A 115,343-nucleotide genomic window follows, 5' to 3' on the forward strand; every position below is an offset into this window, starting at 1 on the left:
GCCGGGCACGTCCGCCACGCGGACCACCGCTTCGAGTGGGACCGGGCACAGTTCCTGGCCTGGGCGGAGCGGGTGGCCGCGACCTACGGGTACAGCGTCACCATCCGTCCCGTCGGCCCGTACGACGAGCAGGTCGGCGCTCCCACCCAGCTGGCCCTGTTCCGCCTCGGGACCACCGAGGCCTCCACTGCCCAGGCCTCCACTGCCCAGGCTGTGACCACCGAGGCTGCGACCACCACCGAAGGGAGCGTGACCCGATGACCGACACCACGACCGCAGCGCCCGCCCCGATCCGTGCCCTGCCCGTCACCGACCTCTCGCTGGTGGTGCTGGTCGGCACCACGGGTTCGGGCAAGTCCAGCTTCGCCCGCAAGCACTTCCTGCCGACCCAGGTGGTGTCCTCCGACTTCTGCCGAGGTCTGGTCGCCGACGACGAGAACGACCAGTCGGCCTCCGGCGACGCCTTCGACGTACTGCACTACATCGTCGGCAAGCGGCTGGCCGCAGGCCGGCTCACCGTGGTCGACGCCACCAACGTCCAGCCGGAGGCCCGCCGCCGGCTGGTGCAGATGGCCAGGGACCACGACGTGCTCCCGATCGCGATCGTCCTCGACGTCCCGCCGGGCGTCTGCGCCGAGCGCAACCGCACCCGCCCGGACCGGCAGCTGCCCCCGCACGTGATCCCCCGCCAGCAGCGCGAGCTGCGCCGTTCGCTCAGGGGACTGGAGCGCGAGGGCTTCCGCAAGGTCCACATCCTGCGCGGGGAGGCGGAGGTGGAGGCCGCCGGGATCGTCATCGAGAAGCGTTTCAACGACCTGCGGCACCTCACCGGACCGTTCGACATCGTCGGCGACATCCACGGCTGCCGCTCCGAGCTGGAGACCCTGCTGGTCCGGCTCGGCTACACCCTCACCAGGGACGAGCAGGGCCGGCCGGTCGACGCCGCGCACCCCGAGGGCCGTACCGCGGTCTTCGTCGGCGACCTGGTCGACCGGGGCCCCGACACACCGGGTGTGCTGCGCCTGGTGATGGGCATGGTGGGCGCGGGCCACGCCATCTGCGTCCCCGGCAACCACGAGAACAAGCTGGGCCGGTGGATGTCCGGCCGCAAGGTCACCGTCTCGCACGGTCTGCAGGAGTCGGTGGACCAACTGGCGGGCGAGAGCGAGGAGTTCCGCGCCCAGGTGCGGGCCTTCATGCGCGACCTGGTCAGTCATTACCTGCTGGACGGCGGCGATCTGGTGGTCTGCCACGCCGGCCTTCCGGAGAAGTACCACGGCCGCACCTCCGGCCGGGTCCGCTCGCACGCCCTCTACGGTGACACCACCGGCGAGACCGACGAGTACGGGCTGCCGGTCCGCTACCCCTGGGCCGAGGAGTACCGGGGCCGGGCCCTGGTGGTCTACGGCCACACCCCGGTCCCGTCGGCGACCTTCCTCAACAACACCATCTGCCTGGACACCGGCTGCGTCTTCGGCGGCAGCCTGACCGCGCTGCGCTACCCGGAGCGCGAGCTGGTCGGCGTTCCGGCCGAGCGGGAGTGGTACGCCCCGGTCCGGCCGATGCAGAGCGACGCGCCCGGCGCCCGCGAGGGCCGCCCGCTGGACCTGGCCGACGTGGCCGGCCGCCGGGTGGTGGAGACCGCCCACCACGGCCGGGTCGCCGTGCGGGAGGAGAACGCGGCGGCCGCCCTGGAGGTGATGAGCCGTTTCGCACTCGACCCCCGGCTGCTGGCGTACCTGCCGCCGACCATGGCCCCCAGTGCGACCTCGCGCCGCGAGGGCTACCTGGAGCACCCGGAGGAGGCGTTCTTCGCCTACCGCCACGACGGGGTGCGGCAGGTGGTCTGCGAGGAGAAGCACATGGGCTCCCGTGCGGTGGTCCTGGTGGCCCGGGACGCCGCCGCACTGGAGAAGCGGTTCGGTGTCGAGGGCCCCGGTGCGATCTGGACCCGGACCGGGCGGGCCTTCCTCAGCGACGAGGAGCTGACCGGCGCGGTGCTGGACCGGGTGCGGACGGCTGCCGAGCGGGCCGGGCTGTTCGAGGAGCTGGCCAGCGACTGGCTGCTGCTGGACGCCGAGCTGATGCCCTGGTCCCTCAAGGCCGCGGAACTGCTGCGCCGCCAGTACGCGGCGGTTGGCGCGGCGGCGGGTGCGGCGCTGCCGCAGGCGCTGGCCGCGCTGGAGCAGGGGGCCGCGCGCGGTCTGGCGCTGGACGAGCTGACCGACCGACAGCGGCGGCGCGCGGCGGACGCGGAGGCCTTCATCGCCGCCTACCGCCGCTACTGCTGGCCGACTGAGGGCCTGTCGGGCATCCGGCTGGCGCCGTTCCAGGTGCTGGCCGCCGAGGGTGCGAACCTCGCGGTCCGCCCGCACGACCGGCACCTCGACTGGATCGACCGCCTGGTCGCGGCCGACGACCCGCAGGAGCCGATCCTGCACCGCACCGGCCGACTGGTGGTGGACACCGCGGACGAGGAGTCGATCGCCGCGGGCACCGCCTGGTGGGAGCAGCTGACCGCGGCCGGCGGTGAGGGCATGGTGGTCAAGCCGCTCGCCTCCCTGGTCCGTAGCGAGGCGGGCGGGGGCGGGCCCGGCGGGCTGGTCCAGCCGGGGATCAAGGTGCGCGGACGGGAGTACCTGCGGATCATCTACGGCCCGGACTACACCCGGCACCTGGACCAGCTGCGGCAGCGCTCGCTCGGTCACAAGCGGTCGCTCGCCCTGCGCGAGTACGCCCTCGGGCTGGAGGCACTGGACCGGCTGGCGGCGGGCGAGCCGCTGTGGCGGGTGCACGAGGCGGTGTTCGCCGTTCTGGCCCTGGAGTCGGAACCGGTCGATCCCCGGCTCTGAGGCCGCGGCCGGCTCCCGGCCATCCCGGACCAAGGGGGCCAGGAGCCGGCCGGGGCTCGGGACATTCTGCATATAAATTCAAAGTGTCGTATACACTTCCCATCTAAGTGTCCCCGACACCCCAGGAGCCCGGCATGGCCTTCAACCTCCGGAACCGGCACTTCCTCAAGGAACTGGACTTCACCCCGAAGGAGTTCCGCTTCCTGCTCGACCTCTCCGCACAGCTCAAGGCCGCCAAGTACGCGGGGACGGAGCAGCAGCGGCTGCGCGGCAAGAACATCGCGCTGATCTTCGAGAAGACCTCGACCCGGACCCGCTGCGCCTTCGAGGTGGCCGCTCACGACCAGGGCGCCGGCACCACCTACCTGGACCCCGCGGGCTCGCAGATCGGCCACAAGGAGTCGATCAAGGACACCGCACGGGTGCTCGGCCGGATGTTCGACGGTATCGAGTACCGCGGCCATGGCCAGGAGGTCGTCGAGGAGCTGGCCGAGTACGCGGGCGTGCCGGTGTGGAACGGGCTCACCGACGAGTGGCACCCGACCCAGATGCTGGCGGACGCGCTGACCATCCTGGAGCACACCGCCAAGCCGCTGGAGCAGGTCACCCTGGTCTACCTCGGCGACGCCCGCTCCAACATGGGCAACTCGCTGCTGGTCACCGGCGCCCTGCTGGGGATGGACATCCGGATCGTCGCCCCCCGGCAGCTCTGGCCGGCCGAGTCGGTGCAGAAGGACGCCCAGGCGCTCGCCGAATCCACGGGCGCCCGGATCACCCTGACGGAGGATGTCGCCGCCGGGGTGGCCGGTGCCGACTTCCTCTACACCGACGTCTGGGTCTCGATGGGCGAACCCAAGGAGGTCTGGGCCGAGCGGATCGCGCTGCTGAAGCCGTACCAGGTGTCGATGGCGACGGTCCGGGCGACCGGCAACCCGGACGTGAAGTTCCTGCACTGCCTCCCGGCCTTCCACGACCTCGGTACGGAGGTCGGCCGGCAGATGCACGAGATCACCGGGATGTCCGAACTGGAGGTGACCGACGAGGTGTTCGAGTCCGGGCACTCCATCGTCTTCGACCAGGCGGAGAACCGGATGCACACCATCAAGGCCGTCCTGGTCGCAACCCTGGGGGCCTGACCGGCCGCTTCGCGCCGCGCCGGCCACGGGCCCGCGACCGGAGGTCCACGTTCACGCAGGCCGCCCGGTCGCTCGCGGCGTGCGAGCCGGCCGGGGTGCCCGCGTGGAGGACGAACGACTCCGCCTCGCCCGGGCGACGGCGTGCCACTGTGCCGCAGGGCCACCGGTGCCGGGTCTTTTGGGTGTTCGCCGGTTCCCCGGCTCCGGCTGCTCCGCCCCTGCGGCATGCCGGCGGCGCGGTGGGCTCCTTCACGTGCCCCGCCCGGCAGTCCGCCCGGATCACCGCGCCGGCGCGATGCCCCGGATCTCGCAGCGCGGCCCGCTCGCCCGCATCAGCCGCAGGTCGGCCGTGATCAGCGGGACCCCCAGCTGCTCGGCGACCGCGACGTAGGCGGCGTCGTCGGGCGTCAGGTTGTCCTTCAGTTCCCAGATCCGCCCGAGCAGGGGTGTGATCTCCACCTTGCGGATCGCCAGGCCGGGCAGTTCGGCGGCCAGTTCGGCCACCCGGTCCGCGTCGAGCTCCCGGGCCAGGTACAGCCCGCGCAGCGACTGCATCACCTCGATCACCACGTGTTCCGGGGCGGCCCACTCGCCGCCCGCCGCGAGTTCGGCCCGGGCCGTCTCGCCCCGCGCGCCTTCGTCGGCGAGCGCCAGTACCAGCGCGGAGGCATCGACGACAATCACGGGCGGGCTCCCTGGGCGGTGGTGATCGACTGACTCGGCTCACCGTAGCCGGATACTCCGTCCGTACGGTCGGCCGGGGAGGCTCCGCGGCGGTGCGGGGACGCGGGCGCCGGTCCCTCTCCCCGCTGTCGTGGGCGCCCTCGCGTGCGGGTCCAGGACTTGCGCTGCGGGGGTGGTGCGGGAAGTTTTGGAGGCATGCCGCAGCGGCGCCGTCGGATCGCGCTCAGGGGCATGCCTGAACGCGGGAGTCACGCCCCCATGCACTATGGTTTATCTCGACATCGAGATAACTCCGCACTAGGATTTATCTTGACGTCGAGATACTTGCCGAGAGGCGCAGGTGGCCGATTCTCGCAAGGGTTAGTCAGCTAAGGCTTACCTTACCTCACCGCCCGATGGGCAGAGGGGGCACAGCCGGCCCCACGCACACACGAAGCACCTAGAAGGAGTCAGTCGTGTCCGCGAACAGCTTCGACGCCCGCAGCTCGCTGCAGGTGGGCGACGAGTCGTACGAGATCTTCAAGCTCTCCGCCGTCGAGGGTTCCGAGCGGCTGCCCTACAGCCTCAAGGTGCTGCTGGAGAACTTGCTCCGCACCGAGGACGGCGCGAACATCACCGCCGACCACATCCGCGCGCTCGGCAACTGGGACGCCAACGCCCAGCCGAGCCAGGAGATCCAGTTCACCCCGGCCCGCGTGATCATGCAGGACTTCACCGGTGTGCCTTGTGTGGTCGACCTCGCCACCATGCGTGAGGCCGTCAAGGAGCTGGGCGGCGACCCGGCCAAGATCAACCCGCTGGCCCCGGCCGAGCTGGTCATCGACCACTCCGTCATCGCCGACAAGTTCGGCACCCCGGACGCCTTCGTCCAGAACGTCGAGATCGAGTACGGCCGCAACAAGGAGCGCTACCAGTTCCTGCGCTGGGGCCAGACCGCGTTCGACGAGTTCAAGGTCGTCCCGCCGGGCACCGGCATCGTGCACCAGGTGAACATCGAGCACCTGGCCCGTACGGTCATGGTCCGGGGTGGCCAGGCGTACCCGGACACCTGCGTCGGCACCGACTCGCACACCACCATGGTCAACGGCCTGGGCGTGCTGGGCTGGGGCGTCGGTGGCATCGAGGCCGAGGCCGCCATGCTGGGCCAGCCGGTCTCCATGCTGATCCCGCGCGTGGTCGGCTTCAAGCTGACCGGCCAGCTGCCGGCCGGCGCCACCGCCACCGACCTGGTGCTCACCATCACCGAGATGCTGCGCAAGCACGGTGTGGTCGGCAAGTTCGTCGAGTTCTACGGTGACGGCATCGGCTCGATCCCGCTGGCCAACCGCGCCACCATCGGCAACATGTCGCCGGAGTTCGGCTCGACCTGCGCGATCTTCCCGATCGACGGCGAGACCATCAACTACCTGAAGCTCACCGGCCGCAGCGAGCAGCAGCTCGCCCTGGTCGAGGCGTACGCCAAGGAGCAGGGCCTCTGGCACGACCCGTCGGTCGAGCCGGTCTACTCCGAGTACCTGGAGCTGGACGTCTCCACCGTCGTCCCGTCGATCGCCGGCCCGAAGCGCCCGCAGGACCGCGTCGTCCTCGCCGAGGCCGCGGCCAAGTTCGCCGAGGCGCTGCCGACCTACTCGGCCGAGGCCAGCAAGCCGACCCAGGTGGTCGCCGAGGACGGCTCCTCGTACGAGATCGACAACGGCGCGGTCGTGATCGCCTCGATCACCTCCTGCACCAACACCTCCAACCCCTCCGTCATGCTGGGCGCCGCCTTGCTGGCGAAGAAGGCCGTGGAGAAGGGCCTGCACGTCAAGCCCTGGGTCAAGACCACCCTGGCGCCCGGCTCCAAGGTCGTCATGGACTACTACGAGAAGGCCGGCCTGCTCCCGTACATGGAGAAGCTGGGCTTCAACCTGGTCGGCTACGGCTGCGTCACCTGCATCGGCAACTCGGGCCCGCTGCCCGAGGAGGTCTCGAAGGCGGTCAACGACGCCGACCTGGCCGTCGTCTCGGTGCTCTCCGGCAACCGCAACTTCGAGGGCCGGATCAACCCCGACGTCAAGATGAACTACCTGGCCTCCCCGCCGCTGGTGGTCGCCTACGCCCTCGCCGGCAACATGAACGTCGACATCACCCGGGACGCCCTGGGCAAGGACGCGGAGGGCAACGACGTCTTCCTCGCCGACATCTGGCCGTCCGAGCAGGAGGTCGCCGACGTCGTCGCCGGCTCCATCGACGAGGCCATGTTCGAGAAGGGCTACCAGGACGTCTTCGCCGGTGACCACCGCTGGCAGTCGCTCCCGGTCCCGACCGGCAACACCTTCGAGTGGGACACCGAGTCCACCTACGTCCGCAAGCCCCCGTACTTCGAGGGCATGGCCAAGACCCCGAGCCCGGTGACCGACATCGCCGGCGCCCGCGTCCTGGCCAAGCTGGGCGACTCGGTCACCACCGACCACATCTCCCCGGCCGGCAGCATCAAGCCGGGCACCCCGGCGGCGCAGTACCTCACCGAGCACGGTGTGGAGAAGCGTGACTTCAACTCCTACGGCTCGCGCCGTGGCAACCACGAGGTCATGATCCGCGGTACCTTCGCCAACATCCGCCTGCGCAACCAGATCGCGCCGGGCACCGAGGGCGGCTACACCCGCGACTTCACCCGGTCCGCCGAAGGTGACGGGGGTGCCCCGGTGTCGTTCATCTACGACGCCTCGCAGAACTACCAGGCCGCCGGCGTCCCGCTGGTCGTCCTGGCCGGCAAGGAGTACGGTTCCGGCTCGTCCCGCGACTGGGCCGCCAAGGGCACCGCGCTGCTGGGTGTCAAGGCCGTCATCGCCGAGTCGTACGAGCGCATCCACCGCTCGAACCTGATCGGCATGGGTGTCCTGCCGCTGCAGTTCCCCGAGGGCCAGAGCGCCGACTCCCTCGGTCTGACCGGCGAGGAGACCTTCTCCTTCACCGGCGTGACCGAGCTGAACGAGGGCCGCACCCCGAAGACCGTCAAGGTCAAGGCGGTCGGCGTGGACGGCACCAGCACCGAGTTCGACGCGGTCGTCCGCATCGACACCCCCGGTGAGGCGGACTACTACCGCAACGGCGGCATCCTGCAGTACGTGCTGCGCTCGCTGATCGGCTGATCCCGGCCTGATCGGCTGATATCGGCAGTCCGGCAGAGGCCGGTACCCGCTCCTCGGAACGGGTACCGGCCTCTTGCCGTTTCCGGATCACGGTTTGACGTACCGATGCTCGAAGTTGAGCGTTTCTATGTTCAAACGCGCATGAACACGCTACGTTCTCGGATGTCGGCGGGCGCCGGTGCGAATGTGCAGGATCCCTGCGAATTGCACATGCTGCACCGCCGGCAACGCTTTGACAGTCACAGGTCATCCCGGGTGGTACGGGCTATTGCCGCCGGGTGGGCGCAGGACTATACCTTTGCGCATCACAGCAACCGCCTCTGACCGGCACTTTCGCCGCTGGGCGCGCCCCAGCAGGGGGAATTGACGATCCGTCATAACCTGGCTGCATCTTATGGACACCGAGGGGTGAGGGCACTGATGGGCTCTGCAACCGAGTACAACCGCCGTGACATCTTCAAGCGCGCCGCAGGGATCGCCGTGCTCGCGGCAGCCGGAGGTCCACTGCTCGCCGCCTGCGCCGCCGGCACCGGCGGCGGCAGCAACAAGGGGGCGAAGACCGGCGGGTACGACCTCGCCGACGCCAAGAACCCGTTCGGCGTGGACGCCAAGGCGGGCCTCGAGGTCTTCATCTTCGACGGCGGCTACGGCAGCGACTACGCCAAGGCGTTCGAGGCCATCTACGCGAAGAGCTATCCCGACGCGAAGATCAACCACGAGGCGGACAAGGACATCACCGGCAAGCTCCAGCCACGCTTCAACGCGGGCAGCCCACCGGACGTCATCGACGACTCCGGCAACAAGCAGATCAAGCTGGACGTGCTGGCCGACTCCAACCAACTGACCGACCTCCAGCCGCTGTTGGACGCGCCCTACCTGGACGATCCGTCCAAGAAGATCCGCGACGTGCTGATGCCCGGCACCATCGAGTCCGGCACGGTCAAGGGGAAGGTCTACAACCTCTCCTACGTCTACACCGTGTTCGGCCTCTGGTACTCGGGCAAGCTGTTCCGGGAGCACGGCTGGACGGCCCCGAGGACCTGGGCCGACTTCATCGCGCTCGGCAGCCGGATCAAGGCCGCCGGCATCGCCCCGCTGGCCCACCAGGGCAAGTACCCGTACTACATCAACGTCGCCATGCTGGACATGATCGCCAAGCAGGGCGGCCTCGACCTGATGAAGCGGATCGACGACCTGGACCCGACCGCCTGGGACGACCCGGCCGTCAAGACCGCCATGGACGCCTTCTACCAGGTGGTGTCCCAGGACTTCCTGCTCCCCGGCACCAACGGCATGACCCACACCGAGTCGCAGACCGCGTGGAACCAGTACAAGGCGGCCTTCATCCCGTGCGGTTCCTGGCTGGAGAACGAGCAACTCCCCTCCACCCCGGCCGACTTCGAGATGACCTTCCTGCCTATGCCCTCGCTGCCCGGCGACAAGCTGCCCTTCGAGGCGATCCGGGCGGGCGCGGGCGAGCCGTTCATCGTGCCGCGGCAGGCCAAGAACGCGGCCGGCGGGCTGGAGTTCCTGCGGATGATGCTGACCAAGGAGGCCTCGGGCAAGTTCGCCCAGACCGCCAACAGCCTCACCTGCCTCAAGGACGGCGTCGGCCCCGAGGTCAAGCTCAAGCCGGGCACCCAGTCCACCGTTGTGGCGCTCAAGGCCGCGGGTACCAACACCTTCAACTACCAGTACCCGAACACCGCCAGCAAGTTCGACGAGGACCTGCAGAACGCCTCGGGCGAGCTGATGGCGGGGCGCATCGGTCCGGACGAGTGGATCAAGCGCGCCAAGGAGTCGGCGACCAAGAACAAGAGCGCCTGACCGGCGAACCCGACGGGTGTGCGCGGGGGTCGCCGGCGGCGGCCCCCGGCGCGCCGGTGTCTGACGGACAGGAGATGTGGCGATGCGTCACGGCAAGTACCCCTTCATCGTGGGGTTTCTCTTCCTCCCGATCGTGCTGTACGCGGGTCTGGTGCTCTGGCCCTACCTGCAGACCTTCGGGTACTCCCTGACCGACTGGTCCGGGCAGAGCCAGCAGATGGACTTCGTCGGGCTGGACAACTACGGCAAGCTGCTCCACGACGACGTCTTCATCGGCGCGCTCTGGCACAACGTGCTGCTGCTCGCCGTGCTGCCGGTCGCGACCATCCTGATCGCGCTGTTCTTCGCCTTCATGCTCAACGTCGGCGGCCGGGGCGGCACCGGCGGCGTGCAGGGCGTGCGTGGGTCCGGGTTCTACAAGGTGGTCTTCTTCTTCCCGCAGGTGCTCTCGATCGCCATCCTCGCGGTGCTCTGGCAGGCGGTCTACCGCACCGACGCCGCCGGCCTGGCCAACGGTGTGCTGATCAAGCTGGGCCTGTCCGACGCCCAGCACCCGGTGGCCTGGCTCTCCGACCCGGACCTGGTGCTCTGGTGCATCCTCGGGGTGCTGGTCTGGAGCGGGGTCGGCTTCTACCTGGTGCTGTTCTCGGCCGCGATGCAGTCGATCCCCAGGGACATCTACGAGGCGGCCCTGCTGGACGGTGCCGGTCGCGGGCAGACCTTCTTCCGGATCACCCTGCCGCTGCTCTGGGAGAGCGTGCAGACCGCCTGGGTCTACCTCGCGATCGTGGCGATGGACGCGTTCGCGCTGGTCGCCAGCATGACCCCGGGGCGTACCTACGGCGGTGGTCCCGACCACCACAGCGAGCTGATGTCCACGTACCTGATGCGCAACTTCCTCGCCTTCGGCGAGGCCGGCTACGCCTGCGCGATGGGTGTCGTGATCTTCTTCTTCACCCTCATCCTGTCCGTCGTCTCGCTACGGGTCACCCGGCGCGAGCGGATCGAGTACTGAGCGGGGCCGCGGCATGAGTACCAGCATCCAGAAGACCGCCCCCGCCCAGCCGGTCGAGCGCCGCCGCGGCAGCCGTCCGGCGAGCCGGTCGGAGCGTTTCGCCGACGGCGGGGGAGTGCTGAACGTCTTCTCGCACGGGTTCCTCGCGCTCTGGGCCGTGATGATCGTCTTCCCGCTGCTCTGGGTGGTGCTCGGCGCCTTCAAGACCGACGCCCAGATCAACGGCAGCGCCTGGAGCTGGCCGAGCCACTGGAGCTTCGACGCCTTCGGCCGGGCCTGGACCAAGGGCATCGGCGGCTTCTTCGCCAACACCCTGATCGTGCTGGCCGGTTCGCTCACGCTGACCATGCTGCTCGGCTCGATGGCGGCCTATGTGCTCGCCCGGTACGAGTTCCGGGGCAACCGGCTGATCTACTTCTTCTTCGTGGCCGGTGCGATGTTCCCGGTCTACCTGGCCCTGGTCCCGCTCTTCTTCATGGTGAAGAACCTCGGCGAGATCTCACCGCTGCTCGGCCTGAACAGCTATCTGGGCCTGATCCTGGTGTACGTCGCGTACTCGCTGCCGTTCACCGTGTTCTTCCTGCACTCCTTCTTCCGCACCCTGCCGACGGCCGTGCACGAGGCGGCGATGCTGGACGGCTGTTCGCACACCCGGGCGTTCTTCCAGGTCATGGTGCCGCTGGCGAAACCCGGACTGATCAGCGTCGGCATCTTCAACGTGCTCGGCCAGTGGAACCAGTACATCCTGCCGGTGACCCTGATGCAGCCGACCTCGGCGGGCGAGGCCGACCACTCGATGCTGGCCCAGGGACTGGTCAACCTGGCGCTGCAGTCGGGCTACGCGAGCGACGCGCCCTCGCTCTTCGCCGGGATGACGATCGCGATGCTGCCGGTGCTGGTGGTGTACCTGTCCTTCCAGCGGCAGGTGCAGTCCGGGCTCACCTCCGCCACCCTCAAGTAGGAGCCGGGGCGGAACACTCCGGGGCGCGGGGAACCGCGCGGGCGACCGTGCACCCGCGTCGAGGGCCACTCGCGCGGTTCCCCACGCCCCTCACACGGTCAGCCCCGGTCGCAGGCCTGCGCGCGCAGCGCGCGCCCGAGGTCGTCGTGGCACTCCAGGACCAGCCGCCGCAGGGCGGGCGCGGCCGAGGGGTGCCCGGTCAGCCAGGCGTCGGCGGTGGCCAGCGTCCGCTCGTCGGTCTGGTAGCGCGGGAAGAAGCCCTCCACGATCCGCATCGCGATCTCGATGCTGCGCTGCGACCAGATCTCCTCCAGCACCGCGAAGTAGCGCTCGGTGTAGCCGGCCGTCAGCTCGCGCTGGCCCGGCTGGTTGAAGCCCGAGATCTGGGCCTCCACCAGGGCGTTGGGCAGCTCGTCGGAGTCGATCACGGCCGACCAGGCGGCGGCCTTGGCCTCGGCGGCCGGCAGTGCGGCCAGGCACTCGGTCAGGTGCTGCTTGCCGCTGGCGGTGTTGTCGGCGGCCAGTTCGGCGTTCAGCTCCCCGGCGTCCGCCCGGCCGACGGCGGCCAGTGCCAGCCAGAGCAGCCAGCGCAGGTCCTGGTCCACCTCCAGCCCGTCGATCCTGGCGGTCCCGGCGAGCAGCCCGCGCAGCAGCCGGAGCTGCTCCTCCTCGTGGGCGGTCTGCGCCAGGAAGCGGGCCCAGGCCAGCTGGTGGTCACTGCCCGGCGCGGCGGCGCGCAGTTCGCGCAGCGCGCCCTCGGCCAGCAGCTGTGCGCCCTCGACACGCCAGGCCGGGTCCGCATACACGTCCAGCGCGACCTTGGCGTGCTGGTGCAGCGACTGCAGCACGCCGATGTCCGACTCCTGCCCGGCGAAGCGCAGGACCAGGGCCAGGTAGTCGCGGGTCGGCATCAGGCCGTCCCGGGTGAGGTTCCAGACGGCCGACCAGGCGAGCGCCCGGGCGAGGCCGTCGGTGATGTCGCCGAGACCGGAGCGCAGGGTCTCCAGCGAGCGGTCGTCGAAGCGGATCTTGCAGTACGTCAGGTCGTCGTCGTTGAGCAGCGCCAGCGCGGGCCGGTGCAGCCCGGCGAGCTCGGGGACGACGGTGCGGGCGCCGTGGACGTCCAGCTCGACCCGGTGGGTGCGGACCAGGGCACCGACGGCGTCGTGGTCGTAGAAGCCGATCGCGATCCGGTGCGGACGCGGCGTCGCGCCGTCCTGGACCACCGCGAACTCGGTGATCCGGCCCTCGGCGTCGCAGGTGAACTGCGGGGTGAGCGAGTTGACCCCGGCGGTCTGCAGCCAGGCCTTCGACCAGCTGGTCAGATCGCGACCGCTGGTCTGCTCCAGCACCCCGAGCAGGTCGCCGAGCACGGTGTTGCCGTAGGCGTGCCGCTTGAAGTACTGGCGGACACCCGCGAAGAAGGCCTCCCGGCCGACGTAGGCGACCAGCTGCTTGAGCACCGAGGCGCCCTTGGCGTAGGTGATGCCGTCGAAGTTCAGCTTGGCGTCTTCGAGATCGCGGATGTCCGCGGTGATCGGGTGCGTGGTGGGGAACTGGTCCTGCCGGTACGCCCAGGCCTTGCGCTTGTTGGCGAAGGTGATCCAGGCGGACCGGTACCTGGTGGACTCGATCTGAGAGAAGGACCCCATGAAGTCCGCGAAGGACTCCTTGAGCCACAGGTCGTCCCACCACTTCATGGTGACCAGGTCGCCGAACCACATGTGCGCCATCTCGTGCAGGATGACGTTGGCCCGGCCCTCGTACGCGGCCTCGGTGACCTTGGAGCGGAAGACGAAGTCCTCGCGGAAGGTGACGCAGCCGGGGTTCTCCATGGCGCCGATGTTGTACTCGGGCACGAAGCACTGGTCGTACTTCCCGAACGGATACGGGAAGTCGAACTCCTGGTGGAAGAAGTCCAGGCCCTGCTTGGTGACGGTGAAGATCTCGTCCGCGTCGAAGTACGGGGCCAGCGACCTGCGGCAGGTCGCGGCGAGCGGGATCTCGAGGGTGCTGCCGTCGGCGAGGCGGCGGCTGTAGTGGTCGCGCTCGACGTGGTACGGGCCGGCCACCACGGCGGTGAGGTAGGTGGAGATCGGCTTGGTGGGCGCGAACCGCCAGACGCGGGCGTCGCCCTGGACGGAGACGTCCTCGTGCACAGCGTTGCCGTAGACGTCCCAGGCGGCCGGTGCGGTCACCGTGAAGCTGAACGGGGCCTTCAGGTCCGGCTGTTCGAAGGTGGCGAACACCCGGCGGGCGTCGGCCGGCTCGTAGTGGGTGTAGAGATAGGTCTCGCCGTCCGCCGGGTCCACGAAGCGGTGCAGGCCCTCGCCGGTCCGGCTGTAGGCGCAGTCCGCCTCGACCACCAGGACGTTCTGCTCGGCCAGGGAGTCGAGGGTGATCCGGGCGCCGTCGAAGACCGCACCCGGGTCCAGCGCGCGGCCGTTGAGGGTCACCGACCGTACGGCGGGTGCCAGCAGGTCCACGAAGGTGGAGCCGCCCGGAGCGGAGCTGCGGAAGGCGATCGTGGTGGTGGAGTGGAACGTGGCGGCCGCCGGGGAGACGGCGGAGGTCACGTCGAGGTGGACCAGGTAGCTGTCCACACTGAGGATGTCGGCCCGCTGCTGGGCTTCCTCGCGGCTCAGGTTCTTGCCCGGCACGGGCGGTACTCCTTTGTCCGGCTCGCACGCTGGGTGCTGGGAGGTCTTCGTTGCCCGGCATCCTTTCACGGGGCCGTCGCCGTGCTATTGCACAGGTCACACGGAATCAGCCCGGGGTCGGCGGTGTTGCGACCGGAGGCAGGCAAGAGTGCCGCCGTGTCGAGTGAGAAGGACGTAGTCAGTGACCACCGCAGACTCCCGCAAGATCGCCGACTTCTGGTTCGATCCGATCTGCCCCTGGGCCTGGATGACCTCCCGCTGGATGCTGGAGGTCGAGAAGCTCCGGCCGGTGGACACCCGCTGGCACGTGATGAGCCTGGCCGTCCTCAACGAGAACCGCGAGGACCTGCCGGAGAAGTACAAGCAGAACCTGGCCAACGCCTGGCGCCCGGTCCGGGTCCTGATCGCCGCCGCGCAGGCGCACGGCGACAAGGTGCTCGGCCCGCTCTACACCGAGCTCGGCACCCGCTTCCACAACCAGGGCCTGCCCAACAACCGGGAGACCATCGAGGCCGCGCTGGCGGCGGCCGGGCTGCCGGTCGAGCTGGCCGACGCAGCCGACAGCGACGCGTACGACGCCGAGGTGCGCGCCTCGCACCGGCAGGGCATCTCCCTGGTCGGCGAGGACGTCGGCACCCCGGTGATCGCGGTGGACGGTCCCGACGGAGAGAAGGTCGCCTTCTTCGGCCCGGTGGTCACCCCGACCCCGCGCGGCGAGGCCGCCGCCCGGCTCTGGGACGGCACCCTGCTGGTCGCCTCCACCCCGGGCTTCTTCGAGATCAAGCGCACCCGCACGGCGGAGCCGTCCTTCGAGTAGGCGAGGGCGCCCCGCCGCAGGGGCTCGAAGCGGACACGGCGAGGGCCCCGGTACTCCAGGAGTACCGGGGCCCTCGCCGTGCCGTCAGGCGGTGCGGCGCTGCTTCAGCCAGCCGAGCAGCGAGAGCACCACGGTCAGACCGGCCGTGAAGTACAGCTGGATCCGGTTGTCCGCGCTGAGCGTCATCAGGGCCAGCACCGCGAGGACCGCGGCCAGCGTCACCCAGGTCAGGTAGGGGAAGAGCCACATCCGCACGGTGAGCCGCTCGGGCTCCTCGCGCTCCATCCGGCGGCGCATCCGCAGCTGGGCCACCGCGATGAACGCCCAGACCACCAGCACGGCCGCGCCGACCATGTTGAGCAGCCAGGCGAAGACGGTGGTCGGCCACAAGTAGCTCAGCAGCACCGCCAGGAAGCCGAAGGCCGAGGAGGCCAGGACGGCCAGTCGCGGCACGCCGCCGTTCACCCGGGCCAGCGCCCGGGGGCCCTGGCCGCGCTGGACCAGCGAGTACGCCATCCGGGAGGAGCCGTAGATGTTGGCGTTCATCGCCGAGAGCAGTGCGATCAGCACCACCACGTTCATCAGCTGGCCGGCGCCGGGGATACCCAGGCTGTTCAGCACCGAGACGTAGGGGCCGGACTTGGTCACGCTCGGGTCGTTCCACGGCACCAGGGTGACGATCACGGCCATCGAACCGACGTAGAACAGGGCGATCCGCCACATCGCGGTGCGCACCGCCGCGGCGACGCTGCGCCGGGGGTCCTCGGACTCGGCCGCCGCGATGGTCACCGTCTCCAGACCGCCGTAGGCGAACACGGAGGTCAGCAGGCCGGTGATCAGACCGGCCGAGCCGTTGGGGAAGAAGCCGCCGTGGCTGGTGAGGTTGGCGGTGCCGGGGGCGGAGGTGCCGGGCAGCAGGCCGAAGATGGCCAGCGCACAGACCACCAGGAAGGCCGAGATCGCAGTGATCTTGATCGCGGCGAACCAGAACTCGAACTCGCCGAAGTTCTTCACGGCCGCCAGGTTGGTGGCGCAGAAGAAGCCCATGAAGACGGCGACCCAGACCCAGAGCGGTACCGAGGGGAACCAGCCGTTCATCACGTGTGAGGCGCCGATCGCCTCGGCCGCCACACCGACGCAGAGCATGGTCCAGAACATCCAGCCGACGGTCAGCCCGGCCCACGGGCCGATCTCCCGCTCGGCGTGCACGGAGAACGAGCCGCTGGACGGACGGGCGGCGGACATCTCGCCGAGCATTCGCATCACCAGCATGACCAGCAGGCCGGAGGCGGCGAAGGCCAGCACGATGGACGGGCCGGCGGCGGCGATGCCGGCACCGGAGCCGACGAACAGCCCGGCGCCGATCACACCGCCGAGCGCGATCATCGACAGATGGCGCTGCTTGAGGCCGTGAGAGAGCTGCTGGCCCTCGGAACCCGCGCCGGAAACCGGCTCGGTGGATTCCAGCAGCGGCTGGGTGGTGGGGGTCGGCATAGAGGCGGATCCAGACTGTTACGGATGTCGGAGCAGTCAGTCCACTATTCGGTACGGCAGATGGTCATGCCAACAATTCGCACCTTAGGACCGGATTTCGGACATTAAAGTGACCGAATGTGATTGCTTATCTACTTAAATGACACCGTGATGCCCGGACGGGACAGAAACCGACAAGGTGAAGGGCCGACGCTTTGTCAGAGGCCGATGTCCCGTGGACGCGCCGTAGCGCATAGGTTCACAACTGTTCCCGAGCGTCAACGAACGACCACGTCGCGTCGATGCGACAGGTCGCGTCAGAACTGGAGACCCGTCATGGCCACTGCCGTCACGCCCGCCCCCGCCACGGTCCTCGCCGACCACCTTCCGCGAGCGACCACCCGGCTCGGCGGCCAGGTGCGCGAGCTGGCGCTGGTCGCCGGCGGTGCCGCGCTCACCGGCCTCGCGGCGCAGCTCTCGGTGCCCGTCCCCGGCTCACCCGTGCCGGTCACCGGCCAGACCTTCGCCGCGCTGCTGGTCGGCACCGCCCTCGGCGCCCGCCGGGGCGCGGCCTCGCTCGCCCTGTACCTGCTGGCGGGCATGGCCGGGATGCCGTGGTTCGCCGAGGGCTCCTCGGGCTTCGCGATGCCCAGCCTCGGCTACGCCATCGGCTTCGTCCTCGCCGCCGCCCTCACCGGGGCGCTCGCCCGGCGCGGGGCGGACCGCAGCGTGCCGCGTACGGCGATGGCGATGGTGCTCGGCAGCCTGGCCATCTACGCGGTCGGCGTCCCCTACCTGGCCGCCTCGCTGCACGTTCCGCTGGCCAAGGCCGCGGACCTGGGTCTCTACCCCTACCTGGTCGGCGACGGCCTCAAGGCCCTCCTCGCCATGGGCGCCCTCCCGCTGACCTGGAAGCTCCTGCAGCGCCGCGGCTGAGCCGGGCCTGCCGGCCGGGGCCCCGGGGCTGGTCCCGGCGGCGGGACTCCGGGGCGGCGTGAGTCCCTGCCCGACCGGCCGCATCCGCGGGCAGCCCGTACCGCCGCCGGGTTCCCCGGCCGGCGGGTTGCGACACCTCAGGGCGCGGGGAGCCGCGCGAGGGGCAGTGCACCTCGCACCGGGCCGCTCGCGCGGTTCACCGCGCCTTCCGCGCTCCCCGGCCGACGGCGTCGGCACCCCGCGGGCGAGCGGCCGAGCGGGCCCCGGGGCGCTCGCCCGCACCCTGATCAAGTTCACCCTCGCCCCTGGAGCGGTGCGCCCCGGCCCGCATGCCACACTCATACGCATGCGCGTCTACCTGGGTTCCGACCATGCCGGATACGACCTCAAGAACCACCTCGTCCAGTGGCTGAAGGAGAACGGCCACGAGCCGATCGACTGCGGTCCGCACATCTACGACGCCGAGGACGACTACCCGCCGTTCTGCCTGCGCGCCGCCGAGCGCACCGCCGCCGACCCCGAGGCGCTGGGCATCGTGATCGGCGGCTCGGGCAACGGCGAGGCGATCGCCGCCAACAAGGTGAAGGGCGTGCGTGCCGCGCTCGCCTGGAGCGAGCAGACCGCCTCGCTCGGCCGTGAGCACAACAACGCCAACGTGATCAGCATCGGCGGCCGGATGCACACCGTGGAGGAGTCGACCCGCTTCGTCGAGGTCTTCCTCAACACCCCGTACAGCGGCGAGCCGCGCCACACCCGCCGGATCGCCATGCTGAGCGAGTACGAGACCACCGGCGAGCTCCCCCCGATCCCGGCCCACCACCCGCAGGGCTGATCCCGGCCGGGCTCGCGCAGGCTGCCGTACGGGTGCTCGGAGCCCGTGCGGCGGCCGGTCGCGACATCCCGGGTGAACCACCCGGGACGCCTCCGCCGGCGCGCCCTCGCGCAGCCCGGTGACCCCCGGCCGCGCCGAGCGCCGCCGGTGTCACCCCGCCGAGGCACCCCGAGCCCGGCTCGCGCACCGCCATCGGCTGTCACCGGTTTCGCCGGGCGCGACCGATTTCCCGCCATATTCCCAACGGCCGTGCCCCACAGGCTCGGTGGCCTCCCTGGCCGGCGGCCGAAAGGCGCCCGCGAGGGGCGGCGCAACCCGCCCGACACGCCACACCCGTCGACGCCGCCCCGGGCCTGTGGATAAGGTCGGAGCCCATGGCTGGCAGCACGCCGGGCGCACCGCCCCAGACGACTGCGAAGGGGCCCGCCGCGACGGCGACCGCGGACCCCTGGACGGCCCGGCTGCGCACCAGGCTGTACCGGGCCCGGCGCACGCTGCGCCGGACCGGGGTGGACTACTTCCGCGGCGACGCCTCCGACTGGCTCGCCTTCGCCGCGTTCCTGGCGACCATCCCGCTGCTCGTGGTGCTGAACGTCTGGTTCCCCGCCTGGGTGACTCCCACCGCGCTGGTCCTGCCGATCCTGGCCGGCTCCCTGCTGCTGCGACCGGGCACCCTGGTGCTGCTGTACGCGGCCGCCGCGCTGGGCCTGTCCACCGAGTCGGTGATCCACACCGGCGAGCGAGTGGCCAGCGAGCACCCCGAGAGCTATGTCTTCGGCGTCACCCCCGGCGCGGCCCTGGTGGTCGGCGCGGTCGGGGTGGCCGGCCTGCTGCTGGCGCAGTTCCGCAGCCGGGTCGGCGTGCCCTGGCGCGGCGGCGGCACCATGCTCTTCGACCTGCGCGAACGGCTGCGGGTGCAGAGCCAGGTCCCCGTGCTGCCCGAGGGCTGGTACGCGGACATGGCGCTGCGCCCGGCCGGCGGCCAGTCCTTCTCCGGTGACTTCGTGGTGGCCGCCAGGACCGGGCCGGGGCGGCGGGTGCTGGAGTGCGTCCTGGCGGACGTCTCCGGCAAGGGCATGGACGCCGGCTCGCGCGCCCTGCTGCTGTCCGGCGCCTTCGGCGGCCTGCTCGGCTCGCTGCCCGCGCACGAGTTCCTGCCCGCCGCCAACGGCTACCTGCTGCGGCAGGACTGGGAGGAGGGCTTCGCCACCGCCGTCCATCTGGTGCTGGACTTGGACACCGGTGAGTACGAGCTGCTCTCGGCCGGGCACCTGCCGGGGATGCAGCGGCGGTCGGGAGCGGGACGCTGGGAGGTCAAGGAGGCGGCCGAGGGGCCGCTGCTCGGGATCTACGACGGCGCCAAGTTCGAGGGAGTGCGGGGCCGGCTGGACCGCGGCGACCTGCTGATGCTCTGCACCGACGGTATGGTCGAGGTGCCCGGGCGCGATCTGTCCGAGGGCATGGACCGGCTGATGGGCGAGGCCGACCGGCTGGTCGCCGGGGCGCTGCTGCAGAGCGGCAGCCGTGGTGCGGCGGTCCGGCTGATCGAGACCGTGGCCAAGGACGTCAACGACGACCGGGCGGTGCTGCTGCTCTGGCGTCAGTGAGGCGGCACGGAGCGGTGCGAGGCGGTACCGGCCGGTGCCGGTGCCCGGGCGGCAGTGGATTCGAACACCGGACAGGTGTGTCAAGTCCGGCAGCCGATCTTCGGCCAATCCTGACGGGCCCCCGACGCGGTGCCGCCGCCGCTGCCCGACCACTGGATCACCGCTGACCGGGCCGGTGGGGGAGCCCCTGCCGACAGTTCGTCAGAAGCCCTGGGCTATCGTCTCGGTCGGCGGAAATTCGTCTCACATGCCAGGAACTTCCAGCCGGGCTTTCGGCTACGCCTTTACGCAGTCGGCATGACCGACCACACTGAGTCGGTGGGCGGGACTGGTCGGTATCGGTAGTCGGGGGATGGGGGGCGTTGCATGCGGCTCTCGGTCGGCGCCACACGGCCGTGCCCCGCCAGACAGGCCGGGCTCCGGCGTCGCCACAGGGTTTCCGGATGAAACCCCGCAACGTAGTAAGGAAGTGAGTCCGGGTGGTGCTCTCCGTCTCCGCACTGGTGCTGTTCGGTGCCCTCGTCTTCATCTTCATCCGCAACAAGCAGTTGAAGACCAGTCACGCGATCATTTCGGCCCTCTTCGGATTCATGCTCAGTGCCTCCACGGCGGCGGAGCCGATCAAGAACTTCCTCACCTCGGTGGCCAACAGCCTCAAGTCCTTCTCCGGCTGAGCCGACACCCGTCCGGCCGGTCCTCCCGGATCAGCGCGCGGCGCCGGGTGCCCGGCGGGGGTGACGCCGGCCGTGGCCCGGGCCGTACTCGGTCACCGAGTACCCCTAGCGCCGGGCGGACCGCAGTACGTGCCTGACCCGGGCCAGCAGTCCGGGCCTGGGCGCCGGTGCCGCGACGGGTGCGGGCACCGGGACGGAGCACACGGGCTCCGGCTGCACTCCGCCCTCGGGGATCAGCAGGACGAACAGGCGGGCCCAGCAGAACCGCTCGCCGCGCGGCCAGTCCAGTGCGTGCAGTGCGGCCGAGGCGGCCTCCGAGACCTCGCCGTTCAACCGGACCTCGGCGATGTCGTCGCCGGCCCGGCCGCCGAGGAACAGCTTCACGCCGTTCAGCTGTCCGCCGGTGAGCCTGGGGCCGAGCGCCTCGGCGATCGCGGTCAGCGGCTGGTGGTCGGCCAGCCAGCCGGCCAGTCGCTCGTTGCCGAACCCGAAGACGGCCGCCGGACCCTGGATCGCCCGCCAGCCCGCCAGCTCGGCGGGCCGGTAGTGGTCCCCGTGCTCGCCCCGGTGCTCCAGCAGCTCCACCACGGTCGAGGCGGTGGTGGTGGCCCACATCTTCACGGCGTTGTCGAGCTTCTCCTCCTCGGTCTTGCCGAGCCCGGCCGCGCAGTCCCAGACCACGGGGGCGTCCGCGCGCCCGAGGTCGAGGACGAAACCGAGGTCCACATGGCCGCTCCCGCCCTGGCCCGGGTGCTCGCGGACCGCCACCGCCGTGGTGCCGGGACCGCGGACCACCTCGCCGTCCACCGTGAACTCCACGCCGAACTGCGCCATTTCGCGGACCACACTGCGCTGGATGACGGCCATACGGTCCTGCGGGCGCACGGGTGGGCTCCTAGCTCGAATAAATGATCGTTAAGGCGAACGCTCGCGAGGGTATCGGCCGCGGGCCCCTGCGGGAAACGGACCGTCAGCCGTGTCCGGCACGGTGGGCGTGACACAGCTCACCGGGGAATCTCCAGGTCGCACCGGAGGGTGTCCGGATTGATGCGGAGTGTGGATTCCATGACGATCTGTGTGGATTCGTCCGGCCGACCGTGACCGATCCGGCTGCACACGGCGGTTCGGCGTGACCGGAGAGTGACCGCCGGCCTCCGGTGTCCTTATGCGCTCCTTATGCCTAAGCGGGGCTAACTTGCTCCGTGTACGTCGGATCGGTTTTTCTTCAGCCAGCCCGGTCATCGTCCGGGTCGGCCCGCCAGGTGGAACGCCGAGTCCTGCCGCCGCCCGGAGGCCGCACTTCGCGCAGTGCACGGCAGGAGCGGGGGAACCACAGGCAGGTCGCCGCGCCCGGAGAACCGGGCCGGCTAGGGGTGAAGCCGCTTCCCGGCGGCCGGGCTACTTCCGGTCCGAACCCGACAGCTCACCTCGCAGGCGTCGGAGAGGACTCCCCATGCTCGCGCAGGACGCCCGCCGTTCCCGGCTGCCCCGATTCGCCCGCCGCGCGCTGGTCGCCGGCGCGACCGGCGCCGCCCTGGCGCTGCCCGCCACCGCGGCCCAGGCCGCCCCGGCCTACACCTCCCCGGTGGCCAACCCCCACCTGGGCACCCCGTACCACGCGACCGGCTCCTCGTGGGTCAGCGGCCACCACACCGGCGTGGACTTCCTGGTCTTCACCGGCACCCCCGTCAGGGCCGTCACCACCGGCACCGTGGTCACCGCGGGCTGGGGCGGCTCGTACGGAAACCAGGTCGTCATCCGGCACACCGACGGCAAGTACTCCGAGTACGCCCACCTCTCGGCGATCAACGTCCGGGCCGGTCAGTCCGTGGCCGTCGGCCAGCAGATCGGCCGTTCCGGTGCCACCGGCAACGCCAAGGGCCCGCACCTGCACTTCGAGGTCCGCACCGGCCCGGCCTACGGCTCCGACATCAACCCGGTGAGCTACCTGGTGCGCCACGGCGTCCGCCTCTGACACGCACTCAGCCCGGACGGGGCTGGGAACACGACTTCGGCCCCGGGCCGACGGTGGAAACCGTCGGCCCGGGGCCGAAGTGTCTGGAGCGGGTGACGAGAATCGAACTCGCGTGACCAGTTTGGAAGACTGGGGCTCTACCATTGAGCTACACCCGCGTGCCGCATACATGCGCATACGACGCCCCCGGGAACCTGTCGGTCACGAGGACGGAGTCAGCCTACCTGGTTCGGTCGGTTGCTTGCACACTGCTTTCGGTTCCGGGCATGTCCGGTGGGCTCCCGATATAGCGGCGAGCGCGGCCCGGCCGACGTGTACGCTTCCTCTCGGCACCACGGGGTGTGGCGCAGTTTGGTAGCGCGTCCGCTTTGGGAGCGGAAGGTCGTCGGTTCGAATCCGGTCACCCCGACAGTGCGGCAGGGTCTCGTCAGCGGGCGGGGCCCTGTTGGCTTTCCCGGACGGCCTCGCTCTTGAAGCCGTGTGCGGCGCCGGTCAGTTGACGACACATCGGGCCCTTCCGGGGGTCGGTCGGCCGGTGGCCGTGCGGCCGCGTCCGGTGCGCCGGGGCCGCGCCCGATCGGGCGGCGGCACGCTGATCGCGGGCGGGCCTGGCGTCCGCCTTTCGTGGTACCGGTAGGATGGGCCGCTGGCCGGTAGTCCCTGTGCATACGCGCAGGTCGACCGCCCGAGGGCGAGGAGTCACGCTCACCGTCCACCACGTACGGGAGATGCAGCCCCAACCGCCCATCGCCCGTCTCGCCCGTGCCGGATGAGCCGGACGGGCGGAGACAACCTGACCGCAAGCCCTTAGGAGACCCAACCGTGAAGAGCGCCGTCGAGACTCTGAACCCGACCCGGGTTCGACTCACCGTCGAGGTGCCCTTCGAGGAGCTCAAGCCCAGCCTCGACGCGGCGTACAAGAAGATCAACCAGCAGGTCTCGGTCCCGGGCTTCCGCAAGGGCAAGATCCCGGCCCGCGTCATCGACCAGCGCTTCGGCCGTGCCGCCGTGCTGGAGGAGGCGGTCAACGACGCCCTGCCGCGCTTCTACACGCAGGCCGTCGACGAGGGCAAGATCGAGGTCCTCGGTCAGCCCGAGATCACCGACATCGAGGGTGTCGAGCGGATCGCCGACGGCGGTGACCTGAAGTTCACCGCCGAGGTCGACATCCGCCCGGAGATCACCCTGCCGGACTTCACCGCCATCGAGGTCGAGGTCGACCCGATCGTGGTCGAGGACGCCGACGTAGAGAAGTCCCTGGAGCAGCTGCGTGAGCGCTTCTCCTCGGTCAAGGACGTCGAGCGCGCCGCCGCCGAGGGCGACGTCGTGATCGTCGACCTGGAGGCCAAGGTCGACGGCGAGGTCCCGGAGGACGGCACCGCCTCCGACGTCAGCTACGAGATCGGCTCCGGCCGTCTGCTGGACGGCATCGACGAGGCCGTCGTCGGCCTGTCCGCCGGTGAGGCCAAGACCTTCACCACCGAGCTCAAGGGCGGCACCCAGGCCGGCAAGAGCTCCGAGGTCACCGTCACCGTGAAGACCGTCCAGGAGAAGGAGCTCCCGGCGCTGGATGACGAGTTCGCCCAGCTGGCCAGCGAGTTCGACACCCTGGAGGAGCTGAAGGCCGACTCCCGCAAGCGCCTGGAGCGCATGCGTGAGTTCGACCAGGCCACCCAGGCCCAGGAGCGCGTCCTGGACGAGCTGCTGAAGCTGGTCGAGATGGAGTACCCGGCCAAGCTCCTCAAGGACGAGGTCGAGACCCGCCGCCACAACCTGGAGCACCACCAGCTGGAGCCCATGGGTCTGAACCTGGACACCTACCTCACCACCCAGGGCAAGACCCTGGAGGAGTTCCTGGCCGAGACCGAGGAGCAGGCGAAGAAGGGCATCAAGACCCAGTTCGTGCTCGACGCGATCGTGGCGAAGGAGGAGCTCGGCGTTAACCAGGAGGAGCTCACCGAGCACCTGATCCGCCGTGCCGCCGGTTCGGGTCTCACCCCGGACCAGTTCGCCCAGCAGGTCGTCCAGGGTGGCCAGGTGCCGCTGCTGGTCGGCGAGGTCGCCCGCGGCAAGGCGCTGGCCACCGTGGTCGAGGCCGCCACCGTCAAGGACACCAACGGTGAGGTCGTCTCCTTCGACGACGCCGAGGACGAGGCCGACGAGGCCGCTGCCGAGACCACCGAGGCCTGAGTTCCCGCGTAGTTCCGGATGGCGAGCCCGGGCACCTTTCGGTGCCCGGGCTCGCTGTTTTCGAATGCCGACCCTGCGCTCACAGCGAACAGTTCTGTGTGGGGGATTCCGTGGCCCGGGCTGAGCGTTAGGGTCCTTAGACAGCGACATTCACGCAGTGAAACTGCGACAAGTGACGGCTGCCCCCAGTCCGTCCAATTCAACTGAGCAGGTGGCTAAGTGACGTTCCCGCAGATGCAGATGCCTGGCCTCATGGCGCCGCACGCCGCCGCTGGTGACGTGCTCGGTGGCCTGGGGGACCAGGTCTACAACCGGCTGCTCAACGAGCGCATCATCTTCCTCGGCCAGCAGGTCGACGACGACATCGCCAACAAGATCACCGCCCAGCTGCTGCTCCTGGCCGCTGACCCGGACAAGGACATCTACCTCTACATCAACTCTCCGGGTGGTTCGATCACCGCGGGCATGGCGATCTACGACACCATGCAGTACATCAAGAACGACGTGGTGACGATCGCGATGGGCATGGCGGCCTCGATGGGCCAGTTCCTGCTCACCGCCGGCACCCCCGGCAAGCGCTTCTCGCTGCCGAACGCCAACATCCTGATGCACCAGCCCTCCGCAGGCCTCGGCGGTTCGGCCACCGACATCCGGATCCAGGCCGAGCAGCTGCTGCGCACCAAGCAGCGCATGGCTGAGCTGATCGCGCACCACAGCGGCCAGACCATCGAGAAGGTCACCGCGGACTCCGACCGCGACCGCTGGTTCACCCCGGAGGAGGCCAAGGAGTACGGCCTGATCGACTCGATCATGCACAGCGCCGCGGACGTCCCCGGCGGCGGCGGCACCGGCGCCTGAGCGCCGTCCGCACCCCAACCTCGTCCCGTACGCACTCGGAGGCCAAGAACCCCATGAACACCCCCCAGACGCCCCGCGGCGAGTTCTACGGAGCCCGCGCCGAGGGCCGCTACATCGTCCCGCGCTTCGTCGAGCGCACCTCGCAGGGCATCCGCGAGTACGACCCGTACGCCAAGCTGTTCGAGGAGCGCATCATCTTCCTCGGCTCGCAGGTGGACGACGTCTCCGCCAACGACATCATGGCCCAGCTGCTGTGCCTGGAGTCGATGGACCCGGACCGCGAGATCCAGATGTACATCAACTCGCCCGGCGGCTCCTTCACCGCGCTGACGGCGATCTACGACACCATGCAGTACGTGAAGCCGGACATCACCACGGTCTGCATGGGCCAGGCGGCCTCCGCCGCCGCGGTGCTGCTGGCCGCCGGTACGCCCGGCAAGCGGATGGCGCTGCCGAACGCCCGGATCCTGATCCACCAGCCGTACACCGAGACCGGCCGCGGCCAGGTGTCCGACCTGGAGATCCAGGCCAAGGAGATCTTCCGGATGCGTGAGCAGCTGGAGGAGATGCTGGCCAAGCACTCCAAGAAGGACATCCAGCAGGTCCGCGACGACATCGAGCGCGACAAGATCCTGACGGCCGAGGAGGCCCTGGAGTACGGGCTGATCGACCAGATCATCTCGACCCGGAAGACCTCGCTGACCGACTGACGTCGGCAGCCCCGGGCGGGGCGTACATGACTCACGTGATGTACGCCCCGCCCTCGTTCCGTTCCGGTCGGGCCCCGGGCCCGGCACAATCTAGTGCGGGCCCATGCCCGCGAGACGGCATCTGTTCGGTATCAATTCGCCCAGGGCGTAGGGCAGAGCTGTCGAAGTCGGCGGATTCACCGGCTCAGCAGAGTACCGTCGGATACCGAGACCGAACGCCGACGGCGCAGCCGGTCCACAGCACCAGGCCCCGGACCTCCGCGGGGCCCCTGGCGAAGGGGAAGCACCTCGTGGCACGCATCGGAGACGGTGGCGACCTGCTCAAGTGCTCGTTCTGCGGCAAGTCGCAGAAGCAGGTGAAGAAGCTGATCGCCGGGCCAGGCGTGTACATCTGCGACGAGTGCATCGACCTGTGCAACGAGATCATCGAGGAGGAGCTCGCGGAGAGCTCCGAGGTGCGCTTCGAGGAGCTCCCGAAGCCGCGCGAGATCTACGAGTTCCTCGATCAGTACGTGGTCGGCCAGGACCTGGCGAAGAAGGCGCTGTCCGTCGCGGTCTACAACCACTACAAGCGGGTCCAGGCGGGCGAGGCCGGCCGAAGCGGCGGCAACGGCCGCGAGGACGCGATCGAGCTGGCCAAGTCCAACATCCTGCTGCTGGGCCCGACCGGCTCCGGCAAGACCCTGCTGGCGCAGACGCTGGCCCGGATGCTGAACGTACCGTTCGCGATCGCCGACGCCACCGCGCTCACCGAGGCGGGCTATGTCGGCGAGGACGTCGAGAACATCCTGCTGAAGCTGATCCAGGCGGCCGACTACGACGTCAAGAAGGCCGAGACCGGGATCATCTACATCGACGAGATCGACAAGGTCGCCCGCAAGAGCGAGAACCCGTCGATCACCCGCGACGTCTCCGGCGAGGGTGTGCAGCAGGCGCTGCTGAAGATCCTGGAGGGCACCACCGCCTCGGTGCCCCCGCAGGGCGGCCGCAAGCACCCGCACCAGGAGTTCATCCAGATCGACACCACCAACGTGCTGTTCATCGTGGGCGGCGCGTTCGCGGGTCTGGAGCGGATCATCGAGGGCCGGGCGGGTGCCAAGGGCATCGGCTTCGGCGCCAACATCCGCTCCAAGCGGGAGCTGGACGCCAGTGACCACTTCCGTCAGGTGATGCCGGAGGACCTGGTGAAGTTCGGGATGATCCCCGAGTTCATCGGCCGCCTGCCGGTGATCACCAGCGTGCACAACCTGGACCGCGAGGCCCTGCTGCAGATCCTCACCGAGCCGAAGAACGCGCTGGTCAAGCAGTACCGCAAGCTCTTCGAACTGGACGGCGTGGAGCTGGAGTTCACCCGGGACGCGCTGGAGGCCATCGCCGACCAGGCGATCCTGCGCGGCACCGGTGCCCGTGGTCTGCGGGCGATCATGGAGGAGGTGCTGATGTCCGTGATGTACGAGGTGCCCTCGCGCCAGGACGTCGCCCGCGTGGTCGTCACCGGGGACGTGGTCTCCAAGCACGCCATCCCGACCCTGGTCCCGCGCGACATGATCAAGCGCGAGCGCCGCGACAAGAGCGCCTGACACACCGGAAGGGGCCCCGCCGAGCTTGCTCGGCGGGGCCCCTTCCGGTGTCCTGACTACTTCTCGGCCCCGGCGGGGCGATGCGGCTCCCGGGCGCCGGCGCGAGGTGGCCCGGGGTCCTCCGGACGCCGTGGCGGCACTACTTGGCGACGACCGCCGCGTCGCGGACGGCGCGGGCCTGGTCCGCGGCCTCCGAGGGCGAGAGCGTCTTGGTGCCCCCGGTCAGCGAGATGTGGGTGAAGGTGACCGAGCCCAGGGTCGAGTGGTTGGCCCAGACGCAGACCGGCACCTCCACGCCGCTGCTGCTGAGCACACCGCAGGAGAGCTTGCCGCCCGTGTCCTTGCCGTCCTTGGCGTCGACCTCGGTCAGCGGCGTCTTCCAGGTCATCTTGCCGGTGGAGGTCATCTGGCTGCTGGTCGCGGTGATGACCGCGGCCGGGTCCGGGATCTTCCCCCAGGAGCCGCCGACACTGATCATGTCGGTGGCGGACCCCTCCTTGTTGTACATGGCGAACATGGCGCCATCCACCGAGCTGAAGCCCTGCGGGGACTTGGACGGGTCGGCCGGTGCGTCCGTGGCGGACTTCTGGATGTAGCCGCCGGGCAGCGAGGCCGGCGCGGAGAGCTTGTACCGGCCCTCGGCGGAGCTGCCGCCCCCGCTCAGGAGACCGCCGCCGCCACCGCTGTTCTTGCCGCCCATCAGCGCGTACGCGCCGAGACCGCCGCCGACCAGCACCACCGCGCCGATCACCAGGCCGACGATCAGACCGGTGTTGCTCTTCTTCTGCGGGGCCGGCTGCTGGTACCCGAACTGCTGCGGGGGAGCGCCGTACGGCGGCTGCTGGCCGTACTGCGGCGGCTGGGGCGCCCCGTACTGCGGGGGCTGCTGCGGCGCGCCGTACTGCGGGGGCTGCTGGGGAGCCCCGTACTGCGGCGCCGGCGGCTGGCCGTACTGGGGCGGCTGCCCGTACGGCTGCTGCGGCTGGCCCTGTGGATTCTGCTGCCCTTGGCCGTACATCGGCTTCGCTCTCCCCCACCGCGTCCGCGGCCTGTGTTGTCGTCCGGAAATGCGGTCGACGCCTGTGCACATCGACACTCGTGCGCATGGGTGCACGAGTACCGGGCACGGTACCGCACCGGAGCGTCAGGCCGTCGGAGTGGCTCGGCCGCAACGCGTTAGTAAGGCATGTCCCGGCGTACGTAGACTGTGCGTCGTGACCGACACGACGAACCAGCGCCCCGAAGCTTCCATTCCCGGGGACAACGCAGCTGCGTCTTCCGCCACCGGCGGAGGCATCCCGACGACCTATGCTCCGGCCGAGGTAGAGGGCGAGCTGTACGAGCGCTGGGTAGACCGCGGTTACTTCACCGCCGACGCGAAGAGCGACAAGCCCGCGTACACCATCGTCATCCCGCCGCCGAACGTCACCGGTTCGCTGCACCTGGGCCACGCCTTCCAGCACACGCTGATGGACGCGCTGACCCGGCGTAAGCGGATGCAGGGTTACGAGGTGCTCTGGCTGCCCGGTATGGACCACGCCGGTATCGCCACCCAGAACAAGGTGGAGCAGCAGCTCGCCGAGTCCAACCTCTCCCGCCACGACCTCGGCCGCGAGGCCTTCGTCGAGAAGGTGTGGCAGTGGAAGGAGGAGTACGGCGGCAAGATCCTCGGCCAGATGCGCCGGCTCGGTGACGGCGTCGACTGGTCCCGTGAGCGCTTCACCATGGACGAGGGCCTCTCCCAGGCCGTCCAGACGATCTTCAAGCGGCTGTTCGACGACGGTCTGATCTACCGCGCCGAGCGCATCATCAACTGGTGCCCGCGCTGCCTCACCGCGCTCTCCGACATCGAGGTCGAGCACGAGGAGGTCCCGGGCGAGCTGGTCTCCATCCGCTACGGGGAGGGCGATGACTCGATCGTCGTCGCCACCACCCGGGCCGAGACCATGCTGGGCGACACCGCCGTGGCCGTCCACCCGGAGGACGAGCGGTACCAGCACCTGATCGGCCGCACCATCAAGCTGCCGCTGACGAACCGCGAGATCCCGGTCGTCGCCGACGAGCACGTCGACCCGGAGTTCGGCACCGGCGCCGTCAAGGTGACCCCGGCGCACGACCCGAACGACTTCGCCATCGGCCAGCGCCACGGCCTGCCGTCGCTGACCGTCATGGACGAGCACGGTGCGATCACCGTCCACGGCCCGTTCCTCGGCCTGGACCGCCTGGAGGCCCGTTCGGCCGTCGTCGGTGCCCTGCGCGAGCAGGGGCGCATCGTTGCCGAGAAGCGCCCCTACATGCACGCCGTCGGCCACTGCTCGCGCTGCAAGACCGTGGTCGAGCCGCGGCTGTCGCTGCAGTGGTGGGTCAAGGTCGAGCCGCTGGCCCACGAGGCGGCCGCCGCCGTCCGCGACGGCCGGGTGCAGATCCACCCCAAGGAGCTGGAAGGCCGCTACTTCTCCTGGGTCGACAACATGCACGACTGGTGCATCTCGCGCCAGCTGTGGTGGGGCCACCGGATCCCGGTCTGGTACGGGCCGGACGGCGAGGTGGTCTGCGTCGGCCCGAACGAGGAGCCGCCGAGCGGCGAGGGCTGGCACCAGGACCAGGACGTCCTGGACACCTGGTTCTCCAGCGGTCTGTGGCCGTTCTCCACGCTGGGCTGGCCCGAGCAGACCCCGGACCTGGAGAAGTTCTACGCCACCGACGTCCTGCTCACCGGCCACGACATCATCTTCTTCTGGGTCGCCCGGATGATGATGTTCGGCCTGTACGCGATGGACGGCCAGGCGCCGTTCCACACCATCGCGCTCACCGGCCTGGTCCGCGACGAGCGCGGCAAGAAGATGTCCAAGTCCTTCGGCAACGTGGTCGACCCGCTGGACTGGATGGACGCCTACGGTGCCGACGCCGTCCGCTTCACGCTGGCGCGCGGTGCCAACCCGGGTGCCGACGTGCCGATCGGCGAGGACTGGGTCCAGGGCTCGCGGAACTTCTGCAACAAGATCTGGAACGCGACCCGCTTCGCGCTGATGAACGGCGCCACGGTCTCCGGTGAGCTGCCGCCGGCCGAGCAGCTGACGGCCGCCGACCGCTGGATCCTCTCGCGCCTGAACGCGACCGTCGCCGAGGTCGACGCGCTCTACGACGACTACCAGTTCGCCAAGCTCAGCGACACCCTGTTCCACTTCGCCTGGGACGAGGTGTTCGACTGGTACGTCGAGCTCTCCAAGACCACCCTGGCCAAGGGCGGCCCGCAGGCCGAGGCCTCGCGCCGCGTCCTCGGCGAGGTCCTGGACGTCACCCTGCGGCTGCTCCACCCGATCGTCCCGTTCGTCACCGACACCCTGTGGACCACGCTCACCGGCGCCGAGTCCCTGGTGGTCACCGAGTGGCCGAAGGACAGCGGGTTCCGTGACGCCGACGCCGAGACGGAGATCGCCACCCTGCAGCAGGTGGTCACCGAGGTCCGCCGGTTCCGTTCGGACCAGGGCCTCAAGCCCGGTCAGCGGGTCCCGGCCCAGCTGGAGCTGGCCGGTACCGTCCTGGTCCGGCACGAGGACGCGATCCGCTCGCTGCTGCGCCTGACCGAGCCGGAGGCCGGCTTCCACGCCACCGCCTCGCTGCCGGTCGCCGGTGCCACGGTCTCGCTCGACCTCTCCGGCACCATCGACGTCGCCGCCGAGCGCAAGCGCCTGACCAAGGACCTGGCGGCGGCCGAGAAGGAGAAGGCGCAGACCGCCGGCAAGCTCGGCAACGAGGCCTTCCTGGCCAAGGCGCCGGACGAGGTGGTCGCCAAGATCCGTGGCCGCCAGGCCGCGGCCGAGGCCGACATCGCCCGGATCACCGCCCAGTTGGCCGCGCTGCCGCAGGGCTGATCCCCTCCCGGGTCCCTGAAGAGGGCCGTACCACCCGCCGCACCGGCGGGTGGTACGGCCCTCTTCGCTTACCGGATCGGGGAGTTGGTGCGAGGGGGGGACTAAAGTCCCGGAACTCACGGTATTTGGTCCGACGATGTCATTCGGCAGCGCCGACGCGGTTCCTGATAGGCCATTCGGCCGAATTCCATCACGTACCCTTGCCCCGAAGGCGGATGTGCGATGTGCACGAAGAGTGGGAAACGGCGGAAGGGCGGGCGGCCAATGGGGAGCGCACAGCGCGGATACGGGCAGGACATTGGCATCGACCTCGGAACCGCCAACACTCTGGTCTACCTGCGCGGCAAGGGGATTGTGCTCAATGAGCCCTCGGTGGTCGCGATGGACCGGAAGACCGGTGAAGTGCTCAGCGTCGGGGCGGAGGCGAAGCGGACGCTCGGCCGCACGCCTGGCGACATCGTCGCCACCCGTCCGCTCAGGGACGGTGTGATTGCCGACTTCGAGTCCACCAGGCATCTGCTGAGACACTTCCTGCGCAAGGTCACCGGGCGGACGGGCCGTTGGCTCGGCACCCGGCCGCGGGTGGTGGTCTGCGTGCCGAGCGGTATCACCGGGGTCGAGCGACGGGCCGTCATCGAGGCGGTGAACAGCGCCGGTGCGAGGTCGGTGCACCTGATCGAGGAGCCGATGGCGGCGGCGATCGGTGCCGGACTGCCGGTCCAGGAGCCCACCGGCAGCATGGTGGTGGACATCGGCGGCGGCACCACCGACGTGGCCGTGGTCTCGCTCGGCGGCATCGTGGCCAAGCGGTCGATCAGGGTCGCGGGGGACCGGCTGGACACGGCGATCACCCGTCAGGTCCGCAGGGACCACGGCCTGCTGATCGGGGAGCGGACCGCCGAGGAGATCAAGCTGGCGATCGGCTCGGCCGGTCCGTACGCCGGTGACGAGCAGCTGCCGATGTGCGAGGTGCGCGGCCGGGACGGCGTGGGCGGGCTGCCCGCGACGGCGGTGGTGACGGCCGCCGAGGTCAGGGCGGCGCTGGCGGAGCCGGTCGCGGAGATCGTCAACGCGGTCAGGCAGACCCTGGACGAGGTGCCGCCGGAGCTGGCGGGTGACGTGATGGGCCATGGCGTCGTGCTCACCGGCGGCGGTGCGCTGCTGCGCGGACTGGACGCCCGGATGTCCCACGAGACCGGTCTGCCGGTCCGGATCGCCGAGAACCCGCTGGAGTGTGTGGCGGTCGGTTCCGGTATGTGTGTCGAGGAAATCGAGTCGCTGCACCGGGTGTTCGCGGTCAGCGCCTGAACTGCCGCGTGTAATTGCCGCGGATACCCCACCCATTCCCGGGTATTGCGGTTCCTGTTGCCCCCCGGCTTGTCGCCGCTTGTCGTCCGCGCCTGTTGCATGCGCGAGTTCACCGAATTTTGCAGGTGCACTGTGTACGGTGAGCAGAAGTCCAGCAGCGGGTGTTGCGACTGACGGGAGGGCACGGCGTGGCGGTGACCGAGGAGTTGGCCGAGGAGCTGTCCGCAGAGGAGGTCCAGGCGGCCAAGGCCCGTGCGGCGACCCTGCTGCTCGCGTTCCGGCACGGTAATCAGCTGGCCTTCGACCACGAACTCGACTGCCTGGTGGCGGACGGCGCCGAACGCGAGGTGACCGCCCTGCTGGTGTGGATCGCCGCCGAAGCGGTCCGCAAGGCGTACGCACCCCAGGTCGGCGACCGGGTGCTGCGGGCACTGGCCCGCCGCGCGCCGCTGGACACCGGGGCGGTCGCGGTGGACGAGGACACGGTGGACGCGGCCAGGCTGGTCGAGGCGGTCGGCGCGGGCGATGCCGCGGCGGTGCGGGCGCTGGTCGCGTCCACCGCCGACACCACCTACCTGCTGGGCGGGCTGCTGCAGGCGGTGGCGATGATGCTGCCGCTGCTGCCGCGGGAGGAGATCGAGCTGGTGGTGGCCGAACTGCGGGCCCGGCACGAGGACCGGGCCGACCGGGCCTGAGGCGCTCCACAGGCCCGGCGGTACCGACCGGCCGTGAGCGCTACGGCATGGCGTGCAGATGGCCGCCGACGGAGTCGGCGATCCCGCCGCCGTTGCCCGCATCCCAGTTGGTGGACCAGGTCATCGCGCCGCCGATCCCCGGCCAGGTCTGCCCCGGCTTGAAGGAACCGCAACCGGTGCCGGTGGCTAGGCAGTCCAGCGCGGCGTTGACGACGCCCGGGCTGACGTAGCCGCTGCCGGCCGCGCTGGTCGAGGCGGGGATCCCGAGCCCGACCTGACTCGGGGAGAGTCCGCCGCGCAGCTGGATGCAGGCGAGGGCGGTCAGGAAGTCCTCGGTGCCCTGGGAGTAGACGTTGCCGTCGCAGCCGTTCATCGAACCCGAGTTGTAGTACTGCGTGTTGACGATGGTGAGGATGTCCTTCACGTCCAGCGCCAGTTTGAAGTACTCCATGCCGGTGGACTGCATGTCGATGGTCTGCGGTGCCATGGTGAGGATGAACCCGCTGCCGACCTCGCTCGCCAGCGAGTGCAGCGCCTGGCTCAGATAGGTGGAGTTGACGCCGTTCTCCAGGTCGATGTCGACCCCGTCGAACCCGTAGCTCTGAATCAGGGCGTACGCGCTGCTCGCGAAGTTGGCGGCGGCGGTCGGATCGGCCACCGAGATGGTGCCGTTCTGGCCGCCGATGGAGAGCACCACCCGCTTGCCGGCCTGGTGCTTGGCGGCGATGTCCGCCTTGAACTGGGCGTCGGTGTAGCCGTTCAGCCTGCCCGCCAGCGCGCTGTCCAGGGTGAAGCCGATCGCCCCTGGTGTGCCGGTGGCGTCGGCGAAGGCGACCGCGATGATGTCGTACGCGGCCGGGACGTCGCTGAGCCGCTGGACGGCGGCGCCGTTGTAGAAGTCCTGCCAGTAGCCGGTGAGGATGTGCTTGGGCAGGCCGGTGCCGGGCGGGGTCGCGGTGGGCGACGGCGAGGGCGAGGGCGAGGGCGAGGGCGAGGGGGACGGCGACGGCGAGCCGCCGGTGGGGGGCGGGCTGCTGGGCGGTGGAGTGCCGGGGCCGATCAGCGAGACGTCGTCGGCGAGGTAGGGGCCCTGGCCGTACCAGCCGTGCAGGTAGACGGTGACCTCGGTGGTGGTGGCACCGGTGGTGAAGGTGGTGCTCAGCTGGTTCCAGGCGGTGCCGCTGGACCAGGTGCTGGGATCGGTGCCGCCGGTCCCGGTGGCACCGAGGTAGACGTACGGGCCCTCTACCCAGGCGCTCAGCGAGTAGGTCGAGGACGGGGTGACGGCGACGGTCTGGCTGCACTGGGCGTCGTCGCTCGCGCTCGGGGTCGCCTGGAGGGCCCAACTGCCCGAGTGCGCCTGACTGTCGGTCACCTGCCCGGAGCCGGCGGTGCAGCTCCAGCCGGTGAGGCCGTTCTCGAAGCCGCCGTTGGCGACCAGGTCGACGTCGGCGGCCCGGGCGCCCGGTGTGGCCAGCAGCAGGCCGACCAGCGCGAGAGCGGCCGCGACCAGTGCGGCCAACGCACTTGCGGTGGGGCGGATATGACGGGGTCGTGCGCGCATGCCATCTCCAGTGGGGGATGTAGATGGGTGCGGTGCAGGGTCAAGTCCATTTGATTGCAAGGAACTTGATTCACAAGGTGGAGTAGACCAATCCGCCTGTCAAGGGTCGCGGCGGGGGAGGGGGGCGCCGTGGCGCGTGGGGGCGGAAGAGGTGCGCGAGGGCGCGGGCGCGCTCCGGCGGGCGCCGGGTCGGCGGTCGGCACCCCGTCGCGCGCCGACCGGAGGGCGACGGTCCGCGCTTTTACCATTTCTTGGGAAAGCGCCGCTGTCCGCCCGGCAGCATGGCCTGCTCCGACACCCGGCCCGCCGCTCCGTAGACTGAGAGCGTGAGCGACAAGGCCGAGCAGAACCCGTACACCATCCGCCCCACCAGCAGCGACCCCGCCGACCCGGCGACCGGACTGCGCGAGGTGGAGGCCGAGCTGGCCAAGCGCTGGCCGGAGAACAAGCTGGAGCCATCGCTCGACCGGATCGAGGCGCTGATGGACATCCTCGGCCAGCCGCAGCGCTCCTACCCCTCGATCCACATCACCGGCACCAACGGCAAGACCTCCACCGCCCGGATGATCGAGCAGCTGCTCACCGGCTTCGACCTGCGCACCGGCCGCTACACCAGCCCGCATGTGGAGTCGGTCACCGAGCGGATCAGCCTCGACGGCCAGCCGATCACCGCCGAGAAGTTCGTCGAGACCTATCGCGACATCGAGCCCTACGTGCAGATGGTCGACGCCCGGCAGCCGGTGGCGATGTCCTTCTTCGAGGTGCTGACCGGTATGGCGTACGCGGCCTTCGCCGACGCGCCCGTGGACGTGGCCATCGTCGAGGTCGGCATGGGCGGCTCGTGGGACGCCACCAACGTGATCGACGCCGCGGTCTCGGTGATCACCCCGATCGGGCTCGACCACACCGACAAGCTGGGTGAGACCACCGGCGAGATCGCGGTCGAGAAGTCCGGGATCATCAAGCAGGGCGCCCTCGCCGTGGTCGCCCAGCAGCCGCTGGACGCCGCCGAGGTCATCCTCAGGCGCGCCGTCGAGGTGGACGCCACGGTGGCGCGCGAGGGCATGGAGTTCGGTGTGATCCGCCGTGAGGTCGCGGTCGGCGGGCAGATGGTGACGCTGCGCGGGCTCGGCGGTTACGAGTACGAGGAGATCTTCCTCCCGCTGCACGGCGCCTACCAGGCGCACAACGCGGCCCTGGCGCTGGCGGCCGTCGAGGCGTTCTTCGGCGTCGGCGGTGCGGGCGGCGGCAACCTGAACCCCGACAAGGTGCGTGCCGCGTTCTCCGGGGTCAGCTCGCCGGGCCGCCTGGAGGTCGTCCGCCGCAGCCCCACCGTGGTCCTGGACGCCGCGCACAACCCGCACGGCGCCGAGGCGACCGTCGCGGCGATCGGCGAGTCCTTCGGCTTCACCAAGCTGGTCGGTGTGATCGCCACCAGCGGCGACAAGGACGTCTCCGGCCTGCTGGAGGTCTTCGAGCCGATCCTGGCCGAGGTGGTCATCACCCAGAACTCCACCCACCGCGCGATGCCGGTGGACGAGCTGGCCGCGCTGGCCGTGGAGATCTTCGGTGAGGACCGGGTCCAGGTCGAGCCCCGCCTCGACGACGCCATCGAGGCGGCCGTCACCCTGGCCGAGGAGGAGGACCTCGGCGGGGCCGGAGTCCTGATCACCGGTTCGGTCATCACGGTGGGCGAGGCCCGCCTGCTGCTCGGGAGGAAGTAGTCATGCGGACCCTGTGCTCCTCGACGCTGATCGGCGAGGCGCTGCTGCTGCTCTTCGCCGCGCTGGTGGCGATGCAGCTCAGCCACGTCTCCACCGTCACCATCTGGACGGTCAGCGGCATCGCGATGCTGCTGTGCGTCCTGCTCTGCGGCGCGGTCACCCGCCCCGGTGCGGTGGCCGTCGGCTGGGCGCTCCAGATCGGCCTGATCGCCAGCGGCTTCGTCCTGCCGACCATGTTCGGCCTGGGCGCCGTCTTCGCCGGCCTGTGGTGGTGCTCGGTCCACTACGGCCGCAAGATCGACCAGATCAAGGCCGCCCGCGAGGCCGCGGCAGCCGCCTGACCTGCCGGAAGCAGCCCGGCCGGACGGTCGGGCTGCTCACCCAAGGTAATCTTCGGGTAAGGCCGTATACACCACGCCCAGACGATTCCCCAGGAGCCGCACCGTGTCCCAGCGCACTCTCGTCCTGCTGAAGCCCGACGCCGTCAAGCGCGGCCTGGCCGGCGAGATCATCAGCCGCATCGAGCGCAAGGCGGGCTGGCAGCTCGCCGCCGTCGAGCTGCGCACCTTCGACCGGGCGACGCTGGAGCTGCACTACGAGGAGCACGTCGGCCGCCCGTTCTACGAGCCGCTGCTGGAGTTCATGACCTCGGGTCCGTCGATCGCCATGATCGTCGAGGGTGAGAACGTCGTCCCGGGCATCCGCGCGCTGGCCGGTGCGACCGACCCGCTGCAGGCCGGTCCCGGCACCATCCGCGGTGACTTCGCGACCATCACCCGCGAGAACCTGATCCACGCCTCCGACTCCCCGGAGTCCGCCGAGCGTGAGATCAAGATCTTCTTCCCCGCGCACGCCTGATCGAGGCCCAGGGAGGACCCCCTGGTCGGGCCGGGCGCCGCTAGTCGTCCGCCGCCTTCCGGCGCTCCCGTCCACGGCGCCGGTCGGCGGCCGGTCCGAGGGCGACGGCCCTCGCTCCGGCATCCCCTCCCGCGCCGGTCACAGGCCGCCCGTCCCGTTCGACGCGGCGCGTTCACCGGCCCGGGACGGGGCCTGGCCCGACCAGGTGAATCTCAACTTTTCATCGTCAAATAACGGAACTCCCGAGCTCGACACGGCGTCCCAATCCAGGAAGAAGCCATCGAGTCCCCGGAGAATGGGCGGCGAACCTTACTCGCCGCTCGTGCTGACCGGCGTGGCTACGATGGACACAACTCATGGGCCCCGGTACGGCTGCTCAGCTGAAGCCCGCTCCCTTGCCATGGCGAGCGTCACCGCCGGCCCGCCCCCCGCCATCTGACTCCGAGTTCGGGAAGGCACTCCACACCCCATGGCCAACAATCTGTCGTTCATCGGCCGTGACATGGCGATCGACCTTGGTACTGCCAACACGCTGGTGTACGTCAGGGGCAAGGGGATCGTCCTCAACGAACCTTCCGTCGTGGCGGTCAACACCAACACCGGCGGGATCCTGGCGGTCGGCTCCGAGGCGAAGAAGATGATCGGCCGCACCCCCGGCAACATCGTCGCCATCCGTCCGCTCAAGGACGGTGTGATCGCCGACTTCGAGATCACCGAGCGGATGCTCCGCTACTTCATCCTGAAGATCCACCGCCGCCGTTACCTGGCCCGCCCCCGGGTCGTGGTCTGCGTGCCCTCCGGTATCACCGGGGTCGAGCGCCGCGCCGTGATCGAGGCCAGCTCCCAGGCCGGTGCGCGCCAGGTGCACATCATCGAGGAGCCGATGGCGGCGGCGATCGGTGCGGGCCTGCCGGTCCACGAGCCCACCGGCAACATGGTGGTGGACATCGGCGGCGGCACCACCGAGGTCGCGGTGATCTCGCTCGGCGGGATCGTCACCGCCCAGTCCATCCGGGTGGCCGGTGACGAGCTGGACAACGCGATCGTCCAGCACATCAAGAAGGAGTACAGCCTGCTGCTCGGTGAGCGCAGCGCCGAGCAGATCAAGATGAGCATCGGCTCCGCCTTCGCGCTGGAGGGCGAGAAGGACGAGCACGCCGAGATCCGCGGCCGTGACCTGGTCAGCGGCCTGCCGAAGACCGTGGTGATCTCCGCCGCCGAGGTCCGCGAGGCCATCGACGAGCCGGTGAACTCCATCATCGACGCCGTCAAGACCACCCTCGACCAGTGCCCGCCCGAACTGGCCGGTGACGTGATGGACCGCGGGATCGTTCTCACCGGCGGCGGCGCTCTGCTGCGCGGCCTGGACGAGCGGCTGCGCCGCGAGACCGGCATGCCGATCCACATCGCGGAGAACCCGCTGGACTCGGTCGCGCTGGGCTCCGGCAAGTGCGTCGAGGAGTTCGAGGCGCTCCAGCAGGTGCTCGACGCCCAGCCGCGCCGCTAAACGCAATTCTGACAGTCTTTCAACTCAACGGTCCTCGCCCCGCGCCCGACGGCGTGGGGCGAGGTCAGGATCTGAAGGGGCAGCTCCACCACCGTGAGGGACACCCGAGAGAGCCGGCTACTGCTCGTCGTGCTGGTCGCCGTCGCCTTCGCGCTGATCACCGTGGACATCAGGGGCGGTGAGAGCTCCCCCCTGGGCGGTGCCCGGCGCGCCGCCGCCGGCATCCTCGGGCCGGTCGAGCGGGCCGCCGCCGGTGCCGTCGACCCGGTCGCGGGCACCGTACGGGCGATCCGCGACGCCGGCACCCACCAGCAGCGCCTCGACCAGATCACCCGCGAGAACATCGACCTGCGCCAGCGCCTGGCCTCCTCCGACACCGCCACGGGACGCACCAAGCAGCTCGACGACATGCTCCGCACCGCCGGGGCCGGCGGCTACACCATCAAGGCCGCCCAGGTGGTCGCGATCGGTGCCGCCCAGGGCTTCTCCTGGACCATCACCATCGACGCGGGCAGCAACGACGGTCTCGCCCGCGACATGACGGTGATCAACGGCCAGGGCCTGGTCGGCCGGGTCACCACCGTCGGCCCGACCACCGCCACCGTGCTGCTCGCCTCCGATCCCGGCTTCACCGCCGGTACCCGGCTGGAGGGCAGCAACGAGATCGGCTTCGCCAACGGCCAGGGCACCGGACCGATGCGGATCTCGCTGCTGAACGGCCGCGCCCAGGTGAAGACCGGCGACCGGGTGGTCACCTTCGGCTCGCAGAGCGGCCGCCCGTTCGTGCCCGGTGTGCCGGTCGGCCAGGTCGTCGAGGTCGAGGCGACGCCCGGTCAGCTCACCAAGACCATCCTGGTCCAGCCGTACGTCCAGTTCACCCGGCTCGACCTGGTCGGCGTCGTGGTGGTCCCGCCGCGCACCGATCCGCGCGACGCGGTGCTGCCGCCGTCCCCGGCCCCGTCCCCGTCCGCGGCCCCCAGCAGCCAGGCCTTCGTCCCCGTCACCCCCGACGCTCCCGGAGCCCCGGTGGCGCCCGCCGCGTCCGCCTCGTCCGCCGCGACCGGTACCGCCGGTGCGAGCCCCGGCCCCGCCCGGGCGAACCCCAGTCCCTCAGGGGGGAACTGACCCATGCGTCCTGGCCGCATCCCGCTTGCCGCCGTCCTGCTGGTACTCGGCCTGGTGATCCAGGTCAGCGTCCTCGGCCGGCTCCAACTCCCGGGCGCCACCCCCGATCTGCTGCTGCTCATGGTGGTCGGCCTGGCCCTGGTGTACGGGCCCGCGGGCGGCTGCCTGGTGGGCTTCGCCGCCGGGCTGCTCGCCGACGTCGCGCCGCCCTCCGACCACGCCATGGGCCGCTACGCCCTGGTGCTCTGCCTGATGGGCTACGCCGCCGGCCTGCTCCGCCCCGAGGGCGGCCGCCAGCGTTCGGCGGTCAGCGCGCTGTTCGTGGTGGCCGGCGCCGCCGTGCTCTCCACCCTGCTGTACGCGGTGGTCGGCGCCCTGGTCGGCGACACCGCCGCCCGCCATGTCGGCCTCACCGGCCTGGTGTTCAGCGCCCTGCTGTACGACCTGCTGCTGGCCCCCTTCGTGGTGCCGGTCGTGATGCTGCTGGCCCGCCGCTTCGACGGCGAGCGCCCCGCGGTGGAGTCCGAGGACGGCAACCGCTCCGGCCTGGGCAGCCTGTCCCGCTACAAGACCACCCGGGAGGCCTCGGGGCTGCCGACGTACAAGAAGAAGCGCCTGCCCGGCCTCGCCAAGCGCCCGTGAGGAGCGACCGCACGTGAGCAACATTCCGGAGACCGGCCGCACCCAGCGGGTGACGATCCGTCTGGTCGTCCTGCAGATCCTGGTGTTTTCCCTGCTCGCCACCCTCGGCGGCCGCCTGTGGTACCTGCAGGTCCGCAACGGCAGCGAGTACGCGGCCAAGGCCCAGGGCAACCACATCCGCGAAGTGGTCGAACCCGCCGTGCGCGGGGAGATCCTGGACGCCTCCGGGCGGATCCTCGCGGGGAACGAGACCAAGCTGGTCGTCTCGGTCAGCCGTACCGCGCTGCTCCAGCAGAAGGACCGCGGCAGGGCCGCCCTGGCCAGGCTCGCCGAGGTGCTCGGCATGCCGGTCAAGGACGTCGAGAACAAGGTCAGGCTCTGCGACGCCAAGACGCCTCAGCCCTGCTGGAACGGTTCGCCGTACCAGCCGATCCCGGTGACCCAGCAGGCCACCACGCAGCAGGCGATGCAGATAATGGAGCGCCGCGAGGACTTCCCCGGCATCACCGCCCAGTCCACCGCGCTGCGCCGCTACACCGGCGTCGAGGGCGCCAACGCCGCCCAGGTCCTGGGCTACCTCTCCCCGGTGACCGACGAGGAGGTCGCCAAGAGCTCCGGCAAGTCCGGACGGGACCGCCGGCTGCCCTCCGACCAGGTCGGCCGGGCCGGGCTCGAATCGGTCTACGACGACGACCTGCGCGGCAGCGCCGGGGTGGACAGGCTGGAGGTCGACAACCTCGGCCGGGTGATCGGCAGCGCCGGTCGCACCCCGGCCCAGCCCGGCAACAACCTGGTCACCAGCATCGACGCCAGGGTCCAGAAGGTGGTCGAGGACAACCTCGCACAGGCCATGGCCGACGCCCGCAAGACCTATGACAAGGAGACCCAGCGGAACTTCGAGGCGGACTCCGGTGCCGCCCTCGTGATGGACGTGCACACCGGCCGGATCATAGCGATGGCCAGCGCGCCGACCTTCGACCCCAACCTGTGGGTCGGCGGCATCTCGGCCAAGGACTACCAGAACCTGACCGGCAAGGACTCCAACTACCCGCTGCTCAACCGGGCCATCCAGGGCCAGTCCGCCCCGGGCTCCACCTTCAAGGTCATCTCCACCACCGCGGCCGTCCAGGCCGGCTACTCGCTCGACGGCCACTACGCGTGCCCGAAGAGCCTGACCATCGGCGGCCGCGAGTTCAAGAACTTCGAGAGCGAGAGCTTCGGTGACATCTCGCTGGAGCGCGCCCTGGAGGTCTCCTGCGACACCGTCTTCTACGGCCTGGCCTACGACCAGTGGATGAAGGACGGCGGCATCAAGCCCAAGAAGGACCCGGCCGACTGGTTCTTCAAGACGGCCCACCAGTTCGGCCTCGGCGCCAAGACCGGCATCGACCTGCCCGGCGAGGTGCCCGGACGGGTGCCGGACCGGCAGTGGAAGCAGTCCTTCTACGACGCCAACAAGGACGCCTGGTGCGCCCAGGCGGCCAAGGGCGGCCACGACTACACCGACGAGATCGCCCGTGAGAACTGCGTCGACGGCAACGTGATGCGCGCGGGTGACTCGGTCAACTTCGCCATCGGCCAGGGCGACACCCTGGTCACCCCGGTGCAGATGGCCCGGATCTACTCCGCCCTCGCCAACGGCGGCACGCTCTACCGGCCCACCGTCGGCAAGGCCGTGGTCAGCCCGGACGGCAAGACGGTGCGCGAGATCGCCCCGCACGTCGACGGCAAGCTGCCCGACGACGGCAAGCTGCTCAGCTACATCGACCAGGCCACCGCGGGCGTCATCACCAGCGGTACCGCGGCCTGGAAGTTCGTCGGCTCGGGCTGGCCGCAGGACAAGATCGAGCTGCACGCCAAGACCGGTACCGCTGAGGTCGCCGGCAAGCAGACCACCTCCTGGCTGACCACGTACAGCAAGGACTACGCGGTCGTGATGACGGTGAGCCAGGGCGGTACCGGCTCCGGTGGTTCCGGTGACGCGGTACGGCGGATCTACCAGGCGCTGTACGGCGTGGACGACAAGGGCGCCATCGACAACTCCAAGGCCCTGCTGCCCACGCCGCAGGCCGAGCTGCCGAAGTTCAACCCGGACGGCACCGCGATCATCCAGCAGGCCGCGTACCAGGCCGGCTCCACCTTCCTGGACCCGGCCCCGCCGGCCGGCGCCCAGGCTCCGGCCACCGTGGCGCTGGCCGCGCTCGAACCCACCCGCTTCACCGGAAGGGGCCGGGCATGAGCTCGTACGGTTCGTACCGCACGGTCCGGCTGACGCCGCAGCGCCGCTCGCTGGCCCGGGTGCTGGCCAAGGACTCCCCGCTGCGCAGGCTCGACTGGATACTGGTCCTGGCCGCGCTCACGCTCTCGCTGGGCAGTTCGCTGCTGGTCTGGTCGGCCACCCGTGGCCGGGACTCGCTCACCCACGGCGACCCGCAGTACTTCCTCTACCGGCATCTGACCAACCTGCTGATCGGCCTGGTGCTGTGCGGCGTGGTGATCACGATAGGGAACCGGAGGATCCGCACCGCGGTCCCGGTCGTCGGCGCCGTGGTGCTGCTGATGCTGCTGGCGGTGCTCAGCCCGCTCGGCTCGACCATCAACGGCGCGCACTCCTGGATCCAGTTCGGCGGCGGTTTCTCCATCCAGCCCGCCGAGTTCGCCAAGCTGGGCATCCTGCTCAGCATGGCGCTGGTGCTCTCCGCCCGGGTGGACGCGGGCGAGCGGGAGAGCCCCTCCAGCCGCAGCGTCATGCAGGCGCTGGGACTGGCGGGGATCCCGATAGCGCTGGTGCTGCTGATGCCCGACGTCGGCTCGGTCATGGTGATGTGCGTGATCATCCTGGGCGTCCTGCTGGCCTCCGGAGCGGCCAACCGGTGGGTCTTCGGCCTGCTGGTCGCCGGTACGGCGGGATCGGTGGCGGTCTGGCAGCTCGGGATCCTCAGCAAGTACCAGATCGACCGCTTCGCCGCCTTCGCCAACCCCGCCCTCGACCCGTCCGGCGTCGGCTACAACACCGCCCAGGCCAGGATCGCCATCGGCTCCGGCGGGCTGACCGGTACCGGCCTGTTCCACGGCACCCAGACCATAGGGCAGTTCGTCCCCGAGCAGCAGACCGACTTCGTCTTCTCGGTCGCGGGCGAGGAGCTCGGCTTCGTCGGCGGCATCGCGCTGATCGGACTGCTCGGCGTGGTGCTCTGGCGGGCCTGCAGGATCGCCCGGCAGGCCACCGACCTCTTCGACACGGTGGTCTGCGCCGGCGTGATCAGCTGGTTGGCCTTCCAGGCCTTCGAGAACATCGGGATGAACCTCGGCATCATGCCGGTCGCGGGTATCCCGCTGCCCTTCGTCTCCTACGGCGGATCCTCGATGTTCGCGGTCTGGATCGGCGTCGGACTGCTCCAGTCCGTCCGCACCCAGCGCCCGATAGGGATCTGAGGCGCCTCCCCGAACCGGCTGGGCCAGACGGCCCCAGCCGGTTCGGCTACTCTTGATGGTCAGCTTGTTTTCTCGGTAAAGGTCCTAGTGCATGACTGTCGAGTCGGTCTTCCCACAGTTGGAAGCCCTCCTCCCGCACGTCCAGAAGCCGATCCAGTACGTCGGTGGCGAGCTCAACTCGACCGTCAAGGACTGGGACGCCTGTGACGTCCGCTGGGCACTGATGTACCCCGACGCCTACGAGGTCGGGCTGCCCAACCAGGGCGTCATGATCCTTTACGAGGTGCTCAACGAGCGCGAGGGCGTGCTGGCCGAGCGCACCTACAGCGTGTGGCCGGACCTCGAAGCGCTGATGCGCGAGCACGGCGTCCCGCAGTTCACCGTGGACGCCCACCGCCCGGTGCGCGCCTTCGACGTCTTCGGCCTGTCCTTCTCCACCGAGCTCGGCTACACCAACATGCTGGCCGCCCTCGACCTCGCGGGCATCCCGATGGAGGCCAAGGACCGGACCGTCGACGACCCGATCGTCCTCGCGGGCGGCCACGCGGCCTTCAACCCCGAGCCGATCGCGGACTTCATCGACTGCGCGGTGATCGGCGACGGCGAGCAGGCCGTGCTCGACATCACCGAGATCATCCGGGCCTGGAAGGCCGAGGGGCGGCCGGGCGGCCGGGACGAGCTGCTGCTGCGCCTGGCCAAGACCGGCGGGGTGTACGTCCCGCGCTTCTACGACGTGGAGTACCTGGCCGACGGCCGGATCGGCCGTGTCGTACCGAACGCCCCCGGCGTTCCGTGGCGGGTCTCCAAGCACACCGTCATGGACCTGGACGAGTGGCCCTACCCCAAGCAGCCGCTGGTGCCGCTCGCCGAGACGGTGCACGAGCGGATGTCCGTCGAGATCTTCCGAGGCTGCACCCGAGGGTGCCGCTTCTGCCAGGCCGGCATGATCACGCGCCCCGTGCGGGAGCGAAGCATCACCGGCATCGGCGAGATGGTCGAGCGCGGGCTGAAGGCCACCGGCTTCGAGGAGGTGGGTCTGCTCTCGCTGTCCTCGGCCGACCACACCGAGATCGGTGACATCGCCAAGGGCCTGGCCGACCGCTACACCGAGGACAAGGTCGGTCTCTCCCTCCCCTCCACCCGGGTCGACGCCTTCAACATCGACCTCGCCAACGAGCTGACCCGCAACGGGCGCCGCTCCGGCCTCACCTTCGCCCCCGAGGGTGGTTCCGAGCGCATCCGCAAGGTGATCAACAAGATGGTGTCGGAGGAGGACCTGATCCGCACCGTCGCCACCGCGTACGGCAACGGCTGGCGCCAGGTGAAGCTGTACTTCATGTGCGGCCTGCCCACCGAGACCGACGAGGACGTGCTCCAGATCGGCACGATGGCGAAGAACGTCATCCAGAAGGGCCGCGAGGTCACGGGCCAGAACGACATCCGCTGCACGGTGTCGATCGGCGGCTTCGTCCCCAAGCCGCACACCCCGTTCCAGTGGGCCCCGCAGCTGAGCGCCGAGGCCACCGACGCCCGCCTGGCCAAGCTGCGCGACTCCATCCGCGGCGACCGCAAGTACGGCAAGAACATCGGCTTCCGCTACCACGACGGCAAGCCCGGCATCATCGAGGGCCTGCTCTCCCGTGGTGACCGCCGCGTCGGCGCGGTGATCCGCGCGGTGTACGACGACGGCGGCCGCTTCGACGGCTGGCGTGAGCACTTCTCCTACGACCGCTGGATCACCAGCGCCGAGAAGGCCCTGGCCGACACCGGCGTGGACGTCGACTGGTACACCACCCGCGAGCGCAGCTACGAGGAGGTGCTGCCCTGGGACCACCTGGACAGCGGCCTCGACAAGGACTGGCTGTGGGAGGACTGGCAGGACGCCCTGGAGGAGGTCGAGGTCGAGGACTGCCGCTGGACCCCGTGCTTCGACTGCGGTGTCTGCCCCCAGATGGACACGTCCATCCAGATCGGTCCCACGGGCAAGAAGCTGCTGCCGCTGAGCGTGGTCAACAAGTAGCCGGGCCTCTCAGATCCCCGACCGGACGCCTCCGGTCGGGGATCTGTCGCGCTCGGTCCGCTCCGCCACGACCATGGGCCACGGGCCGGCGGTGCCGCGGCACCGGGACCGCGCCGTCCGGCCCGTCGCAGGGCACCGCGGACCGAGGAGCCGCCGGCCGGACCGGGGGCGATCGACCGACGGATGGGATACGGGGGGACAGAAGATGACCGAGCAGCAGCCCGCGGGGTGCCTGACCGGGGTCGTGCGGGCGTTCGCGCTGGTGGTCGTGGTACCGCTGCGGTTCGTCTGGGAGATCCTCCGCGCCGTGGGGCGGTTCACCAAGGCCGTGCTGTACGCGCTGTTCGTGTGGCCGTTCGAGATGCTGGGGCGGTACGTGCTGGCCCCGCTCGGGCGGTGGCTGATCGTGGTGCCCGCGACCTGGCTGTGGCGGCACCTGTTCGCGCCCGTCGGGCGGTGGCTGGGGGAGTGGGTGCTGGCCCCGCTGCTGCGCGGGTTCGCCTGGCTGGCGGAGTACCTGGTCGTGGTGCCGCTGAAGGCGCTGTGGCGGTACGTGCTGACACCGGTCGGCCGGGCGGTGGCCTGGCTGCTGGGGTACGTCGGGATGGCGGTGGCCTGGCTGGCGCGGTACCTGGTGGCGGTCCCGGTGGCATGGGTGTGGCGGGTGCTGCTGTTCCCGGTGCTGCGCGAGCTCGGAAGGGCGGTGCTCCGGGCCTGGGAGCTGGCCGGGAGGGTGTGGCGGTTCCTGGTGGTGCGGCCGTGCCGCTGGGTGCGGCACGAGGTGTGGTGGCCGGTGAAGGAGGAGGTCCGGCGGGTCCTGCGTGAGGTCCGGCGGACCCTGCTGGGGTGATCCGGTCCGAGCGGGGGAGAACCGGCGTGTCGCGGGCGCGTACCCTTGTCCTGACAGAGTCCGGCCGGATGACCGCCGGATCGGGAAAACTGACTAAGGACTGAGCGACCCTGGCACGCCGCACGCCCGACGGTCCGCCGCCCGCGCCGACGGTGCAGCGCATCCGTCTCCGTTACACCAAGCGCGGCCGTCTGCGCTTCACCAGCCACCGAGACTTCCAACGGGCGTTCGAGCGGGCACTGCGCCGTTCGGCGGTTCCGATGGCGTACTCGGCGGGCTTCACTCCGCACCCGAAGGTCTCGTACGCGAACGCCGCTCCGACCGGGGTGGCCAGCGAGGCCGAGTACCTGGAGATCGGCCTGGCCGAGAGCCGCGACCCGGAGGCGCTGCGCGCGCAGCTGGACGAGTCGCTGCCGACCGGTCTGGACATCATCGACGCCGTCGAGGTCCGTACGCCGAACTTCGTGGAGCGTCTCGAGGCCTCCGAGTGGCAGGTCAGGCTGGCCGGGGTGAGTGCTGAGGAGGCGATGCGCGCGGCCGCGGCCTTCCTGGCAGCCGAGCAGGTGGAGGTCCAGCGGCTCACCAAGAACGGGGTCCGGATCTTCGACGCCCGCGGCGCGGTCGCCGCGATGGAGGTCCTCCCGCCGCAGGTCGACGACGGTAACGACACTGCCACGGAGCGCACCGCCGATGTTCGTACGGGCGGTCCCTGTGCGATACTGCGGCTGGTAGTACGACACGCCACACCCGCCGTACGACCCGACGACGTTTTGTCCGGTCTCCGTGCGACGGCCGACCTGGCGCCGCCGGTCCCCGCTGAGGTGACCAGGCTGGCGCAGGGGCCGCTCGACGAGGAGACCGGCACGGTGACCGACCCGCTGGCGCTCGACCGCGCGGCGGCCCCGGCCGGCCTCTAGCGGCTGCCGGGCCGCGCGTAACCGCCGACCGCCGAGCGGGAGGGGAACGGGCCCGAAAGGGCCGTGCTTCCCCTGGCCCCCGCGGCTCCCCAGGGGAGCGAGCGCCGTCGCACGCAGGCCAGCTCCTTGCGCCTGCCGGCCCCGATGGCCGGCGGGCCCGAGGGTCCGCCCTCCTCGTCCGCCATCGGGCGGGGGCACTCCCCCGGCTTCGGCCCGGGGACCCCACCCAGCCCGCCAGGCTGGGGGAGCGGGGATCCGGCCGGGCCTGGGACAACCTGAGAAGACTGGTCAGACCAGAAGACTTTCGACACCCCGCACCATGCGGGGCGCCGAGCGAGACTACGAGCCCCTGTGCGGCTCTGTGCCCGCACGGCGACACCGTGGAAGTCGGCCCGCCATTACCGTGGCCGACCGGAAGAGCGGTGCCGCGCCGTGCCCGGATGCGGAGCCCGGGGGCCTGACGGGAGATCCACCCGCATGCTCGATAACACCGAACCGCAGCAGCCTGCCGCAGCGGGCAGTTCCGAGGCAGACGGCTCAGGCGCGCCTGTGCGCCGCCGTCGCCGGGCGGTGTCCCGCCCGGCCGGTGCGCCGCTGGGCGCGGCCGCCGAGTCCGCCGAGACCGTGCTGCCCGCCGAGAACCACACCGCCGAGGCCCCGGCGCCCGCCGCCGAGCCGGTGGCGGAGAAGCCGGTACGTGCCCGCCGTACCCGCAAGCGCGTCGAGTCTCCGGCCGGTGCGCCGGAGGCCGCCGAGGTCGTCGTGACCGCCGCCGAGGCCCCGGCGCCGGTCAAGGCGCCCGCCGCCGAGCCGGTGGCGGAGAAGCCGGTGCGCGCCCGCCGTACCCGTAAGCGCGTCGAGTCTCCGGCCGGTGCGCCGGAGGCCGCTGAGCCGGTCGCCGCGGAGACCGTGGTGCCCGCCGAGGCCCCGGCCGCCGAGCAGGCCGCGCCCGCCGCCGAGGAGACCCCGGCCGCGCCCGCCCGCCGCCGTCGCCGCCGGGTCGTCGAGCCCGCGCCGGTCGCCGCGGAGCCGGTGGCCGAGGAGGCCCCGGCGGCCGTCGAGACCCCTGAGCAGCCCGAGGAGGAGGCCGAGGAGGCCCCCGCCGTCGAGGCCGCGCAGCCCGCGCCGGTGGCGGAGGAGGCTCCCGCACACCGGGTCCGCCGTCGCGCCGTGCGCCCGTCCACCGCGATCTTCCAGGCCCCGGTCTTCCAGGAGCCGACCTCTGCCAAGGCTCCGACCTCTGCCAAGGCTCCGGCCCCTGCCAAGGCCCCGGCCAAGGCTGAGGCCCCGGCCCCGGTGCAGCCCGCGGCCCCCCTCGCTCCGGCGGCTGCCGAGGAGGACGAGTACGAGTACAGCGGTGTCGGCCGTCGCCGCCGGGTGCGTACGCCCGTCCGGGTGAGCACCCCGGTCCGGGCGGCCGCTCCGGTCCGGGCGGCCGCTCCGGTTCGGCCCGAGCCGGCCGCGGTCGAGGCGCCGGCCGAGGAGGCCGCCGCCGGTGCGGGCCCGGAGGCCGAGGGCGAGTGGGAGGAGGACCGTCCTTCCCGCCGTCGCCGCCGGGGTGGCCGTCGCCGCCGCCGTGGCGAGGCCGAGGACTTCGAGGCGGAGCAGGTGCCGGCCGAGGCCGAGCAGCCCGCCGAGGAGGAGTCGGACGCCGAGGCGGAGGAGGAAGAGGACGAGCTGGCCGCGGGCCTGAGCTCCTCCCGTCGCCGTCGTCGCCGTCGCCGCCGTACCGGTGAGGCCGGTGTCGAGACCGGCGCCGAGACCACCGAGGACGGCGTCCGCACCGTGGTCAAGGTGCGCGAGCCGCGCCGCCGCTCCACCGAGCCGTCGTTCGACCCGGACGAGGTGCAGTCCATCAAGGGCTCCACCCGCCTGGAGGCGAAGAAGCAGCGCCGCCGCGAGGGGCGTGAGCTTGGCCGCCGCCGGGTGCCGATCATCACCGAGGCCGAGTTCCTGGCCCGCCGCGAGTCGGTCGAGCGCGTCATGGTGGTGCGCCAGAACGGCCAGCGGACCCAGATCGGCGTGCTTGAGGACGGCGTGCTGGTCGAGCACTACGTCAACAAGGAGCAGGCCACCTCCTACGTCGGCAACGTCTACCTGGGCAAGGTCCAGAACGTGCTGCCGTCGATGGAGGCCGCGTTCGTCGACATCGGCAAGGGCCGCAACGCGGTGCTCTACGCCGGTGAGGTCAACTTCGGTTCGCTGGGCGGCCACGGCGGCCCGCGCCGGATCGAGTCGGTGCTCAAGTCCGGCCAGTCCGTGCTGGTGCAGGTCTCCAAGGACCCGATCGGCCACAAGGGCGCCCGCCTGACCAGCCAGATCTCGCTGCCCGGCCGCTACCTGGTGTACGTGCCCGAGGGCTCGATGACCGGTATCAGCCGCAAGCTGCCGGAGAACGAGCGCGCCCGCCTGAAGCAGATCCTCAAGAAGATCGTCCCGGACGACGCCGGTGTCATCGTGCGCACCGCCGCCGAGGGCGCCAGCGAGGACGAGCTGACGCGCGACGTGCAGCGCCTGCAGGCGCAGTGGGAGGAGATCCAGAAGAAGGCCTCCTCCGGCAACGCCCCGGCGCTGCTCTACGGCGAGCCGGACATGACCGTCCGGGTCGTCCGTGACATCTTCAACGAGGACTTCACCAAGGTCATCGTCAGCGGTGACGACGCCTGGAGCACCATCCACGAGTACGTCACCCATGTGGCCCCGGACCTCTCCGAGCGACTGCAGCGGTGGACGTCCGACGTGGACGTGTTCGCCACCTACCGGATCGACGAGCAGCTGATGAAGGCGCTGGACCGCAAGGTCTGGCTGCCGAGCGGCGGTTCGCTGGTGATCGACCGGACCGAGGCGATGGTCGTCGTCGACGTCAACACCGGCAAGTTCGTCGGCCAGGGCGGCAACCTCGAAGAGACCGTCACCCGGAACAACATCGAGGCGGCCGAGGAGATCGTCCGGCAGCTGCGGCTGCGCGACCTCGGCGGCATCATCGTGATCGACTTCATCGACATGGTGCTGGAGTCCAACCGGGACCTGGTGCTGCGCCGACTGCTGGAGTGCCTGGGCCGGGACCGGACCAAGCACCAGGTGGCCGAGGTCACCTCGCTGGGCCTGGTGCAGATGACCCGCAAGCGGGTCGGCCAGGGTCTGCTGGAGTCCTTCTCCGAGGCGTGTGTGCACTGCAACGGCCGTGGCGTGATCGTCCACATGGACCAGCCGCACGTGCACGCCGGCGGCGGTCCGACCGTCGTGACCGGCGAGGTCGTCTCGGGTGGCGGCAAGCGCCGCCGCCGGGGCAAGGGCGGTGCCGTGCAGGAGGAGCCGCAGGCCGAGGTCCAGGCCGCCCAGGCGGTCGAGGCCGCTGAGCCGGTCGAGGCCGTCGTGGAGGTCGTGGAGGTCGAGGCCGAGCAGCCGGAGATCGCGGTTGCGGCGCAGGCCGAGGCCGAGCAGCCGGTCGAGGCCCAGCCCGTCCCCGTCGAGGCCCCGGCCGCCCCGGCCGCCCGCCCTCGTCGCCGTGCGGTGCGCAAGGCGACGGCTCCGGCCGGTACGCCGGGCGAGGCGGAGATCGTGGTGCTGCAGGCTCGTGCCGAGGCCGCGGTCGAGGCCGCCTTCGCGGCGGCGGAGGCCGCGGCGAAGGCGGAGACCGCTGAGGCCGTTGAGGCTCCCGCGGTTTCCGAGGCCCCTGTGGCCGTCGAGGCCGTCGAGGTCGTCGAAGCCGCGGTCACCCCCGAGGTCGCCGAGGTTGCCGAGACCCCGGCCGCCGTCGAGGCCGCGCCCGTCGAGGCCGCGCCCGCGGTCGAGGGCGAGGCTCCGGTGGAGGCTCCGGTGGAGGCAGCGGCTGAGGCCGAGGCCGAGGCGCCCGCGCCGAAGAAGCGCGCCGCCCGTAAGACGGCCGCGAAGAAGACCACGGCGAAGAAGACCGCGGCCAAGAAGACCACCGCTGCCAAGACCACGGCAGCGGCCAAGAAGACCACCGCCCGCAAGACCGCGACCAAGCGGACCAGCGCGGCGGCCAAGAAGGCGGCAGCCGCCGAAAGTGATGGCGCGGCTGAGTGAGCCCACTGCCCGAGGGTGAGCCCAGGCTCACCCTCGGGCGCGTACGGGGTCCGGTTTGCCCCTGTGGCCGCCGGTCCGTATTCTTGACCCTCGGCGTGTCTACGCCACGCTCCCGAGCACATCACCTCCCGGTTCCTCGTGAGAGGACCGGGGGAGGCCCCTGTGTCCGTACCCAGGCGGCTGGCATCGAGAGTTCCGCACCGAGTAGGAAAGCAGGTACCGCATGTACGCGATCGTTCGCGCCGGCGGCCGCCAGCACAAGGTCGCCGTCGGCGACGTGCTGGAAATTGACCGTGTTGACGCCAAGCCGGGTGACTCGGTGGAGCTCTCGACGATCCTGATCGTCGACGGTGAGGCCGTTACCTCCGACCCGTGGGTGCTGGCCGGTGTCAAGGCTCACGCCGAGGTCGTCGACCAGACCAAGGGTGAGAAGCTCGTCATCCTGCGCTACAAGAACAAGACCGGCTACCGCCGTCGTCAGGGTCACCGCCAGAAGTACACCGCGGTGCGCATCACGAGCATCGACTCCGTCAGCAAGTAAGGGGACAGCCAGATGGCACACAAGAAGGGCGCAAGCTCTACCCGTAACGGCCGTGACTCGAACGCTCAGCGCCTCGGCGTGAAGCGCTTCGGTGGCCAGGTCGTCAGCGCCGGCGAGATCATCGTTCGCCAGCGTGGCACCCACTTCCACCCGGGTGCGGGCGTCGGCCGCGGTGGCGACGACACCCTGTTCGCGCTGACCGACGGTGCCGTTCAGTTCGGCAACCGTCGTGGCCGCCGCGTCGTGAACATCGTGGCCGTCGAGGCCTGAGTTCGCTGACGCAGCGTCGCAACTCTCCGTGAGGGGTGGACCGGGTGATCCGGTCCACCCTTCATGCTTTATCGCAGTCAACACACTTTTCTTTGCTCTGGAGGTATACCGATGACCACCTTCGTGGACCGCGTCGAGCTGTACGTCGCCGCGGGTAACGGGGGCCACGGCTGCGCCTCCGTGCACCGGGAGAAGTTCAAGCCGCTCGGCGGACCCGACGGCGGCAACGGCGGCGAGGGCGGCAGCGTCATCCTCACCGTCGACGCCAACATCACCACACTGCTCGAGTACCACCACTCGCCCAAGCGCAAGGCCACCAACGGCAAGCCGGGCGCGGGCGGTCACCGTACCGGCGCCACCGGCGAGGACCTGATCCTGCCGGTTCCGGACGGCACCGTGGTGCTGGACAAGAAGGGCAACGTGCTCGCCGACCTGGTCGGCCACGGCACCAGCTTCGTGGCCGCCGCCGGCGGCCGGGGCGGCCTGGGCAACGCGGCGCTGGCCTCCGCCCGCCGCAAGGCCCCGGGCTTCGCGCTGCTCGGCGAGCCCGGCGAGGCCCGCGACATCGTGATGGAGCTCAAGTCCGTCGCCGACGTCGCGCTGGTCGGCTACCCGAGCGCCGGCAAGTCCTCGCTGATCTCGGTGCTCTCCGCCGCCAAGCCGAAGATCGCGGACTACCCGTTCACCACCCTGATCCCCAACCTCGGCGTGGTCACCGCCGGTGAGACGGTCTACACCGTCGCCGACGTCCCCGGTCTGATCCCGGGTGCCAGCCAGGGCCGGGGCCTGGGCCTGGAGTTCCTGCGCCACGTCGAGCGCTGCTCGGTACTGGTGCACGTGCTCGACTGCGCCACCCTGGAGCCGGGCCGCGACCCGCTCTCCGACCTGGAGACCATCGAGGCCGAGCTGGCCGAGTACGGCGGTCTGGACGACCGGCCGCGCCTGGTCGCGCTCAACAAGGTCGACGTCCCGGACGGCCAGGACATCGCCGATCTGACCCGTGTCTCGCTGGAAGAGCGCGGCTACCGCGTCTTCGAGGTCTCCGCCGCCTCCCGCAAGGGCCTGCGCGAGCTGAGCTTCGCGATGGCGCAGATCGTCGCCGAGGCCCGCGCCGCCAAGCCGGTCGAGGAGGCCACCCGGATCGTGCTGCGGCCCAAGGCGGTCGACGACGCCGGCTTCACCATCACCGAGGAGGACGGCGCCTACCGCATCCGCGGCGGCAAGCCCGAGCGCTGGGTCCGCCAGACCGACTTCAGCAACGACGAGGCCGTCGGCTACCTCGCCGACCGGCTCGCCCGACTCGGCGTCGAGCAGGAGCTGTGGAAGATCGGCGCCCACGAGGGCGACACCGTCATCATCGGCCCCGACGAGAACGCCGTGGTGTTCGACTGGGAGCCGACCATGGCCGCCGGTGCCGAGATGCTCGGCCGCCGTGGTGAGGACCACCGCTTCGAGACCCAGCGCCCGGCCGTCGATCGCCGCCGTGAGCGGCAGAAGGGCCGCGACGCGGCCGAGGAGGAGTACCTGGCCTTCGAGGCGCTCTCCAGCGGCCGGCAGGCCATCGAGGGCGACGACGAGGACCAGTGAGTCCTGCGCAAGGCACCGCGGCCCCCCTCTCCCCTTCGGGAGACGGGGGCCGCGGCGTATCCGCCGACGGTGTGTCACCTCGCCTGCGGCGTCCGGTAGTTGAGCGGTCCGGCCGTCCCGGCGCAGTCGGCTCCGGTGGGTGGGATCCGGCTTCCGGCCGGGGCCGTACCGGTCGGCGGGACCGGCACCCGGGCGTGGCGGGGCGCCGGGCGGCGGCCGTCCACGGGTGAAATACCGTGCGGAGCCGAAGGGTTGGATCGCGTAGATTTCGGAGGGAAAGCCGGGCCGGCGCCCGGCGCACCCGCACCACACAGCGAAGGGCACCAAGCTCGAATGAGTGAGCAGACGCTTCGGGAGGAGGTGCTGACCGCGCGGCGGATCGTCGTCAAGGTCGGTTCCTCCTCACTCACCACCGCCACCGGCGGTCTGGACGCCGACCGGGTCGACGCCCTCGTGGACGCGCTCGCCAAGGTGCGCAGCCGTCCGGACGCGCCCGAGGTGGTCCTGGTCTCCTCCGGTGCCATCGCGGCCGGTCTCGCTCCGCTCGGCCTGGACAAGCGCCCCAACGACCTCGCCCGTCAGCAGGCCGCCGCCAGCGTCGGCCAGGGCCTGCTGGTGGCCCGCTACACCGCCTCCTTCGCCCGGTACGGCGTGCGGGTCGGCCAGGTGCTGCTGACCGCCGAGGACGCCAGCCGGCGTGCCCACTACCGCAACGCGTACCGGACGCTGGACCAGCTGCTGGCGATGGGCGCGATGCCGATCGTCAACGAGAACGACACCGTGGCCACCGCCGAAATCAAGTTCGGTGACAACGACCGGTTGGCCGCGCTGGTGGCCCACCTGGTCCGGGCCGACCTGCTGGTCCTGCTCTCCGACGTGGACGGCCTCTACGACGGCGACCCCAGCAAGCCCGGCAGCAAGCGGATCGGCGAGGTGCGGGGCCCGCACGACCTGGACGGCGTCGAGATCGGCAGCGCGGGCAAGGCCGGTGTCGGCACCGGCGGCATGGTGACCAAGGTGGAGGCCGCCCGGATCGCCACCGGCGCGGGCATCCCGGTGGTGCTCACCGCCGCCAGCCAGGCGGCCGACGCGCTGGCCGGACGCTCCACCGGCACCCTCTTCCTGCGCACCGGCAGCCGCTCCGCCGACCGGCTGCTCTGGCTGGAGCACGCCAGCACCCCCCGCGGCAGCCTGCACCTGGACGCCGGGGCGGTCGAGGCCGTGGTCTCGGGCGGGAAATCGCTGCTGCCCGCCGGGGTCACCCGGGTGGACGGGGACTTCACGGCCGGTGATCCGGTGGACCTTCTTGGCGAAAACGGCCACATCGTCGCCCGGGGGCTGGTCAACTTTGATGCGAGGGAGTTGCCCCGACTGCTCGGCCGGTCCACCCGGGAACTGGCCCAGGAGTTCGGCGCCGCCTACGAGCGCGAGGTCATCCACCGCGACGACCTGGTCATCCTGCGCGGCTGACCGCCCGCGCGGGCCTGCCGGCGGCCGCTCCCGCCAGGGGGAGGGCCGGGCGCGGTCGGCGCGGCCGGTCGGACACGATGCCGAACAGGAGGCCGCCGGTGGCACGCAGGCGCGAAGTGCTGCCCGAGGAGAAGCCCCAGCGGAGGCTGACCAGCATCGCGGGCGGGCGGGCCGAGGGCGGATCTGTCGACGAACCATCCGACGGGGTAAGGGACTTGAGCCGGAATCCGGTCGGCGCCGAGGGCCCCGAGGCGGATCAGGCCAGGCTCTGGCACGTGGTGCTCAGCGTGGCCGGGCAGGTCACACCGCTGACCGAGCTGCGCACGGCGCTCGAACGGCTGGCGCACGACCACTCCTTCTTCCTCACGGCGCGCTACGCCGCGGACCACGCCGAGATCCGCTATTGGGAGCAGGCGCGGGACCTGCACGACGCGGCGGCGATCGCGCTGCGGCTGTGGGGCGAGCACAAGGCCTCGGCGAACTTACCGCCGTGGGAGATCGTCGGTCTGGAGGTCGTGGACCGGCCGACGTACCACAAGCGGGTGGCGGAGGGCTTCGGGGATCCGCCCCCGCAGCCGGGCGGGGTGCATCCGTACTGAGGGCGGACGGACGGCGGCACCGAGGCGTGCGGACGGCGGAGCGGGGGCGTGCGGACGGCCGAGCGGGGGCCTCGCGAAGGGCCGCTCCCCGCGCCTTCGTCTCAGGCTTGGAGACACGGGCCTGCGGACGGCCCGCAGTCGCTACCCTTTCAGGCATGAGCAGCGACCACACCAGCACCGACAGCCCCGTCCTCGCCGTCGCGCGCCGAGCCCGTGCGGCGGCCGCCGTGCTCGCCCCGCTGCCACGCAAGGCGAAGGACGACGCGCTGCTGGCGATCGCCGAGGCGCTGGTGGCCCGGAGCGGTGAGATCACCGCGGCCAACGCCGAGGACGTGGCCCGCGCCCGGGAGGCCGGTACCGCCGAGTCGGTGATCGACCGGCTCACCCTGACCGAGGAGCGCATCGCCGCCATCGCCGCCGACGTGCGGAACGTGGTCGGGCTGCCCGACCCGGTGGGTGAGGTGGTGCGCGGCTACACCCTGCCCAACGGCCTGGACGTACGGCAGGTCCGGGTGCCGCTCGGCGTGGTCGGGATCATCTACGAGGCCCGGCCGAACGTCACCGTGGACGCCGCCGCGCTCTGCCTGAAGTCCGGCAACGCCGTACTGCTGCGCGGCTCGGCCTCCGCCTACCGCTCGAACACCGCCCTGGTCGAGGTACTGCGGGACGCGGTGGCCGCCGCAGGGCTGCCCGCCGACGTGATCCAGCTGGTCCCCGGCGAGAGCCGGGACTCGGTGCGGGAGCTGATGCGCGCCCGCGGCCTGGTCGACGTGCTGATCCCGCGCGGTGGCGCCTCGCTGATCCGCACGGTCGTCGAGGGCTCCACCGTGCCGGTGATCGAGACCGGCACCGGCAACTGCCACGTCTACGTGGACGCCAAGGCCGATCCGGCGATGGCCGTCGGCATCCTGCTCAACTCCAAGGCCCAGCGGGTCAGCGTGTGCAACTCCGCCGAGACGCTGCTGGTGCACCAGGACATCGCGGACACCTTCCTGCCGCTCGCCCTCGACGCACTGGCCGAGGCCGGGGTGACCGTGCACGGCGACGAGGCGGTGCTGAAGGCGGCCGAGGGCGGCCGGGCCACCGTCGTCCCGGCGACCGAGGAGGACTGGGAGACCGAGTACCTGTCCTACGACCTGGCCGCCGCCGTGGTGCCCTCGCTGGACGCCGCGGTGGAACACATCCGCCGCTGGTCCTCGGGGCACACCGAGGCCATCGTGACCACCTCGCAGGCGGCGGCCCGGCGCTTCACCCAGCTGGTCGACTCGACCACGGTGGCCGTCAACGCCTCCACCCGGTTCACCGACGGGAGTGAGTTCGGTTTCGGCGCGGAGATCGGCATCTCCACCCAGAAGCTGCACGCCCGGGGTCCGATGGGCCTGCCGGAGCTGACCTCGACCAAGTACATCGTCACTGGTGACGGGCATGTGCGCGGTGAGGCGACGCCGACGGTGGGCTCGGCCGAGGGCTGAGCCGGGTGGTTCGTCCAAGGCCAACTGCCGGGAGCCACAGACAAAAGGCGCGCCCGGTAATACCCTGAGTCCGTGGCTGAGGATGTGGGGGGCTCGCCGTACCCCGACGGCGCCGACCACGGTGGTGCGGACGACGAGTTCGCCACCGTGGTACTCGACGAGGCATTCGTCCGGTCCGCCGCCGTGCACGAGCCGAGCGCCAGGGAACGCCAGCTGGCCGCCGCCGAGGCGAGGTTCGAACCGGACACCGGGCTGCTCGGCCGCGGCTACGAGATGACGGTCAGCGGGGAGGGCCTCCCGCTGGAGCTGCGCCCGCACCCGAGCCTGGACGACGACCGCCTCTACCCTGATCCCTGGTCAGCCCCGGGCCGGGCCGGCCGGGTCGCGCGATGGCGCCGGCGGACCAGGGCCCTCGGGTACGACCCCGCGCTGGCGGGCCGTGGCCGGTACGTTGCGCAGCAGCGCTGGCACCGTCCGGTGGCCTGGGTGCTGGCGGTGGTGATGGTGGTCGGGGTGGCGGCCGTGGCGGTCGCCGCGATCTACCGGGGGGCCGGCGGCGCCGCCGACTCCCCCCGGCGTCCGGAGACCGGCACCAGCCGTCCGGAGAGTGGTACGGCCAGTCCGGGGGCGGGCGGCGCGGGCGCGGTGCCGAGCTCCCCGGTGAGCTCCGCTCCGATGGCATTGCAGACCGGGTGACGGGCACCGCTCGGGGCGGTCGCCGCGCGCCGTTCACAAGATGCTTCACACCCCTCGAAGCAGGCCGTATCCCGGTCTTACCCTGGTGTTATGGGTGACCCGCGCGAACCTCCGGAGGGTACGCCCGACGGTGGTTCCGGAAACGAGGACGAGTACCGGTCCGTCGTGTTCGACGAATCGTTCGTCCGGGCTGCCAGGATCCAGGAACTGTCGGCGAGCGAGCGGCTGGGCGGCTACTCGCGGGGGGTGCGGCCGAGGCTGGGTTTCGGCCATCTGGGCTCGCTGCCCCGGCAGGCGGTGGCGCTGCTGCTGCTCGTCGTGATGGCGTTCGCGGCGGCCGTCTACTTCGGGGTGAGTTCGCCGCGCCGGATGGGCGTCCAGCCGACCGGCAACCAACTGACCGTCAGCATGGTGGCGCTCAGCCCGAATTCGACGGTCTCCCCGGTGCCGGACCCGAGGAACCCCTTCGCCACGCTGCCCGCAGGCTACGCCGACGGCGCCGCCGGGCTGGGCACTCCGGCGGGCGCGGCCACGGCGCACTTCACCAGGGTCGAGGTCACCCGGGCGCTGGACACCGTCCAGCGCTTCCTGGTCGCCTCCTCGCTGGACCCCGCCACCCTGGTACAGGGGGAGACCGCGGCGGTCCGCGCCCTGGTGACACCGGGCGAGCAGGCGCAGTACGACCAGAGCCTGAACTCGCCGAGCGACGACCAGCACCACGCCGCCACCGGGTGGCTGATCCGGTTCGACCCCGGCAACGTGGCGCTGGCCGCCGACTCGGTCAAGGTGGCCGGCGGGATGAAGGTCGCCGAGGCGGACAGCGGGACGCTGGACATCGACACCGATCACACCTTCGTCTACGCGCTGCGGCCCGCCGGGACGGACAGCGCCGCACCGGTCAGCCTGTTCAGCGTCCGGCGTGAGCTGCGGTTCGAGTTCGACCACACCGACATCGGGGCGGCCCGGGTGCGGCTGGTGGACGCCGCACTGCAGGCCGGGCCGATGGCGTGCGGAGTACCGCTGGCCGACCACCTGCAGCCGCTGCTGGCCGGGCAGTCCGCGGGTGCGCCGCCGGCGGTGAGCCCGGCGGACCACCGGGTGCCGGCCTGGCAGGTGTGCGGAGTGCTCGGGCCGCTGGGCGCCGGGCACTGAGACCGACCGGCGCGCGACGCCGCGGGTCCTGTTGCCGGTCGGTCTGAGCCTCGGCCCGGTGCCGACGCGGACCGGGCGGGCGTTCGCGGGTGGTGGGGGACGCGGGCGCGAGGAACGGTGCGGCCGAACGTCGGCCGCTCGCGGTTCCCCGCGCCCCCGTGTCACTCCTCGTCGGAGCGGCGGCTCCCGGTGAAGGTGTCGCGGAGCTTGCCGCCGACGTTGCCGACGCCGCCCGCAACGTCGCGCAGCAGACCCATCAGCGGGTCCTTGCTCTCCTTGACGCTCCTGGAGTAGGAGTCCGCGGCGGCCTTCCACTGCTCGCCGACCGAGGTGTCCGGGTCGTCCTCGCGGCGCGGGTAGGCGCCGGCCAGGATCGAGCGGTACTCCTCGCTCTCCGCCCACTTCTTCAGCTTGGCCACCCGGACCACCGCGAAGGGGTGGGTCTGCGGCAGCACCTGGAGCAGCTTGAGCACGCCGTCGCGCAGATCGCCGGCCCGGTCGTACTCCTCGGCCTGCTCCAGGAAGGCGTCGACGTTCATCTCGGACAGGTTGTGCCCGCCGGCCAGCTTCATCAGGCCGCGCATGGACGCCTGGAGGTCCTGGCCGGCCAGCAGTCCGGCCCGGTCGCAGGAGAGTTCGGCCTTGCGGAACCACTCCTTGAGGGCGGTGATCACGGCGTTGATGGCCAGGTTGCCGAGCGGCAGCCAGGCGATCCGGCTGGCGACGTTGGTGAGGATCAGCAGCATCGTCCGGTAGACGGCGTGGCCGGACATCGCGTGGCCGACCTCGTGGCCGATCACCGCCCGCAGCTCCTCCTCGTCGAGCAGCTCGACCAGGCCGGTGGTCACCACGATGATCGGGGCGTCCATGCCGATGCACATGGCGTTGACCGCGGGGTCCTGGGTCACGTACAGGTCCGGCACCTGCTCCAGGTCGAGGACGTCGGCGGCGTCGCGGACCATGGCGTACAGCTCGGGGAACTGCCGCTCGCCGGCGCGCACGGCGGTGGCCAGGTACATCAGGCGGACGCTGCGCTCGGAGACCAGGCCGGCCAGCTTCTTGAGGACCTCGTCGAAGCCGGAGAGCTTGCGCAGCGCGACCAGAGCGGAACGGTCCGCCGGGTGCTCCCAGGCCCGGGTGGAGATCCCGGGGAAGCGCTCGCGGCGGCGGCTCGGCGTGCTCGGCTTGGTCATGTCGGTCATATGAGTACCTCCTGGTCGATGCCGGCACCGGCTCGCTTCCGGCCCCCGCTGCTGTTGGCTTACAACGACTGTTCGTCCGTACTCGTCCCCGCCGCCCACGGTACGCCGGGGGTGCCGTCCGCTCTCCGGAACACCCGGGTCTACCCTGGCCCTACCGGAGGTCCCGCGGGACCGCCCCCTGTCCTGAGGAGCCCACCATGTCCCCTGTCGAGAGCCTGAACCAGCTGGCCGGGCCCATCTCCACGGAGTCGGGGCCCGGGCTGTTCCTGCGGATCATCCTGGTGGCGTCCTTCGTCGGCGTCGGCCTGCTGGTCTGGATCATGGCGCGGGCCTTCCGCAGCGGTAACAACGGCGACTGATCACGCGCGGACACCTACGGAAAGTCAGACGTGGTGGGCCGCCGCGCGGTTGCCGAAGGGCCACCCGTACGATAGTGACGCTGGCCACCGGCCTGCGTCCTGGTCCCTCACCCGAGCCGAGAAGGTCCGCCGACCATGAGCACTAACGTTCTGCCCGCCGTTGCCCGGATCGCCGAGGGTGGCAACCACGAGAGCCTCAACCCGCTGCTGACCGGCGGCTGCGCCTTCCTGATCCTCCTGCTGCTGCTCTTCGTGACCACGCGCTTCAACCGCGACCGCTGAGCAGTGCGGTAGCACCGATCGACGACGGGGAGCGCCCGGCTGACCGCCGGGCGCTCCCCGTCGTCGTCCCCGCCGTCCGCGCGTGTCGGGCGGTAACGCGCGTCGCGTAAGGTGTGGCGGCATGGGACAGCAGGCCGAGACTCCCGGCGGACCGGCGAAGCGGCGCCTTGGCGTGATGGGCGGCACCTTCGACCCGATCCACCACGGGCACCTGGTCGCCGCCAGCGAGGTGGCGAGCGCATTCCACCTCGATGAGGTGATCTTCGTACCGACCGGGCAGCCGTGGCAGAAGAGCCACCGCGAGGTGACCTCCGCCGAGGACCGCTATCTGATGACGGTCATCGCCACCGCGGAGAACCCGCAGTTCTCGGTCAGCCGGATCGACATCGACCGCAAGGGCCCCACCTACACCGTGGACACCCTGCGCGACCTGCGCGCACTGCACCCGGACGCCGAGCTGTTCTTCATCACCGGCGCCGACGCGCTGGCCCAGATCCTCTCCTGGCGGGACTCGGAGGAGCTGTTCGAGCTCGCCCACTTCATCGGGTGCACCCGCCCGGGGCACACCCTGTCGGACGCCGGGCTTCCGGTGGGCGGGGTCTCCCTGGTGGAGGTGCCCGCTCTGGCCATCTCCTCCACGGACTGCCGGATGCGGGTCGCCAAGGGCGAGCCGGTCTGGTACCTGGTCCCGGACGGTGTGGTCCGTTACATCCACAAGCGGGCGCTGTACGCGCCGGCCCAGCAGCCTTGATCCCGGGAGGGGCCGCGTGACCGGATCGGCAGACCGCAGGGGACCGGAGGACGGCTGGTACCCGCAGCCGGGCTACGACGGGTACGGACGGCCGCAGCACGGCCAGGACCAGCAGGACCAGTACCAGTACGGGCAGCAGCAGGGGTACGTCCAGGAGCAGTACCAGGTCTACCAGCAGCAGCCGTACGAGCCGCAGCAGTACCAGCAGCAGGCCTACTACCAGCAGCCGGTGCAGCAGCCCGTGCAGGATTCGTACGCGCAGCCCCAGCAGCCGTACCAGCCGCAGCAGCAGGAGTACTACTACCAGCAGCAGACGGTGGTCCAGCCCGTCGCCCAGCCGGCCGCCCCGCCGCCGGCTGCCGCGGAGCCGGCCCCGGCCCCGGTGCCGCCGCAGGTCCGGCGGCCCGCCCCGGCGCAGCCGGCCGCCAGGCCCCGGCCCGAGCGGACCCTGCCGGACGACCCCTACACCACGGGTGAGTTCACCTTCGTCGACGAGCCGGCGGAGGAGACCGAGGACGTCATCGACTGGCTGAAGTTCGCCGAGTCGCGTACCGAGGTCAGGGCCGAGCGCAAGCGCAGGCTGCGCAACCGGCTGATCGCCGGCGTGGTGGCGCTGGCCGTGCTCGCGGGCGGCGGGGTCGGCTACCTGTGGTGGAGCGGCAAGCTCGGCGGGGCCAAGACCGCCGCGGCCGCGGCCGGGGGACGGCAGGTGAACGTGGTCCAGCTGAGGGAGCTGGACGGCAAGGTGACCAGTGCGCTGCTGGTCAACGACGCGAGCGCGCGCAAGGGTTCGATCCTGCTGCTGCCGGACGTCCTCAAGCTGCCCAGTACCGGGGACTCCTCGACCGTCCCGATCGGGCAGGCGATGGACACCATCGGTGCCTCCGCCACCAGGGAGGGTCTGAACACCGTGCTCGGTGCGACCGTGGCCGGCACCTGGCGGCTGGACACCCCGTACCTGCAGCTGCTGGTCTCCCAGCTCGGCGGCGTCAAGGTGGACACCAACGCCGCGGTGAAGGGGTCGGACGGCAGGGTCGTCCCGGCGGGCAAGGGCATCACGCTGGCAGGTGACGCGGCCGTGGCGTACGCCACCTACCAGGCGCCCGGTGAGGCCCGGGACGCCCAGCTCGCCCGGTTCGGGCAGGTGCTGGACGCGGTGGTGCGGGCCATGCCGACCGATCTGCCCGAGGCGCAGGACGACGTGCACCGGATGAACGCGGTGCTCGACCCCTCGCTGCCCGAGCAGGCGCTGGCCGGGGTGCTGGCCCAGCTGGCCCAGCTGGCCCAGAACGGCAACTTCGCCACCAGCACGCTCAAGGTGCAGCCGGACGGGACGCTGGACGAGGCCACGGCGGGCGCACAGGTCAAGCAGGTGCTCGGCGGTACCGTGCACAAGGCCCAGAGCAGCGGCGGGACGGCCCGGGTGAGCATCCTCAACGCCTCGGGCAGCGACCAGGCGGCCACCTCGGCGCTGGTGCAGGTCTCCAACGCCGGTCTGAACGCGCTCCCGAGCGGCAAGGCGAGCGGTACCCAGGCGACCAGCGAGATCCGCTACACCGACGACGCCAGGGCGGCGGCGGCGAAGTCGCTGGCGATGACGCTCGGTCTGCCCGAGTCGGTGGTGAAGAAGACCACCGAGGCGCAGAACGCCGACCTGGTGGTGGTGCTGGGCAAGGACTACCAGCCAGGCAAGAGCCAGTAGCAGCCTGCGGATCGAAGGCCCCGGAGAATACCTCCGGGGCCTTCACGCGTTCATGAGATCCTGGAAACCGTATCTGTGTACACCGAGCGGGAAGAACACCGTGACTGCCACTGACCGGAGCCAGGAACTGATCACCGTCGCCGCACAGGCGGCGGCCGACAAGCTGGCCCACGACATCATCGCCTTCGACGTCAGCGAGGTGCTGTCGATCACCGACGCCTTCCTGATCGCCTCGGCCAACAACGACCGCCAGGTCCGGTCGATCGCCGAGGAGATCGAGGACCAGCTGCGCGAGCAGCTGGACATCAAGCCGGTGCGCCGGGAGGGCGAGCGCGAGGGCCGGTGGATCCTGCTGGACTACCTGGACATCGTCGTGCACGTCCAGCACTCCGAGGAGCGCTCCTTCTACTCGCTGGACCGGCTCTGGAAGGACTGCCCCGAGCTGCCGCTGCCCGCCGACGCGCTGGCCAGCCGGAACCGCCCGGAAGGTGTGGTCACGGACGCCGCCGGCAACGCCGTCGCCGAGGACGAGCACTGAGCCGCGCCGCGGGGGGACCGCGCATCGTCTTCTGGCGGCACGGGCAGACGTCCTGGAACCTGGAGTCCCGGTTCCAGGGGACGACCGACATCGACCTGACCGACCAGGGCGTGTTCCAGGCCAAGCGGGCGGCCAAGCTGCTCGCCGGCCTCCGTCCCGACCTGCTGATCTCCTCGGACCTCACCCGGGCCCGGCGCACCGCCGTCGAGCTCTCCGGTCTCACCGGCCTCGAGGTGCACCACCACGAGGGCCTGCGGGAGACCTACGCGGGTGAGTGGCAGGGGCTGACCAACTCGGAGATCCGGGCGCGGTTCCCCGAGCAGTACGAGGCGTGGGCCAAGGGCGAGGCGGTCCGTCGCGGCGGCGGCGAGCTGGCCACCGAGGTGGCGGACCGGTCCGTCCCGGTGGTGCTGGCGGCGGTCGAGAAGCTGCCCGTGGACGGCACGCTCGTCGTGGTCAGCCACGGCGGCACCATCCGCACCATGATCGGGCGGCTGCTCGGCATGGAGGCGACCTTGTGGGAGCGCCTCGGCGGCCTCTCCAACTGCTGCTGGTCGGTGCTCGGCCAGGGCGCGCGCGGCTGGCGGCTGCTGGAGCACAACGCCGGCACGCTGCCGCAGCCGGTCATCGGGGACGAGACCTGAGGCTGCCGGAAGGGCGGGATTTCGCAGTTCCGGGCCTGACCAGCTAGAGTCTTCCTCGTTCGCAGGAAAGAACGCCGCCCGGCAGGGAGGCGGGAAATCCTCCGAGGGGCTGTAGCTCAGTTGGTAGAGCGCTTGCATGGCATGCAAGAGGTCCGGGGTTCAATTCCCCGTAGCTCCACTCCGCATCGGCGGTCCGAAAGGGCCGTTCGGTTCGCGGGGCTGTAGCTCAGTTGGTAGAGCGCTTGCATGGCATGCAAGAGGTCCGGGGTTCAATTCCCCGTAGCTCCACAACAGAAGTCGAAGGGCACCTTCCGAATCCGGGAGGTGCCCTTCGGCGTTGGCGGCCCCCTTCGGCGGGCGTGCGCGTGTACCGGGCCGGCGGTCCGGGTGTTCGGGCCGGAGAGCAGCCGCTCCGTCAGCGCGCGGCCTGCGGGGTGCGGGCGCGGCGGGGCCGGCCAGGGGTGGGCTGGAAGCGCATCCCGCCCACCCGAGCGCGCCGGGGGCCTCGCGGGGAGGCCTGAGGCCCGGGCCTACGGCTCGTGGAACTCGACACGGTGACCTGCGCGGACGGCGTGGGGGCGCGGACCGCCCGGTGTCCGGACGGGTCGGCCCGGCGGACGGCGGTGCTGTGACGGTGACGCCGCTCCGGCTCGGCCGGGCGGTCGGGGTGGCGCCGCGACACCGTCCTTGTCGGCCGGGTCAACTGCCCGGCTCTGTCCGCCACTTCGGGACATGTGCCGCCGTCGGCCCTCGGCGGCGGCCGCACCGGCCGCCGCCTTCGCACCGTGCACCGGGCGGGTCCGGACACCGGCCGGCGCTGCGCCATGGGGGTGAGCAGCGACGGCCGGCGGCTTTCCGGGTCCCGGAAGCGTACGAGGCGTTGCCGGGCAAACGGAAGACAATCCTCCGTGAAGCTTTGATGGTGATCTGTCATGTGAGGGGCTCGTCACCGTCCGTCGCCGGCGGTGGGCCGAAGAGCGGATTAGGGGACTGCCCGTCGGAACGTGTACAGTTGTCCACGTCGCCGAGGGAGGCCGAAGGGAAACTCGGAGCGGCAAACAAAACAAGGGGCTGTAGCTCAGTTGGTAGAGCGCTTGCATGGCATGCAAGAGGTCCGGGGTTCAATTCCCCGTAGCTCCACAGTTCGAGGGCCGTCTCCCGGATCGGGAGGCGGCCCTTCGCGTTGAGTGCCCGAACTCCCCTGCCGCGCCCCTCCGTTCGGCCCGGTGGGGCTCTACCCCGTTGTCCGGTACGGCGGTTACGGTCGTGCCATGGCGGATCTGGCGCGCAAGCGGAACGAAGAACTGGCCCGGATACTCCACCAGCTCGGCTGGAGCCCCGAACGCCTCGCCCGCGAGGTCAACACCGGCCTCCCCGCCCAGCTCGCGATCAGCTCGACCGCCCCCTACAAGTGGCGTGACCGCGGCATGGTCCCGAGGTCGCCGCACGACCAGACGGTCTGCGAGGTGCTCAGCCGGGCCGTCGGCATCGCCGTGACGTACGAGCAGCTCTGGGGCCGGATGGGCAGCGGACGCGGCGCCAAGATGCTCTCGCCCCGGCTGCTCACCGACCCGTGGACCGCCGACACCGCGCAGACCGCCCTGCGCGAGGCCAGCGCGGACAACGCGCCGGTCCGACTCACCGACCTCTTCCGCGGCGCCGAACTCGAACAGGCCGCCCGCCACTGGGCCTCCGAGCCCCCGGCGGTCACCGGCGGCGAGGGCGCCCTGCGGATCGCCCCCGAGCACGTCGCCGACCTGCTGGCCACCCACGACAGCAAGCAGCGCCTGGAACGCACCTTCGGCGGCGGACTGGTCCTCGGCCCCGCCAAGGCCGAACTGGCGCTGGCGGGCAAGCTGCTGGAACTCGGCTCGTACGGCGAACGGCTCGGCCGGGAGCTGTACGGCGTGGCGGGCCGGCTGGCCCGGCTGGTCGGCTGGGCCAGCTACGACATGGGCAACGACGCCGCCGCCCAGCGCGCCTTCGTCGCCGCCCTGCGCGCCGCCCACGTCTGCGGGGACCCCGGGCTGGGCGTGAGCGTGGTCGGCTGCCTGGCCGCGCAGGCCACCTTCGGCTCCGCCGGGCGCGGCCTCGACCCGGTCGCGATGCTCTCCACCGCCCTGCGCGCCGTCGGCGAGGTGCTGGACCCGGCGGAACGGGCGCTCCAGCTGGGCCGGATCGCCCGGGCGCACGGCCGCAAGGGCGAGCAGATCAGCGCCGAGGCGGTCGCCGAGCGGGCCTTCCTGGTACTGGCGGAGACGGCGGACGGCGAGCACGGCCAGGAGCGCGCCGATCTGGAGGGCATCGTGGGGGAGGGCTACCTGTTCCTCGGCGACCACGAGCGGGCCCGGCGCCTGCTCTCCTCCGCCGTCGCCGCCCTCGCGCCGGAGCGGGCCAGGACCAAGGCGCTGCTGCTGGTCCGGCTGGCCGACTCCTACCGGCGGACCGGCGAGCGCGAAGGCGCCGTCGAGACCGCCGACCGGGCGAGAATGCTGGCGGCCGGCATGCAGTCCGGGCGGGTGGCCGCGGCCCTGCGCGGGTTCGATGCGGCGGTCAAGGCCGGATAGTCCGGTGGTCGCCGCTTGACCGTGCGGTACCCTGAGCCCATGCGAACCGTGCGCCTGCTCCTTAGCCGGCCGCGCTGACCAGGACCGGCTGAGCCCTCGGGCGGTGCCGGAGTCGGCGTGGCGTCCCCTCCTGCGAGGGGCTTTTTTCTTTTGCGGCACCGCTGAGTGCCGTGGCGCCGCTTGCTTCTCCGGGCGCTGCCCGACCGACGATTCGCTTACTGACATCGATGGAGCTTGAAGGACCATGAGCGAGACGACACCTGCTTCCGCCGCCGCCGAGGCCGCCGGCGAGCCCTTCCGGTACAGCGCGGCCCTGGCCGCGGAGATCGAGTCCCGCTGGCAGGACGTCTGGGAGAAGGAGGGGACGTTCAACGCCCCCAACCCGGTGGGCCCGCTGGCCGACCCGACCACCGGTGACGTCGCCGCGAAGCCGCACAGCTTCATCATGGACATGTTCCCGTACCCGTCGGGCGCCGGCCTGCACGTCGGCCACCCGCTCGGCTACATCGCCACCGACGTGTACGCCCGCTACCAGCGGATGACCGGCCACAACGTCCTGCACACCCTGGGCTACGACGCCTTCGGCCTGCCCGCCGAGCAGTACGCGGTCCAGACCGGCACCCACCCCCGGGTCTCCACCGAGGCGAACATCGCCAACATGCGCCAGCAGCTGCGCCGGCTGGGCCTGGGCCACGACTCGCGCCGCTCGATCTCCACGATCGACCCCGAGTACTACCGCTGGACCCAGTGGATCTTCCTGCAGATCTTCAACTCCTGGTACGACGCGGACGCGGACAGGGCCCGTCCGATCGCCGAGCTGATCGCCCGGTTCGAGGACGGCTCGCGCGAGGTGCCGGGCGGCCGCGCCTGGTCCGAACTGTCCGGCGCCGAGCGCGACGAGATCCTGGGCGAGTACCGCCTGGCGTACGCCAAGGAGGTGCCGGTCAACTGGTGCCCCGGCCTGGGCACCGTGCTGGCCAACGAGGAGGTCACCTCGGACGGCCGCTCCGAGCGCGGCAACTTCCCGGTGTTCAAGTCCAACCTGCGCCAGTGGATGATGCGGATCACCGCGTACTCCGACCGCCTGATCAGGGACCTGGACCTGCTGGACTGGCCCGAGGCCATCAAGCTGCAGCAGCGCAACTGGATCGGACGCTCCGAGGGCGCCCGGGTGGACTTCCCGGTGGCCACGCACAACGGCGACGGCGGCGAGGGCGCGATCACCGTCTTCACCACCCGCCCTGACACCCTGTTCGGTGCCACCTACATGGTGCTGGCCCCCGAGCACGAGCTGGTCGACTCGATCGTCCCGGCCGCCTGGCCGTCGGACACCCTGGGCGACTGGAAGAACGGCGCCCACACCCCGGCCGAGGCCGTCGCCGCCTACCGCGCCTACGCCGCCGCCAAGTCGGACGTCGAGCGCCAGATGGACGCCAAGGTCAAGACCGGTGTCTTCACCGGCGCGTACGCGACCAACCCGGTCACCGGCAAGCCGGTCCCGGTCTTCATCGCCGACTACGTGCTGATGGGCTACGGCACCGGCGCCATCATGGCCGTCCCCGCCCACGACCACCGCGACTTCGCCTTCGCCCGCGCCTTCTCGCTGCCGATGGCCTGTGTCGTCCAGCCGACCGACGGCCGCGGTGAGGACCCGCACGCGTGGGACGACGCCTTCGACACCTACGACTCCGTCATCGTCAACTCGGCGAACGACGGGCTGGCCCTCGACGGCCTGAGCGTCGTCGAGGCCAAGGCCGCGGTCACCGCCTGGCTGACCGAGCGGGGCATCGGCGAGGGCACCGTCAACTACCGCCTGCGCGACTGGCTGTTCAGCCGCCAGCGGTACTGGGGCGAGCCCTTCCCGATCGTCTACGACGAGGACGGCGTGATGCACGCGCTGCCCGAGTCGATGCTGCCGGTCGAGGTCCCCGAGGTCGACGACTACTCGCCGCACACCTACGACCCCGACGACGCCACCTCCTCGCCGAAGACCCCGCTGTCCCGCAACGAGGCCTGGGTCAACGTCGAGCTGGACCTGGGCGACGGCGTCAGGACGTACCGCCGCGAGACCAACACCATGCCCAACTGGGCCGGTTCCTGCTGGTACGAGCTGCGCTACGCGGACCCGGTCAACGGCGAGCGCCCGGTCGACCCGGCCAACGAGCGGTACTGGCTGGGCGTGACGGAGCAGAAGCCCGCCGGTGGCGCGGACCTGTACGTCGGTGGTGCCGAGCACGCCGTGCTGCACCTGCTGTACGCCCGCTTCTGGCACAAGGTGCTGCACGACCTGGGCCACGTGTCCTCGATCGAGCCGTTCCACAAGCTGTTCAACCAGGGCATGATCACCGCCGACGTCTACCGCGACGAGCGCGGCTTCCCGGTGCCCGCCGCCGAGATCGAGGAGCGCGACGGCAAGTACTTCTGGGAGGGCCAGCCGGTCAGGCGCGAGGCCGGCAAGATGGGCAAGTCGCTGAAGAACGCGGTCGCCCCGGACGAGATCGCCGACGAGTACGGCGCCGACACGCTGCGCCTGTACGAGATGTCGATGGGCCCGCTGGACGTCTCCCGTCCGTGGGACACCCGGGCCGTGGTCGGCTCGTACCGCTTCCTGCAGCGGCTGTGGCGCAACATCGTCTCCGAGACCACCGGTGAGCTGGTGGTCACCGACGAGGCGCCCGACGAGGCCACCCTGCGCGCCCTGCACAAGGCCATCGACGGCATCCGCGGCGACATGGCGGGCCTGCGCTTCAACACCGCCGTCGCCAAGGCGATCGAGCTGAACAACTTCCTGGTGAAGCGCGGCTCCACGCCCCGGGCGGTGGCCGAGCAGCTGGTGCTGCTGGTCGCCCCGCTGGCCCCGCACATCGCCGAGGAGCTGTGGCGCAGGCTGGGCCGCAGCGGCTCGCTGGCCCACGTCGACTACCCGGTCGCCGACCCGGCCTACGTGGTGGACGAGACGGTCACCTGCGTGGTCCAGATCAAGGGCAAGGTCAAGGCCCGGCTGGAGGTCGCGCCGTCGATCTCCGACGCCGAGCTGGAGGCGCTGGCGCTGGCCGAGCCGGCCGTCGTCGCGGCGATCGGCGACGCGCCCGTGCGCAAGGTGATCGCGCGGGCACCGAAGCTGGTCAACATCGTCACGGGCTGACGAGGCCCCGCCGGGTGGTCCTGCCCTCAGTCGGCGGGTCCGCCCGGCGGCGGCTCTCCGGAGCCGACGGCCCTTCCCCGAGTCCGAGCGGGCTCAGGGAAGGGCCGTTCCTGTCTCCGGGGGCCGCCCTGTCGCCTCCGGACCTCTCGGGACCGCTTCCGGACCTCTTCGGGGGTGTGCCGCCCATACCGTGGGGGATGTCCCTGAAGGGCCCCTGATCTACGGCGGGATGTCCGTTTTGCGAATTCCCCCGGAGACGGGGAAGGCTACCGTGGAAGACCTTGACGGGTGTGGAAGGTGGCTGGTGATGGACGCGATCGGCGTGGTGCTCGGCTTGGTTCTGCTCTTCGTGGGGGTCGCGCTGACCATGCTGGTGGTCGGGGCGGTGAAGGCCACCAAGAGGGTCGCGGCAAAGGTCGGTGAGCACGAGGCGAACGCCCGCCGCGCGGTGGAGAACGCGGCACTGAAGGCGAAGACCTTCACCAAGCCCGGTCCCGTGGGCCGGATTTCGGCGGTCCGCCTCTCGCTGCGGACCTCGTTGGAGAGCACCCGCAAGGTGCTGGAGGCCGGTCTGCCCGAGGACGGCCAACTCACCGAGGCGCTCCAGCTGCTGACCAGGCTCGAAGCGCACGCGGCCGAGCTGGACGGCGAGTTGCGGACCCTGGAGCGCGAGCCCGACCAGGGGCGGGTCGCCGCCAAGCTGCCGGAGCTGGCCGAGCGGGCCGAGCGGATCACCCACTCCGCGGAGTCGATGCGCTGGGCCGCGCAGGACCGGATGCAGCGGTTCGCGGACGACGAGCTGGCGCGGCTGAGCGAGGCCTGTGAGGCCGAGGCGGGGTCGCTGAGGCACTGGGAGCCGGCGGCCGCGGCCGAGTCCGAGCCGGTGGCCGCGTCGGAGCCGGCCGGTGCCGGCGGGTTCACCTCCGCCGCGCAGGGGCAGACCGCGGACCGGAGCCAGGCGCCGGGGCAGACGTCACCGAGTGCGGGACGCAAGGGGCTGAGCGCGGGGCGCCAGCCGAGCGCCGAGGACGTGCTCGGGCTCGCCGCCGAACCGCTGGCCCGGCTCGCCGAGCGCCTGCGCAAGCCCTCGACCGGCAGCACCTCGGCGGGCTGACGCCCCGGCGCGGGGAGCCCTGGCGCGGGGAGACGGTCAGGGCGCGGCGACAGGGCGTCAACGGGGCGCCGAGGTGCTCGCCCCGGCCTCGGAGCAGGCACACGACCCTCCCCGGGCAGGGGCCCGGCCGCTCTCCGCGGACCGGACGCGGACCGGACGCGGACCGGACGCGGAACGGAGCCGCGGCCACTGCGGCCCTCGACCGCGACTGTCTTCTGTGCCGGACGGGGAGTAACCTCCGGCTCATGCCCGACCGCCTCGCACTCGTCACCGACTCGACGGCCTATCTGCCGCAGGAAGCCGTCGACCGGCACCGGATCGCGGTGGTCCCGCTGAGCGTCGCGGTGGGCGACGAGGTGCTCGCCGAGGGCGTGGAGATCTCCCCGAAGGACGTCGCCGAAGCCCTGCGCACCAAGCGCAGGGTCACCACCTCCCGCCCCAGCCCCGAGACCTTCGCTGCCGCCTACCGTGCCGCCGCCGAGGAGGGCTACGCCGGGATCGTCTCGGTGCACCTCTCGGCCGAGCTCTCCGGTACGTACGAGGCCGCGCGGCTCGCCGCCGGTGAGGCGGGGATTCCGGTCCGGGTCGTCGACAGCCGAGTGGTCGGCATGGCGCTCGGCCACACCGTGCTGACCGCCGCGCGGGCGGTGGAGGCGGGCCTGGGCCTGGACGAGACGGTCGCCGCCGCCACCGCCCGTGCGGAGAAGACCAGCAGTTTCTTCTACGTGGACACCCTGGAGCACCTGCGGCGCGGCGGCCGGATCGGCGCCGCACGGGCGCTGCTCGGCTCGGCGCTCGCGGTGAAGCCGCTGCTGCACCTGTCCGGTGGCCGGATCGAGCCGCTGGAGAAGGTCCGGACCGCCTCCCGGGCGATCGCCAGGCTGGAAGAGCTCGCGGTCGAGCGGGCGGGAACGGCGGACGTGGACATCGCCGTGCACCACCTGGCCGCCGGGGAGCGGGCGGAGCCGCTGGCGGAGCGCCTGCGGGAACGGATCCCCGGGCTCAGGGACCTCTACGTGGGCGAGGTCGGCGCGGTGATCGGCGCACATGTCGGGCCCGGACTGCTCGCGGTGGTCGTCTCACCGCGCTGAGGGACGGCTGCCGGGGCCGGGTGCGGCGGGGTTCTGCGGTCTCGGGGCCTTGCGGGTTCGGGGTCTCGCGGTGTCGGGGCTTTGCGGTGCTGAGGCTCCGGGGCTCTGATATCCCGCAGCGCTGACACCCTGGCATTCCGGCTGAAACTCACTCGTTCGGGCGACAAGAGATATCCACAAGCCCGAGTTATCCACAGGAATTCGATCGGTCCGGGGTGGGGCACCGATCCGCTCGTACCGTCCTCGCCATGAGGACGATGACGCCGGGCGCCACCCGCCGCCGTGAGACCGCCGAAGCTGTCCGGGGTCGGATGGCCAACCTGTTCCTGACCGACCAACCGCCACCGCAGCCGCTCCCGGCCGGGCACGGCGGTCCCCCGGGTGGGGCGGCTGCGCCCGGGGCCACCCGGCGGAGGGCCACGCGCCCTCGGCCCGGTTCCCCGCCGAGGGCGCCCGCCCCCGCGAACGGGCCAGCCCCCGCGAACGGGCTGGCCCCCGCGAACGGGCCGGCCCCCGCGAACGGGCTGGCCCCTTCGATGGCAGATGAGCCGTCGGAGTCGGATCAGCTCCAGGAGCCGGATCAGCCCGCTGAGCAGGATCGCCCCTTCGAGCCGGGACAGCCGTCGGGCGCTGCGGAGCCCGAGGCCGGATCCGCCGACGGGCGGGCACCGTCGTCCGGTGCCGCTGCCGCTCTGCCTGTTCGCAGTGCCGCATCGCCGTTGCGGTTCTACGAACGCCGCGCGGCCGGTCTGCCCGAGGCTCCGTCCGAGGCGCCCGCCAGGTCGCCGTCCAGCGTGGCCGAGGCCGGCGGGCGGTGGTCCGCCGCGCTCGGCGTCCTCGATCCTGCTGTCCTCGATCCTGCTGTCCCTGAGCCCGCTGTCCCTGAGCCCGCTGCCGCCGAGCCCGCTGCCCCGGATGTCGCCGACCGGGCGCCGATGTCCGCCGGTCGTCACGCGGCTCCACCCGATGCGATCGCCCACCCACCCGGGCCACGGCGCCGACGGGTGCGGCTGCCGATGCTCCATCCCGGGTTGGCACTCGACCGGAGGGCGGTCCTCGGGCTGGCCGTGCTCCTCCTGCTCGCCGTCGGCTACGCCGTGCAGCACTTCTGGCTCGGGCGCCCGGAGGCGGTGGCGATCCCGGCCGCCGTGGCCGGCGCGAGTCCCACGGTGGCGCCCGTGCCTGGTAGTGGTGGCGATCCATCGGCATCGTCGTCCCCCGCGTTCTCGCCCCCGGGGCCGTCGGGAGCGGCGGTGGTCGTTGAGGTGGCGGGAAAGGTCCGGCATCCCGGGCTGCGTACGCTGCCCGGCGGGTCCCGCGTCGCCGATGCGGTGAGCGCCGCAGGCGGCCCGCTGCCGGACACCGACACCATCGGTCTCAACCTCGCCCGGTTGCTGACCGACGGCGAACAGATCGTGGTCGGTGCCCCAGCCGGCCAGCCGCCCCCGGCCGCCGCCGGGTCGAAGACGCTGCTCAGCCTGAACCAGGCCACCGCCGAGCAACTCGACGCGCTGCCGGGAGTAGGGCCCACCCTGGCCCAGCGAATCGTCAACTTCCGTCAGGAGCACGGCGGATTCCGCTCCCTTGACCAGCTCCGGCAGGTCAGCGGTATCGGTGCCCGCAAGTTCGCCGACCTACGTCCTCTGCTCACGCTCTGACGCGCTGTCCCTGCGCCGCCTTCCGCCGCCGCCTACCGCTGACGCCATCCCCTCCACCGCCGCCTACCGCTGACGCCATCCCCTCCACCGCCCGCATGCCGCTCGAACACCGTCCGCAGACCGCCCGAGGGAGGTGCACGTGATCGCCCTGTCCGAGGCCGCCGCCCTGTACCGCTCGCCCGCGAACCGCGAGCCCGCCGACCTCCGCCTCATCCTCCCGGCGCTCTCCGCCTGGGCTGCCGCCTTCACCGTCCTCGGTCTGGCGCCGGAGCAGCGATCGTGGTGCCCGCCCCTGGCCGCGCTCGCTCTGGCCGTCTCGCTGCTGCTGCTCCTGCGGCCGGTCGAGCGCTACCGGCGCACCTGCCTGCTACTGGCCGCCGCCATCCTCACCGCCTCCGTCGCCACGGTCACCACCCTGCTGCACACGGCCGACCTCCACCGGGGGCCGCTGCCCGCCCTCGCCCACCCACCGGCCTCCGCCTCCGTGGGTGTTCCCGATCCTGCCGATCCCGCAGTACCGTCCGGCGGTTCCGGCGCCTCGAAGGCGGGGCCGCCACCGGAGCTGACCGTCAGTCTGACCGTCGCGGGAGACCCGAAGGCCCACACCTCCCACACGCGTGGCACGAACCCGGGGCAGTCACTGCTCACCGTGGCCGCCATCGTCGACAGCGTCACCCTGCCGGGGGCCCCGAACGCGACGGGCGCAGGGGCCGGGGCCGGGGCCGGAGCCGGATCCGCGCCCGCGTCCTCGTCCGCCCGTCCGCCTCGAAGGCCGACCGCGACGCCGCGAGGCATCCCGGCCCGGGTACCGCGGGGAATCTCCGCCGGGGCATCGCCTAGGACCTCGACCGGGGCGCAGACCGGGGCGCAGTCCGGAGCGCAGTCCGGAGCGCCGACCGAGCGTCCTCGTACGGTCCGGACGCGAACGCCCGTGACCGTCATGGTCCGTGCGCAGGACGCCGACGCCTGGCGCGGTGTGCTCCCCTCCACCCGGCTGCGCACGGACGTACGCGTGCTCCCCGCCCGCGAAGGCATGCGGAGCACCGCCGCGGTCCTGCTGGTGCGCGGCCGTCCCGAGCTGCTCGCCCCGCCGAGTCGGCCGCAACGGCTGGCCGGCCGACTGCGGTCCGGTCTCCGCGCGGCCTGTGAGCACCTGCCGGCCGATGTCCGGGGGCTGCTGCCCGGCCTGGTCGTCGGCGACACCTCGCGACTCCCCGACGACCTGAACGAAGCCTTCCGTGTCACCGACCTCGGCCACCTGACCGCGGTCAGCGGCGCGAACCTGATGATCGTGCTCACCGTCCTGGTCGGAGCCCCCGGCCACGCGGGCACACCAGGTCGCGGTGGGCTGGCCGGCCGCATCGGTCTGCCGCTGCGCGTCACCGCCGTACTCGGTGCCGGGCTCACGCTGGCGTTCGTCACGGTCTGCCGACCGGATCCCAGCGTGCTCCGAGCCGCCGCCACCGGCCTGGTCGGGATGCTCGCCCTGGGCACCGGACGGCCACGGCAGGCGCTTCCGGCACTGTCCGCGGCCGTACTCGCACTGGTCCTCGTCGATCCCTACCTCGCACGCTCGTACGGGTTCGTCCTGTCGGTGCTGGCCACCACCGGCCTGCTCACCCTCGGCCCGCGCTGGATGGCAGCGCTGATCGAACGGCGATGGCCGCATCACCTGGCCACCGCCGTCGCGGCCACGGCCGCCGCACAGGCGCTCTGCGCGCCGGTCACGATCCTGTTGGCGCCCCGGATCAGCCTGGTCGCGGTCCCGTGCAACCTGCTGGCCGAGTTCGCCGTCGCACCGACGACCCTGCTCGGGTTCGCCGCTCTGGTGGCCGACCCGCTGTCCCACGCCGCCGCACGCTTCCTGGCCGATCTGGCGGCCCTGCCCGTCGTCTGGCTGGCGGTCGTCGCACGGACCGGCGCCGTCCTGCCGGGTGCCCAACTCGCCTGGCCCGAAGGCCTGTTCGGTGCCGTGCTGCTCGCCCTCGCAACGGTCGCCCTGATCTGGGCGGCCCGCCCCTTCCTGATGTCCACACGGCTGACGGCCGCACCCGCCCAATCACCGGTCCGGCGGTCCGGCGGTGCGGCCATGTCCGCCGGTGCCGGTCCGAACAGGTTCGCCGCCCACCGGCTAAGAGCTGCCCTGGTGGTAGCCCTGGGCCTGCTCCTGCTGCTGGTCCTGCTGCGCCCGCCCCTGCTCACCAGGATCGCCACCGGCTGGCCGCCGAAGGGCTGGCAGCTCGTCATGTGTGACATCGGTCAGGGTGACATGACCGTGCTGCCCATCCGCTCGGCCGACGGTGAGGCTCCGGACAGCGCGATCGTGGTGGACACCGGGCCCGATCCGCACGCCGCCGACACCTGCCTGCGCGATCTCGGCATCACCAAGGTGCCGCTGCTGATCCTCAGTCACTTCCATGCCGATCACGCGGAGGGGTTGCCCGGAGTTCTGCGCGGCCGCCGGGTCGGGGCGCTCCAAGTGACCACGCTGGATGCGCCGGCGGGGGAGCACACCCGGGTGGTCGCCTGGGCGGCCGCGGCCCATGTCCCGATCGTGCGCGCCCGACGCGGTGAACACCGCTTCGCCGGACCTGAACTCTCCTGGGACGTGCTGTGGCCCGACGGTGTGCCCGGTCCCGCCACCCCGGGTCCGAACAACGCCAGCGTCGCTCTGCTGGCAGCGGTCGGCTCCTCCTCGGGGCCGCTTCGAATCGCCCTGCTGGGCGACCTGGAACCTCCGGCGCAGGCCGCTCTGCAGGCCCGGCTGACGCCGCCTCGGGTGGATGTCCTCAAGGTGGCGCACCACGGTTCGAGCCACCAGGACTGGGATCTCGCCGCCGCCCTGCACCCCCGCCTGGCCCTCATCTCCTGCGGGAAGGACAACCCTTACGGGCACCCGGCGGCTCAGACCGTCGCCCGGCTGCGCGCCCTCGGCGCAACGGTCGTGCGAACCGACCAGGTCGGCGACATCGCGATTCTCGGCACCTCGGCCGCGCTCAGTGTCGCGACACATCCCCGGCACCCGGAGTCGCTGGCCCGAGCTCCACCTCCAGCCCGAGCACGGCGGTCCGCCCGAGTGCCACCGCTCGCCCGAGCACCGCCACTTGCGGACTCCGCTGAGCCGGCTTCCGCCGGACCGAATCCTCCGTGCCGTGTGCTGCGCCGCATCGTGTGGTGGCGCCGTACCGGGGGCTCAGGCCCCCAGCACAGCGCCCGTCGGACTTGGTCGGCGGTGTACTACGACTCGCAACGCGCCTCGATCGGCGACGCGTTGGCGAGACCGGGCTTCAGCAGGGGCCGCTCCCCGGCCCCTTGGCGTCAGCCCTCCTCGCGTCAGCCCTCCTCGCGCCAGCCGTCCTGGTCGGCGGCGAGGGCGTCCAGCGCGGTGAGCAGTTCGGCGGTCCAGCCGGTCTCCTCCGGCGGATCCACGACGACCAGCCACTGGACGTCATCGGCATCGTCCTCGCCGGCGAGCGAGTCGCGGACGACTTCGAGTTCGCCCAGGTCGGGCCAGCGGGCGGAGAGCTCCTCGGCCACCTCTTCGGCGGCGTCGCGGTCGGGAAGAACGAGGAGTTGACGGGTGAAGTTCGTGGTCACCGCACCATTGTGCAGATCCCGTCGCCTGCTGGGGAGAGTGGGTCCGGCCGTTGTTGTCGGCGCACCGTGCGATGCTGGTAGGCGATGGCCAGGAAGAGTGCACCCGACGATCTGCTCGCCCCGCTGACCCTCGCGGTCGGACAGGAGGAGCTGCTGCTCGACCGTGCGGTCGCCCAGGTGGTGGCTGCCGCCAAGGCGGCCGATCCGGACACCGATGTGCGCGATCTGGCTCCCGGTGCCCTCCAGCCCGGCGGGCTGGCCGAGTTGACCACGCCGTCGCTCTTCGCCGAGCGGAAGGTGATCGTGGTCCGGGCGGCGCAGGATCTCTCCGCCGATTCGGTGAAGGAGGTCAAGGCGTATCTCGAGGCGCCCGCCGATGAGGTGATCATGGTGCTGGTGCACGCCGGCGGCGCGAAGGGCAAGGGCCTGCTGGACGCCGGTCGCAAGGCCGGTGGCCGCGAGGTGCAGTGCGCCAAGCTGACCAAGTCCGGTGAAAAGCTGGCCTTCATCCGGAACGAGTTCCGCACCCTGGGCCGGTCCGCGACCCCCGAGGCCTGCCAGGCCCTGCTGGACTCGCTCGGCAGCGATCTGCGTGAGCTGGCCGCCGCGTGCAGCCAGCTCACCGCGGACGTCGAGGGCACCATCGACGAGACGGTGGTGGCCCGTTACTACAGCGGGCGGGCCGAGGCGACGGGCTTCGAGGTGGCGGATCTCGCGGTCACCGGGCGGGCGGCCGAGGCGTTGGAGCGCCTCCGCTGGGCGCTGGCGGTCGGCCAGCCCCCCACCGGCATCACCTATGCCCTCGCCTCGGGTGTCCGCAGCATCGGCTGGCTGGCGACGGCCGGCCGGAACATGCGTCCGGCCGATCTGGCCCGGGAGTTGGGCATGCCGCCGTGGAAGGTCGAGCGGGTCCGCCAGCAGATGCGCGGCTGGACGGGTGACTCGGTGGCCACCGCGTTGACGGCGATCGCCAAGGCGGACGCCGCGGTCAAGGGCGGCTCGGACGATCCCGCCTACGCGCTGGAGCGGGCCGTGGTGGCCGTGGCCCGTGCCGCCCGCTCGGGTGCCCGCCCGTACTGACCGTCCGGCGAAGGCCGGCAGGGCCGGCCACCGGTTCGGCCGTTCGGCGAAGTCCGGCCAGTGGTCGCGTGGGTAGCGGCGGGCCGGTCGAGAAGGCCGGGGCAGCCGGCCGGGTGGCGGGATCAGAGTCCGCCGGCGCTGCCGATGATCTTGAGCACATCCCGGCTGTCCATCACCAGCGCCTGCCGCACGGCCTCCTGGTCGGGTGGGTTGCTCCTGCCAGCCTGGTACGAGCCCGACCAGCTCAGGTAGTAGGTCAGGGCGCCGTCGCGCACGTACAGCACCTGGGTGAGGTGGTGCCAGGACCGGTCCGGCTTACCGGAATCGTCCAGAGAACCGAGGTACGCCTCCTGCCCGAGACCGGGCACCGCGGTGATCCGGTACCGGCGCTGTCCCAGGCCGGCCCGCTGGGCCGCGAACTCCGGGCCCGGGTCGGTCGCCTTGTGCAGCTGCACCTCCAGATAGAGCGAGGAGTACTCGTTGTCGCCGTCGGCTCTCTTCCGGTACTGGCTGCAGTACATGTCGTCGCGCGCCGAGTGCCGGGTCGAGTAGTGGTACGGAGCCCCGGACTGGGCGGGGTAGAGCTGGGTGAAGCGGCTCAGCCGGGCGGCGGCGCAGATGTCGTCCACCGTGCGGTAGCCGGCCGGGTTCAGCGACCCGGTGCCGGTCACCAGGTCCGGCACGGTGACCACCGCCGTCGCCCACACCGCCGAGGCGACCAGTGCACCCGCCACGCCCCACCACAGCCCACGGCGTGCCCTCCGCCCGGTCGGCGCGGGTGCGGCCACTGCCGCCGCAGGTGACGGTGGCTGCGGCTGCGGCTGTGGCGGGAAGGGGGAGGGCGGCGGTCCGTAGGCGACGGCAGGTCCGGGGTGTCCGTAGCCGTACCCGGGCCCGGCGTCGGTCGGCGATGACATCTGATGCGCCCCCAGAGGGTGTGCTGCGTGGTCAGTCCACCGAACGATATCGGTGATCGCCCGACTGCACAGAGTCACTGGACGCGATGAAGGGGCGGCCGGGCCCGGGAACGCCGACAGGCGCCACGGCCACCCGGGAAGGGGCGGCTGTGACGCCTGTCGGTTCTGCTGCTGTGTACCGCACCCGCGTGGCGAACGCAGGCCGCGTGCGGTACGGAGTCATGCGCCTCAGTGCGCCGGGTAGAGGGCCGGTTCGCGAACTGAGGAGAGCGGTCGGGTGGGAAGCGGGTAGAGGGCCGCGGTTTCACGCCGACCGGTCCGGGCGAGGCCCGGGGGTGAATCAGGCGGCGGTGTTGACGCGCTTGGTGATCGCCGACTTCTTGTTGGCGGCCTGGTTCTTGTGGATGACGCCCTTGCTGGCGGCCTTGTCGAGGGCCTTGGAGGCGGCGCGGGCCAGCTCGATGGCCTTCTCGGTCTCGCCGGCGGCAGCGGCCTCGCGGGCCTTGCGCAGGGCGGTCTTCAGCGAGGACTTGACGGCCTTGTTGCGCAGGCGCGCCTTCTCGTTGGTCTTGTTGCGCTTGATCTGGGACTTGATGTTCGCCACGAAGGAGCCTCAGTCTGTGATGAATCGGTCTACGGGTGCGCACCCGGTGCTCCTCGGTCTGCTGAGAGGGCATGCCGAGGACAGGTGCAGCGGCCCACGCTACCAGGGGCCCGGGTATCGGCCCAAACCGGCCACGGGCCACCGGCCGCCTTCGGCTCAGGCGGTGAGCAGCGGCTCCCCGTAGTGCTCGACCTCGGGGAAGGGCTCGTAGTACTGGTGCAGCAGCGCCCGCCACCGCTGGTACTCCGGCGAGCGACGGAAGCCCTCGGTGTGGTCGGACAGCGTCTCCCACTCGACCTGCAGCAGGAAACGCGAGCCGCGCCCCTCGTCCAGGCAGCGGCGCAGCTCCAGCCGCCGGAAGCCGCGTTGGCCCGCGATCAGCGGCCTGGCCTGGGAAAACGCCGCAAGGAAGGCCTCCTCGCGGCCGGGCAGGACATCAAGTAGCGCACTCTCGAGGATCATGGGTGCTGATCCTTTCCCGCGCCCGCCCGGTCAGGGAAGTGTTCAGGGGAAGAGCGGGACCGCGCACAGGTCCGGTGTCGTGGGAAGATGGATGGAACCATTTCGATCGGACGAGACCGTCCGGTCCCGGGAAACCGGTCAGCGATGACCCGGACACCCCGGCCCCCGGACCAACGGAGAATCGGACCAAGGTGCCCGCGACCCCCAGCAATGTGCCAGAGCCCAGCCGTACCGACCCGGCGCTGATCCGCAACTTCTGCATCATCGCCCACATCGACCACGGCAAGTCGACGCTCGCCGACCGGATGCTGCAGATCACCGGTGTCGTCGACCCGCGGCAGATGCGTGCCCAGTACCTCGACCGGATGGACATCGAGCGCGAGCGCGGCATCACCATCAAGTCGCAGGCGGTCCGCCTTCCCTGGGCCCCCACGGTCGGTGAGAACGCGGGCACCACGCACATCCTCAACATGATCGACACCCCGGGCCACGTGGACTTCACGTACGAGGTGTCCCGCTCCCTCGCGGCCTGTGAGGGCACGATCCTGGTCGTCGACGCGGCCCAGGGCATCGAGGCGCAGACCCTCGCCAACCTGTACCTGGCGCTGGAGAACGACCTCACGATCATCCCGGTTCTCAACAAGATCGACCTGCCGGCCGCCCAGCCCGAGAAGTACGCCGCCGAGATCGCGCACATCATCGGCTGCGACCCGGACGACGTGCTCAAGGTCAGCGCCAAGACCGGTCTGGGCGTCGAGGACCTGCTGGACGTCGTGGTCGACAAGATCCCCGCCCCGGTCGGTGTGGCGGACGCCCCGGCCCGCGCGATGATCTTCGACTCGGTCTACGACTCCTACCGCGGCGTGGTCACCTACGTCCGTGTTGTGGACGGTCAGCTCACCAAGCGCGAGCGGATCGCGATGATGTCCACCGGCGCCACCCACGAGCTGCTGGAGATCGGCGTCATCTCGCCCGAGCCCAAGGTCGCCGAGGGCCTCGGCGTCGGCGAGGTGGGCTACATCATCACCGGTGTGAAGGACGTCCGGCAGTCCAAGGTCGGTGACACGATCACCTCGATGCACAAGGGCGCCACCGAGCCGCTGGGCGGCTACAAGGACCCGCGCCCGATGGTGTTCTCCGGCCTCTACCCGCTGGACGGCTCCGACTACCCGCTGCTGCGCGACGCCCTGGACAAGCTGCGCCTGAACGACGCCGCCCTGGTCTACGAGCCGGAGACCTCGGTCGCGCTCGGCTTCGGCTACCGCTGCGGCTTCCTCGGCCTGCTGCACCTGGAGATCATCCGGGAGCGCCTGGAGCGCGAGTTCAACCTCGACCTGATCTCCACCGCGCCGAACGTGATCTACCGCGTGGTCATGGAGGACGGCAGCGAGCACACCGTCACCAACCCGAGCGAGTTCCCCACCGGAAAGATCGCCGAGGTCTTCGAGCCGGTCGTGCGCGGCACCATCCTGGCGCCGAACGAGTTCGTCGGCGCGATCATGGAGCTCTGCCAGTCCCGCCGCGGCAGCCTGCAGGGCATGGACTACCTCTCCGAGGACCGGGTCGAGCTGCGCTACACCCTGCCGCTCGCCGAGATCGTTTTCGACTTCTTCGACCAGCTGAAGTCCAAGACCCGCGGTTACGCCTCGCTCGACTACGAGCCCATCGGCGAGCAGAGCGCCAACCTGGTCAAGGTCGACATCCTGCTGCACGGTGACGCGGTGGACGCCTTCTCCGCGATCGTGCACAAGGACAAGGCGTACAGCTACGGCGTGATGATGGCCGGGAAGCTGCAGAAGCTGATCCCCCGCCAGCAGTTCGAGGTGCCGATCCAGGCCGCCATCGGATCGCGCGTCATCGCCCGTGAGACGGTCCGCGCGATCCGCAAGGACGTCCTCGCCAAGTGCTACGGCGGTGACATCTCCCGTAAGCGGAAGCTGCTGGAGAAGCAGAAGGAAGGCAAGAAGCGGATGAAGATGGTCGGCCGGGTGGAGGTCCCGCAGGAGGCCTTCATCGCCGCGCTGTCGACCGACGCGGACGCCCCGAAGGAGAAGAAGTAGCACCACCGCAGGCGGGCCCGGAGCAATGGCTCCGGGCCCGTCGGCGTACCCGCGCCCGGTGTCGGTCACCGCAGCGCGAGGAGCACCCCGCTGACGATGCCCGCCTTGGCCAGGCGCCCGGCCGCCCCGGTGAGGACGGTCGGCCGCATCGAGTCGTCCGGGTGGATCAGCTGGAGCAGGCCGTCCCGCCGGCCGAGGCTCAGGCACTGCACGGAGTAGCGGAAGCCGAAGGGCCGCTCGGTGCGTCCGGCGAGCAGTCTGCCGAGGTACCGGCCCTGCGGCAGGGCGGTGGCGCAGCCCATCCGGAGGGTGCCGACGCCCGGCACGGTGACCGCGGCGGCGTCCCCGATCACATGGACGTCCGGGTGCGAGACGGAGCGCAGCCGGTCGTCCACCACCGCCCGGCCCGCCCGGTCGACGGTCAGCCCGGCATCGGCGGCCAGCGGGGGCACCTCCAGCGAGGCGGCCCAGACGGTGATCTCGGCGTCGATGCCGCCCCGGTCGGTGCGCGGCCCGCGCTCGGTCACGGCGGTCACCGTCTGGTGCTGCCGCACCTCGACGCCGAGCCGGTCGAGGGCCCGCAGGACGTGTGCCCGTCCCCTGGCCGAGAGCCAGCCGCCGACCTGCCCCGCCGAGATGATCCGCACCTGCCACCGGGGGTGCGCCTCGGCCAGTTCGGCGGCCAGTTCGATGCCGGTGGAGCCGCCGCCGACCACGGCCACGGTGCCGGGCCGTTCGGCGTCCCGCAGCCGCCGGTGGATCTCCTCGGCGCGCTCGACGGGGTAGGCGTGCTCGGCGGCGCCGGGGACGTGGTGCCAGGCGGTCCGGCTGCCGAGCGCGTAGACCAGGGTGTCGTACGGGATGCTCTCACCGGAGTCCAGGAGCACCGCGTGCCCGGCCAGGTCGAGCCCGGTGGCACGGGCCCGGCGGTGCTCCACTCGCCGGTCGCGCGACAGCTGCGCGATGGTCGGCCACTGGGCGCCGTGGCCGGCGGCGGTCTCGTGCCGGCGGACCCGGTGCACGAAGCGCTCCTCGGGGGCGACCAGGGTGACCTGGTGCCGTCGGCCCGCCCGGGTGGCGGCGGTGAGCCCGGCGTAGCCCGCGCCCAGCACGACGATCTGTCTGCCGGTCATGGTGTCCTCCCGCTCTGCGGTTGTCCTGTGTGCCCGTTCACGTGTTCGTGAGGGGGACGGGAGGGCGGGGGCGGATGTGACCGTGACCTGCGTCACGGTCAGCCTCATGACAGGTGGGCGAGCTTCTCCGGGTTGACGACCACGTACGCCTCGGCGATCCGGCCGTCGGCGACGGCGAAGGCCACCACGCCGGCGAGCCGGCCGGGGCCGGCCTGGAAGAGCAGGCCCAGTTCGCCGTTGACCTGGGCGAACTCGATCAAGGCGCCCTGCTCCTGGGCGGTCCACTTCCTGACCAGGCCCGCCACCAGCCGGGAGACCTTGTCCGCGCCGAGGATCGGCCGGACCGCCGCCGAGACGATGCCGCCGCCGTCGGAGTGCCAGACCACATCGGGGTCGAGGACCGCGAGCAGTGCCTGGATGTCACCGCTCGTGGTCGCGGCGGCGAAGGCGAGCACCGCCTGCCGGTGCTCGGCGGCGTCGACCCGGCCGTTGCGTCCCCTGCCGGTGCCGGTCCTGACCCGGCGGCGGGCACGGGAGGCGAGTTGGCGGGCGGCGTCCGGGGTCCGGTCGAGGGTGGCCGCGATCTCGTCGAAGCCGATCGAGAACACGTCGTGCAGGACGAACGCGGCGCGTTCGGCCGGGGTGAGCTGCTCCATCACGGTGAGCAGTGCGAGGGAGACCTCCTCGCCGAGTTCGGCGAGCCGGTCGGGGGTGCGGTCGTCGGTGAGCAGGGGCTCGGGCAGCCACTCGCCGTAGTACGCCTCGCGGCGGGCCCGGGCGGACCCCAGCTGGTCGTAGCAGAGCCGGGTGACGACGGTGGTCAGGTAAGCGCGGGGGTCGGCGACCCGTGTCCGGTCCACCGCACGCCAGCGCAGCCAGGCCTCCTGGAGGGCGTCCTCGGCGTCCGTGACCGATCCGAGCAGCCGGTAGGCGACCGAGCCCAGGTAGCGTCGGTTGACCTCGAACGGGTCCTGGCCGGCTGCTGAGCCTTCGTCAATCACCCGGACACCGTAGCGCGTCGGTGGTGCGGCCGGCCGGGACGCGTTCGCCGGAGCGGTGGACCGTGGGGCCGGGTACTCGGGTGGAAGCCGGATCGCGCGCGGTTCCCCGCGTCCTGAGGCCCGTTCAGGGGCCGGCGGTGGTCATGAGGTGGCGGAGGAGGTCGTTGAGGGCGGCGGCCTGGGTGGGGGAGAGGCTGCCGAGGGCCTCCTGCTGGACGGCGAGGCCGGCGGCGACGGCCTGGTCGACCAGGCCGATGCCGGTCTCGGTGAGGGTGACCCGCAGGGCGCGCCGGTCGTTCGGGTCGGGTGAGCGGGTGATCAGGCCGGCGCGTTCCAGCTTGTCGAGGCGGCCGGTCATGCCGCCGCTGGTGAGCATCAGGGTGGAGCTGAGCTCGCGCGGCGAGAGGGTGTACGGCGCGCCGGAGCGGCGCAGTGTGGCGACCACGTCGAACTCGCCGAGGCCGATGCCGAAGGGCGCGTAGGCGGCTTCCATCCGGTCGCTCATGGCGCGGGAGATCCGGCTGATCCGGCCGAACGCGGCCATCGCCGTGGTCTCCAGATCGGGCCGGACTCCGGCCCACTGGGCGGTGATGGCGTCCACGGCGTCGGCTGGCGGAGCGGGCTCGGCGGTCTTTCTGCGGTCCATGGGAGCAAGTCTGGCACAGGATCGCTTGCCAAAAAGAAGGTTGACGATAATTAGCTTAGTGCTAAGTTACTTACATGCTTTCCAACTCGACGCGGACGATCGCGCTGACGGCTCTCGCTCCGCTCTCCTGGGGCTCCACCTACTTCGTGACTTCCCAGTACCTCCCCGCCGACCGGCCGTTCCTCGCGGCCGTCCTGCGGGCGCTGCCGGCCGGACTGGTGCTGCTGGCCGCGGGGCGGAGACTGCCCCGCGGCGACTGGTGGTGGCGGGCCGCGGTGCTGGGGGCGCTCAACATCGGGGTGTTCTTCGCGCTGCTGTTCATCGCGGCCTACCGCCTGCCGGGCGGGGTCGCGGCCGTGCTGGGCTCGGTCCAGCCGCTGGTGGCGGCCGGCCTCGCGGTACTGCTGCTGGGCGAGCGGCCGGGGCGCCGGGCGGTGCTCGCCGGAGTGGCCGGGGTGTTCGGTGTCGCACTGGTGGTACTGCGTTCGACGGCCAGGCTGGACACCCTCGGCATCCTGGCCGGGCTCGGCGGTGCCGTCTGCATGGCGGCCGGGACGGTGCTGACCAAGCGCTGGGGCCGTCCCGACGGGGTGAGCCCGCTGGTGCTGACCGGCTGGCAGCTGACCGCCGGCGGGCTGATGCTGCTCCCGGTCGCGCTGCTGGCCGAGGGCGCGCCGCCGGCGATGACCGGTACCAACCTGCTCGGCTACGGCTACCTGGCCGTGCTCAACACCGCCCTCGCGTACTGGCTCTGGTTCCGCGGCATCGGCCGGCTGCCCGCCACCTCGGTGGCCTTCCTCTCCCTGCTGAGCCCGCTCTCCGCCGCGGCGATCGGCTGGATCGCCCTCGGCCAGTCGCTGACGGTGATCCAACTGCTGGGGATGGCCGTCGCCTTCGGCGGCACCCTGCTCGGCCAGCAGCGGGCCCCCAAGCGGGAACCGGTGGCGGGCGCGACGCCGCAGCCGGTGGGCGGCCCGAACCACGGTGAGGGGGAGCCGGAGCTCCCCCTCACCGCACCGGACGGACCGCAGGACGGTCAGTCCACCTCGGCGACCGCCTGAGCGAACTGCGCCTGGTACAGCCGGGCGTAGGCCCCTTCAGCGGCGATCAGCTCGTCGTGGGAGCCCTGTTCGACGATCGACCCGTTCTCCATCACCAGGATCACGTCGGCGTCCCGGATGGTGGAGAGGCGGTGGGCGATCACGAAGCTGGTCCGCCCGCTGCGCAGCCGGGCCATGGCCCGCTGGATCAGCACCTCGGTACGGGTGTCCACCGAGCTGGTGGCCTCGTCCAGCACCAGGATGCTGGGCTGGGCGAGGAAGGCCCGGGCGATGGTGATCAGCTGCTTCTCGCCGGCGCTGACACCGGTCCCGTCGTCGTCGATGACGGTGTCGTAGCCTTCGGGCAGGGTGCGCACGAAGCGGTCCACGTGGGCCGCCCTGGCGGCTTCGATCACCTGCTCGCGGGTGACACCGGTGGCGCCGTACGCGATGTTGTCCGCGATGGTGCCGCCGAACAGCCAGGTGTCCTGGAGCACCATGCCGATGCCGGAGCGCAGCTCCTCGCGGGACATCGCGGCGATGTCCACCCCGTCCAGGGTGATCCGGCCGCCGCTGACCTCGTAGAACCGCATCAGCAGGTTGACCAGGGTGGTCTTGCCGGCGCCGGTCGGGCCGACGATGGCCACCGTGTGGCCGGGTTCGACCTTCAGCGAGAGGCCGTCGATCAGCGGCTTCTGAGGGTCGTACCGGAACGAGACCTCCTCGAAGGCGACCCGCCCGCGCAGCTCGGCCGGGCGCTCGGGCATGGCGGGCTCGGGCGTCTGCTCGGGGGCGTCCAGGAGCTCGAAGACCCGCTCCGCCGAGGCGACCCCGGACTGCACCAGGTTGGCCATCGAGGCGACCTGGGTGAGCGGCTGGCTGAACTGCCGGGAGTACTGGATGAAGGCCTGCACGTCGCCGATGGTCAGCGCGCCGCTGGCCACCCGCAGACCGCCGACCACCGCGACCGCCACGTAGTTGAGGTTGCCGATCAGCATCATCGCGGGCTGGATGACGCCGGAGATGAACTGGGCCTTGAAGCTGGAGGCGTAGAGCTCCTCGTTCTCCCGCCGGAAGATCTCGGCGGCCTCCTGCTGCCGGCCGAAGACCTTCACCAGCGAGTGGCCGGTGTACATCTCCTCGATGTGCGCGTTCAGCGTGCCGGTGGTCTTCCACTGGGCGATGAACTGCGGCTGCGCCCGCTTGCCGACCTTGGCCGCGACCACCACCGAGAGCGGCACCGAGATCAGCGCGACCACGGCGAGCAGCGGCGAGATCCAGAACATCATCGCCAGCACGCCGACGATGCTGAGCAGCGAGTTCACCACCTGGCCCATGGTCTGCTGCATGGACTGGCCGATGTTGTCGATGTCATTGGTGACCCGGCTGAGCACTTCGCCGCGCGGCTGCTTGTCGAAGTAGCTCAGCGGCAGCCGGGCGAGCTTCACCTCGACGGACTCGCGCAGCCGGTAGACCGTCTTGTTGATGGCGCGTGCGGCGAGTCTGCCCTGGACGATGCCGAAACACGCGGAGGCCAGGTAGATCGCCAGCACCCAGAGCAGCACGGTGCCGATGGCGTTGAAGTCCATACCGTGGCCGGGGGTGAAGTCCACCGAGGTGAGCATGTCGGCGATGCCGCCCTTGCCCTCGTGGCGCAGGCCCTCGATCACCTGGTCGCGGGTCAGGCCGGCGGGCATCTGGCGGCCGATCACCCCGGCGAAGATCAGGTCGGTGGCGTGGCCGAGCACCTTGGGCCCGACCACGGCGCACCCGACGCTGAGCACGCCGAGGGCGAGGACGGAGCCCACGGTGGCCCGCTCGGGCCGGAGCAGTTTCAGCAACCGCCTGCTGGAACCCTTGAAGTCCAGCGACTTCTCCTGGCCCTGGCCGCCCATGAAGCGGCCGGGGCCGGCCGGTCCACGCCGGGCGGCCGCCTCCTGGGATGCGGAGCCGCGGCCGTCCTTCCGTGGTGTGGTCGAGCTGGTCACGCCGCCTCCTGCTCGGTGAGCTGGGAGAGCACGATCTCCCGGTACGTCGGGTTGTCGGCCATCAGCTCCTGGTGGGTGCCGTTGCCGACCACGGCGCCCTCGTCGAGCACGATGATGCGGTCGGCGTCCCGGATGGTGCTGACCCGCTGGGCGACGATCACCACGGTCGCACCGGAGGTCTCCCGGGAGAGCGCCCGGCGCAGCCTGGCGTCGGTCGCGTAGTCGAGGGCGGAGAAGGAGTCGTCGAAGAGGTAGATCCGCGGGCGGCCGACCAGGGCGCGGGCGATGGCCAGGCGCTGGCGCTGGCCGCCGGAGACGTTGCCGCCGCCCTGGGCGATCGGGGCGTCCAGGCCCTCGGGCAGCTTCTCGACGAAGTCCCTGGCCTGCGCGGTCTCCAGCGCCTGCCACAGTTCCTCGTCGGTGGCGTCGGGGCGGCCGTAGCGGAGGTTGCTGGCGATGGTCCCGGAGAACAGGTACGGCTTCTGCGGGACCAGGCCGACGGTCCGGGCGAGCAGCTCGGGGGAGAGCTCGCGCACGTCGACGCCGTCCACCAGCACCTGGCCGCCGGTCGCGTCGAAGAGCCGGGGGACCAGGCCGAGCAGGGTCGACTTGCCGCTGCCGGTGGAGCCGATCACGGCGGTGGTCTCGCCGGGCCTGGCCACGATGTCGATCCCGCGCAGCACCGAGGCCTCGGCGCCGGGGTAGCGGAAGTCGACGGCGCGCAGTTCCAGGCGGCCCTGGCGGGACAGTTCGGTGACCGGGGCGGCGGGCGGCACCACGCTGGACTCGGTGTCCATGACCTCCTGGATCCGCTCGGCGCAGACCTCGGCGCGGGGCACCATCATGAACATGAACGTGGCCATCATCACGCTCATCAGGATCTGCATCAGGTAGGAGAGGAAGGCGGTCAGCGCGCCGACCTGCATTCCGCCGCTGTCGATGCGGTGCCCGCCGAACCACATCACGGCGACGCTGGAGACGTTCACCACCAGCATCACGGTGGGGAACATGAAGGCCGTCAGCCGGCCGGTGCGCAGCGAGACCTCGGTCAACTCGTTGTTGGCGCTGGCGAATCGATCCTGCTCGTGGCCGTCCTTGACGAAGGCCCGGATGACCCGGATACCGGTGATCTGCTCGCGCAGGATCCGGTTGACGCTGTCGATCCGGCTCTGCATCAGGCGGAACTGCGGTCGCAGCCGGCGCACCAGCAGGCTGACCACGATGCCCAGGACGGGCACCACGACCAGCAGCAGGCCGGAGAGCGGAACATCCTGGTTGAGCGCCATGATGATGCCGCCGAAGCACATGATCGGCGCGGACACCATCAGCGTGAAGGACATCAACGTCAGCATCTGGACCTGCTGGACGTCGTTGGTGGTCCGGGTGATCAGCGAGGGGGCGCCGAAGTTTCCGACCTCCCGGGCGGAGAAGAGCTGCACCCGGTCGAAGACGGCCGCCCGGAGGTCCCGTCCGACCGCCATCGCGGTGCGTGCGCCGAAGTACACGGCGCCGATCGAGCAGGCCGCCTGGGCCAGGGTGACGGCGATCATCACGCCACCGGTCCGCAGGATGTAACCGGTGTCGCCCTTCACCACGCCGCTGTCGATGATGTCCGCGTTGAGCGTCGGCAGGTAGAGCGCGGCGATGGTGGCGATGAGCTGTAGCAGTACTAGCAGTGAGATCGGTTTGGAATAGCGGGCCAGATGGGCACGCAGGAGTTTGATCAGCACCTGGACACTCTCGTGGTCGGCTTTGGGGTTCGCACCCTATTTTCAGCTCTTCCACAGGCGGTTGCGGGCGTTTGGCCTTCCGGAGTCGGACGGATTTCGTGTGGGCCTCGGCACCGGTCCGGCGCGGCTGCACCGCAGGTCCGTCGGCGTGCCAGCCTGCCGAACCCTCTTACGGAACGACGCGGATGGCCCTAGGCTGCGTATTGCCCTCTTGTTACTCGCAAGTTAATAAGGTGGGCCGGTCGGCTTGCCCCCACAGCCACCGCCCTCACCTTCGACCACCCGCCCCGGAGGTCCTCGTTGAGCACCGCGCAGACCATGATCGAGCGGCGTCCGCCCTCGGTGGCCCACCTCTTTCTCGACCGGGTCGCCGCCACCCCCGACGCTGAGGCCTACCGGTTCCCGGCACCCGTGGACGAGCACGCGGCGGACGGCGCGCCCGGCGCCGAGCAGTGGCGCTCGCTGACCTGGGCGCAGACCGCGGAGCGGGTCAAGGCCGTGGCGGCGGGACTGATGGCGCTCGGCGTCGAGCCGGAGGACCGGGTCGCGATCGCCTCCTCCACCCGGGTCGAGTGGATCATCACCGACCTCGGCAACATGTGCGCCGGCGCCGCGACCACCACGGTCTACCCCAGCACCAACGCCGAGGAGACCGCCTTCATCCTGGCCAACTCCGGCAGCCAGGTGCTGTTCGCCGAGAACGCCGCCCAGCTCGCCAAGGCCGTCGACCAGCGGGAGCAGCTGCCCGAGCTGCGCACCGTGATCCTCTTCGACGACACCGCCGAGCGTCCCGAGGTCGCGGACCTGGAGGTGCTCACCCTGGTCGAGCTGGAGAAGCGCGGCGCCGAGTACCTCGCCGAGCACCCCGACGCGATCAAGGCCGCGGTCGACGGGCTCGACAAGGAGCAGCTGGCCACCCTGATCTACACCTCCGGCACCACCGGCCGCCCCAAGGGCGTGCGGCTGGTGCACGACTGCTGGGCGTACGAGGGCGTGGCCCAGCAGCAGAGCGGGCTGCTGCGCTCCGACGACGTGCAGTTCATGTGGCTGCCGCTGTCGCACGTCTTCGGCAAGACCCTGATCTCCGGCCAGATCGCCACCGGCCATGTGATGGCCGTGGACGGCCGGGTGGACCGGATCATCCACAACCTGCCGGTCATCCGGCCGACCCTGATGGCCTCCGCGCCGCGCATCTTCGAGAAGGTCTACAACGGCATCGCCGGGAAGGCCAGAGCGGAGGGCGGCGCCAAGTACAAGATCTTCATGTGGGCTGCCAAGGTGGCCCGCGACTACGCCAGGACCACCCAGGCCAACCGGATCGCCACCGGGCGGGACAGCGCGCCGCTCGCGCTGAGTCTCCAGCACGCCGTCGCCGACAGGCTGGTCTACGCCAAGATCCGGGCCGCCTTCGGCGGACGGCTGCGCGGCTCGGTCTCCGGCAGCGCCGCGCTCGCCCCTGAGATCGGGTACTTCTTCAAGGGCGCCGGTGTGCCGATCCTGGAGGGCTACGGCCTGAGCGAGACCAGCGCCGGTTCCACCGTCAACCGCGCCGAGGACTACCGGATCGGCACCGTCGGCCTGCCGCTGCCCGGTACCGAGGTCCGGATCGCCGAGGACGGCGAGATCCTGCTGCGCGGCCCCGGCATCATGCGCGGCTACCACAACCTGCCCGAGCAGACCGAGGAGGTGCTGGAGCCGGACGGCTGGTTCCACACCGGCGACATCGGCGAGCTGGTCGAGGACGGCTACCTGCGGATCACCGACCGCAAGAAGGACGTCTTCAAGACCTCCGGCGGCAAGTACGTCGCACCCACCGAGGTCGAGGGCAAGTTCAAGGCGCTCTGCCCGTTCGTCAGCAACATCCTGGTGATCGGCAACGGCCGCAACTACTGCACCGCGCTGATCGGCCTCGACGAGAGCGTGATCATGCCCTGGGCGGCCGAGCGCGGCCTCGGGGGCCGGAGCTACACCGAGGTGGTCGCCGCCCCCGAGGTCAGGGAGCTGGTCGAGGGCTACGTCCGGAAGGTCAACGCCGAGCTCCAGCGCTGGCAGACGATCAAGAAGTTCTCGCTGCTCCCGCGCGATCTGGACGTCGAGCACGGCGAGCTGACCCCGAGCCTCAAGATCAAGCGCCCGGTGGTCGAGCGGACGTACGCGGACGCGGTCGCCGAGATGTACGCGGGCGCCAACGAGGCGTGACACCGGTACGGCCCGAGTGGATCACTCGGGCCGTACGGGACAATGGGGGCATGCCCTCCGCACTCCCCGACGGCGAACCCGTGCCGTTTGACGGTTCCCTGCCCGACCACGCCCTGGCCGGCCTGGGCGATCGGCCATTCGGCTTCTACGTCCACGTGCCGTACTGCGCCACCCGCTGCGGCTACTGCGACTTCAACACCTACACCGCCACCGAGCTGCGCTCCTCGGGCGCGGTCGCCTCGCAGGAGACGTACGCCGACAACCTGATCGCGGAGATCAGGCTCGCCCGGCAGGTGCTGGGCTCCGCCGATCTGCCGGTGCGGACGGTGTTCCTCGGCGGTGGGACCCCCACCCTGCTGCCCGCCCGGGACCTGGTGCGGATGCTGGCGGCGATCCGGGAGGAGTTCGGGCTCGCCGCCGACGCCGAGGTGACCACGGAGGCCAACCCGGAGTCGGTGGACCCCGCGTACCTCGCCGAGCTGCGGGAGGGCGGGTACAACCGGATCTCCTTCGGCATGCAGAGCGCCCGTCCGCACGTGCTCTCCCTGCTCGACCGGCACCACACACCGGGCCGGCCCGAGGCGTGCGTCGCCGAGGCACGGGCCGAGGGCTTCGAGCACGTCAACCTCGACCTGATCTACGGCACCCCCGGCGAGTCCGACGACGACTGGCGGGCCTCGCTGGACGCGGCGATCGGCGCGGGTCCCGACCACGTCTCCGCGTACTCGCTGATCGTCGAGGAGGGCACCAGGCTGGCCGCCCGGATCAAGCGCGGCGAGCTGCCCATGGTGGACGACGACGTCCACGCCGACCGCTACCTGATCGCCGAGGAGGCGCTCACCGCGGCCGGCTACTCCTGGTACGAGGTCTCCAACTGGGCCACCACCGAGGCCGGACGGTGCCGCCACAACGAGCTCTACTGGACCGGTGCCGACTGGTGGGGCGCGGGGCCCGGTGCGCACAGCCACGTCGGCGGCGTCCGCTGGTGGAACCGCAAGCACCCCGCCGCGTACGCCCAGGCGCTCGCGGAGCGGCGCACCCCCGCGCAGGGGCGCGAGGTCCTGCCGGAGGAGGACCGGCGGGTGGAGCGGATCCTGCTCGAACTGCGGCTGAGGGAGGGCTGCCCGCTCTCGCTGCTCGCCGCCGACGGCCGCCGCGCGGCCGAACGCGCCCTGGCGGACGGGCTGCTGGACCCCGCCGCCTTCGAGGACGGGCGGGCCGTGCTCACCCTCCAGGGGCGGCTGCTGGCGGACGCCGTGGTGCGCGACCTGGTGGACTGATCCCGGCCCGGGCACCGGGATCCACCGCCGGACCCGGTGCCTACGGCTGGCCGGCCGTCACGAAGTCGATCAACTCCTCGACCCGGCCCAGCAGTTCCGGCTCCAGGTCCCGGTAGCTGTCGACCGAGGCGAGGATGCGCTTCCAGGCTGACGGGGTGTCGAGGGGCCAGCCGAGGCGGCGGCAGACGCCCTCCTTCCAGACCTCGCCGCGGGGGACGGCGGGCCAGGCCGGGATGCCGACGCTGCCCGGTTTCACGGCCTGCCAGATGTCGATGTAGGGGTGGCCCACGACCAGCACGCAGTCGCCGGTGACCTGGGCGGCGATCCGGTGCTCCTTGGTGCCGGGCAGCAGGTGGTCGACCAGGACGCCGAGGCGGCGGTCCGGTCCGGGGCCGAACTCGGCGACGATCGCCGGGAGATCGTCGATCCCCTCCAGGTACTCCACGACCACCCCCTCGATCCGCAGGTCGTCGCCCCAGACCCGTTCGACCAGCTCGGCGTCGTGCCGCCCCTCGACGTAGATGCGCGACTGACGGGCCACCCGGGCCCGTGCGCCGGGTACCGCGACCGAGCCGGAGGCGGTGCGTCCCGGAGTGCGGGCGGAGGCCGGGCCGGTCGGGCGGACCAGCGTCACCACCTTGCCCTCCAGCAGGAAGCCACGGGGCGTCATCGGGAAGACCCGGTGCTTGCCGAAGCGGTCCTCCAGGGTGACGGTCAGGCCCTCGGCGGTCTTCTCACACCGCACCACGGCCCCGCAGAACCCGGTACTCACCTCCTCCACGACCAGATCACGCTCGGCGGTGACCTCCGGCGCGGGCTGCTGACGCTTCCAGGGCGGGGTCAGGTCGGGTCCGTACTGCCTGCTGCGCATGCGGTGACTATATGAAACCCGGCACGGGAGTGGCGGTCGGGCGGGTGCCGGCCCGTTCAGAGGCCGGGGGCGCCCCAGACCGGGAACCAGCGGGAGAGGTCCGGTTCGATCCGCAGGTCGTCGGCGAGCATCGCCTTCACCTGGATTTCCAACGGGTTGTCCCGCTTCTCGCCGGCGAGCGGTGCGAAGGGGTAGAAGGTGCCGCGCTTGTAGAGGTAGACCAGGCCCAGTGACCGGCCCGCGTCGTTGCGGAAGGCCACGATCGAGCAGAGCAGCTGGGGGCCGAAGCCGTTCGCCTCCAGCTCGCTGTTGACCGCGTGCAGATCGTTGACCAGCTCGGGCAGTTGCTCGGGGGTGTGCCGGGCGAGCAGCCAGGAGTAGCCGTAGGAGTCCTGGCTGGCCTCGACCGGGGTGCCGCCGCGCTCGGTGTCGGCGTCCAGCAGCGCCCGGACCTGCCGCTGCACCTCGTTGAAGGCGCCGCCCTCCACGGCGGCGAAGCAGACCGAGCCGAGGCCGGTCGGCCGGAACCCGGCCGCGGCCTCCAGGGTGAGGGCCGCCGAGGGGACGGCGAACAGCTGGTCGAGATCGGGCTTCACGGGCTTGGTGCGGCCGAAGAGGGCGTCCAGGAATCCCACGGTGGTCCTTGTCTGCGGTGTACGGGGTGTCTGAGGCGTCTGAGATGTCCGGGGTGCCCGGGGTGTCCGAGGCAGGGGTCAGTGGCCGAGGTCGGCGGAGATCCTGGCCAGTTGGGCGAGCCGCTGCTCCAGCGTCGGGTGGGTGGACATCAGCTGGCTCGCGGCCTCCCGGGCGTTCAGCGCGGGCGCGAAGTAGAAGGCGTTGTACGGCTGCGCCTGGCGCAGGTCCTTGCTGGGAATGGCCGCGATCTGGCCGGTCACCTTGGTGAGCGCCGAGGCCAGCGCGCTGGGGCGGCCGGTGAGCTGGGCCGCGGCCCGGTCGGCGGCCAGCTCGCGGTAGCGCGACAGCAGCCGGGTGAGCAGGAAGCTGATCGCGTACACCAGCATGCTGACCAGCGGGATGACCAGCATGGCGATGGCCGCGGTGCTGTCGTTGTTGTTCCGGTTGCCGCCGCCGAGGAAGCCGCCGTACAGGGCGATCCGGGTCATCACCCCGGCCAGTACACCGAGGAATCCGGCGATGGTCATCACCGCGACGTCCCGGTGCGCGACGTGCGAGAGCTCATGGGCGAGGACACCCTCCAGCTCCTCCGGCTCCAGGCGCCGCAGCAGTCCGGTGGTGACGCAGACCACCGCGTTCTGCGGGTTGCGGCCGGTGGCGAAGGCGTTGGGCATGTCGTTGTCGGCCACCGCGACGCGGGGTTTGGGCATGTCGGCCAGGGCGCAGAGCCGGTCGATGGTGCCGTGCAGCTGCGGATACTGCTCGGGGCTCACCGGCCGGGCGCCCATCGCCCGTTCGGTGATCTTGTCGCTGAACCAGAACTGGGCCACGAAGAGTCCGCCGGAGATCAGGACGATCAGCGGCCACGCTCCGCGCAGCAGGACGATCAGTACTCCCGTGAAGCCGACGTACAGCAGTCCGATGAGGAACATCGTGGTGACCATCCGCCCGGTCAGGCCACGGTCGGGTGCGAACCGGGAGTGCTGGGATGAAGCCGACATCTCTGCTCCTTCGTTACCATCGCTCGCCTTCGATGCTGCCACTCCGGGGGGCCCGGGGCACCGACTTCGTACCCCGGATCCGGTAAGGATCACCGGGGCGGCCCGTTCCTGCCGTCGGACCCGGGCCGTACACTGGCAAGTACGGTTCTGGCACTCTGCCTTCCAGAGTGCCAGGGAGCCGGGCGGCTACCGGTTCAACGGACGAAGACGGAGGTGCGTGCCGTGTACAGCGAACGCCGTGCTGACGAGCGCCGACTCGACACCCGCCGTCCGCTGGACGAGCGCAAGCTGGCGGTGCTGCGCGCCATCGTGCAGGACTACGTGGGCACCGAGGAGCCGGTCGGTTCCAAGGCCCTGGTCGAACGGCACAACCTGGGGGTCTCCCCGGCCACCGTGCGCAACGACATGTCGGCGCTGGAGGAGGACGGTTACATCCACCAGCCGCACACCAGCGCCGGGCGGATCCCGACCGACAAGGGCTACCGCCTGTTCGTCGACAAGCTGGCCGAGGTCAAGCCGATGAGCGCGCCGGAGCGCCGGGCGATCCGGCACTTCCTGGAGGGCGCGGTCGACCTGGACGACGTGGTGGCCCGTACGGTCCGGCTGCTGGCGCAGCTGACCAGACAGGTCGCGGTGGTCCAGTACCCCTCGCTCTCCCGGTCCACGGTCCGGCACATCGAGCTGGTGGCGCTGGCCCCGGCGAAGGTGATGCTGGTGCTGATCACCAACACCGGCCGGGTCGAGCAGCGGCTGGTGGACTGCCCGGGTACGGTCGGCGAGAGCGTGCTGGCGGACCTGCGGTCCAGGCTCAACACGAGCGCGGTCGGCTGCGCGCTGCCCGACGTGCCCGGTGCGCTGGAGGAACTTCCGGCGGCCTTCGAGCCGTCGGATCGGTCGACGGTCAGTGTGGTGCTCGCCACGCTGTTCGAGACGCTGGCCGAGCAGAACGAGGAGCGGATCATGCTGGCCGGTACGGCCAACCTGACCCGCTTCGGGCACGACTTCCCGCTCACCATCCAGCCGGTGCTGGAGGCACTGGAGGAACAGGTGGTGCTGCTCCGCCTGTTGGGTGAGACGGCGGACGCCGGGATGACGGTCCGGATCGGCCACGAGAACGAGTACGAGGGGCTCAATTCCACCTCGGTCGTCTCGGTCGGTTACGGTTCCGGCGACCAGAGTGTGGCAAAACTCGGGGTGATCGGTCCGACCCGGATGGACTATCCGGGCACAATGGGGGCGGTGCGAGCGGTGGCGCGGTACTTGGGCCAGATCCTGGCCGAGTCGTAGAACAGGCCGCTGGTTGAACCGGCGGTGACCAGTCGCAAGCACTTCTACAGGCGGAACAAGCGGAGCATTTGGTGGCCACGGACTACTACGCGGTACTCGGCGTCCGACGGGATGCGGGGCAGGACGAGATCAAGAAGGCGTTCCGGCGCCTGGCACGCGAACTGCACCCGGACGTCAACCCGGACCCGAAGACGCAGGAGCGGTTCAAGGAGATCAACGCCGCCTATGAGGTGCTCTCCGACCCGCAGAAGAGGCAGGTCTACGACCTCGGCGGGGACCCGCTGTCGCCCAACGGCGGCGGTGGCGCGGGCGGCTTCGGCGCCGGCGCGGCGGGCTTCGGCTTCTCCGACATCATGGACGCCTTCTTCGGCGCCGCCTCCGGCCAGCGCGGCCCGCGTTCGCGCACCCGGCGCGGTCAGGACGCGATGATCCGGCTGGAGATCACCCTGGAGGAGGCCGCCTTCGGCACCACCAAGGAACTCCAGGTCGACACGGCGGTCACCTGCACCACCTGCTCCGGCGAGGGCGCCGCACCCGGCACCTCCGCGCAGACCTGTGACATGTGCCGCGGCAAGGGCGAGGTCTCCCAGGTCACCCGGTCCTTCCTGGGCCAGGTCATGACCTCCCGCCCCTGCCCGCAGTGCCAGGGCTTCGGCACCGTCGTGCCGACCCCGTGCCCCGAGTGCGCCGGCGACGGCCGGGTCCGCGCCCGCCGCACGCTCACCGTCAAGATCCCGGCCGGTGTGGACAACGGCACCCGGATCCAGCTGGCCGGCGAGGGCGAGGTCGGCCCCGGCGGCGGCCCCGCCGGAGACCTCTACGTCGAGATCGCCGAGACCAGCCACGCCGTCTTCCAGCGGCGCGGGGACGACCTGCACTGCACCGTCACCATCCCGATGACGGCCGCCGCACTGGGCACCCAGGTGCCGCTGCAGACCCTGGACGGCCTGGAGGAGGTGGACATCCGCCCCGGCACCCAGTCCGGGCAGTCCATCCCGCTGCACGGCCGCGGCGTCACGCACCTGCGCGGCGGCGGGCGAGGCGACCTGATAGTGCATGTCGAGGTGCAGACGCCCACCAAGCTCGACCCCGAGCAGGAGGAGCTGCTGCGCCGGCTGGCGCAGCTGCGTGGCGAGGAGCGCCCCTCCGGGCAGTTCGCGCCCGGGCAGCAGGGCCTGTTCTCGCGGCTGAAGGACGCCTTCAACGGCCGCTGAGGTCCGGCTCCGGTTTCGACCGGTCGATGAGTGAGCTTCCGGGCGCCCGGCGACTCCCAGGGGTCGTCGGGCGCCGCTGCGTCGGTACCGAGAGAGTGTTTGGGGAAATGCCATGACCGCGCCCGTGTTCGTCGTCGAGACCGACCGGCTGGCCGCAGCCGTCCCCGGGGCGGTGATCCGGGTGGACGGGCCCGAGGGGCGGCACGCCGTCGCCGTGAAGCGGCTGGAGGCCGGGGAGGCGGTGACGCTGGCGGACGGGCTCGGGCTCGGCGTGGACGGCACGGTGGCCGCGGTGCACGGCAAGGACGCGCTGGAGGTGACGGTCGAGGCGGTACGGCGGGAGGCCGAGCCGGCGCCCAGGATCGTGGTGGTCCAGGCCCTGCCCAAGGGCGACCGGGGCGAGCTGGCCGTCGAGACCATGACCGAGGTCGGCGTGGACGTGGTCGTCCCGTGGGCCGCCGCCCGCTGCATCACCCAGTGGAAGGGCGAGCGCGGTGCCAAGGCCCTCGCCAAGTGGCGGGCCACCGCGCGGGAGGCCGGGAAGCAGTCGCGGCGGCTGCGCTTCCCCGAGGTGCGGGAGATGGCGACGACGCGTCAGCTGCTGCCGCTGCTGCGGCAGGCGGCGCTGGCGGCGGTGCTGCACGAGGAGGGCTCGGAGCCGCTGGCCGGGGCGGAGCTCCCGGTGAGCGGGGACATCGTGCTGGTCGTCGGGCCCGAGGGCGGAGTGTCGCCGGAGGAGCTGGCCGCCTTCGCGGAGGCCGGGGCGAAGCCGTACCGGCTGGGGCCCTCGGTGCTGCGGACGTCCACGGCGGGGGTGGCGGCGGGGGCGCTCCTGCTCGGTCGGACGGGGCGCTGGGGCTGAGGCTCCGCCCGCCGGACGGCCGGGCCCGGATCCCGGGCTCCCGTCCGGCCGCGCGCGGTGCCCGCACCCCTGAGGGGCCGCCGTCCGCCTCGCGGACTTCACCGCGCCAGGGCTCCCGTCCGGCCGCGCGCGGTGCCCCGCGCCCTCGGCGGGATGCCCAACTGCCCTGGGAATCCCCGAGTGTGCGAAACCCGCCACGCGGGATCGGGGCCGTGCATAGGGTGGCGGCCGTGACCGACGTTCAGAGCACCTCAGCTGGCGCCTATCTGCGCCATCCGCACCTGCACGGCGACCTCGTGACCTTCGTGGCCGAGGACGACATCTGGATCGCGCCGATCACCGGTGGCCGTGCCTGGCGGCTGACGGCGGACCAGACTCCCGTCAGCCACCCCAGGTTCTCACCGGACGGGCGGCACATCGCCTGGACCTCGACCCGGGACGGCGCACCCGAGATCCATGTCGCGCCCACCGCGGGCGGCCCCGCCCGCCGGCTGACCTACTGGGGCAGCGCCCAGACGCTGCTGCGCGGCTGGACCGAGGACGGCCGCCCGGTCGCGATCACCAGCGCCGGCCAGGCGACCCTGCGCCGCACCTGGGCGTTCGCGATCCCGCTGGACGGAGGCGAGCCGGTCCGGCTGCCGTACGGGCCGATCGGCGGGCTGGCCTTCGAGCCGGGAGGCGAGCGGGTGCTGCTGACCAGCTCCAGCAATCGCGAGCCGGCCTGGTGGAAGCGCTACCGCGGCGGCCGGGCAGGCAAGTTGTGGATCGGCGGCCGGGAGTTCGCCCGGGTCCACGAGGACCTGGACGGCAACATCGACTCCCCGCTCTGGGCGGGCGGCCGGATCGCCTTCCTCTCCGACCACGAGGGCGTCGCGCAGCTGTACTCCAGCCTGCCGGACGGCGGCGACCTGAGCCGGCACGGCGACGGAGAGTTCTACGCCCGCAACGCCACCACCGACGGGACCGGGATCGTCTGGCACAGCGCGGGCGACGTGTGGATCCTGGACGATCTGGACGGCGCCGAGCCGCGCCGGCTGGAGATCGAACTGGCCGGTCCGCGTACCGGTCGCGCGCCACATCCGACCCCGGCCACCGGCCAGTTGGAGTCCGTCGCCCCCGACCGTACCGGCCGGGCCGGCGCCGTGGTGGTACGCGGCGGAGTGCACTGGCTGACGCACCGTCAGGGCCCGTGCCGGGTACTGGCGGAGACACCGGGGGTGCGGGCCAGGCTGGCCCGGGTCGTACCGGGAGCCGACGGTGCCCAGGGCGCGCTCTGGGTGACCGACGCCGAGGGTGACGACGCGCTCGAGCTGGCCCCCGACGTGCTGGGCACGGAGCGCCGCGGGCTGGCCGGCGGGCAGCTCGGCCGGGTCCTCGGTCTGGCGGTCTCGCCGGACGGGCGGCAGGCCGCCGTCGCCTCGCACGACGGCCGGGTGCTGCTGGTCGCCCTGGCCGACGGCACCGTGCACCAACTGGCCCGCAGCGCGCAGGGCGAGGTCCTCGACCTGGCCTTCTCCCCGGACTCGCGCTGGCTGACCTGGTCCCAGCCGGTGCAGGGCGCCGACGCGCTGCGGCAGATCATGCTGGCCGATCTCACGGACCGTACGGTCGGCGAGGCCACCCCGCCGCGCTTCATCGACTACTCGCCGGACTTCACGCCGGACGGCAAGTACCTGGTCTTCCTCTCGGTGCGCAACTTCGACCCGGTCTACGACGCGCACATCTTCGACCTGTCCTTCCCGGCCGGCACCCGGCCGTACCTCATCACCCTGGCCGCGGACACCCCGTCGCCGTTCGGCCCGCAGCGCGCCGGGCAGCCGATGGCCGGGGAGGAGGAACCCGAGGGGGCCAGGAAGGAGGGCTCCGGGGAGTTCGGGGAGGGGGCCGAGTCCGTCCCCGTCACCCGGGTCGACCTGGAGGGCATCGCCGACCGGATCGTCCCGTTCCCGGTCGAGGGCGGCAGCTTCGGCAGCCTGCGGGCGGCCAAGGACGGTGTGCTCTGGACCAGGCAGCCGCTGCTCGGCAACCTCGGCGACAACGCCGCCTCGCTGGAGGACGAGCAGCCGCGCGCGGCGCTGGAGCGCTTCGACTTCGGGAAGCTGCAGACCTCGCAACTGGTCGCCGAGGTGGACGGCTTCGCGGTGAGCGGCGACGGCACCCGGGCCGCCGTGCTCGACCGGGGCGGTCTGCGGATCGTCCCGGCCGGCCACCGGGCCGGTGAGGGCGAGGACCTGAGCGTCGACCTCGACCGGATCAGGGTCACCGTGGACCCGGCCGCCGAGTGGCGCCAGATGTTCGACGAGAACGGCCGGTTGATGCGCGACAACTTCTGGCGCGCGGACATGGGCGGCCACGACTGGGCCGGGACGCTGGAGCGCTACCGGCCGCTGGTGGACCGCTGCGGCTCCCACGACGACCTGGTCGACCTGCTCTGGGAGACCGTGGGCGAACTGGGCACCTCACACGCGTACGTGCTCCCGTACGGGCGGGGCGCGCACGCCGCCCGCAGGCAGGGGCTGCTCGGCGCGGACCTGGTGAAGGACGGCGAGCGGTGGCGGGTGGAGCGGGTCCTGCCCGGCGAGTCCTCGGACCCGCGGGCCCGTTCCCCGCTGGCCGCGCCCGGCGCGGCCGTCCGGCCCGGGGACGCGGTGCTCGCCGTCAACGGCCGCCCGGTCGACCCGGTCACCGGCCCCGCCCCGCTGCTCGCGGGTACGGCCGGGCAGCCGGTCGAGCTGACCGTCGCCGGGAAGGACGGCGTCCAGCGCCACCCGGTGATCGTCCCGCTGGCCGACGAGGAGCCGCTGCGCTACCACGACTGGGTGGCCGACCGCCGGGCCGCCGTCCGGGAGCTCTCCGGCGGCCGGCTCGGCTATCTGCACATCCCCGACATGCAGAGCAACGGCTGGGCCCAGCTCCACCGGGACCTGAAGGTGGAACTGGCCAAGGAGGGCGTGATCGTCGACATCCGGGAGAACCGGGGCGGCCACACCTCCGAGCTGATCATCGAGAAGCTCAACCGCAGGATCGTCGGCTGGGCCCGCGTCCGCGATTTCGACGAGGGCCTCTCCTACCCCCAGGACGCGCCGCGCGGTCCGGTGGTGGCACTGGCCAACGAGCTTTCCGGCTCGGACGGCGACGTCGTCAACGCGGCGATCCAGGCGCTCGGGATCGGCCCGGTGGTCGGTACCCGTACCTGGGGCGGCGTGATCGGCATCGACAGCAAGTACCGCCTGGTGGACGGCACCCTGGTGACCCAGCCCAAGTACTCGCTGTGGCTGGAGAACTACGGCTGGGGCGTGGAGAACCACGGGGTGGACCCGGACGTCGAGGTGCCGATGCCGCCGCACGCCTGGGCCGCCGGTGAGGACCCGCAGCTCGCCGAAGGTGTCCGCATCGCGCTCGCCGCGCTGGCCGCGAAGCCGGCCGGCCAGGCACCGGAGATCCCGGAACTTCAGGGGGATCCGGCAGGGGCGCGGTGGCCGCGCGAGCCGTGACCGCACGGCCGGCCGCGTGGTCCCCCGCGCCCGGGGGAGTCCAACGTGCCCGCGGCGGACGGGAGATCCGCCGCCGCGGACCGGCCGCGCGGCCCCCCGGCGTCCCCGAGGGCCACCCCGCGGTCCGGGGAGGGGCTCCCGGCGGCCTTCCCGTGGAACGGCCCGGCTGGGCTAGGCTGCGGGCGGTAGTGATGAGTGATCAGTGAAGTCCAGCTAGAGGAGAGCGAGATGGCCGGCGAGCCGCAGTCCGACTGCCTGTTCTGCAAGATCGTGGCGGGCGAGATCCCGGCGACCGTGGTCCGGGAGACCGACCGCACCCTCGCGTTCCGGGACATCAGCCCGAAGGCCCCCACCCACGTCCTGGTCATCCCCAAGGTGCACTACCCCAACGCCGCCGAACTGGCCGCCGCCGAGCCCGAGATCGCGGGCGAGCTGCTGGCCGAGGCCGGCGAGGTGGCGGCGGACGAGAAGATCGTCGAGTCCGGCTACCGGATGATCTTCAACACCGGTGCGGGCGCGGGCCAGACCATCTTCCACGCCCACGTCCACGTCCTCGGCGGCCGGCCGATGAACGAGAACATGGTCTGAGACCGTGTCGCAGCGTGAACTCGTCGTCCTCGGCACTGCCAGCCAGGTGCCCACCCGGCACCGCAACCACAACGGCTACCTGCTCCGCTGGGACGGCGAGGGCCTGCTGTTCGACCCCGGTGAGGGCACCCAGCGGCAGATGCTGCAGGCCGGGGTCTCGGCCACCCAGATCACCCGGATCGGGGTGACCCACTTCCACGGCGACCACTGCCTGGGCCTCGCCGGGGTGATCCAGCGGATCAACCTGGACAAGGTCCCGCACCCCGTGGACGCCTACTACCCGGCCAGCGGCCAGGTCTACTTCGAGCGGCTGCGGCACTCCACCGCGTACTACGAGACCGCCGAGCTGCGCCCGCGTCCGATCAGCGCCCCGGGGCCGCTGGAGGCCCCCGGGGCACCGTTCACGCTGGAGGCCCGGCGGCTCTCGCACCCGGTGGACTCCTTCGGCTACCGGCTCACCGAGCCCGACGGCAGCCGGATGCTGCCCGAGCGGCTGGCCGCCCTGGGCCTGCGCGGGCCCGCCGTGGGACGTCTGCAGCGCGAGGGCCGGGCCGAGGCGGACGGCCGGACCGTGACACTGGCCGAGGTCAGCGAGCCGAGGCCGGGCCAGCGCTTCGCCTTCGTGATGGACACCCGCCTGTGCGACGGGGTGTACGAGCTGGCCGAGGGTGCCGACCTGCTGGTGATCGAGGCGACCTTCCTGGAGGCCGACGCCCGCCTCGCCGAGGAGCACGGCCACCTCACCGCCGCCCAGGCCGCCAGGGTCGCCACCGAGGCGGGCGTACGGACCCTGGTGCTGACTCACTTCTCCCAGCGCTACCCGGACCAGGACGGCCACCTCGCCGAGGCGCGCGAGCACTTCGACGGAGAGCTGGTCATCGCCGAGGACCTCGCGCGGGTGCCGGTACCGCCGCGTCGATGACCCTGACGCCGATGATCCGAAAAGCAGTCGCGTCCGGAGGCGATCTGCCCCAGCATCGAATGCGCCGCCCCGGGCGCCGTGCCGCCACGGCGAACATCTGCGCGGCGTACCCTGGTGACCCGGAGAGCCCAAGCGGCCCCACGAGACGACGGATGGGATGAGGCAGGCCACAGCGCCGACCCATGAGTGAAACTTCACAGACCCCCGCCAACGGACGGCAGCGCGTCGACGCGGCGAGCGCCCGGATCGTGATCCCCGAGCGGCACCCGATGGTCACCCTGCTCGGTACTGCCGACTCCCTCCTGCGGGTGATCGAGCAGGGCTTTCCCGCCGCCGACATCCATGTGCGCGGCAACGAGGTGACGGCGACCGGCGACCGCGGTGAGGTCGCCCTGGTCAAGCAGCTGTTCAACGAGATGATGCTGGTGCTGCGCACCGGCCAACCCCTGACGGAGGACGCCGTGGAGCGCTCCATCGCCATGCTCAGGAGCTCCGCGGAGGATCCGGCCCACCCGGCGCCCTCCGAGGTCTTCACGACGAACATCCTGTCCAACCGGGGCCGGACCATCCGCCCCAAGACCCTCAACCAGCAGCGCTACGTCGACGCGATCGACAAGCACACCATCGTCTTCGGCCTCGGCCCCGCCGGTACCGGAAAGACCTACCTGGCCATGGCCAAGGCCGTGCAGGCCCTGCAGGCCAAGGAGGTCAACCGGATCATCCTGACCCGTCCGGCCGTCGAGGCGGGCGAGCGGCTCGGCTTCCTGCCCGGCACGCTCTTCGAGAAGATCGACCCGTACCTGCGTCCGCTCTACGACGCCCTGCACGACATGATGGACCCCGACGCCATCCCGCGCCTGATGGCCGCCGGGACCATCGAGGTCGCGCCGCTCGCCTACATGCGCGGCCGCACCCTCAACGACGCCTTCATCATCCTGGACGAGGCCCAGAACACCTCGCCCGAGCAGATGAAGATGTTCCTCACCCGGCTGGGTTTCAACTCCCGGGTCGTGGTTACCGGCGACACCACCCAGATCGACCTCCCGGGCGGAACCCGCAGCGGCCTCAAGGTCGTCCAGGAGATCCTGGCGGACGTCCCCGACATCCACTTCTCCGTCCTCACCAGCACCGACGTGGTCCGCCACAAGCTGGTCAGCCGGATCGTGGACGCTTACGAGCGCTGGGACGCCGAGCAGGAGGTCGAGGCCGGGCGACCGGCCCGCAAGCCCGTCCAGCGGCGTACCGGCAAGACCGGTACGGCCCGCGCACCCCGACAGTCCCACCGCACCGAAAGCTGAGTACCAAGCCCTCCATGTCGATCGACATCGCCAACGAGTCCGGCTGGGACGTCGATGAGGAGTCCATCCTCGACGTCGCCCGATTCGCCCTCGACAAGATGCGGATCCACCCGCAGGCCGAACTGTCCGTGATCCTGGTGGACGGCGCCGCCATGGAGGAGCTGCACATCCAGTGGATGGACCTGCCGGGTCCCACCGATGTGATGTCCTTCCCGATGGACGAACTGCGCCCCGGCAAGGAGGGCGAGGAGCTGCCGCAGGGTCTGCTCGGCGACATCGTGCTCTGCCCCGAGGTCGCCGAGAAGCAGGGCCTGGCGGCCCCCTCCAAGCACTCCATGGACGAGGAGCTCCAGCTGCTCACCGTCCACGGCGTGCTGCACGTGCTCGGCTACGACCACGAGGAGCCGGACGAGGAGCGCGAGATGTTCGCGCTGCAGAAGCGGATCCTGGACGACTGGCGGTCCGGCCGCGGCCTCTCGGGGATCTCCCCGGCGCCGACCACCCACTGAGGGCCGGCCTTTCGTGAGTGGTGAGAGTACGAGCTTCCTCATCGGCGCGCTGGCGCTGGTCGTCCTCGGCTGGCTGGCCGCCTGCGCCGAGGCCGGGATCTCCCGGATCTCCCGGTTCCGCGCCGAGGAGGCGGTCCGGGCCGGGCGGCGCGGCGCGAGCCGGCTGCTGACCCTGTCGAAGGACCCGATCCGCTACCTCAACCTGGCGACCCTGATCAGGATCGCCTGCGAGATGGCGGCGGCCGTCCTGGTCACCGTCGTCGCGCTGCGCAACCTGCAGCAGACCTGGCAGGCGGTGCTGCTGGCGTTCGGCGTGATGGTGCTGGTCTCCTTCGTGGCGGTCGGCGTCTCCCCGCGCACCATCGGCCGCCAGCACCCGCTGACCACGGCCACCGCCTCGTCCTACGTGCTGGTCCCGCTGGCCAGGATCCTCGGCCCGATTCCCCGGCTGCTGATCCTGCTGGGCAACGCGCTGACCCCCGGGAAGGGGTACAAGGAGGGCCCGTTCGCCTCCGAGGCCGAGCTGCGCGCCCTGGTCGACCTGGCCGAGAAGGACGACCTGATCGAGGACGAGGAGCGCCGGATGGTGCACTCGGTCTTCGAACTGGGCGACACCATCGTCCGCGAGGTGATGGTGCCGCGGACCGACCTGGTGATGATCGAGCGCCACAAGACGGTGCGTCAGGCGCTCACCCTGGCCCTGCGCTCCGGCTTCTCCCGGATACCGGTGGTCGGCGACAACGAGGACGACGTGGTCGGCATCGTCTACCTCAAGGACCTGGTCCGGCGCACCCACATCAACCGGGAGGCGGAGTCCGAGCCGGTCGGCAGCGTGCTGCGCCCGGCGGTCTTCGTACCGGACTCCAAGCCGGCCGGCGACCTGCTGCGCGAGATGCAGCAGATGCGCTCGCACGTGGCGATCGTGATCGACGAGTACGGGGGCACGGCCGGACTGGTCACCATCGAGGACATCCTGGAGGAGATCGTCGGCGAGATCACCGACGAGTACGACCGGGAGATCGCGCCGGTCGAGGACCTCGGCGACGGCAGCTACCGGATCACCGCGCGGCTGCTGGTCGAGGACCTCGGAGAGCTGTTCGGGATCGTGCTGGAGGACGAGGACGTCGAGACGGTCGGCGGGCTGCTGGCCAAGCACCTCGGACGGGTGCCGATTCCCGGATCCTCGTGCGAGGTGCCGATGCCCGAGGAGGCGCCGGGCGGGCTGGTGGCGATCCGGCTCACCGCCGAGAGCGCGGCGGGCCGCCGTAACCGCATCGGAACGGTGGTCGCCGCACCGGTACGGGCGGGGGACACCGTCGCCGACGAGGTCGAGTAGCTGTGTAGCTCGCCCGCTCGCCTCCGGGCGCTCCGACCCGGTGCCGACGGTCGTCGCTCCCGCGCTCCCTCCTGCGTCGGTCGCTTCCTCGCTCCTCGCTTTCGGCACCGGCGCGCCCTTCGGCTCGGGGCGGGGCCGCCCGCTCCTGAGCGGCCCCACGGCCCCGGACTGCACGTTCCCCGCGCCCGCGCAACCTCGCGGCCGCGGCGGACGTACGAGTTGCCGGGGCGGGGGATGGCTCCGACCATGTGAGGCATGACGCACCAACTGCGCGCGGAGTACGGGCCCGAGGGCCGGTCCGGCGGTATCAGGATGTGGCACGTGGTCCGGACCCCCGGTTCCACCGAGGCTCTGTGCGGCCGTGAGCTGGATGCCGATTCCGAGAGCAGGCCGGAGGAGGAGTGGGGGACCGGGCTGCGCTGCTGTCAGCAGTGCGGCTCGCTCTACCTGCACGAGGTCCCGTTCCACCCGGCCGACTGGCAGCCCACGCCCGGCCCGGGCAGGGAACCGGCTCAGGAGTAGCGTGGAGACGGCCCGGTGGAGGTCACCATGAAACTGCAAGACGAACTGCCCGTGGACCACAAGTTGGCGCAGGTCTACCGGATCGGCGCGGGGCTCGGCGGTGTGTTCCTGCTGATCTTCGGCATCCTGGGTCTGCTGGACCACCCGGGCTTCCTGTCCACCCACGGCCCCCGGATCGCCGGGCTGTCGACCAACGGCACGCTGAGCATCCTGTCGCTGATCGTCGGTCTTGTGCTGATCGGCGGCGCGGCGGTCGGCGGGATCTTCGCCGCCAACCTCAACATGATCGTCGGTACGCTCTTCGTGCTGTCGGGCTTCTACGGGCTGACCGTGCTCGGCCGCCCCGAGGCCAACATCCTCAACTTCCGTTTGGCCAACGTCCTGTTCGCCTTCATCTTCGGTCTGGTGGTGCTCACCTTCGGCATGTACGGCAGAGTGAGCAGCCATCTGCCACAGGACAACCCGTACTGGAAGAAGCTCAGGGCACGTGAGCAGGCGCGCGGGGAGCCCCTGCCGACCGGGCCGTCGACCCTGATCAAGCTGCTGAAAGCCGGTCGGGCCAAACCGGTCGGCCACTGAGCACACGACGGTGGCCCGCAGGGACCCCTGCGGGCCACCGTCGCATCCGGTCATGCCCGGCGCCGCAGGCCGAACCAGACGAGCAGGGCTACGCCGGCGACCACGGCCGCGTCCACGCCCAGACCGAGCCGGACACCGCCCAGGGTCCCGGCGGCGAAGCTCTCCCCGGCCGACCGCAGGGCGTCGCTGCGGGCGGCGGCGATCGCACTGAGCACCGGGATGCCGACGGTCATGCCGATCTGCTGGGTGCTGGTCACCAGGCCGGTGGCCAGGCCCTGCTCCTCGTCGGCCAGGCCCGAGGTGGCGGTGATGCTGTACGCGACGATCGCGAACAGGTGGCCGAAGCAGGCGATGGAACCGGCGACCACGACCAGCCAGGTGCCGGCCCCGCCCGTACCCACCGCCAGCAGCGCCGCGGTGAACACGGCCTGCACCAGGAGACCGAGTACCAGGGTGCGGTGGGCACCGAGGCGGCCGGAGACCCTCGGGGCGACCGCGCCGCCGCCCGCCGCCGCCAGGCCCATCACGCCGAAGACCAGGCCGGAGGCGCCCGGGCTGAGGTCGAGCACCTGCTGGAGGTAGAGGGTGGAGAGGAAGATGACCGAGGTCATCATCGCGAAGGTCACCAGACCGCCCGCGTTCCCCCAGGCGACGGTGGGACGGCGCAGCATCCGCAGCGAGACCAGCGGCTCGGCCGTGCGGGACTCCACCGCCACGAACGCGGCCAGCAGGAGCACGCCGACGACCAGCCCGGCGATCACGTCCGTCGAGCCGAAGCCGCGGTCGGCGGCGGTGGAGAGCGCGTAGATCAGCGACAGCAGTCCGCCGGTGATGGTCACCGCGCCGGGCAGGTCCAGCCTGGGCCGCTCGGGCAGCCGGCTCTCGGTGAGCAGTCCGGGGGCGGCGGCCAGGACGCCGAGCGCCATCACCACGTTCAGCGCCATGGTGGAACGCCAGCCGAGTCCCTGGGTCAGTACCCCGCCGAGCAGCATCCCGGCGGTGAAGCCGAGCGAGAGCAGCAGGCCGGAGGCGCCGAGCGCGCGGTCGCGCTCCGGGCCCTCACGGAAGGTGGTGGTCAGCAGGGACATTCCGGACGGGACGATCATCGCCGCCGCCAGGCCCTGCAGTGCCCGGCCGGCCAGGAAGGAGGCCGGGTCCCAGGCCAGGGTGGCCAGCAGCGAGGCGGCGGCGAACAGGGAGAGCCCGGTCAGGAAGAGCCGGCGCCGCCCGTACAGGTCGGCGATCCGGCCGAAGAGGAGCAGGAAGCCGCCGGACGGGAGGGAGAAGGCGGTGACGCCCCACTGGAGGTCGGCCTGGCCGAGTCCCAGGTCGGGGCCGATCGCGGGCAGGGCCACATTGAGGATCGAGAAGTCCAGTGAGACCGCGAACTGGGCCGCGCAGAGCAGGACCAGGATCAGTCTGCTCCGGTGGAGGGACTGCCGGACCGGCGCCGCCTCGGGCGCCACAAGGGTTTCGGTTGCCATGCGCCCATCCTTGGATCGGTCAGCACCGCCTGGAGAGTGGGTACTTATCCTGGTGGCATGACCACCAGCCAGTCAGCGACAGTCGGTCCGGACGTGCAGCGACGGCGCGATCTGCGTGAGTTCCTGATGAGCCGCCGGGCCAGGGTGAGCCCGGCCGAGGCCGGACTGCCGGACGGAGGCGCCCGGCGCCGTACGCCCGGACTGCGCCGGGAGGAGGTGGCGGTGCTCGCCGGGGTCGGCGTCAGCTGGTACCAGTGGCTGGAGCAGGGACGGGACATCACGGTCTCCCCGCAGGTGCTGGACGCCGTCTCCCGGGTGCTGAAGCTGGGGGACACCGAGCGGCGCCACCTCTACGTCCTGGCGGGGCTCAACCCGCCGCTGCCGGCGGTCCGTTCGGCGCCGGTCACGGACGGGCTGCTCAGGCTGATCGACGCCTGGATGCCCTTCCCGGCGCACATCCTGGATCCGTACTGGAACGTCGTCACCTTCAACGAGTCCGCCGGGCTGGTCTTCGGCTACACCGACGAGCACCTGAACTGCCTGGTCAACTGCTTCACCAACCCGCTCTACAACGGGCGCGACGCCACCTGGAAGGTCAACGCCGAACACGTGGTCGCGCAGTTCCGGATGGCCGCCTCGGAGCGGCCAGGGGATCCGGAGTTCCAGGCGGTCGTGGACGAACTGGCCGAGATCAGCCCGGAGTTCGCGGAGATCTGGGCCAGGAACGAGGTCATGGCCGGCGGGATGATGTACAAGCAGCTCCTCCACCCGCTGGTCGGGATGCTCCACTTCGAGTCCACCCAGCTGCGGGTGCCCGAGCGGCCGGACCTGACCATCGTGCTGCACAACCCCGAGCAGGGCACCGACACGGCGGCGAAGCTGGAGCGGCTGGCCAGCCCCGAGGGGCGCCGGGGGATGATGCGTCCGGCCGGATAGCGGACCACCCATGACGGTTCGCCACCGGGGCCGGGGTGTCCCGGCGGCGCTCGGGGCCCCGGCGGGGCGGGTGCGATGGCGGCCGGAAAGGCTGCTCGACCGGCCGGTGGTGCGGACGGCCGGGGGCGGGCGGACGCACGGCGCCTATGCTCGGCGGCATGAGTGAGCTGATCGAGCTGGATCCCGAGGACAAGAAGATCATCACGCTGGCCCGTTCCGTGCGGGCCCGCAACGGCGTGGCGGAGGGGGCCGCCGTACGCGACGAGACCGGTCGGACGTACGTGGCCGGGACGGTCGCACTGGAGTCGCTCAAGCTGAGCGCGCTGCAGACCGCGGTCGCGATGGCGGTGGCCAGCGGGGCGAAGGGCCTGGAGGCCGCGGCCGTGGTCTCCGAGGCCGCCGAGCCGGCCGAGGCCGATCTGGCCGCCGTGCGAGACCTGGGCGGCGCCGGGACGCCGGTCCTGCTGGCGGGGCCGGACGGGGCGCTGAGGACTGCCGCCGAGGCGCGCTGAGGGCCGTCGACGAGGCGAGCCCAGGACTGCGCCGAGGACGTCGGCCGCGCCGGTGTGCGGGCATCCCCCGGAGTGCGGGGGTGCCCGCACTCTCCTTTGCGCGGGGCGCGGGTAGGGTGGCAGCGATCGAGGGGGTGTTCGATGGGGGCGCTGGCGTTCTTCGCCGGGCTGCTGCTCAGTGTGATGGGCATGGGCCGCTGGAAGGAGACCGGTTCGCCGTTCTGGCTGGCCGGCTCGATCGCGATCTTCGTGCTGACCGTTCTGGGCGCGCTCACCGGGGGCCGGAAGTCCCGCTGACACCGCCCGGTACGCCCGATGGCCGGGTGCGGTGTCCGAGCACGCCTGCTCGATCAGGGAGAATGGTGCGCATGAGTGCCCCTTCATCCCCGTACCGCTCCGGGTTCGCGTGCTTCGTCGGCCGTCCGAACGCGGGCAAGTCGACCCTGACCAACGCGCTGGTCGGGACGAAGGTCGCGATTACCTCCGACCGTCCGCAGACCACCCGGCACACCGTGCGCGGCATCGTGCACCGCCCGGACGCCCAGCTCGTCCTGGTCGACACCCCCGGTCTGCACAAGCCCCGCACGCTGCTCGGCGAGCGGCTCAACGACCTGGTGCGCAGCACCTGGGCCGAGGTCGACGTGATCGGCTTCTGCCTGCCCGCGGACCAGAAGCTCGGCCCCGGCGACAGGTTCATCGCCAAGGAGCTCGCCGAGATCAAGAAGACCCCCAAGGTCGCCATCGTCACCAAGACCGACCTGGTCGACTCCAAGCGGCTGGCCGAGCAGCTGATCGCCGTCCACCAGCTCGGCGCCGAGCTGGGCATCGAGTGGGCCGAGATCATCCCGGTCTCCGCGGTCGGCGACAAGCAGGTCGAGCTGGTCGGCGAGCTGATCACCAAGCTGCTCCCCGAGGGCCAGCCGCTCTACCCGGACGGCGACCTCACCGACGAGCCCGAGCAGATCATGGTCGCCGAGCTGATCCGCGAGGCCGCCCTGGAGGGCGTCCGGGACGAGCTGCCGCACTCGCTCGCCGTGGTCGTCGAGGAGATGCTCCCGCGCGAGGGCCGTCCGGCGGACCGCCCCCTGCTGGACATCCACGCCAACGTCTACATCGAGCGCCAGAGCCAGAAGGCCATCGTGATCGGCGCCAAGGGCTCCCGCCTGAAGCACGTCGGCACCACCGCCCGCAAGCACATCGAGGCACTCCTCGGCACCCCGGTCTACCTCGACCTGCACGTCAAGGTCGCCAAGGACTGGCAGCGCGACCCGAAGCAGCTGCGCAAGCTCGGCTTCTGAGACCGCCCGGCCCAACCGGCCACCCGACCCGCTCCAGGGCCACCCGGGGATGCTCCCCGGGTGGCCCTCATGGCCTCCGTCGGTAGATCCGTCGGGTCGGCGCGGTTCCCCTGAGCGGGTCTGTGTCCGGCCACCTGCCCGGCCCGCGCTCACCGCCGCGACGGTGGGGGAGGGCTGGGCGCGCAGCGCTTCAGGGATCAACTGGTCCAGCCGGGACATGACTTCGCCGGCCGGACAGACGAACTAGTGGCCGGTCGGCCGGTCGTCGGGCAGGTGATGGGCACGGGTCAGGCCCTGGAACAGCTCGAAGTCGAAGATCCTGCTCATGCTGGGCAGTTCGAGCGCCCGTGCCTCGCCGGGACCGACGGGGCGCCCCCGGGGTCGGCGAACACCCGTAGCCAGTACGGCGGTTGGCGAAAGAGCGCGCGGGTTGCACAGGGGAGCGGCAGTGCGGGACGGTGGCTTTCGCCGGACGGGGCGGAGACACCGCGGTCGGAGCGGCGGATACGGACATCGCCTGGCGGTGCACTCCGGGGCGGACACGGTGAAGCTCCGTGAGTGGCCGAGGTGATGGCGGATGCGGCCGGTTCGAGCCGGGGTGCGCCCGAGGGGGAGGGATCACCCCGGCGCGGCCGCTGCCGCAGGTATGGCGACGTAGGCTGCTCGTACCGGCCGCCGTGCGGTGGGATCCGCTGCTTCGCAGCCGGCGGGCCGGGCCTCTTGGTTCACTTGGCGGGGCCCGCTTGCGGCGCGCCCTCGCGGAGGACCAGTGAGACCAGTTCGTGCTGGGCGTCGGTCAGTTTGGGGTCCGCGCAGTAGACGGTCCGGCCGTCCACCGTGATCTCGTAGTGGAAGCCGTCCGGTACGCCGCAGGACGGGCTGCGCAGGCCGCCCGCCACGGCTTCCCGGGCGAGGGCGTGCACATGCGG

General features: G+C 71.4%; 91 protein-coding genes, 5 tRNA genes, 2 pseudogenes and 1 riboswitch (2 of these 99 only partly in view). Of the genes and pseudogenes, 76 read left to right on the forward strand and 22 right to left on the reverse strand.

Annotation, left to right across the window (positions count from 1 at the left end; genetic code table 11):
• From ACSMTC_RS25330 to argF, 3 genes are all read left to right on the forward strand, one after another.
• Positions 1–261, forward strand: the end of a protein-coding gene (locus tag ACSMTC_RS25330; protein WP_436562008.1) for a 3' terminal RNA ribose 2'-O-methyltransferase Hen1. The gene continues 1,344 nt to the left of window position 1, outside the view; the window shows 261 of its 1,605 coding nt (coding positions 1,345–1,605); its start codon lies off the left edge, out of view; it ends in the stop codon at positions 259–261.
• Positions 258–2,852, forward strand: a complete 2,595-nt coding sequence (locus tag ACSMTC_RS25335; RefSeq protein WP_436562009.1) for a polynucleotide kinase-phosphatase — start codon at positions 258–260, stop codon at positions 2,850–2,852. The genes ACSMTC_RS25330 and ACSMTC_RS25335 overlap by 4 nt, the downstream gene beginning before the upstream one ends.
• A gap of 134 nt (positions 2,853–2,986) precedes the next feature.
• Entirely contained in the window at positions 2,987–3,988 is a 1,002-nt protein-coding gene (gene argF, locus ACSMTC_RS25340; protein WP_436562010.1) for an ornithine carbamoyltransferase, read from the forward strand.
• A gap of 279 nt (positions 3,989–4,267) precedes the next feature.
• Here the strand turns inward: argF and ACSMTC_RS25345 are convergent, their stop codons facing one another.
• Positions 4,268–4,672 (reverse strand): type II toxin-antitoxin system VapC family toxin, encoded by a 405-nt coding sequence (locus ACSMTC_RS25345; protein WP_436562011.1) that lies wholly within the window; start codon positions 4,670–4,672, stop codon positions 4,268–4,270.
• A 455-nt stretch (positions 4,673–5,127) separates the two neighbouring features.
• Here ACSMTC_RS25345 and acnA point away from each other — a divergent pair, with 455 nt between their 5' ends.
• The 4 genes from acnA (at position 5,128) to ACSMTC_RS25365 (ending at position 11,606) form a co-directional block, all read left to right on the forward strand.
• On the forward strand, positions 5,128–7,803 hold the full coding sequence (gene acnA, locus ACSMTC_RS25350) for an aconitate hydratase AcnA (RefSeq protein ID WP_436562012.1): 2,676 nt from the start codon (positions 5,128–5,130) through the stop codon (positions 7,801–7,803).
• A 420-nt stretch (positions 7,804–8,223) separates the two neighbouring features.
• Entirely contained in the window at positions 8,224–9,630 is a 1,407-nt protein-coding gene (gene ngcE, locus ACSMTC_RS25355) for an N-acetylglucosamine/diacetylchitobiose ABC transporter substrate-binding protein (protein ID WP_436562013.1), read from the forward strand.
• An 82-nt stretch (positions 9,631–9,712) separates the two neighbouring features.
• Positions 9,713–10,645 (forward strand): carbohydrate ABC transporter permease, encoded by a 933-nt coding sequence (locus ACSMTC_RS25360; protein ID WP_436562014.1) that lies wholly within the window; start codon positions 9,713–9,715, stop codon positions 10,643–10,645.
• Positions 10,646–10,658: 13 nt separating this feature from the next.
• Positions 10,659–11,606 (forward strand): carbohydrate ABC transporter permease, encoded by a 948-nt coding sequence (locus tag ACSMTC_RS25365; protein ID WP_436562015.1) that lies wholly within the window; start codon positions 10,659–10,661, stop codon positions 11,604–11,606.
• 98 nt (positions 11,607–11,704) lie between these two features.
• Here ACSMTC_RS25365 and pepN read toward each other — a convergent pair whose 3' ends face one another.
• The gene (gene pepN / locus ACSMTC_RS25370) at positions 11,705–14,266 is read right to left on the reverse strand and encodes an aminopeptidase N (RefSeq protein ID WP_436562016.1); all 2,562 of its coding nucleotides are present in this window, start codon (positions 14,264–14,266) and stop codon (positions 11,705–11,707) included.
• Positions 14,267–14,447: 181 nt separating this feature from the next.
• On the opposite strand from pepN, the gene ACSMTC_RS25375 reads away from it, so the two are divergent.
• Positions 14,448–15,083, forward strand: a complete 636-nt coding sequence (locus ACSMTC_RS25375) for a mycothiol-dependent nitroreductase Rv2466c family protein (RefSeq protein ID WP_436562017.1) — start codon at positions 14,448–14,450, stop codon at positions 15,081–15,083.
• A gap of 84 nt (positions 15,084–15,167) precedes the next feature.
• Here the strand turns inward: ACSMTC_RS25375 and ACSMTC_RS25380 are convergent, their stop codons facing one another.
• Positions 15,168–16,577, reverse strand: coding sequence for an amino acid permease (locus tag ACSMTC_RS25380; protein ID WP_436562018.1), 1,410 nt, complete (start codon positions 16,575–16,577; stop codon positions 15,168–15,170).
• A gap of 315 nt (positions 16,578–16,892) precedes the next feature.
• Between ACSMTC_RS25380 and ACSMTC_RS25385 the strand changes: the two genes are divergently transcribed.
• The 4 genes from ACSMTC_RS25385 (at position 16,893) to ACSMTC_RS25400 (ending at position 20,605) form a co-directional block, all read left to right on the forward strand.
• Positions 16,893–17,492 carry a biotin transporter BioY gene (locus tag ACSMTC_RS25385; RefSeq protein ID WP_436562019.1) on the forward strand — a complete coding sequence of 200 codons (600 nt, stop codon included), beginning with the start codon at positions 16,893–16,895 and terminating at the stop codon, positions 17,490–17,492.
• Between the two features lie 346 nt (positions 17,493–17,838).
• On the forward strand, positions 17,839–18,324 hold the full coding sequence (locus ACSMTC_RS25390) for a ribose-5-phosphate isomerase (RefSeq protein ID WP_375943644.1): 486 nt from the start codon (positions 17,839–17,841) through the stop codon (positions 18,322–18,324).
• A 374-nt stretch (positions 18,325–18,698) separates the two neighbouring features.
• Entirely contained in the window at positions 18,699–19,931 is a 1,233-nt protein-coding gene (locus ACSMTC_RS25395) for a PP2C family protein-serine/threonine phosphatase (protein ID WP_436562020.1), read from the forward strand.
• Between the two features lie 479 nt (positions 19,932–20,410).
• Positions 20,411–20,605, forward strand: coding sequence for a hypothetical protein (locus tag ACSMTC_RS25400; RefSeq protein ID WP_344638438.1), 195 nt, complete (start codon positions 20,411–20,413; stop codon positions 20,603–20,605).
• A 105-nt stretch (positions 20,606–20,710) separates the two neighbouring features.
• On the opposite strand, the gene ACSMTC_RS25405 is transcribed toward ACSMTC_RS25400, so the two are convergent.
• Entirely contained in the window at positions 20,711–21,490 is a 780-nt protein-coding gene (locus tag ACSMTC_RS25405) for a DUF6348 family protein (protein WP_436562021.1), read from the reverse strand.
• 407 nt (positions 21,491–21,897) lie between these two features.
• Positions 21,898–22,055: riboswitch (cyclic di-AMP (ydaO/yuaA leader) on the forward strand.
• 123 nt (positions 22,056–22,178) lie between these two features.
• Here ACSMTC_RS25405 and ACSMTC_RS25410 point away from each other — a divergent pair.
• Positions 22,179–22,580, forward strand: a pseudogene (locus ACSMTC_RS25410) (M23 family metallopeptidase); the annotation flags it as partial.
• An 84-nt stretch (positions 22,581–22,664) separates the two neighbouring features.
• Here ACSMTC_RS25410 and ACSMTC_RS25415 read toward each other — a convergent pair.
• Positions 22,665–22,738 (reverse strand) — tRNA-Gly (locus ACSMTC_RS25415).
• Between the two features lie 177 nt (positions 22,739–22,915).
• On the opposite strand from ACSMTC_RS25415, the gene ACSMTC_RS25420 reads away from it, so the two are divergent.
• The 5 genes from ACSMTC_RS25420 (at position 22,916) to clpX (ending at position 27,918) form a co-directional block, all read left to right on the forward strand.
• Positions 22,916–22,989, forward strand: a tRNA-Pro gene (locus ACSMTC_RS25420).
• A 413-nt stretch (positions 22,990–23,402) separates the two neighbouring features.
• Entirely contained in the window at positions 23,403–24,770 is a 1,368-nt protein-coding gene (gene tig, locus ACSMTC_RS25425) for a trigger factor (RefSeq protein WP_436562022.1), read from the forward strand.
• 240 nt (positions 24,771–25,010) lie between these two features.
• Complete coding sequence (locus tag ACSMTC_RS25430) at positions 25,011–25,628, forward strand: ATP-dependent Clp protease proteolytic subunit (RefSeq protein WP_436564805.1); 618 nt, start codon at positions 25,011–25,013, stop codon at positions 25,626–25,628.
• Between the two features lie 53 nt (positions 25,629–25,681).
• Positions 25,682–26,338 (forward strand): ATP-dependent Clp protease proteolytic subunit, encoded by a 657-nt coding sequence (locus ACSMTC_RS25435; protein ID WP_436562023.1) that lies wholly within the window; start codon positions 25,682–25,684, stop codon positions 26,336–26,338.
• Between the two features lie 290 nt (positions 26,339–26,628).
• A complete protein-coding gene (clpX, locus tag ACSMTC_RS25440) occupies positions 26,629–27,918 on the forward strand; it encodes an ATP-dependent Clp protease ATP-binding subunit ClpX (protein ID WP_344638442.1) in 1,290 nt (429 codons plus the stop codon).
• Positions 27,919–28,057: 139 nt separating this feature from the next.
• Here the strand turns inward: clpX and ACSMTC_RS25445 are convergent, their stop codons facing one another.
• Complete coding sequence (locus tag ACSMTC_RS25445) at positions 28,058–28,936, reverse strand: hypothetical protein (RefSeq protein ID WP_436562024.1); 879 nt, start codon at positions 28,934–28,936, stop codon at positions 28,058–28,060.
• A 196-nt stretch (positions 28,937–29,132) separates the two neighbouring features.
• Between ACSMTC_RS25445 and ACSMTC_RS25450 the strand changes: the two genes are divergently transcribed.
• From ACSMTC_RS25450 to ACSMTC_RS25460, 3 genes are all read left to right on the forward strand, one after another.
• The gene (locus tag ACSMTC_RS25450) at positions 29,133–31,793 is read left to right on the forward strand and encodes a valine--tRNA ligase (protein ID WP_436562025.1); all 2,661 of its coding nucleotides are present in this window, start codon (positions 29,133–29,135) and stop codon (positions 31,791–31,793) included.
• Between the two features lie 264 nt (positions 31,794–32,057).
• Positions 32,058–33,101, forward strand: a complete 1,044-nt coding sequence (gene mreB, locus ACSMTC_RS25455; protein WP_436562026.1) for a rod shape-determining protein — start codon at positions 32,058–32,060, stop codon at positions 33,099–33,101.
• A 188-nt stretch (positions 33,102–33,289) separates the two neighbouring features.
• A complete protein-coding gene (locus ACSMTC_RS25460; RefSeq protein ID WP_436562027.1) occupies positions 33,290–33,796 on the forward strand; it encodes a hypothetical protein in 507 nt (168 codons plus the stop codon).
• A 40-nt stretch (positions 33,797–33,836) separates the two neighbouring features.
• Here the strand turns inward: ACSMTC_RS25460 and ACSMTC_RS25465 are convergent, their stop codons facing one another.
• A complete protein-coding gene (locus ACSMTC_RS25465; protein ID WP_436562028.1) occupies positions 33,837–35,360 on the reverse strand; it encodes a chitinase in 1,524 nt (507 codons plus the stop codon).
• 326 nt (positions 35,361–35,686) lie between these two features.
• Here ACSMTC_RS25465 and folC point away from each other — a divergent pair, with 326 nt between their 5' ends.
• The 20 genes from folC (at position 35,687) to ACSMTC_RS25565 (ending at position 60,275) form a co-directional block, all read left to right on the forward strand.
• Entirely contained in the window at positions 35,687–37,084 is a 1,398-nt protein-coding gene (gene folC, locus ACSMTC_RS25470; RefSeq protein ID WP_436562029.1) for a bifunctional tetrahydrofolate synthase/dihydrofolate synthase, read from the forward strand.
• Between the two features lie 2 nt (positions 37,085–37,086).
• On the forward strand, positions 37,087–37,425 hold the full coding sequence (locus ACSMTC_RS25475) for a DUF4233 domain-containing protein (protein ID WP_436562030.1): 339 nt from the start codon (positions 37,087–37,089) through the stop codon (positions 37,423–37,425).
• 103 nt (positions 37,426–37,528) lie between these two features.
• Complete coding sequence (ndk, locus tag ACSMTC_RS25480) at positions 37,529–37,942, forward strand: nucleoside-diphosphate kinase (RefSeq protein ID WP_436562031.1); 414 nt, start codon at positions 37,529–37,531, stop codon at positions 37,940–37,942.
• A gap of 481 nt (positions 37,943–38,423) precedes the next feature.
• Positions 38,424–39,449 (forward strand): rod shape-determining protein, encoded by a 1,026-nt coding sequence (locus ACSMTC_RS25485; protein WP_045306348.1) that lies wholly within the window; start codon positions 38,424–38,426, stop codon positions 39,447–39,449.
• Positions 39,450–39,542: 93 nt separating this feature from the next.
• Positions 39,543–40,574 (forward strand): rod shape-determining protein MreC, encoded by a 1,032-nt coding sequence (mreC, locus tag ACSMTC_RS25490; RefSeq protein ID WP_436562032.1) that lies wholly within the window; start codon positions 39,543–39,545, stop codon positions 40,572–40,574.
• 3 nt (positions 40,575–40,577) lie between these two features.
• Positions 40,578–41,216, forward strand: coding sequence for a rod shape-determining protein MreD (gene mreD, locus ACSMTC_RS25495; protein WP_436562033.1), 639 nt, complete (start codon positions 40,578–40,580; stop codon positions 41,214–41,216).
• A gap of 13 nt (positions 41,217–41,229) precedes the next feature.
• Positions 41,230–43,455 carry a penicillin-binding protein 2 gene (mrdA, locus tag ACSMTC_RS25500; protein ID WP_436562034.1) on the forward strand — a complete coding sequence of 742 codons (2,226 nt, stop codon included), beginning with the start codon at positions 41,230–41,232 and terminating at the stop codon, positions 43,453–43,455.
• On the forward strand, positions 43,452–44,651 hold the full coding sequence (rodA, locus tag ACSMTC_RS25505; protein WP_436562035.1) for a rod shape-determining protein RodA: 1,200 nt from the start codon (positions 43,452–43,454) through the stop codon (positions 44,649–44,651). The genes mrdA and rodA overlap by 4 nt, the downstream gene beginning before the upstream one ends.
• Before the next feature lie 91 nt (positions 44,652–44,742).
• Positions 44,743–46,671, forward strand: a complete 1,929-nt coding sequence (locus ACSMTC_RS25510; protein ID WP_436562036.1) for a TIGR03960 family B12-binding radical SAM protein — start codon at positions 44,743–44,745, stop codon at positions 46,669–46,671.
• 205 nt (positions 46,672–46,876) lie between these two features.
• Complete coding sequence (locus tag ACSMTC_RS25515; protein WP_436562037.1) at positions 46,877–47,521, forward strand: hypothetical protein; 645 nt, start codon at positions 46,877–46,879, stop codon at positions 47,519–47,521.
• Positions 47,522–47,673: 152 nt separating this feature from the next.
• Complete coding sequence (locus ACSMTC_RS25520) at positions 47,674–48,438, forward strand: TIGR03936 family radical SAM-associated protein (protein ID WP_436562038.1); 765 nt, start codon at positions 47,674–47,676, stop codon at positions 48,436–48,438.
• 477 nt (positions 48,439–48,915) lie between these two features.
• Positions 48,916–52,488, forward strand: a complete 3,573-nt coding sequence (locus ACSMTC_RS25525; RefSeq protein ID WP_436562039.1) for an Rne/Rng family ribonuclease — start codon at positions 48,916–48,918, stop codon at positions 52,486–52,488.
• A gap of 223 nt (positions 52,489–52,711) precedes the next feature.
• Entirely contained in the window at positions 52,712–53,029 is a 318-nt protein-coding gene (rplU, locus tag ACSMTC_RS25530) for a 50S ribosomal protein L21 (RefSeq protein ID WP_436562040.1), read from the forward strand.
• Positions 53,030–53,041: 12 nt separating this feature from the next.
• On the forward strand, positions 53,042–53,299 hold the full coding sequence (rpmA, locus tag ACSMTC_RS25535; protein ID WP_280697157.1) for a 50S ribosomal protein L27: 258 nt from the start codon (positions 53,042–53,044) through the stop codon (positions 53,297–53,299).
• A gap of 111 nt (positions 53,300–53,410) precedes the next feature.
• Positions 53,411–54,886 (forward strand): GTPase ObgE, encoded by a 1,476-nt coding sequence (gene obgE / locus ACSMTC_RS25540; RefSeq protein ID WP_436562041.1) that lies wholly within the window; start codon positions 53,411–53,413, stop codon positions 54,884–54,886.
• Between the two features lie 333 nt (positions 54,887–55,219).
• Positions 55,220–56,356: a glutamate 5-kinase gene (gene proB / locus ACSMTC_RS25545; RefSeq protein ID WP_436562042.1), complete on the forward strand. Its 1,137-nt coding sequence runs from the start codon at positions 55,220–55,222 to the stop codon at positions 56,354–56,356.
• 77 nt (positions 56,357–56,433) lie between these two features.
• Positions 56,434–56,955: a hypothetical protein gene (locus ACSMTC_RS25550; RefSeq protein WP_436562043.1), complete on the forward strand. Its 522-nt coding sequence runs from the start codon at positions 56,434–56,436 to the stop codon at positions 56,953–56,955.
• 155 nt (positions 56,956–57,110) lie between these two features.
• Positions 57,111–58,427: a glutamate-5-semialdehyde dehydrogenase gene (locus ACSMTC_RS25555; protein WP_436562044.1), complete on the forward strand. Its 1,317-nt coding sequence runs from the start codon at positions 57,111–57,113 to the stop codon at positions 58,425–58,427.
• A 72-nt stretch (positions 58,428–58,499) separates the two neighbouring features.
• Positions 58,500–59,123 (forward strand): SCO2584 family spore wall biosynthesis protein, encoded by a 624-nt coding sequence (locus ACSMTC_RS25560; protein WP_436562045.1) that lies wholly within the window; start codon positions 58,500–58,502, stop codon positions 59,121–59,123.
• 90 nt (positions 59,124–59,213) lie between these two features.
• The gene (locus ACSMTC_RS25565; RefSeq protein WP_436562046.1) at positions 59,214–60,275 is read left to right on the forward strand and encodes an SCO2583 family membrane protein; all 1,062 of its coding nucleotides are present in this window, start codon (positions 59,214–59,216) and stop codon (positions 60,273–60,275) included.
• A 161-nt stretch (positions 60,276–60,436) separates the two neighbouring features.
• On the opposite strand, the gene ACSMTC_RS25570 is transcribed toward ACSMTC_RS25565, so the two are convergent.
• Positions 60,437–61,477, reverse strand: coding sequence for a M48 family metallopeptidase (locus ACSMTC_RS25570; RefSeq protein WP_436562047.1), 1,041 nt, complete (start codon positions 61,475–61,477; stop codon positions 60,437–60,439).
• 197 nt (positions 61,478–61,674) lie between these two features.
• On the opposite strand from ACSMTC_RS25570, the gene ACSMTC_RS25575 reads away from it, so the two are divergent.
• The 15 genes and pseudogenes from ACSMTC_RS25575 to ACSMTC_RS25645 all read left to right on the forward strand — a co-directional run.
• Complete coding sequence (locus ACSMTC_RS25575; protein ID WP_436562048.1) at positions 61,675–61,836, forward strand: hypothetical protein; 162 nt, start codon at positions 61,675–61,677, stop codon at positions 61,834–61,836.
• Positions 61,837–61,971: 135 nt separating this feature from the next.
• A complete protein-coding gene (locus ACSMTC_RS25580; protein WP_436562049.1) occupies positions 61,972–62,118 on the forward strand; it encodes a hypothetical protein in 147 nt (48 codons plus the stop codon).
• Positions 62,119–62,239: 121 nt separating this feature from the next.
• Positions 62,240–62,869, forward strand: coding sequence for a nicotinate-nucleotide adenylyltransferase (gene nadD / locus ACSMTC_RS25585; RefSeq protein WP_436562050.1), 630 nt, complete (start codon positions 62,240–62,242; stop codon positions 62,867–62,869).
• 16 nt (positions 62,870–62,885) lie between these two features.
• Positions 62,886–64,571: an LCP family protein gene (locus ACSMTC_RS25590; RefSeq protein WP_436562051.1), complete on the forward strand. Its 1,686-nt coding sequence runs from the start codon at positions 62,886–62,888 to the stop codon at positions 64,569–64,571.
• A 100-nt stretch (positions 64,572–64,671) separates the two neighbouring features.
• Positions 64,672–65,109, forward strand: a complete 438-nt coding sequence (rsfS, locus tag ACSMTC_RS25595; protein WP_436562052.1) for a ribosome silencing factor — start codon at positions 64,672–64,674, stop codon at positions 65,107–65,109.
• Positions 65,106–65,753 (forward strand): histidine phosphatase family protein, encoded by a 648-nt coding sequence (locus ACSMTC_RS25600; RefSeq protein ID WP_436564806.1) that lies wholly within the window; start codon positions 65,106–65,108, stop codon positions 65,751–65,753. The genes rsfS and ACSMTC_RS25600 overlap by 4 nt, the downstream gene beginning before the upstream one ends.
• Before the next feature lie 105 nt (positions 65,754–65,858).
• Positions 65,859–65,931 (forward strand) — tRNA-Ala (locus tag ACSMTC_RS25605).
• A gap of 37 nt (positions 65,932–65,968) precedes the next feature.
• Positions 65,969–66,041, forward strand: a tRNA-Ala gene (locus ACSMTC_RS25610).
• Positions 66,042–66,820: 779 nt separating this feature from the next.
• Positions 66,821–66,893: transfer RNA gene (locus ACSMTC_RS25615), tRNA-Ala, on the forward strand.
• Between the two features lie 131 nt (positions 66,894–67,024).
• Positions 67,025–68,320 carry an NsdA family TPR-like regulatory protein gene (locus tag ACSMTC_RS25620; protein ID WP_436562053.1) on the forward strand — a complete coding sequence of 432 codons (1,296 nt, stop codon included), beginning with the start codon at positions 67,025–67,027 and terminating at the stop codon, positions 68,318–68,320.
• Positions 68,321–68,564: 244 nt separating this feature from the next.
• The gene (leuS, locus tag ACSMTC_RS25625) at positions 68,565–71,465 is read left to right on the forward strand and encodes a leucine--tRNA ligase (protein ID WP_436562054.1); all 2,901 of its coding nucleotides are present in this window, start codon (positions 68,565–68,567) and stop codon (positions 71,463–71,465) included.
• 307 nt (positions 71,466–71,772) lie between these two features.
• On the forward strand, positions 71,773–72,579 hold the full coding sequence (locus tag ACSMTC_RS25630; RefSeq protein WP_436562055.1) for a hypothetical protein: 807 nt from the start codon (positions 71,773–71,775) through the stop codon (positions 72,577–72,579).
• Positions 72,580–72,824: 245 nt separating this feature from the next.
• Positions 72,825–73,670, forward strand: a complete 846-nt coding sequence (locus ACSMTC_RS25635) for a DegV family protein (protein WP_436562056.1) — start codon at positions 72,825–72,827, stop codon at positions 73,668–73,670.
• 1,031 nt (positions 73,671–74,701) lie between these two features.
• Entirely contained in the window at positions 74,702–75,328 is a 627-nt protein-coding gene (locus ACSMTC_RS25640) for a ComEA family DNA-binding protein (protein ID WP_436562057.1), read from the forward strand.
• Between the two features lie 1,033 nt (positions 75,329–76,361).
• Positions 76,362–77,771: pseudogene (locus ACSMTC_RS25645) on the forward strand (ComEC/Rec2 family competence protein); the annotation flags it as partial.
• 890 nt (positions 77,772–78,661) lie between these two features.
• Here ACSMTC_RS25645 and ACSMTC_RS25650 read toward each other — a convergent pair.
• On the reverse strand, positions 78,662–78,925 hold the full coding sequence (locus ACSMTC_RS25650; protein ID WP_436562058.1) for a hypothetical protein: 264 nt from the start codon (positions 78,923–78,925) through the stop codon (positions 78,662–78,664).
• Positions 78,926–79,009: 84 nt separating this feature from the next.
• On the opposite strand from ACSMTC_RS25650, the gene holA reads away from it, so the two are divergent.
• A complete protein-coding gene (holA, locus tag ACSMTC_RS25655; RefSeq protein ID WP_436562059.1) occupies positions 79,010–80,005 on the forward strand; it encodes a DNA polymerase III subunit delta in 996 nt (331 codons plus the stop codon).
• 122 nt (positions 80,006–80,127) lie between these two features.
• Here holA and ACSMTC_RS25660 read toward each other — a convergent pair whose 3' ends face one another.
• The 3 genes from ACSMTC_RS25660 to ACSMTC_RS25670 all read right to left on the reverse strand — a co-directional run bounded on the left by ACSMTC_RS25660 (position 80,128) and on the right by ACSMTC_RS25670 (position 81,988).
• Positions 80,128–80,739 carry a hypothetical protein gene (locus ACSMTC_RS25660; protein WP_436562060.1) on the reverse strand — a complete coding sequence of 204 codons (612 nt, stop codon included), beginning with the start codon at positions 80,737–80,739 and terminating at the stop codon, positions 80,128–80,130.
• A gap of 523 nt (positions 80,740–81,262) precedes the next feature.
• A complete protein-coding gene (gene rpsT / locus ACSMTC_RS25665; RefSeq protein WP_436562061.1) occupies positions 81,263–81,526 on the reverse strand; it encodes a 30S ribosomal protein S20 in 264 nt (87 codons plus the stop codon).
• Positions 81,527–81,682: 156 nt separating this feature from the next.
• Positions 81,683–81,988: an antibiotic biosynthesis monooxygenase family protein gene (locus ACSMTC_RS25670; protein ID WP_436562062.1), complete on the reverse strand. Its 306-nt coding sequence runs from the start codon at positions 81,986–81,988 to the stop codon at positions 81,683–81,685.
• A gap of 191 nt (positions 81,989–82,179) precedes the next feature.
• Here ACSMTC_RS25670 and lepA point away from each other — a divergent pair, with 191 nt between their 5' ends.
• A complete protein-coding gene (lepA, locus tag ACSMTC_RS25675; protein WP_436562063.1) occupies positions 82,180–84,048 on the forward strand; it encodes a translation elongation factor 4 in 1,869 nt (622 codons plus the stop codon).
• 65 nt (positions 84,049–84,113) lie between these two features.
• Here the strand turns inward: lepA and ACSMTC_RS25680 are convergent, their stop codons facing one another.
• The 3 genes from ACSMTC_RS25680 to ACSMTC_RS25690 form a co-directional block, all read right to left on the reverse strand.
• A complete protein-coding gene (locus ACSMTC_RS25680; protein WP_436562064.1) occupies positions 84,114–85,181 on the reverse strand; it encodes an NAD(P)/FAD-dependent oxidoreductase in 1,068 nt (355 codons plus the stop codon).
• A 104-nt stretch (positions 85,182–85,285) separates the two neighbouring features.
• Positions 85,286–86,182, reverse strand: coding sequence for an RNA polymerase sigma factor SigJ (gene sigJ, locus ACSMTC_RS25685; protein WP_436562065.1), 897 nt, complete (start codon positions 86,180–86,182; stop codon positions 85,286–85,288).
• 124 nt (positions 86,183–86,306) lie between these two features.
• Complete coding sequence (locus tag ACSMTC_RS25690) at positions 86,307–86,828, reverse strand: MarR family winged helix-turn-helix transcriptional regulator (RefSeq protein WP_436562066.1); 522 nt, start codon at positions 86,826–86,828, stop codon at positions 86,307–86,309.
• Positions 86,829–86,902: 74 nt separating this feature from the next.
• On the opposite strand from ACSMTC_RS25690, the gene ACSMTC_RS25695 reads away from it, so the two are divergent.
• The gene (locus ACSMTC_RS25695; protein WP_436562067.1) at positions 86,903–87,889 is read left to right on the forward strand and encodes a DMT family transporter; all 987 of its coding nucleotides are present in this window, start codon (positions 86,903–86,905) and stop codon (positions 87,887–87,889) included.
• On the opposite strand, the gene ACSMTC_RS25700 is transcribed toward ACSMTC_RS25695, so the two are convergent.
• Together ACSMTC_RS25700 and ACSMTC_RS25705 are read right to left on the reverse strand one after the other, a co-directional pair.
• Positions 87,865–89,763 carry an ABC transporter ATP-binding protein gene (locus ACSMTC_RS25700; RefSeq protein ID WP_436564807.1) on the reverse strand — a complete coding sequence of 633 codons (1,899 nt, stop codon included), beginning with the start codon at positions 89,761–89,763 and terminating at the stop codon, positions 87,865–87,867. The genes ACSMTC_RS25695 and ACSMTC_RS25700 overlap by 25 nt on opposite strands.
• 89 nt (positions 89,764–89,852) lie before the next feature.
• Positions 89,853–91,586 (reverse strand): ABC transporter ATP-binding protein, encoded by a 1,734-nt coding sequence (locus ACSMTC_RS25705; RefSeq protein WP_436562068.1) that lies wholly within the window; start codon positions 91,584–91,586, stop codon positions 89,853–89,855.
• A 300-nt stretch (positions 91,587–91,886) separates the two neighbouring features.
• Between ACSMTC_RS25705 and ACSMTC_RS25710 the strand changes: the two genes are divergently transcribed.
• On the forward strand, positions 91,887–93,785 hold the full coding sequence (locus tag ACSMTC_RS25710; protein WP_436562069.1) for an AMP-dependent synthetase/ligase: 1,899 nt from the start codon (positions 91,887–91,889) through the stop codon (positions 93,783–93,785).
• Between the two features lie 50 nt (positions 93,786–93,835).
• Complete coding sequence (hemW, locus tag ACSMTC_RS25715) at positions 93,836–95,065, forward strand: radical SAM family heme chaperone HemW (RefSeq protein WP_436562070.1); 1,230 nt, start codon at positions 93,836–93,838, stop codon at positions 95,063–95,065.
• 40 nt (positions 95,066–95,105) lie between these two features.
• Here the strand turns inward: hemW and ACSMTC_RS25720 are convergent, their stop codons facing one another.
• The 3 genes from ACSMTC_RS25720 to htpX form a co-directional block, all read right to left on the reverse strand.
• The gene (locus tag ACSMTC_RS25720; RefSeq protein ID WP_436562071.1) at positions 95,106–95,936 is read right to left on the reverse strand and encodes a DUF3097 domain-containing protein; all 831 of its coding nucleotides are present in this window, start codon (positions 95,934–95,936) and stop codon (positions 95,106–95,108) included.
• A 56-nt stretch (positions 95,937–95,992) separates the two neighbouring features.
• Entirely contained in the window at positions 95,993–96,571 is a 579-nt protein-coding gene (gene pspAB / locus ACSMTC_RS25725; RefSeq protein WP_436562072.1) for a PspA-associated protein PspAB, read from the reverse strand.
• A gap of 78 nt (positions 96,572–96,649) precedes the next feature.
• Entirely contained in the window at positions 96,650–97,573 is a 924-nt protein-coding gene (gene htpX / locus ACSMTC_RS25730) for a zinc metalloprotease HtpX (RefSeq protein WP_436562073.1), read from the reverse strand.
• A gap of 273 nt (positions 97,574–97,846) precedes the next feature.
• Between htpX and hrcA the strand changes: the two genes are divergently transcribed.
• From hrcA to ACSMTC_RS25785, 11 genes are all read left to right on the forward strand, one after another.
• Positions 97,847–98,860: a heat-inducible transcriptional repressor HrcA gene (gene hrcA, locus ACSMTC_RS25735; protein WP_436564808.1), complete on the forward strand. Its 1,014-nt coding sequence runs from the start codon at positions 97,847–97,849 to the stop codon at positions 98,858–98,860.
• A gap of 71 nt (positions 98,861–98,931) precedes the next feature.
• A complete protein-coding gene (dnaJ, locus tag ACSMTC_RS25740; protein ID WP_436562074.1) occupies positions 98,932–100,074 on the forward strand; it encodes a molecular chaperone DnaJ in 1,143 nt (380 codons plus the stop codon).
• 112 nt (positions 100,075–100,186) lie between these two features.
• Positions 100,187–100,936, forward strand: a complete 750-nt coding sequence (locus ACSMTC_RS25745) for a 16S rRNA (uracil(1498)-N(3))-methyltransferase (RefSeq protein WP_436562075.1) — start codon at positions 100,187–100,189, stop codon at positions 100,934–100,936.
• A gap of 230 nt (positions 100,937–101,166) precedes the next feature.
• Entirely contained in the window at positions 101,167–104,430 is a 3,264-nt protein-coding gene (locus tag ACSMTC_RS25750) for a S41 family peptidase (protein ID WP_436562076.1), read from the forward strand.
• Between the two features lie 228 nt (positions 104,431–104,658).
• Positions 104,659–105,018: a histidine triad nucleotide-binding protein gene (locus tag ACSMTC_RS25755; protein WP_436562077.1), complete on the forward strand. Its 360-nt coding sequence runs from the start codon at positions 104,659–104,661 to the stop codon at positions 105,016–105,018.
• A 4-nt stretch (positions 105,019–105,022) separates the two neighbouring features.
• Positions 105,023–105,940 carry a ribonuclease Z gene (locus tag ACSMTC_RS25760; RefSeq protein WP_436562078.1) on the forward strand — a complete coding sequence of 306 codons (918 nt, stop codon included), beginning with the start codon at positions 105,023–105,025 and terminating at the stop codon, positions 105,938–105,940.
• 182 nt (positions 105,941–106,122) lie between these two features.
• A complete protein-coding gene (locus ACSMTC_RS25765) occupies positions 106,123–107,238 on the forward strand; it encodes a PhoH family protein (RefSeq protein WP_436562079.1) in 1,116 nt (371 codons plus the stop codon).
• Between the two features lie 14 nt (positions 107,239–107,252).
• Positions 107,253–107,747: an rRNA maturation RNase YbeY gene (gene ybeY, locus ACSMTC_RS25770; protein WP_436562080.1), complete on the forward strand. Its 495-nt coding sequence runs from the start codon at positions 107,253–107,255 to the stop codon at positions 107,745–107,747.
• A 13-nt stretch (positions 107,748–107,760) separates the two neighbouring features.
• Complete coding sequence (locus tag ACSMTC_RS25775) at positions 107,761–109,083, forward strand: hemolysin family protein (RefSeq protein WP_436562081.1); 1,323 nt, start codon at positions 107,761–107,763, stop codon at positions 109,081–109,083.
• Positions 109,084–109,338: 255 nt separating this feature from the next.
• A complete protein-coding gene (locus ACSMTC_RS25780) occupies positions 109,339–109,605 on the forward strand; it encodes a hypothetical protein (protein WP_436562082.1) in 267 nt (88 codons plus the stop codon).
• 27 nt (positions 109,606–109,632) lie between these two features.
• On the forward strand, positions 109,633–110,184 hold the full coding sequence (locus tag ACSMTC_RS25785; RefSeq protein WP_436562083.1) for a DUF4383 domain-containing protein: 552 nt from the start codon (positions 109,633–109,635) through the stop codon (positions 110,182–110,184).
• A gap of 50 nt (positions 110,185–110,234) precedes the next feature.
• Here ACSMTC_RS25785 and ACSMTC_RS25790 read toward each other — a convergent pair whose 3' ends face one another.
• Complete coding sequence (locus ACSMTC_RS25790; protein ID WP_436562084.1) at positions 110,235–111,668, reverse strand: MFS transporter; 1,434 nt, start codon at positions 111,666–111,668, stop codon at positions 110,235–110,237.
• A 57-nt stretch (positions 111,669–111,725) separates the two neighbouring features.
• Here ACSMTC_RS25790 and ACSMTC_RS25795 point away from each other — a divergent pair, with 57 nt between their 5' ends.
• The 4 genes from ACSMTC_RS25795 to era all read left to right on the forward strand — a co-directional run bounded on the left by ACSMTC_RS25795 (position 111,726) and on the right by era (position 114,414).
• Positions 111,726–112,604 (forward strand): helix-turn-helix transcriptional regulator, encoded by an 879-nt coding sequence (locus tag ACSMTC_RS25795; protein ID WP_436562085.1) that lies wholly within the window; start codon positions 111,726–111,728, stop codon positions 112,602–112,604.
• 146 nt (positions 112,605–112,750) lie between these two features.
• Positions 112,751–113,116: a cytidine deaminase gene (locus ACSMTC_RS25800; protein ID WP_436562086.1), complete on the forward strand. Its 366-nt coding sequence runs from the start codon at positions 112,751–112,753 to the stop codon at positions 113,114–113,116.
• Between the two features lie 141 nt (positions 113,117–113,257).
• On the forward strand, positions 113,258–113,413 hold the full coding sequence (locus tag ACSMTC_RS25805; protein WP_436562087.1) for a hypothetical protein: 156 nt from the start codon (positions 113,258–113,260) through the stop codon (positions 113,411–113,413).
• 71 nt (positions 113,414–113,484) lie between these two features.
• Entirely contained in the window at positions 113,485–114,414 is a 930-nt protein-coding gene (gene era, locus ACSMTC_RS25810) for a GTPase Era (protein ID WP_436562088.1), read from the forward strand.
• Between the two features lie 725 nt (positions 114,415–115,139).
• Here the strand turns inward: era and ACSMTC_RS25815 are convergent.
• A protein-coding gene (locus ACSMTC_RS25815) for a protealysin inhibitor emfourin (RefSeq protein WP_436562089.1) crosses the window boundary here: on the reverse strand, positions 115,140–115,343 show its 3' portion. 84 nt of this gene lie beyond the right edge of the window; the window shows 204 of its 288 coding nt (coding positions 85–288); the start codon falls outside the window, past its right edge; its stop codon occupies positions 115,140–115,142.

This window comes from Kitasatospora sp. HPM-01-4, assembly GCF_051374625.1.
Taxonomy (GTDB): domain Bacteria; phylum Actinomycetota; class Actinomycetes; order Streptomycetales; family Streptomycetaceae; genus Kitasatospora.

Coding starts and splice junctions, on each gene's coding strand:
- ACSMTC_RS25335 (WP_436562009.1), top strand. CDS start 258: ATGACCGACACCACGACCGCAGCGCCCGCCCCGATCCGTGCCCTGCCC.
- argF (WP_436562010.1), top strand. CDS start 2,987: ATGGCCTTCAACCTCCGGAACCGGCACTTCCTCAAGGAACTGGACTTC.
- ngcE (WP_436562013.1), top strand. CDS start 8,224: ATGGGCTCTGCAACCGAGTACAACCGCCGTGACATCTTCAAGCGCGCC.
- ACSMTC_RS25360 (WP_436562014.1), top strand. CDS start 9,713: ATGCGTCACGGCAAGTACCCCTTCATCGTGGGGTTTCTCTTCCTCCCG.
- ACSMTC_RS25365 (WP_436562015.1), top strand. CDS start 10,659: ATGAGTACCAGCATCCAGAAGACCGCCCCCGCCCAGCCGGTCGAGCGC.
- ACSMTC_RS25380 (WP_436562018.1), bottom strand. CDS start 16,577: ATGCCGACCCCCACCACCCAGCCGCTGCTGGAATCCACCGAGCCGGTT.
- ACSMTC_RS25385 (WP_436562019.1), top strand. CDS start 16,893: ATGGCCACTGCCGTCACGCCCGCCCCCGCCACGGTCCTCGCCGACCAC.
- ACSMTC_RS25390 (WP_375943644.1), top strand. CDS start 17,839: ATGCGCGTCTACCTGGGTTCCGACCATGCCGGATACGACCTCAAGAAC.
- ACSMTC_RS25395 (WP_436562020.1), top strand. CDS start 18,699: ATGGCTGGCAGCACGCCGGGCGCACCGCCCCAGACGACTGCGAAGGGG.
- ACSMTC_RS25430 (WP_436564805.1), top strand. CDS start 25,011: ATGCCTGGCCTCATGGCGCCGCACGCCGCCGCTGGTGACGTGCTCGGT.
- ACSMTC_RS25435 (WP_436562023.1), top strand. CDS start 25,682: ATGAACACCCCCCAGACGCCCCGCGGCGAGTTCTACGGAGCCCGCGCC.
- ACSMTC_RS25445 (WP_436562024.1), bottom strand. CDS start 28,936: ATGTACGGCCAAGGGCAGCAGAATCCACAGGGCCAGCCGCAGCAGCCG.
- mreB (WP_436562026.1), top strand. CDS start 32,058: ATGGGGAGCGCACAGCGCGGATACGGGCAGGACATTGGCATCGACCTC.
- ACSMTC_RS25465 (WP_436562028.1), bottom strand. CDS start 35,360: ATGCGCGCACGACCCCGTCATATCCGCCCCACCGCAAGTGCGTTGGCC.
- ACSMTC_RS25475 (WP_436562030.1), top strand. CDS start 37,087: ATGCGGACCCTGTGCTCCTCGACGCTGATCGGCGAGGCGCTGCTGCTG.
- mreD (WP_436562033.1), top strand. CDS start 40,578: ATGCGTCCTGGCCGCATCCCGCTTGCCGCCGTCCTGCTGGTACTCGGC.
- rodA (WP_436562035.1), top strand. CDS start 43,452: ATGAGCTCGTACGGTTCGTACCGCACGGTCCGGCTGACGCCGCAGCGC.
- ACSMTC_RS25510 (WP_436562036.1), top strand. CDS start 44,743: ATGACTGTCGAGTCGGTCTTCCCACAGTTGGAAGCCCTCCTCCCGCAC.
- ACSMTC_RS25515 (WP_436562037.1), top strand. CDS start 46,877: ATGACCGAGCAGCAGCCCGCGGGGTGCCTGACCGGGGTCGTGCGGGCG.
- ACSMTC_RS25525 (WP_436562039.1), top strand. CDS start 48,916: ATGCTCGATAACACCGAACCGCAGCAGCCTGCCGCAGCGGGCAGTTCC.
- rplU (WP_436562040.1), top strand. CDS start 52,712: ATGTACGCGATCGTTCGCGCCGGCGGCCGCCAGCACAAGGTCGCCGTC.
- rpmA (WP_280697157.1), top strand. CDS start 53,042: ATGGCACACAAGAAGGGCGCAAGCTCTACCCGTAACGGCCGTGACTCG.
- obgE (WP_436562041.1), top strand. CDS start 53,411: ATGACCACCTTCGTGGACCGCGTCGAGCTGTACGTCGCCGCGGGTAAC.
- proB (WP_436562042.1), top strand. CDS start 55,220: ATGAGTGAGCAGACGCTTCGGGAGGAGGTGCTGACCGCGCGGCGGATC.
- ACSMTC_RS25550 (WP_436562043.1), top strand. CDS start 56,434: ATGCCGAACAGGAGGCCGCCGGTGGCACGCAGGCGCGAAGTGCTGCCC.
- ACSMTC_RS25555 (WP_436562044.1), top strand. CDS start 57,111: ATGAGCAGCGACCACACCAGCACCGACAGCCCCGTCCTCGCCGTCGCG.
- ACSMTC_RS25565 (WP_436562046.1), top strand. CDS start 59,214: ATGGGTGACCCGCGCGAACCTCCGGAGGGTACGCCCGACGGTGGTTCC.
- ACSMTC_RS25570 (WP_436562047.1), bottom strand. CDS start 61,477: ATGACCGACATGACCAAGCCGAGCACGCCGAGCCGCCGCCGCGAGCGC.
- ACSMTC_RS25575 (WP_436562048.1), top strand. CDS start 61,675: ATGTCCCCTGTCGAGAGCCTGAACCAGCTGGCCGGGCCCATCTCCACG.
- ACSMTC_RS25580 (WP_436562049.1), top strand. CDS start 61,972: ATGAGCACTAACGTTCTGCCCGCCGTTGCCCGGATCGCCGAGGGTGGC.
- nadD (WP_436562050.1), top strand. CDS start 62,240: ATGGGACAGCAGGCCGAGACTCCCGGCGGACCGGCGAAGCGGCGCCTT.
- ACSMTC_RS25620 (WP_436562053.1), top strand. CDS start 67,025: ATGGCGGATCTGGCGCGCAAGCGGAACGAAGAACTGGCCCGGATACTC.
- leuS (WP_436562054.1), top strand. CDS start 68,565: ATGAGCGAGACGACACCTGCTTCCGCCGCCGCCGAGGCCGCCGGCGAG.
- ACSMTC_RS25630 (WP_436562055.1), top strand. CDS start 71,773: ATGGACGCGATCGGCGTGGTGCTCGGCTTGGTTCTGCTCTTCGTGGGG.
- ACSMTC_RS25635 (WP_436562056.1), top strand. CDS start 72,825: ATGCCCGACCGCCTCGCACTCGTCACCGACTCGACGGCCTATCTGCCG.
- holA (WP_436562059.1), top strand. CDS start 79,010: ATGGCCAGGAAGAGTGCACCCGACGATCTGCTCGCCCCGCTGACCCTC.
- ACSMTC_RS25670 (WP_436562062.1), bottom strand. CDS start 81,988: ATGATCCTCGAGAGTGCGCTACTTGATGTCCTGCCCGGCCGCGAGGAG.
- ACSMTC_RS25680 (WP_436562064.1), bottom strand. CDS start 85,181: ATGACCGGCAGACAGATCGTCGTGCTGGGCGCGGGCTACGCCGGGCTC.
- ACSMTC_RS25690 (WP_436562066.1), bottom strand. CDS start 86,828: ATGGACCGCAGAAAGACCGCCGAGCCCGCTCCGCCAGCCGACGCCGTG.
- ACSMTC_RS25695 (WP_436562067.1), top strand. CDS start 86,903: ATGCTTTCCAACTCGACGCGGACGATCGCGCTGACGGCTCTCGCTCCG.
- ACSMTC_RS25700 (WP_436564807.1), bottom strand. CDS start 89,763: ATGGGCGGCCAGGGCCAGGAGAAGTCGCTGGACTTCAAGGGTTCCAGC.
- hemW (WP_436562070.1), top strand. CDS start 93,836: ATGCCCTCCGCACTCCCCGACGGCGAACCCGTGCCGTTTGACGGTTCC.
- ACSMTC_RS25720 (WP_436562071.1), bottom strand. CDS start 95,936: ATGCGCAGCAGGCAGTACGGACCCGACCTGACCCCGCCCTGGAAGCGT.
- htpX (WP_436562073.1), bottom strand. CDS start 97,573: ATGTCGGCTTCATCCCAGCACTCCCGGTTCGCACCCGACCGTGGCCTG.
- ACSMTC_RS25745 (WP_436562075.1), top strand. CDS start 100,187: ATGACCGCGCCCGTGTTCGTCGTCGAGACCGACCGGCTGGCCGCAGCC.
- ACSMTC_RS25755 (WP_436562077.1), top strand. CDS start 104,659: ATGGCCGGCGAGCCGCAGTCCGACTGCCTGTTCTGCAAGATCGTGGCG.
- ACSMTC_RS25765 (WP_436562079.1), top strand. CDS start 106,123: ATGAGTGAAACTTCACAGACCCCCGCCAACGGACGGCAGCGCGTCGAC.
- ybeY (WP_436562080.1), top strand. CDS start 107,253: ATGTCGATCGACATCGCCAACGAGTCCGGCTGGGACGTCGATGAGGAG.
- ACSMTC_RS25780 (WP_436562082.1), top strand. CDS start 109,339: ATGACGCACCAACTGCGCGCGGAGTACGGGCCCGAGGGCCGGTCCGGC.
- ACSMTC_RS25785 (WP_436562083.1), top strand. CDS start 109,633: ATGAAACTGCAAGACGAACTGCCCGTGGACCACAAGTTGGCGCAGGTC.
- ACSMTC_RS25790 (WP_436562084.1), bottom strand. CDS start 111,668: ATGGCAACCGAAACCCTTGTGGCGCCCGAGGCGGCGCCGGTCCGGCAG.
- ACSMTC_RS25795 (WP_436562085.1), top strand. CDS start 111,726: ATGACCACCAGCCAGTCAGCGACAGTCGGTCCGGACGTGCAGCGACGG.
- ACSMTC_RS25800 (WP_436562086.1), top strand. CDS start 112,751: ATGCTCGGCGGCATGAGTGAGCTGATCGAGCTGGATCCCGAGGACAAG.
- ACSMTC_RS25805 (WP_436562087.1), top strand. CDS start 113,258: ATGGGGGCGCTGGCGTTCTTCGCCGGGCTGCTGCTCAGTGTGATGGGC.
- era (WP_436562088.1), top strand. CDS start 113,485: ATGAGTGCCCCTTCATCCCCGTACCGCTCCGGGTTCGCGTGCTTCGTC.